The following is a 112,364-nucleotide window of genomic DNA, read 5'->3' on the forward strand; positions in this document are numbered from 1 at the left end:
CGGTGCGGGCGAGCGCGGACCGCGACTGGCTGCGGCTCAACGTGCCCGGGCACGCCGCCGACCCGGACCGCTTCGCCGGACTGGCCGGGCACGTCGGCGGAGCGGTGGTGCGGGGGCGGGGGCCGTTGGGCCATCGATCTTTTCTGGAGATGTCCAGAAAAGTACCGGGTTCCTCGATGGGCGGCGCGGTGCGACGGTCGGGGGGTGAGCACCATGACCCTCTCCTCCCCCGTCCCCACCGCCGCCGACCCGGCCCAGCTGTGCGCCCCGTACGCCGAGGCGGTGCGGGCGAGCGCGGACCGCGACTGGCTGCGGCTCAACGTGCCCGGGCACGCCGCCGACCCGGACCGCTTCGCCGGACTGGCCGGGCACGTCGGCGGCCCGATGGAGCAGGCCCTGCAGCTGGCCGCCGACGCCTGGGGCGCCCGGCGGACCTGGTTCCTCACCAACGGCGCCTCGCAGGGCAACCGGATCGCCGCCCTGGTCGCCCAGTCGCTCGGCCGGACCCTCGTCGTCCAGCGCAGCGTGCACTCCAGCGTGGTCGACGGCCTGGTGCTGTCCGGCCTCGGCGCCGCCTTCGTCCAGCCGACCGTGGACGTGCGGACGGGCATCGCGCACGGTGTCACCGCGAGCGACCTGGCCGTGGCCCTCGCCCGGAACGCGGACGCGGCGGCCGCCTACGTCGTCACCCCCAGCTACTTCGGTGCGGTCGCCGACGTGGCCGCGCTCGCCCGGGTCGCGCACGCCGCCGGGGTCCCGCTGATCGTCGACGAGGCCTGGGGCTCGCACTTCGGCTTCCACCCGGCACTGCCCGCCAACGCGCTCGCGCACGGCGCCGACCTGGTGGTCTCCAGCACCCACAAGCTCGGCGGGGCACTCACCCAGGCCGCCATGCTGCACCTCGGCAACGGGCCCTTCGCGGACCGCCTCGAACCGCTCGTCGAGCGGGTCTTCCACCTCACCCAGTCGACCAGTGCCAGCGCCCTGCTGCTGGCCTCGCTGGACGAGGCCCGGCGGACCCTCGTCACCGGGCACCGGGCGGTCTCGGAGTCACTGGCCGCCGCCGACGCCATGCGGGCCGCGGTGCGGTCCGGCGGGCGGTTCCGGGTGGTCAGCGACGGATTCGGGCGCTTCCGGGACATCGTGGCCGCGGACCCGCTGCGGGTCTCGGTGGACGTCCGGGCGGGCGGCATCTCCGGGCACGAGGCGCGGCGGCGACTGATGCAGGAGCACGGCGTCCTGGTGGAGGTCGCGACGGACGCCGCCGTGGTCGCGGTGGTCGGCGCCGGCGCCGGCCCGGAGGTGGATCGCTTCGCGGCGGCACTGCACGCGCTCCCGGTGGTCCCGGGGGTCGCCGAGGGCGGCCCGGGGCTGGAACTGCCCGCGCCGGGGCCGGTCCGGATGACCCCGCGGGAGGCGTTCCTGGCGCCGGGGCGGGTGGTGCCCGCCGCCCAGGCGGTCGGACGGATCTCCGCGGACACCCTCTCCGCCTACCCGCCCGGCATCCCGAACGTCCTCCCCGGCGAGGAGATCACCGCCGAGCTCGTCACCTTCCTCCACGCCGTGGCCGCCGCCCCCACCGGCCACGTCCGCGGAGCCACCGACCCGGCGGTCACCGCACTGCGGGTCGTGGCGGACCAGTAGGCACCTGCGCGGATCACGAATCGGCGACCCGCCCGACCGTACGTCAGGTTCGCTGGGATCCTGCCCGGCATGTCCCACCATGAGATCCCGGATCCCGCCACCCCCGCGCCGCCCGTGGGGCATCCGCCCCTGTCGGAGCCACCGGCCGATTCATCTGCTCCCACGAGGCCGGTGTGGCTGCTCCCCGGCGTCACCGCCGCTGCGGGGCTCCTGGTCGGTGCGGGCGTCGTCGGTGGCGCATGGGCGGCATCGGGTTCCTCGGGGCCGGAGCCGGCAGCCGCGCCGTCGGCCTCCGCGGCGGCGACGTTCAACCTGACCGGGACGATGGAGTTGAACCAGGCCGGCTTCGACAGCGGCCCGTGCACGGGAACGGGCGGCTACAGCGACATCCGCGAAGGCGCCTCGGTCACGGTGTACGACGCCACGGGGCAGGTCATCGCCACCGGTCACCTCGACACCGGTACACGGTCCGGCCTGAACTGCCGGTTCCCGGTCTGGGTGAACAACGTCCCCGAGGGCCCGAAGTTCTACCAGGTGGAGATCGGCCACCGAGGGAAGATCACGCTGTCGGCCGAAGACGCCGAGGCCGGCCGCTTCGCCGCATCCCTGGGCTAGGCCGGCCGGTCCGTAGCGGTGCGGGCGGGCCGGCCGGCGGGAAGCGCAGTGGCTTTCCGGCGGCCGGCCCGTTGCGGGTGCGGCTACTCGACGGTGACGGACTTGGCGAGGTTGCGGGGCTTGTCCACATCGCGGCCGAGGGCGACCGCGGCGTGGTAGGCCAGCAGCTGGAGCGGGATGTTGAGGAGCAGCGGGTCGAGCTCCGGCTCGCTCTTGGGGACGACGATGCAGTGGTCGGCGAGCTTGGTCTCGGGCGCGCGGTGGGCGATCGCGAGGACGCGGCCCGAGCGGGCCTTGATCTCGCCGAGGGTGGTGAGGTTCTTGTCGAGCAGCTCGTCGTCGGGGACGAGGGCGACGGTGGGGAGTTCGGGGCTGATCAGTGCGAGCGGGCCGTGCTTGAGCTCGCTCGCGGGGTACGCCTCGGCGTGGACGTAGCTGATCTCCTTGAGCTTCTGGGCGCCCTCGCGGGCGACCGGGTAGCCGCGGACCCGGCCGATGAACATCATCCCGGCGTTGTCGGCGTACTCGGCGGCGAGCTTCGCGATCTCGTCCTGCTGGTCGAGGATCTGCCGGATGTTCTCGGGCAGGGCCTTCAGCGCGGCGACGATGCGGCGGCCGTCGGCGGGCGAGAGGTCGTGGATACGGCCGAAGTGCAGGGCGAGCAGCGCGAAGGCGATCACCGTGGAGGTGAAGGCCTTGGTGGAGGCGACCGAGATCTCCGGGCCGGCGTGCAGGTAGATGCCGCCGTCGCACTCGCGGGCGATGGCGCTGCCGACGGTGTTGACGACGCCGAGGACGCGGCCGCCCTTGCGCTTGATCTCCTGGACGGCGGCGAGGGTGTCGTAGGTCTCGCCGGACTGGCTGACCGCGACGTAGAGGGTGTCGGCCTCGATGACCGGGTTGCGGTAGCGGAACTCGGAGGCGGGCTCGCTGTGGGCGGGGATCCGGGCGAGCTCCTCGATGAGCTGGGCGCCCATCTCGCCGGCGTAGTAGGCGGAGCCGCAGCCGAGGATCTTCACCCGGCGGATCTCGCGCAGTTCGCGGGCGTCGAGGTTGAGGCCGCCGAGATGCGCGGTGGCGAAGCGCTCGTCGAGGCGGCCGGAGAGGGTGCGCTCGACGGCGGCGGGCTGCTCGTGGATCTCCTTGAGCAGGTAGTGCTCGTAGCCGCCGGTGTCGTAGGAGCCGACCTCCCAGTCGACCGTGGACGGCTGGCGGGTGACGGTGCGGGCGTCCTCGGTGAAGGTGCGGAAGCCGTCGGCGCGGACGACGGCGAGTTCGCCGTCCTCCAGGTGGACGACCTGGCGGGTGTAGCGGACGAGGGCGGCGACGTCGGATGCGGCGAACATCTCCTTCTCGCCGAGGCCGAGCACGATCGGGCTGCCGTTGCGGGCGACGACGATGCGGTCGGGCTGGCGGGCGTCGACGACGGCGATGCCGTAGGTGCCGACGACGTGCTTGAGGGCGGCGCGGACGGCGTCCTCCAGCTCGGTGCCCTCGCCGCCGTGCGCGGCGACCAGGTGGGCGAGCACCTCGGTGTCGGTCTCGGAGGTGAAGACGGCGCCCTCGGCGGTCAGCTTGGCGCGCAGTTCGTCGGCGTTCTCGATGATGCCGTTGTGCACGACGGCGATGTGCTCGGCGTTGTCGACGTGCGGGTGGGCGTTGGCGTCGCTCGGTTCGCCGTGGGTGGCCCAGCGGGTGTGGCCGATGCCGGTGGTGCCCTTGAAGCGGGCGGGCACGGCGGCGGCGAGGTCGGCGACGCGGCCCTTCGTCTTGCAGACCTTCAGGCTGCCGGTCTTGCCGGTGACGGCGACGCCGGCCGAGTCGTAGCCGCGGTACTCCAGTCGCTGCAGGCCCTCCAGCAGGAAGGTGGTCGCGTCCTTGGGGCCGATGTAGGCCACGATTCCGCACATGGGTGGGACTCCTTCGGTTCAGCGGTCGGGCGGCTCACCCGTACACGATGCGGCGCAGCTGGCGGGTGGACAGCTCGGGCGCCGCGACTCGCCGGGACGCCAGTTCGGCGCCGAGGCGGGCGAAGATCCGCTCGTTGGTCAGGCCGCGTGCCTGCAGCTCACCGTGGCGGCGGCGGACGTACTCCTCGGTGGTCTCGGAGAAGTACGCGATCACCTCCGCGACGACCCGCGCCGCCTCGCCCGGCCCGAGCGGGCTGGTGCGGGTGAGGTGGGCGAGGAGGTCTTCGTGAGGGTGGGGTGAGGCGGGCACGGTCGAGGACTCTATGCGGCCGCCCGTCGGATTCCCAAGATTTCTGCCCGAAATCGGGCAGACATTCCTTGGTTCGGCCCTCTCGAACACACTTGCAGTGTCCGAACGCCTCCGCGTAGCGTGCTGATCCGTACACGCCAAATACAGCTGCGGAGGCGGCATGTGCGGAATCGCGGGGTGGGTGGCGTTCGACCGGGACCTCACCCGGGAGCGCGCGGCGCTGGAGGCGATGACGGCCACCATGGCCTGTCGCGGCCCGGACGGCGGCGGGTTGCACCTCACCCGGCACGCCGCCCTCGGCCACCGGCGGCTCGCGGTGATCGACCCGGCCGGCGGCGCCCAGCCGATGGCCGCCGAGCAGGGCGGCCACTCCCCCGCCGTCCTCAGCTACAGCGGCGAGGTCTTCAACCACCGCGAGCTGCGCACCGCCCTGCAGCACGCCGGGCACCGGTTCCGCACCCGCAGCGACACCGAGGTGGTGCTCCGCGCCTACCTGCAGTGGGGCCCGCGCTTCGTCGACCGGCTGAACGGCATGTACGCCTTCGCGCTCTGGGACGCCCGGCGCGAGGAACTGCTGCTGGTCCGCGACCGGATGGGCGTCAAGCCGCTGCACTTCCACCGCACGCACGACGGCGTGCTGTTCGGCTCCGAGCCCAAGGCGCTCTTCGCCCACCCGGCGCTGCGGCCCGAGGTCGACCTCGACGGGCTGCGCGAGCTCCTCAGCACCGCCCGCACGCCCGGGCACGCCGTCTACCGCGGTCTGTCCGAGGTGCAGCCGGGCCAGGTGGTCACCGTCCGCCGGTCCGGGCTGACCACCCGCCGGTACTGGGCGCTGGAGGCCCGCGAGCACACCGACGACGGGCCGGCCACCGCCGCGGCCGTCCGCGAACTGCTGGCCGACACCGTGCGGCGGCAGCTGGACTCCGACGTGCCGCTGTGCGCGCTGCTCTCCGGCGGGCTCGACTCCAGCGCGATCACCGCGCTCGCCGCGCAGGCGCTGCGGCAGCGCGGCGCGGGCCCCGTCCGCACCTTCGCCGTCGACTACGCCGGGCAGACCGAGCGCTTCCGGCCGGACGCGATGCGCGGCACCCCGGACGGCCCGTACGCCCGGCTGCTCGCCGAGCACGTCGGCGCCGACCACCGCACCGTCGAGCTGGACAGCGACACCCTGAGCGACCCGGCGCACCGGACCGCCGTGCTGCGCGCCCGCGACCTGCCGTGGGAGTTCGGCGACATGGACACCTCGATGCTGCTGCTCTTCCGGGCGGTGCGCCGCGACTCCACGGTGGCGCTGTCCGGCGAGGCCGCGGACGAGCTGTTCGGCGGCTACCCCTGGTTCCACGACCCGGCGCTGATCGCCGCCGAGACCTTTCCCTGGGCCGCCCTGCTGGCCCGCACCGCCGGGCTCGGCGCCGGCCCCCGCGAGGGCCTGCTCGACCCGGGCCTGCTCACCGGGCTGGACCTGGACGCCTACCGCGCCGACCGCTACCGCGAGGCGGTCTCCGCCGTGCCGCAGCTGCCCGGCACCGACCCGGTGGAGCGCCGGATGCGCGAGCTCACCCACCTGAGCCTGACCCGGTTCGTCCGGATCCTGCTGGACCGCAAGGACCGGCTGTCGATGGCCTGCGGCCTGGAGGTGCGGGTGCCGTTCTGCGACCACCGGCTGGTCCAGTACGTCTTCAACACGCCCTGGCGGATCAAGTCCTCCGACGGACGGGAGAAGAGCCTGCTGCGGGCCGCCGTCCGCGACCTGCTGCCGGCCGCGATCGCCGACCGGGCGAAGAGCCCCTACCCGTCGATCCAGGACCTGCGCTACCCGCGGTCCCTGCAGGCGGCCCTCGGCCGGCTCGCCGCCGACCGGGACTCGCCCGCCGCGGCCCTGCTGGACCGCGGGGCCGTGGCCGAGGCACTGGCCCCCGGCGCCGACCCGCAGTACGCCCGCGCCGCCACCGAAGTGGTGCTCGGCATCGACGACTGGCTGCGAACGTACGACGTGTCACTCGTGATGTGAGACGGTGGGGATGAGGTGTCGACAGGGGGGCCTGTTGCGCCGTCCGGGGGAAACCGCTCCCCCGGTGGTGCCGACACCTCACCGTTCGGCGGCGGCCGGTCCGTGCAATCGGCGTCGCCGACGTCAGGATGGGAGTGCCGCCCGTCCGTCGTCGACCACCGGGGGAATCAGCACCATGCATCCGCGGATCTTCGCGATCGTCACCGCAGTCCTGCTCGGCGTCCTCGGGATCGGCGCGGTCTCGGTGACCCGCTGGACGCCCGAGACGGTACCGGTGGCGGCCGGTGTCCCGGCCACCACGCAGGCCGCACCCGGCGCCTCCCCGGCGTCCGCCCCGCCGACCGGCGACCCCGCGGTGTGGACCCGCTCCACCCTGCGGAACAAGCTGGTGGCGGAGATGGACGCCACCGACCCCGGAGTGGCGCTGGCCGACCTCGACAAGATCACCAAGGAGAAGCCGTACACCGTGCGGTTCTGCCACCCGATCGCGCACGAGCTCGGCCACACGGCGGTGAAGCGGTACCACGAGGACTTCCAGAAGGTCATCTCCTTCCCGCACGAGACCTGCGCGGCCGGGTACCTGCACGGTGCGGTCGAGGAGATGCTCGCGGCGTCCGAGAACCCGCAGCAGGACATCCTCACCCTCTGCGCGCCCGCCAACACCGGGCCGTGCATCCACGGCGTCGGCCACGGGATCATGTTCGTCACCAAGCAGGACATCCCGTCCGCCCGCGACCTGTGCAGCAAGTTCCCCAGCACCAGCCGCCGGATCACCTGCTCCGAGGGCCTGTTCATGCAGCTCTTCGCCCCGGACGAGGAGGACGAGAAGGCCAAGGCGAACCTGCCCGCCGACAAGCTCGCCGCCGAACCGCTCTACCCCTGCCCGGAGCAGCCGGCGCTCTTCCAGTCCGCCTGCTTCTTCTACGCGCCGACGCTGTACCTCAGCTCGCACGACTACGCCAACCACCCCGAGGCCTTCGCCGGCGCCCTCAAGTGGTGCCTCAACGCGCAGGCCTCCGGCGGGGCCAACGACTGCAGCCGCGGGGTCGGCTCGCGCACCATGAAGTACAACCTGGACCGCGCGGACTGGGCCGCCCAGCAGTGCGCCACCGCCGCCGACGCCTGGCAGCGGAAGGCCTGCGCCCAGGGCCTGGTCAGCTACTGGACGGTCAACTACACCGAGTCCGGCGCCGCGGCCAAGCTCTGCAAGCAGATCACCGACAAGGAGATCGCCGGCTACTGCCGCTCCGCGGGCGGCCTCTCCAGCACCCTCGACTGATCGGGCAGCGCCCCGGGGTGCACCCGCCGCGGACAGGGACGGTAAGGAGCGTACGATCGGCACGCGGGTGCGCCGAGGAAGCCGCGCCATTGCTTCCCCCACCCCCGTTCGCTGGAGTGCACCCACCATGACCTCCGAAGACTTCCGCAGCGCGGCCCACGCCGCGGCCGACCTGGTCGCCGACTACCTGGAGGGCCTGGCCGACCGTCCGGTCTGGCAGCCGATGGCCGTGGCCGACCGGCAGGCCCTGCTGGACCTGCCGCTGCCCGAGACCGGCACCGACCTGGACGGGCTGCTCAAGACCGTCGCCGAGCAGGTCGTGCCGGCCCCGATGGGCAACGGCAACCCGCGGTTCTTCGGCTGGGTGAACTCGGCCCCGCAGCCCGCCGGGGTGCTCGCCACCCTGGTCGCCTCGGCGATGAACCCCAGCTCGGCCGGCGGCGACCACGCCGACGTCCACCTGGAGCGGGCCGTCGTCCGCTGGATCGCCGAGCTGGTCGGCTTCCCGCACCCGGCCGGCGGCGGCCTGCTCACCTCGGGCACCTCGATGGCCACCATCGTCTGCCTGGCCGCCGCCCGGAACCGGGCCGCGCTGCGCGCCGGGGTGGACGTCCGCGCCGACGGCCTCGCCGCACTGCCGCCGCTGGTCGGCTACGTCACCGGCGAGACCCACTCCTGCGTCCGCAAGGCCGCCGAGCTGCTCGGCCTCGGCAGCCGCCACCTGCGCACGGTGGCTACCGACGCCGAGGGCCGGCTGGACACCGCCGCCCTGGAGGCGGCGATCGCCGAGGACCGGGCGGCCGGCCGGCTGCCCTTCCTGGTGGTCGCCTCGGCCGGCACCGTCGGCACCGGCGCCGTCGACGCCTTCGACCCGATCGCCGACGTGGCCGAGCGCGAGGGCCTGTGGCTGCACGTGGACGGCGCGTACGGCGCCTTCGGCGTGCTCGACCCGGTGATCGCCCACCGCTACGCGGGCATGGACCGCGCCGACTCGCTCGCCCTGGACCCGCACAAGTGGCTGGGCGTGCCGGTGGACTGCGGCTGCGCGCTCGTCCGCGACACCGAGGGGCTGCGCGGCACCTTCAGCCTGGTGCCCTCCTACCTGCGCGACGAGGCGGCCGGCTCGCTCGGCTGGTTCTCCGAGTACGGCACCGAGCAGACCCGGCCGTTCCGCTCGCTCAAGGTGTGGGCGTCGATCGCGCACCGCGGCCGCGAGGGCGTCGCCGCCGACATCGCGCACACCACCGCGCTGGCCCGCCTGCTCGGCGAGCTGGTCGAGGCCGATCCGGAGCTGGAGCTGCTCGCGCCGGTGGAGACCTCGATCGTCGCCTTCCGGTACCGGCCCGCCGGGCTGGACGGCGAGGCCCTGGACCGGCTCAACCGGGAGCTGCCCGCGGCGGTCCAGCTGCGCGGCCGGGTGTTCGTGACCGGCGCCGTGCTCGGCGGCCACGAGATGCTCCGCGCCTGCCTGCTCAACGCCACCACCACCGAGGCCGACGCCCGGCTGCTCGTGGACGAAGTGCACGCCGCCGCGGCCGGGCTGACGGGCCGTCCGGAGACCGAGGGCGCTGCCTGACGTGCACGGATCATGGCGAGGGGCCGGCCGCGGAGACATTTACCGTGAGGTCACGGGGGATTCGTGATCGTGAAACACCGGCGCGACACGATGGCTGCATGGACACTCGTGAACCCGTCACCACCACCGGCCCCTCGCGCGCCCAGCGACGCGCCGTCCGGACCCACCGCTGGCGCAGAGAGACCGTCGAGCTCGCCGCCGTCTTCCTCGCCGTCGCCACCGCCGACCTGGTCGCCAACGTGGTCGTGCACGGCCACGACGGCCCGGTGCTGCTCGTCGTGTCGGCCGTCGCCCTGTTCGCCACGGCCGTCTTCCACGGCTGGTGGGCGCACCGGCGGCCGCACGGACCGCCCGCACCGGACACCCATGCGCCGCCCGGGGAGGCCGCGGTGAGCGGCCCCCTGGACGCGCTGGAGGAGACCGTGCTGTGGCGGGTCCGCACCACGGTCGAGGACTCCCCCGGCAGCCTGGCGCGGATCTGCACGGCGCTCGCCGGGCACCGGGTCAACATCGTCTCGATGCAGTCGCACCCGCTGGCCGCCGGCACCGTCGACGAGTTCTTCCTGCGCGCCCCGGCCGCCCTGGACCGGGCCGAGCTGACCGCGGCGGTCGCCGCGGCCGGCGGCACCGACATCTGGACGGACCGCGCCGACGCGCACGAACTGGTCGACGCGCCGACGCACGTGCTGGCCCTGGCCACCCGCACCGCGCTGGACGCCGCCGAGCTGCCGGTCGCGCTGCGGCAGCTGTTCGGCCGGTGCACGATCCGGCAGTACCCGGACCGCGGCCGGTCCACCCCGGCCGGGGTGGACGGCCACACCATGCGGCTGCCCGTCCCCGGCGGCGACCTGATCGAACTGACCCGGCCGCACCTGCCCTTCACCCCGACCGAGTTCGCCCGCGGCCAGGCCCTGGTCGAGCTGGACAGCCTGCTCGGCCCGCGGGTGCCCAAGGTCGAGGCCCGACTCGCCCGGCCGGCCGGCGCCGACCTGACCGTCCGTCGCGCCGAGCCCGGCGACAGGCGGGCCGCGCTGGAGATGCACCGGCGCTGCTCGCCCGACACCCTGCGCAAGCGCTACCACGGTCCGGTCAAGGACGCCGACCGCTACCTCGCCCACCTGCTCGACCCGCGGCACGGGCAGACCCTGGCGGTCGAGGACGCGGACGGCCGGATCGTCGCCCTCGCCCACCTCATGTGGGACGACGACGGCGCCGAGGTCGCGCTGCTGGTCGAGGACGACTGGCAGCGGCAGGGCCTCGGCGTGGACCTGCTCCGCCGGATGGCCGCCCTCGCCCTGGAGGCCGGGGTGGCGACCGTCTACGCGGTGACGCACTCCTCGAACACCGGGCTGATCTCCACCATGCGCCGGCTCTCGGCCCCGCTCGACTACCAGGTCGAGGACGGCACCCTGGTGATCACCGCGCACCTCGCGGAGGCCGCCGACAAGCTGCCCACCCCCTGGCCCACCCGGCCGCGCCGCTGAGGCGACGTCACCGGCAGCACCCCGAACGGACTCCGGCCCGGCCGCACCTCGCGGCCGGGCCGGAGTGCCGTGCGCTCCGCCGAATGGAGGGGCGCAGACGGCGTACGGCCCCGAGTGGCCCCTGACACCCCTTCAGAGCAGATATATCCCTTTCCAGTGACTTGTCGTAATTGCCGGAAGGGAGATCGAGCCGTGGCACACGTCGATGCCGTGGTAACAGGCGCCGGAGGCTTCATCGGCGGGCACCTCACGGGCGCGCTGCTCGCCGAGGGGCTCACCGTCCGGGCCGTGGACCGCAAACCGCAGGAGGACTGGTACCAGGTGCACGCCGGTGCCCAGAACCTCGTCCGCGACCTCTCGCTGCGCGAGGCGTGCGAGGAGGCGATGGCCGGCGGGGCCGGCGAGGTCTACCACCTCGCCGCCGACATGGGCGGCATGGGCTTCATCGAGAGCCACAAGGCGGACTGCATGCTGTCCGTGCTCTCCAGCACCCACATGCTGCTCGCCGCCCGCGAGCACGGCGCCCGGCGCTACTTCTACTCCTCGTCCGCCTGCGTCTACGCCGCGGACAAGCAGACCGACGCCGCCGTCCTGCCGCTGCGCGAGGAGGACGCCTACCCCGCCATGCCCGAGGACGGCTACGGCTGGGAGAAGCTCTTCACCGAGCGGATGGCCCGGCACTTCCGCGAGGACTTCGGCCTGGCCACCCGCACCGGCCGCTACCACAACGTCTACGGCCCGTACGGCACCTGGGACGGCGGCCGGGAGAAGGCCCCCGCCGCCGCCTGCCGCAAGGTCGCCACCGCCGTGCTCACCGGCTCCGACGAGATCGAGATCTGGGGCGACGGCGAGCAGACCCGCAGCTTCACCTTCATCGACGACTGCGTCACCGGCACCCTGCGGCTCGCCCGCAGCGAGGTCACCGAGCCGCTCAACATCGGCTCCGACCAGCTGGTGACCGTCAATCAGCTGTACGCCCTGGTGGAGGAGATCGCCGGGGTGCGGCTGCGGCACCGCCACGTGCCCGGCCCGCTGGGCGTGCGCGGCCGCAACAGCGACAACACCCGGATCGTCAAGGAACTCGACTGGGCCCCCTCCGTCCCGCTGCTGACCGGCCTGGAGAAGACCTACCGCTGGGTGCACGACCAGGTCCGGGCGCGCCGCGACGGCCGCCCCCACCAGCGCTGATGGCCCCGCCGCGGGTCGACGTGCTCGGCGTGGGCATCAGCGCCGTCAATCCGGCCACCGCCCTCGCCGAGATCACCCGCCGGGTGGAGACCGGCGAGCGCGGCTACGTCTGCGTCACCGGCGTGCACGGGGTGATGGAGTCCCAGCGGGACACCGCGCTGCGCCGCATCCACAACGCCTCCGGCCTGACCGTCCCGGACGGCATGCCGATGGTGTGGGCCGGCCGGCGGGCCGGCGCCCCCGGCATGAGCCGGGTGCCCGGCCCCGCCCTGATGCTCGACGTCCTCGCCCGGGCCGCCGAACGCGGCTGGAGCTCCTACCTCTACGGCGCCGGGCCGGGCGTCCCGGAGCTGCTCGCCGAGCGGCTCCGGGACCGGCTGCCCGGGCTGCGGATCGCCGGCACCCACTCGCCGCCGTTCCGGCAGCTCACCCCGGAGGAGGACGCCGAGGCCGTCCGGCGGATCAACGACAGCGGCGCCGACCTGGTCTGGGTGGGGCTGTCGACGCCCAAGCAGGAGCACTGGATGGCGGCGCACCGGCCGCTGCTCACGGCACCCGTGCTGCTCGGCGTCGGGGCCGCCTTCGACCTCCACGCCGGGCTGCAGAGGCCGGCCCCCGTGTGGATGCAGCAACGCGGCCTGGAGTGGTCGTACCGGCTCCCCCGCGAGCCCCGCCGCCTCTGGCGGCGCTACCTGCGCAACAACCCGGCGTACCTGGCGCGGATCGCGCTGCGGCCGCCCCGGATGAGAGGAACCGACTGACCGGTGGACACGCTGCGGGTCGCCCTGGTGCACAGCTTCTACGCCTCCGCGCAGCCCAGCGGCGAGAACGAGGCCGTCCGGGACCAGGCCCGGGCGCTGCGCGCCGCGGGCCACGAGGTGGCGGTCGTCGCGGCGCACACCGACGAGGCGGCCCGCAGCCGGCTCCATCCGCTGCGGGCCGCCGCCACGGTCGCCAGCGGCCGCGGCCGCTCCCCGGTCCCGGAGCTGCGGGCCTTCGCCCCGGACGTGGTGCACGTCCACAACCTCTTCCCCAACTTCGGCCGCAGCTGGGTCCGCAACTGGCCGGGCCCGCTGGTGGCGACCCTGCACAACTACCGCCCGCTGTGCGCCGGTGCGGCGCTCTTCCGGGACGGGGCCACCTGCACCGCGTGCCCGGACGGCAGCCCCTTCGCCGGACTGCGGCACGGCTGCTACCGGGGCTCGCGGCTGGCCACCGCGCCGCTCGCCTGGGCCAACCGCCGCGGGCCGGACGGCGATCCGCTGCTGCGCCGGGCCGACCGGCTGGTGCTGCTCTCCGAGTCGGGCCGGCGCACGTACGTACGGGCCGGCGTGGCCGCCGAACGCACCGCGCTGATCCCGAACTTCGTCGACGACCCGGTGCCCCGGCCAGCCGGCGGCACCGGGGGGCGGTGGCTCTTCGCCGGCCGGCTGACCCCCGAGAAGGGCGTGCTGGAGCTGCTGGAACGCTGGCCGGCCGACGAACCGCTGGACGTCGTCGGTGAGGGCGGACTCCTCGACCGGGCCCGGGCGGCGGCCCCACCGCAGGTCCGCTTCCTCGGGCGCCTGGACCGCGCCGAGCTCCGCCGCCGGCTGCCCGGCTGGCGGGGCCTGGTCTTCCCCAGCCGTTGCCTGGAGGGCGCCCCGCTGGTGCAGGTCGAGGCGCTCGCCGCGGGGCTGCCGGTGCTCGCCTTCGAGGGCTCGTCCGTCGCCGAGACCGTCCGGGCCCGCGGCACCGGCACAGTCGTCCGCTGGGACGAGCCGCTCGGCCCCGTCCTCGCCGCCGCCGGGGCCCGCTTCCCGGCCCTGCGGACGCACTGCCGCCGGATCTTCGAGGACCACTTCACCGAGGCCACCTGGCTGCGGAGCGTGGAGGACCTGTACTGCGGCGTACTTGCGGCCCGGACGGCCCGGCACTGAGGGGCGCGTGGGGTGCCCGCTGTGGTGCACCGTCCCAGCGTCCCTGAGGTCACCGCGGAGCGCGTCAGTGCGCTCCGCGGCTGGTGAGCACCGCGGGGACGGTCCGGAGCAGGATGCCGGCGTCGAGGCGCAGCGAGCGGTTCTCGACGTAGTGCAGGTCCAGCCGGAGCATCTCCTCCCACGGCAGGTTCGAGCGCCCCCGCACCTGCCACAGGCCGGTGAGGCCGGGCAGGACGAGCAGCCGGTCCCGGGCCCGCCCGGTGTAGTCGGAGTCCTCCAGCAGCAGCGGCCGCGGGCCCACCAGCGACATCTCCCCGCGGAGCACGTTGACGAGCTGGGGCAGCTCGTCGAGCGAGAACCTGCGCAGGTGGCGGCCGATCCGGGTGACCCGCGGGTCGTCCCGCAGCTTGAAGAGGTGGCCGTCGGAGTCGTTGCGTCCGGCGAGGGAGGCCCGCTCCGCGTGGGCACCGAGGTGCATGGTGCGGAACTTCAGCATGCGGAAGGGCCTGCCGTGGAGGCCTGCGCGGACCTGGCGGAAGAGCACCGGGCCGGGGCAGGTGGCCTTGAGCAGCAGGAAGACGGCCGCCATGACCGGCAGGAACAGCATCAGGAGCGAGGTGGCACCGACGATGTCGACCACCCGCTTGGCAGGGAGCCGTCTGACCGATCGCCGGTCGGACGGCAGATGCGGTGCGGAGAGCGCCACGTGACACTCCTTTAGGAGTAAAAGATGTCAAACAAACGTGAACCGGAACATTTCTGGCAATCACTCTCACACAACACAACGAACCTTGCGGGTGCGGCACGCATCCGTTACTCCGGACGGAAGGCGGCGGTCCGATGGCCACGGCGCGAGTGACAGGACAGGGCGGTCCGGGCACCGGACGGCCGGTCGCCGGACGGGCCCCCGGGCAATGACCGCGACACCTGAGGATCCGTCGACCGACGCACCGTCACCTCGTCCGCGCCGGCGGGCCCTGCGGATCGCGGCCCTCACGGCCGCCGCAGGCCTGGCCGTCACGGTCGGCCTGGGCTGGTGGGCCTACGCCCGGCTGGACGGGAACCTCCGCACCGACACCGCGACCGAACGGGCCCTCGCGGAGCAGGCGGCCCTGCGGCCCAAGTCCTCCGGGGACGCCGAGAACATCCTGGTGATGGGCTCCGACTACCGTCCCGAGCTGGGCAGCGCGCGCTCCGACACCGTCCTGCTGGTGCACCTGGCCGGGGACGGGAAGCGCCTCCAGGTGGTCAGCGTGCCGCGGGACATGATGGTGCCGATCCCGAGCTGTCCGCGGGCCGGTGCGGCCGCGAGCCGCGCCCAGTACGCGCAGTTCAACTGGGCCTTCGACCTCGGCGGTGCCGCCTGCACGATCCGCACCTTCGAGGACCTCACGGGCATCCGGGTCGACCACCACCTCGTCGTGGGCTTCGAGGGGTTCAGCCGGATCGTGGACGCGGTCGGCGGCGTCGAGGTGGACCTGCCCCGGGCGGAGCGGGACCCGAACGTGGGCCTCGACCTGTCCGCCGGGCCGCACCTGCTGCAGGGCGCCGACGCGCTGGCCTACGTGAGGGCCCGCGAGTACGTCGGCGACGGCAGCGACACCAACCGGATGTCCCGTCAGCAGGCATTCCTCGGGCAGCTGTCGGCGAAGCTGCGCAGCAGCGGGACGCTGTTCAACCCCGCGCGCCTCTACCCCGTCCTGGACGCGGTCACGTCCTCGATCACCGCCGATTCGGGGCTGGACTCGCTCGGCAAGCTGTACGACCTGGTGGCCCGGCTCCGCGCGGTGCCGGAGGGCCAGGTGGACTACCGAACCGTCCCCCGCAAGCCGTACACGGCGGACCCGGACCGGGACGTGCCGGACGAGCCCGCCGCCTCCCAGCTGTTCCGGTCGCTGCGGGAGGACCGCTCCCCGCCGCCCGACCCGGCGAAGGGCTGACCCGGCCTCACGGGGCGCCGTGCCGCCGCCGGGCGTGGCGCAGAACGGCGCCCGCCACCAGGGCCCCCGCGCTGCGGGGGCGCAGCCACTGCTCGTCGTAGCGGTCCGAGGCCCCGAACGAGTCGTACTTGTAGGACTCGTTCCCGCGGAGGAAGTCGAAGGTGCGTGCGCCGAGGGCGGCGGCCGCGGCGATCGTCCGGTCGAGGAGGACGGTACCGAGGCTCAGCCGGGCGTAGGCCGGGTCCCAGCCGCCGTTGTAGTAGGCGAAGGTGTCCTGCCAGAGGAAGCCGTAGACGGCGCCGACCGGGGTGCCCCCGCGCTCGGCGACCAGGGCGGCCGGTCCGCGGTCGGCGTCGGCGCGGGCCCGGAGGCGCAGGTGGAGCGGGCGGCGGTGCGGGCCGAGGGCGGTCACCGCCCCGCGGTGGTCCTGCCGGAGGCGGTGCAGGGCGAGCACCGCGTCGAGCAGTCCGGCGGTCATGTCCTGCGGTCCGACCCAGCGGAAGGCGATCCCGGCCTCGGCGAGCTGCCGCTCGCGGCGTCTCATGAGGCGGCGGAAGCCGGTGGAGCCGACGGTGGCGCCGGTTCCGATCTCCAGCCGGGGGCAGGTGGTCCTGGCGATCCGGCGGGTGCCGGCGGGCAGCAGGGCGGTGTCGTTCTCCGGGTCCATGGCGGGGAGCCAGAGGCTGCCGCGCCGGGTGCGGTCGCTCAGCCAGGTGCGGACCTCCTGGCGGCGGTGCGCAGCGACGGGGAACAGGCCGTGGTCCGCGCCGTCGGCGTCCGCGCCCAGCAGGGTCCAGGCGGTGACGGGGAGCGGGATGCGCGGGTGGAGCCGGTCCCTGGTGCGGGCGAGAGGCACCACCGCCTCGGGCCGGCCGTCCGGTCCCGTCCAGAGCGCGACCTCGGCCGCCGCGGCGGCGGCCGGGTCCATGGCCTCCCAGGTGCCGAGCACCCAGTCTGGCGTGGTGAAGTAGGAGGAGCCGGGGACGGCGGCGGCCAGCTCCCGCCAGCCCTGCTCGTACGGGGCGAGCGTCGCCGGGGTCCGGTGGATCCGGAGGCCGCCGGCCCGTGCGGGCGCCGTGCTCCGGGCGGTGGCCGGGCGGGTCACCGGCGTGCGTCCCGGAGCAGGTCGACGAGTCCGTCGGCGAAGCGGCGGCTCATCTCCTCGACGGTGTAGCGCGCCGCGTCCTTGCGGCACTCCGAGCGCATGGCGCCGAGCTCGGCCGGGCTGCCGAGGAGGCCGGCCACGGCGTCGGCGTACTGCTGCACGTCGTCCGGTGCGACGAGGGCGTTGCGGCCGTGCTCCAGGTACTCGAACTCGGGGGCGTGCCAGGGCCACGGCGTGGTGACGACGGGGGTCTCCAACACGAAGGAGTCGACGGCGCACAGGCCGACCAGGCCGGGCATGAGCAGCACGTCCGACACCGCCCCCAGCAGTGCCTTGCGGGTGCCGAACACCGGCCCCAGGGGCACGACGACCCGGCTGCGGGAGGCGGCGGCCTCCACCAGCTCCTTCTGCTCGCCCGTCCCGGCGACCAGCAGCCGGAAGCCGGGCAGCCGCTCGGCGACGGCCTCGGCGGCCGCGACGAGGAAGGGGATGCGCTTGCTGGAGCTCAGCGCGCCGACGAAGAGCCCGGTGCGGCCCGCGGCGAGGCCGTGCTCGGCGCGCAGGGCGGCCTGCTGTTCCTCCGTCACCCGGCGGTAGGCCTCGCCCAGCGCCGTGGTGTCGACGGCGTTCTGCACCACCGTCACCCGCTGCCGGGGGAATCCGTGGTCGGTCACCGCGCGGGAGCCGCCGTCGGTGTAGGAGAAGAACCAGCGGGCCCGCCGGGTGAGGGCGAACTTCAGCGACTGCTCCAGCCGTGACTGGGGGCCGGTGTAGGTGCGGCCGTGGTCCCACATGGCGACGGCCGGCCCCCGGCCGGTCAGCTGCCGCAGCAGCAGCGGGTACAGCTCCAGGTTCCGCAGCGACTGGTCCACCACCAGCACGTCCGAGGTGCGGGCCAGGGAGCCGAGCCGCTTGTGCACCAGCGGGCGGCCCGCGACCCACAGGCTGGACTGCCGCAGCCGCACCGCGCCGGCCATGTCGACGACGTCCTGTCGCGCCCGCTGGTCCCGGCTGTAGGGCTGCCCGTGCGCGACGACGAGGGACACTCCGCGCGTGTCGAGGTCCGCTTCGAGCTGCCGGTAGAAGGAGCGGCGGAACTCGGAGAGGAACGGCACGACCAGGGCCACCTGTGGGCGGCCGGCCGGGTGGCGTGTCGCCGGAGACTTTCTTTCCATGATGGATAAATTGCCACAAACACGCCGTAACGGGGCGTCAGAGACCTGCCACTCGGGTGGGAAAGACACATTAGGAGCAGTCATGCAGCACACTGCGCTGACCCGGCGGATCGCTGCCAGCCCGCTGGCCCCGTTGGCCACCTTCCCGATCCGGCTGGCGGCCGCCGCCCGCCACAACGCCCACGCCGTGAAGCAGACCGCGTCCTGGCTCGTCCGTTCGCGCGAGCACGTGCATTACACCTACGACCTCGAACCCCTCAACCTGGAGCACCTGTCCTGGTTCGTCGCCACGGCGACCGGCAGCCCGGTGGACGAGATCCGCGGCTACCTGGCCGAGGTGCAGCAGGACGAGCAGCTGCGCCGCCTCGTCGCCGCGGGCCTGGCGAGGAGCGAGCGGAACGCCACCACCGACCCGGTGGTCCGCTACGGCCGCCGGATCGGCTGGTACGCCTTCGTCCGGGCGCTGCGTCCCGGGTTCGTGGTCGAGACCGGCACCAACCGGGGGCTGGGCAGCGCGGTGATCGCGGCCGCGCTGCTCAGGAACGGCAGCGGCCGGCTGGCCACCGTGGACATCGACGACCGTGCCGGCGAGCTGATCGTCCCCCCGTACGACACGCTGGTCGACCGCGTGATCGGCGACTCGCTGGAGTTCCTCGCCGGTCCGGTCGTCCGGCAGCAGCCGATCGACCTGCTGTTCGTCGACACCGGCTGGACACCGGAGCACGAGCGGGCCGAACTCGCCGCCGCGACGCCGCTGCTGTCCCCCGGGGCCGTGGTGCTCGCGACGAAGACGTACTGCTGGAGCGAGCTCCCCCGCTGGGCCGAGGAGAACCGCCGGGAGTTCCTGCACTTCAGCGAGAAGCCCCGCGACCACTGGTACCGGGGCGTCGGCATCGGGGCGTCGTTCCCGGCTCTGGTCCGCGCGTGAACCCGGCGGTCCGGGCCCGGCTCGTCGGCTGGTACCTGCGCTGGGACTCCTGGCAGGGCGCCGACCGCGCCCTGCGGCGCTCGCCCGTCCAGGCGTGGTTCCGCCGCCGCTCGGCCGGCCGGCTCGCCGTCCTCGGCTACCACGGGATCGAGGACGCCGCGGCGTTCGAGGCCCATCTCGACCTGCTGCAGCGCCGCTTCGTGCCCGTCTCGCTGGAGCAGGTCGAGGCGGCGGTGCACGGCGGCCGGCCGCTGCCGCCGCGCAGCGTGCTGGTCACCTTCGACGACGGCGACCACAGCGTGCACAGCCGGGGCCTGCCGCTGCTGGCCGCCCGTGGCATCCCGGCGGTGTGCTTCGTCATCCCCGGACTGGTCGGCACCGACACACCGTTCTGGTGGGAGGAGGCCGAGCACCTGGTGCGGCACGGAGCCCGCACCGACCGCCTCCCGCCGGCCGCGCTGGAGGCCGCCGCCCACACGCTGAAGCTGCTCCCGGAGGGGGACCGCCGGCTCGCCCTGGCCGACCTGCGGGCCACCGCCGCCGCGCCCGCGCCGCGCCGGCGCCAGCTCAGCGGCGGCGAGTTGCGGGAGCTGGAGGCGGCCGGCGTCGTCGTCGGCAACCACACCCTGACCCACCCCTGCCTGGACCGCTGCAGCGACGAGCAGGTCCGGACGGAGGTGCTGGAGGCGCACCGGCGGCTGACCGACCTGCTCGGCCGCCCGCCCGCCGCCTTCGCCTACCCCAACGGCAACACCGACGAGCGGGTGCACCGGATCCTCCAGCAGACCGGCTACCGCACCGGGTTCCTCTACAACCACCAGCTGGCGGACCCCTCGGCCCTGCACCCGCTGCGGATCGACCGGCTGGTGGTCTCCACCCGCACCAGTACGGACCGGCTGGAGACCATCCTCTCCGGCTTCCACCCCGCCCTGTTCCGGGCCGGGCGGGTGGTGGCGCGTGCCGCCGCCCGGGCGGGTCAGTCGCTCAGCGGCAGGCTCTGACCGGCCGTCAGCAGGGCGGCGGCCCGCCGCACGGCCAGGTCGATCCGGGCGGCGCACGAGCGCAGCTCCTCCACCGGGCGGCCGTCCGGGTCCGGGACGGCGTCGGCGCCTGCCGCGACCGGAGGAGTGCGGCCCCGCAGCGCGGCGGCCCGCGCGACCGCGGCGCGGGGGCCGTCGTCCGCCCCCTCCGGAGGAACCGCGCCGGCGAGCCGCACGAACTCCTCCAGCGCGAAGCAGCGCCGCAGCGCCGCGGGGTGGAGGCGCACCGCCGCGTCGCGGTGCTCCCGGGTGAGCCCCAGGACGAGGTCCGCGGAGGCGACGAGGGCCGCGGTCAGCCGCCTGGTCGTGAACGCACCGGCCGTGCCGCCAAGCTCCTCCAGTACGGCGGCGGTCCGCGGCGGCATCGGCAGCCCGGGGCGCGCCAGCGTCCCGGCGCTGCCGACCCCGATGCCGCCGCCGGGCGGGCCCGTGTGCGCGGCGAACAGCCGTTCCCCGACCGGGGAGCGGTAGAGGTTGCCGGTGCAGACGAACAGCACCTCGAAGCGGGTCACTTGGCGGCCCGCACGGCATCGGCCGCGCTGTCTTCGTCGAGCTTCCTGGGCGCCACCAGCAGGTCGCCCGCGGCCTCCTCACCGTAGCCGTAGCCGTAGCCGTAGCCGTAGCCCTCGCTCTGCAGCTTGGCCATACTGAGGACGCCGCCGAGGACGGGGGCACCCACCGAGCGCAGCGACTCGACGGCCGCCTGCACCCGCTCGCCCGGCGTGCGCCCCGCCCGCACGACGAAGACCGCGCCGTCGACGGCGTGGGCCAGCCCGACGGTGTCGGCGACGGGCAGCAGGGGGGCGCTGTCCACGATGACGGTGTCGAAGTCCCGGGCGAGACCGGCGAGGACGAGCCCCATCCGGTCGGAGGCGAGGAGTTCCGCCGGGTTGGGCGGGACGGGCCCCGAGGTGAGCACCCTGAGGTTCGCCTCGCCCCACTCCTGCAGCACCTCGTCGACGGCGGCCTGGCCGATCAGCACGCTGGTCAGGCCGGCGTCCTGGACGAGGCCGAACGTCTTGGCGACGCACGGGTTGCGCAGATCGGCGTCGACCAGGCAGACCCGGCTGCCCGCCTCGCAGAGCGAGAGCGCGAGGTTCGCGGCGGTGTTGGTCTTGCCCTCGCCCGGCAGCGGGCTGGTCACCATGATCACTCGGGGCCTGCGGTCGACCTGCGCGAACTGCAGGTTCGTCCGCACCAGCCGGAAGGCCTCGGCCCGCGCGCTGTGCGCGGCCGGGCCGACGGCGAGCGGGTGGTCCGGCGCGCCCTTGTCGAAGGGCACCGACCCGAGCACCGGCAGCCCGGTCGCGGTGCCGAGCGCGTGGGCGGTGCGCAGCGTGGTGTCGAGGGTCTCCCGCAGCAGGGCGAGGCCGACGCCGGACAGCAGCCCGGCGAGCAGTCCGGCCGCGGCGTTGAGCACGGGCTTCGGGGAGAGGGGCGCTCCGGGCGCCTCGGCCGTGCGGGTGATGCCGATGTGGACGGGGGCGGTGCCCTGCCCGGGCGGCGTCTCCAGGCTGACGATCTGTCGGCCGGCTTCCTCGGCCACGCCGTTCGCGATCCGCGCCGCCCACACCGGGTCGGAGTCGGTGACGGAGATGTCGATCAGCACCGTGTTCAGCTTGGCGGAGGCCGAGATGTGCCCCGCCAGCTCCTGCGGCGTCGTCTTCAGCCGCAGCCGGTCGACGACGGGGCCGGCGATGCGGGGGCTGGAGATGATGTCGGCGTAGGACTGGACCCGCGCCTGGGAGAACGCACTGCCCTGGTTGAGCTCGGCAATGTCGCCGCTGGCGCGGGTGGAGACGAAGATCTGACTCGTCGCCAGGTACTGCGGCGTGGAGGCGGCCGTCGCGGCGAGCCCCGCGCCGAGGCCTGCCAGCGCCAGGAGCGTGACGGACAGCCAGCGCCGCGCCATGGCCCTGAAAAATCCACGCAGATCCAACGTGCACCCCTTCGGGTTGTTCCGGTCGTGGCATCCGGGGCGGCCCGGACTCGACACCGGGGCATGAGATATCCCCTTAGGGAGCTTAAACACGTTTGACCACATTTCGGGTCAGCCGCTCTCACCCTGTCGAGGAGTGTCTGTGCGCCACAGCGCCATCACCGTGGCCCCCCGCCTGGCAGCAGTCGCCGTGTGGGCGGTCGGCCTGGGCCCGGCGTTCTTCGCCGTCGTACTGTCGCCGCGCGGCCCTGCGGACTCCGGCGCCCCCGCGGACTGGGGCCTGCCGACAGCCCAGGAGGGCCCGGCCGCCTGGCAGTTGCAGGTCGGCATGGGCTACCTGCTGGCCACCGTGGCGCTGCTGGTCGGCGTGTTGCTGTTCGCCTTGGCCGGGCCCCGCCGGCCGGCCGGACCGGTCGGTGCGGCCGTGGCCGCGGCGGCGCTCGGCATGTACGCCGGCCCGGTGCTCTCCGCCCTGTTCGGAGGACACGGCGGCGCGGGCGACTGGCGGCTCTACCTCGCCCCGCTGACCGTCGCGGCCCTGTACGCGGCGCCGCGGATCCGGCCGGCCGCGATGATGCGCCGGGTGCGGGCGATGCTGCGGGTCTACACCTGGGGCAGCCTGTGCGCGCTGGCCGTCGCGCCTGGCTGGGCACTGGCCGCCAGCCCCATCGTCAACTTCCGGCTGCCCGGCCTCGGCTCCTCCCGCCTGGTCGGCGTCACCACCCACCCGATCCTGCTGGGCGTCATCGCCTCGGCCGCACTCGCCGTGGAGCTGGCGCCGCTGTACCGGAGCCGGCTGTGGCCGCTGCACGCCGGCGCGGCCGCGGCCGTCCTGGTCCTGGCCCAGTCCCGGACGGCGTGGCTGGCGGCGCCCCTGGGCCTGCTCCTGCTGTACCGACGCGGCGCGCACCACCGCATCCACCCGCTGCTGCGCCGGCTGCTGGTCCTCGGCATCGCGGTCTGCGGGGCCGTCCTCGTGCCGGCCCTGGTGACGGGGGCCGGCCAGGTGCTGTCGGACCGCGAGGTCAGCACGCTGCACGGGCGCACGGCGGTCTGGGACATGGCGATGAGCGCGTTCCGCTCGGACGTGCTGCTCGGCTACGGCCCGACGCTGTTCACCGACCGCTCCTCCCCCGTCCAGGCCGTCTACTCCCACGCCCACAGCCAGCTGCACCAGACGCTCGCCACGTCCGGGCTGGTCGGCGCGGCCGGCCTGCTGCTGTTCGCGGCGGCCGTCGTGGTGGCGGCCGCCCGCGGCGCGGCGGCCGGTGCCGGGCTGCCCTGGGCGCTGACGGCCGTCACCGTGGCCACCTGCGTGACCGAGGCGCCGCTGCGCGGCGTCGATTTCAGCCCGTTCCTGCTGCTGGTCCTCGTGCTCGTCTCCGTACTGCTCGCGTGGTCCCCGGCCGCGGGCGCGGCCGGCGACGGTCCGCCGCTGCGCGGCGCCGCACCGGACCGTCCCCGACACTCGCCGGCCGTGCTGCGCCAATCAACCGATGCCCCGCCGACTCCTGCGAAGCTGGCGCGATGACCCTGCTGCACAGCGCACGGAGTGCGGTCCGACGACTGGGCCTCGACGTCGCGCGCTACCCCGACGAGTGCCCCGACCACCAGGTGGCCCGCCTGCTGAGCCACCACCGCGTGGACGTCGTCCTCGACGTCGGCGCGCACACCGGGCACTACGCGTCCCAGCTGCGCGTCTGCGGCTACCGGGGGCGCATCACCTCCTTCGAGCCCGTCGGCGAGCTGCACCGGCAGCTGCTCCGCCGGGCGGCCGGCGATCCCCGGTGGAACACCGTGCGTTGTGCGCTCGGCGACCGGCCCGGCAGCGCGGTGATCAACGTCGCGGGCAACGCCGGCGCGAGCAGCTCGCTGCTGCCGATGCTGGACCTGCACACCGAGGCCTCGCCCGGCAGCGCGTACGTCCGGACGGAGGAGGTCGGGGTGGAACGCCTCGACGCGCTCTGGCCGGGTCTCGTGGCCGAGGGCGAGCGGGCCTTCCTCAAACTGGACGTCCAGGGCTTCGAGCGGCAGGTGCTGGACGGCGCCGGGGAGCGCCTCGCCGACTGCGCGGGGCTGCAGCTGGAGATGTCCCTGGTGCCGCTGTACGACGGCGGGATGCTCCACCGGGAGGCCCTGGACTGGGCCCAGGAGGAGGGGTTCACCCTGATGAACCTCCTGCCGGGGTTCACCGACGGCAGGACGGGCCGGATGTACCAGTGCGACGCGGTGCTGTTCCGCGAATAGCGCGACACCTCGGAGTGTCGGGGGGACGCGGGGCCACCCGGTGGACCATGTTCGTCCTGTGGAACCACTCCGTATCGCGGTGCTGATGACCTGTCACAACCGTGCCCCGAAGACCCTGGCCGCGCTCGCCTCGCTGCGCGACCAGCGCGGCCTGCCGGCGGGGACGGTGCTGTCCGTCCACCTCGTGGACGCGGGCAGCACCGACGGCACCGCCCGGGCGGTCGCGGAGCACTTCCCCGACGTTGAGGTGGTGACGGTCGGCCAGGACGTCTTCTGGGGCGAGGGCATGCGCACCGCCAGCCGACGCAGCAGACACGGCGCGCTGCCTGCCTGGGACCACCAGCTGTGGCTCAACGACGACGTGCGGCTCACCGCCGACGCGGTCGCCGACCTGCTGGCCACCGCGGAGCGGACCGGCGGCAGGGCCGTCGTCGTGGGCGCGCTGCACTCCTCGGACGGCGCCCGCACCACCTACTCGGGCCGGCGGCGGACGCTGCCCCGGTGGCACCCGCGCTCGCACGTCTTCGTGCTCGTCGACCCCACCGGGGCGCCCGAGCCCTGCGACACCTGCAACGGGAACGTCGTGCTCGTCCCCCGCCGCGTCCGCGACCGGCTCGGCGACATCGACCGCAGGTTCCGGCACTCGATGGGCGACTTCGACTACGGCCTGCGGGCCCGGCGGGCCGGGATCCCCCTCTACGTCACCCCGCGGTACGTCGGCGCCTGCGACACCAACCCGCCGCTGAGCGGCTCCCGGGAGCCCGGCATCGGGGTGCGCGAGGCGCTGCGGCGGCTGGTGTCGCAGCGGGAGCTGCCGCCGCGGCAGTGGTGGGCGTTCTGCCACCGGCACCTGTGGCCGTGGGCGCCCCTGCTGATGGTCGCGCCCTACGCGCGGACGGCGCTGGCCGCGGCCCTGGACCGCGCCCGGCGGGCCTGACGTGCTCTCCGCCCAGGACGCGCTGCTGGCGGCGGCGGCCCTCACCACGGCCGTCGCCGTGGTGCTGCTCTTCGTCCGTTCCGCCGCGATCGGCGTCTGCGCCATGGCCGGCGGGCAGGCCTGGCTGGTGCTGGCACGGGGTCAGGTGCCGGTGCTGGGAGCCGGTATCAGCCTCTACCCGCTGGACCTGCTGACGGTGTGCGCCGGGATCGCCGCCGTCGTCTCCGTGGTGCGCCGCCCGATCAGGCCGACCCCGGGCCACGCCGCCCTCGCGGTGCTGGGCCTGCTGGTGGCGGTGTCCGTCGTCACCGGCATGGCGGCGTACGGCGTCGAGCAGGCCGGGAACGATGCCCGGGTGTACTTCCTCCACGCGCTGGGGGCGGTCTGCTACACCGCCACGGCGAGGTCGGGGAAGCCGCTCGACGGACTGGTCGTCCGGCTCTGGACGGTGCTGGCCTGCGTGTACTGCCTGGCCGCGGTGTTCTGGTGGAGCCGACTGGGGATCGGCAGCAACTCCACCTCCGTCCTGGTCGACGGCCGGATGGTCAACTCGCGGCCCGTGGACGCCGCGTCCGCCCTGGTGATCGCCCAGGCGGCGGTCATGCTGCTGTGCAATCCGTTCGGCTCGTCCGGGGGCCGCCTGCCGGCCGGGCTGCTGGCCGGGCTGCTGCTGCCGGTCGTGGTGCTGCTGCAGCACCGCACGGTGTGGGCCGCCGCGATCGTGATGGTCGCCGGATGGCTGCTCTTCCGTCCCGTGAGGTCGGGGCGCAGGGCCGCCGGGCTCACCCTGGCGGTGCTGCTCGCCGCAACGGCCCTGCTCGTGTTCTCGCTCTCCTCCGACACCGGCCTGACCCGCAACCTCGCCTCGTCGGCCAGCAACGAAGACACCCTGGAGTGGCGCATCGACAGCTCGCACCTGCTCGTCGGCCGGCTGAACGGCGTGCACGAGTGGCTCTTCGGCCTGCCCTTCGGCTCCGGATTCGACCGGCTGCTCTACGGGCACGTCGTCGAGAGCCAGCCGCACAACTTCTACCTGCACCTGCTCCTTCGGGTCGGCCTGGCGGGGCTCTGCGCCGCCGTCTGGCTCGTCCTCTCCGTGCTGCGGCGCACCACGCCCCGCGCCCCGATGGGGCTGGCGATGTGGCTGTCCGTCACCGGCATGGCCTGCTTCTGCCTGGCGTACGCGATGCCCTTCGAGCAGAGCCTGCTGATCGGGCTGCTCCTCCGGCAGCCGGCGGCACCGGGAACCGTCCGCCCGGCGGTGCCAGCAGAACCGTCCCTGCGCCTGGGGGCCGCCGCATGAGCACCGTCCGGACCGCTCCCGAGCCCCGCAGCGCGCTGGCCGCCCTCGCCTGGAACTACGGCGGCGCCGCCGCCAACACCGTCCTGCAGATCACCTACACGGCCTTCACCGCGCGTACCGTGGCGAGCAGCGCCTACGGCGTGCAGGCCACCGCGCTGGCCGTGCTCCAGGTCCTGACCCTGTTCTCCAACGCCGGGCTCGCCACCTACCTGCTGCGCAGCGAGGACCTGACGCGCCAGGTGCTGCGCACCGCCCGGCGGATCTCCGTCGCCACCGGAGCGCTGAGCTGCCTGGCCGTGCAGGTCACCGCCGCCCCCTGCGCCGCGCTGTGGCACCTCCCGCTGATGGAGCCCCTGCTGCGCATCCTGGGCCTGCAGTTCCTCGTCCTGCCCTCCGCGGCGGTCGCCACGGCGGCGCTGCGCCGGTGCGGGCTCGCCCGGGCGTCCGTGGCCGCCGACCTCGGCGGCCAGCTGGGCGGGATGCTCACCGGCGCACTGCTGCTCGGCCTCGGCTGGAACCCGTACGGGATGGCCGCGGCGTTCCCGGCCGCCTCCGCCTGCACGCTGCTCGTCGCCACCGTCCGGCTGGCCCGGGCGGGCCTCCCGGACGGGCCCGACGTCCCGGCCCGGTCGATGATCGGGCTCTCGGGTACCTTCACCGGCTACGGCCTGGTGCAGACGGCCGCCCTGCAGTCCCCGCTGTGGTTGACCGCCCGGCTGCTCGGGCCCGCCGCGGCGGGCCAGTTCTCGCGGGCGTCGCTGACCGTCGCGATTCCGCTGAACCTGCTGTGCCAGAGCCTGCACCACGCGGCGACACCGGTGCTGGCCCGGGCCCACGGCCAGGGGCTGCCGCTGGCGTCGAAGGTCCGGGACATGCTCAGCGCCGCGTCCGGCCTCGCGTTCATCCCGTTCGGTGCCGCGGCCGGCCTCGGCCCCTCCGCCCTCGCGCTGCTCCTGGGCCCCGGCTGGGAGACCGCCTCCGGCCTGGTGCCGCTGCTCGCCCTGAACGCCGCCCTCTACTTCCTGTGCTCCATCGGCTACGCCGTCGACGAGGTCCGCAAGGCGCTGCGGGGACTGCTGGTCGTCCAGACCGCCGTCGCCCTGACGGTGCTCCTCTCCGTCGGCGCCGCCGCCTGGACGCGCGGTCTCGCGCTCGTCCCCGCCGCGATGGCGGTTGGCCCCGCCGTCGGGCACGCCCTCCAACTGGCCGGGTGGCACCGCGCGGGCCTGGTCGAGGTGCCGGCCGTGCTGCGCGCCCACCTGGTCCACGCGGTGATCGGCGGTTCCTTCTTCCTCGCCGCTCACACCGGCGCGCAGTACGGCCGCAGCGCGGCGGGTTCGACCGCCCTCGGGCTGCTCGCCCTGCTGCCCGTCGCCGCGTTCTGGCTCCTGGTGCGCCGGAACGTGCCCGTCTTCGCCATGGCCGCCTCGCACGGCCTGCTCCCCCGCCCCGCCCGAACCGGCCGCCCCTGAGGACCACCCATGCACATCGGGTTCACCGGACCGATCTCGCTCGCCCCGCTCGCCGGCCGGCTCGGCTGCCCGCCGCCGGTCACCTACGCCGTGCCGTACACGGGTCTGCTGGTCGGCACCTGGCTCGACCAGGGCCACCGGGTCACCGTGTACGCGCTCGGCGAGGTCGAGCGGCCCTGGGTGCGCACGGCGGGCCCGCTGACCGTCGTCGTGGTGCCCATGCGGGCGCACGCCCGGCACTACCTGCGCGACTTCTTCCGCGTCGAACGGGAGGCCCTCGTCCGCGAGATGCGCGCCCGCCCGGCCGACGTGGTCAGCGCCCACTGGACGTACGAGTTCGCCCTCGCCGCGGCCCGCAGCGGGCGGCCCGCCTTCGTCACCGCCCACGACGCGCCGCTGCGGTGCGCCTGGGAGGAGGGCCTCAGTCCGTACCGCTGGCTGCGCAACTCCCTCGCGCTGCCCGCCGTCCACCGGGCCACCGCGCTCAGCGGCGTCAGCCCGTACACCGCCCGGCATCTGCGGACGGTCCTCCGGGCGCCCGGGCCGGTGCGGGTCATCCCCAACGGGGTGCGGCTCACCGGGATGCCGAGCGCGCCGACCCCCTCGGCCACCGCCGCGCCGGTCTTCGCCACCGTCCTGAACGGCTGGGGACCGCTCAAGAACGGCCGGGCCGCGCTGGCCGCCTTCGGCCTGGCCAGGCGCAGCCTCCCCGCCGCCCGGCTGCTGATGTTCGGCGACGGGTTCGGGGCGGAGGGCCCGGCCGCCGCCTGGGCGGCCGGCCGCGGGCTCGCGGCGGGCGTGGACTTCGTCGGCCCGACCGGCCACGGCGACCTGCTCGGACGGCTCGCCGCCGAGGCGACCGTCCTCGTCCACCCGTCACGGCTGGAGGCCTGCCCGATGATCCTGCTGGAGGCGATGGCGGTGGGCGTCCCCGTCCTCGGCGGACGCCGCAGCGGTGCGGTGCCCTGGGTCCTCGACGAGGGGCGGGCCGGGGTCCTCGCCGACGTCGACTCCCCCCGGCGGCTCGCGGACGCCATGGTGGACCTCGGCCGCGACACCGCCCTGCGGGCCCGCCTCGCCACCGCCGGCCGCAGCCGCGTGCACCGGCACTTCGACCTCGACGCCGTCGCCGACACCTACACCGACTGGTTCGGCACCGCAGCCTGACCGGCGGTCGGGCCGTCCGCTACACCCGGGCCACCAGCGACTTGGGGAGCCCGGCGAAGCGCTCGTACCAGAGGTCGGAGTCGGGGAAGTACGCGCGCATCTCGGTGGCCGACAGCAGCTCGACCTCGGCGACGTCCGCCACCGCCTGCGCGGGGCCGGCCGAGCGGATGTGCCCGTGCGGCCAGCGCTGCGAGACGACGACCCGCGCCCGGAAGGGCAGGAACTGCATGCCGGGGAAGACCCAGTGCGGCTCGATCGGGAAGTAGCGGTACGGCGTCTGCACCCAGTGGTGGGCGGCCCGGCCCCGCACGGTCTCGGCGAACCGGCATCGCCGGCTGTGCCCGCCGACGTGCTCCACCAGGGAGTTGGAGTACACCAGGTCGAAGCGCTCGTGCGCGAGCGAGGACGGCAGGTCGCAGGCGTCGGCGACGACGGCCGTCAGTCCGGGCTCGTCGTGCCGTGCGGTGGCCGGGTCCAGATTGACCGTCACCACGTGCGCGGGGCGCAGCGGTGCGGCGCGCCAGGACCCGGGGGTGCCGCCGAGGTCGAGTACCCGCATCTCGGCGAGGTCGGGGTAGCAGCGCAGGAGTTCCGTCCAGCGGCGGGCGCGCGCCGCGTGCGCGAGCGAGCCGGGCCTGTCCGGGTCGGCGATCGTCGTCTTCAGCATCCCGGTCTCCGCTGTTCGTTCCCCGGCCGTCCGTTCCCCGCCGGGCTCGGGCAAGTCTGTCGCCCGGGACGGGCGGGCCCGCGCCATTGCTCCAACGGCGGCATGTCCGCCGGGCTCCCGGCCCGGTTGTCCGGCACTCCCGGGGTGAGGCCCTACGGTGCCCGCATGAAGACGGACGCGTTCGCGGAGCGCTACCTCTCCGGCCTCGAACTGTGGGGGGACGACTTCGGCCCCGCGGAGATCGAGGAGTGGTTCACCGACGAGCGCGAGGCGTACGCAGGTCTCGGCGCCGCGTCCTCGGACTCGGAGGCGTACGGCTACGGCGGCTTCAACCGCCAGTACGGCTTCCGGCACCTGCCGGACCGCCGCTTCCCGCGCGCGCTCGGGGTGGGCAGCGCCTTCGGCGGCGAGTTCCTCCCCGTCCTGGACCGGATCGACGACATCACGATCCTGGAGCCCTCCGCGCGCCTGCGGTCGGCCGCGCTGCGCTCGACGCCGGTGCGGTACGAGGAGCCCGTGCCCTCCGGCGACATGCCGTTCCGGACCGGGAGCTTCGACCTGGTGCTCTGCTTCGGCGTGCTGCACCACATCCCCAACGTGTCCAAGATCGTCCGGGAGATCGGCCGGGTGACCGCCCCCGGCGGGTGGGTGCTGCTCTGCGAGCCGGTCGTCTCGATGGGCGACTGGCGCGCGGCCGACCGTCCGGGGCTGACCAGGCGCGAACGGGGCATCCCGCGCCACCTGCTGGAGCGGGCCGTCCGCGACGCCGGGCTGTCGATCCGGTCGAGCCGCTTCTGCGCGGCGACGCCGACCCCGCGGCTCGGGCGGCTGCTGCGCTGCAACCTGTACGCGACCCGGGCGGGCGCGGTCGTCGACCGTGCGATGTCCCTCGCGACCGCGTGGAACTACCGCTACCACCCGACGTCGGCCTGGCAGAAGCTCCGCCCGTCCTCCGTGTTCGTCGTGGCACGGCGGCGCGACTGACCTCTGTGCCCGGCTCATCCCGGTTCGCACGGTTGTGCCGCCCGCCGGTGACCGGCCGTCACGTCCCGCGCGGGCCGGGGCCGGGGAGGGCGCCGCGGCCCCTTCCGGGCCCGTCCCGGCAGGCCGCGGAGGGTCCTGCGCTCCGAGCCCGTCGCCGGAGTGGGTAGGCTGACCCCCGTCCCTGCCGTCCGACGGTCCCGCACGACCGGGGCGGCGCCGCAGCAAGGAGGAACCACTGAGCATGCAAGGCACCGGTCCGGAAGCCGCACGCGACGCCTCGCTGCCCGCCCGCGCCAAGATCGCCGTGACGGCCGGCAAGATGGCCGCCGCCCTGTCGCAGAAGGCCGGGCGCGGCAGTGGTTCGGTGATCGGCGGCAAGATCGCGCTCAAGCTCGACCCCGATCTGCTCGCGACCCTGTCCGAGCACCTCGACGTGGTCCTGGTCAGCGCGACCAACGGCAAGACCACCACCACCCGGCTGATCGCCGAGGCGCTGCGCGCCGCCGGCCCGGTGGTGTCCAACGCGCTGGGCGCCAACATGCCGGCCGGCATCACGGCCGCGCTGGCCGGCGGCTCGGAGGCCCGCTTCGGCGTGATCGAGGTGGACGAGAAGTACCTCGCCACGGTCGCCCGGGACACCCGTCCCAAGGCCATAGCGCTGCTGAACCTCTCCCGCGACCAGCTGGACCGCGCCGCCGAGACCCGCATGATGGCGGAGAAGTGGCGCGAGGGTCTCAAGGACTCGGACGCGGTGATCATCGCCAACGCCGACGACCCGCTGGTGACCTGGGCCGCCTCGTCCTGCAAGAAGGTTGTCTGGGTGGCCGCCGGGCAGGCGTGGAAGGAGGACGCCTGGTCCTGCCCGTCCTGCGGCGGCGTGATGCAGCGCCCCGGCGAGGACTGGTTCTGCTCGCAGTGCGGCTTCCGCCGCCCGAACCCGCACTGGGCGCTGCAGGGCACCCACGTCATCGACCCGCACCGCGGTGCCTGGCCGATCCAGCTGCAGCTGCCCGGCCGCGCCAACCTGGCGAACGCCACCAGCTCGGCGGCGGTCGCGGCGGTCTTCGGCGTCGCCCCGCAGGTCGCGCTGCAGCGGATGCAGACGGTCGCCGCGGTCGCCGGCCGCTACGACGTGGTGCAGTACCAGGGCCGCGACGTGCGCCTGCTGCTGGCGAAGAACCCGGCCGGCTGGCTGGAGACCTTCACGCTGATCGACCAGCCGCCGGCGCCGGTGGTGCTGTCGGTGAACGCGCTGGACGCGGACGGCACCGACACCTCCTGGCTGTGGGACGTCGACTACGAGCGCCTGGCCGGCCACCCGATCTTCGTGATGGGCCAGCGCAAGCTGGACCTGGCGGTCCGGCTGGAGGTCGCCGGGCTGCAGTTCCAGGTGGTGGACACCCTGGAGCAGGCCGTCCGGCTGGCGCCGCCCGGCCGGATCGAGGCGATCGCCAACTACACCGCCTTCCAGCAGCTGCGCAAGGCGGTGGCGGTCTGATGTCGTACCCCGCCGACCCGCAGTTCCAGCAGCCTCAGCAGCAGCAGCAGTACGGAAGGCCTTCGAGGATGAACGAGAGCAGCCTGCGCCTCGTCTGGGTGTACCCGGACCTGCTCAGCACGTACGGCGACCGCGGCAACGCGCTGGTCGTCGAGCGGCGGGCGCGGCAGCGCGGCCTCGGGGTCACCCGGATCGACGTGCGCTCCGACCAGGCGGTGCCGACCAGCGGTGACATCTACCTGATCGGCGGCGGCGAGGACCGTCCGCAGCGGCTCGCCGCGGAGCGGCTGCGCAACGACGGCGGCCTGGTCCGCGCCGCCGAGAACGGTGCGATCATCTTCTCGGTCTGCGCCGGCTACCAGATCCTCGGCCGCGAGTTCATCAACGACCTCGGCGAGCGCGAGCCGGGCCTCGGCCTGCTCGACGTGTGGACGACCCGCGGCGAGGGCTCCCGCTGCGTCGGCGACGTGCTCGCCGACGTGGACCCGGCGCTCGGCCTGCCGCAGCTCACCGGTTTCGAGAACCACCAGGGCGTCACCCACCTCGGCGAGGGCGTCAAGCCCCTGGCGAACGTGCGGACGGGACGCGGCAACGGCACCGGCGACGGCACCGAGGGCGCGTACCGGGACACCGTGTTCGGCACCTACCTGCACGGCCCGGTGATGGCCCGCAACCCTGCCGTCGCCGACATGCTGCTCAAGCTGGCGCTGGACGTCAGCGCGCTGCCGCCGGCCGACACGACCTGGTACGACGCGCTGCGCGCGGAGCGCATCGCGGCCACCAGCCAGCCCGCCTGAGACGTCGAGGGTGTCCGATTGACCGCATTGCGGTCAATCGGTGCCCCGCGGGCGGGATGCATAAGAGAATAGGGAACGCTGGACGCAACCCTCCTCGGCGTCCGGCTGCAGATTGCGCGGACGCGTCGACGATGCCGCTCCCGCTCGGCTCCTGCCCGGCCGGACGCAGGAACCGTATGCTGTGCCATGGTCGCCCCGGTTGAAGACGCCCGGGTGCGACCTGTCCGCGGTGGCGACACCGAGGTGGTAGTCCGGCCTCCGGTTCTTCCCCCCAGCCTGGCGGCTGGGAGGTGCCCCCAGGGGAGTTGCAAAGCAATGCGTATTGGTGTCCTGACCAGCGGCGGTGACTGCCCCGGCCTGAACGCCGTGATCCGTTCCGTGGTCCACCGGGGGGTGGTCGACCACGGCGACGAGATCATCGGTTTCCAGGACGGCTGGCGCGGCCTCCTCGAAGGCGTCCACCGTCCTCTCACCCTCGAATCGGTGAGCGGCATCCTCGCCCAGGGCGGCACGATCCTCGGCTCCTCGCGGGTCCAGCCGAGCCACCTGCGCGACGGTGTGGAGCGCGCCAAGCAGCACTGCAAGGACCTCGGGATCGACGCGGTCATCCCGATCGGCGGCGAGGGCACCCTCAAGGCCGCGAAGCTGATGAGCGACGCGGGCCTGCCGGTGGTCGGCGTGCCGAAGACGATCGACAACGACATCGCGTGCACCGACGTGACCTTCGGCTTCGACACCGCCGTCTCGGTGGCGACCGACGCGCTGGACCGCCTCAAGACCACCGCCGAGTCGCACCAGCGGGTCATGGTGGTCGAGGTGATGGGCCGCCACACCGGCTGGATCGCCCTGAACGCGGGCATGGCGGCCGGCGCCCACGCGATCGTGGTGCCGGAGCGCCCCTTCCACATCGACAAGCTGACCGACGTGGTGCGCGAGCGCTTCGACCGGCACAAGAAGTTCGCGATCGTGGTCTGCGCCGAGGGTGCCAAGCCCGAGCCCGGCACCATGCCGTGGGAGGAGGGCACCAAGGACATGTACGGCCACGAGCGGTTCACCGGCATCGCCACCCAGCTCTCCCGCGAGCTGGAGCACCGGCTCGGCAAGGAGGCCCGTCCGGTGATCCTCGGCCACACCCAGCGCGGCGGCACCCCGACCGCGTACGACCGGGTGCTCGCCACCCGCTTCGGCTGGCACGCGGTGGAGGCCGCCCACAAGGGCGCCTTCGGCCACATCACCGCGCTGCAGGGCACCGACATCCGTCTGGTGCCGCTCGCCGAGGCGGTCGCCGAGCTGAAGACCGTGCCGCAGGAGCGCTACACCGAGGCCGAGACGGTCATCTGACCCGGCCCCTCCGCAGCTCCCCGGGAGCCCCGTCCGCCGTCCCGGCGGGCGGGGCTCCTTCTCTTCCCCCGCTTTTCTTGACTGATCGATCCAGATAGCGCTATGGTCTTCCCATGGCAAGGACCAAGGAGTTCGACCCGGACGCGGCGCTGCAGGCGGCGCTGGAGCTGTTCTGGGAGCGCGGGTACGAGGCGACCTCGATGGCCGACCTCACCGGGCACCTGGGCATCGGCCGCGCCAGCCTGTACGCCACCTTCGGCGGCAAGCACGAGCTGTTCCTCAAGGCGCTGGACCGCTACCGGGAGAACACCGACGCCAAGCTGCTCGCCGAGCTCTCGCAGCCCGGCGCGGCCCTGCCCACCGTCCGCGCGGTGGTGCGGCGCTTCGCCGACGAGGCGGTCCGCGAGCAGCGGCACCGCGGCTGCCTGATCACCAACACCGCCACCGAACTCGCCACCCGCGACCCGGACGCGGCCCGCCGCGTGCGGGCCAGCTGGGACACCCTGGAGACGCTCACCGCCGGCGCACTGGCCCGGGCACAGGCCCAGGGCGAACTGGCGCCGGAGAAGGACCCGCGGGCGATCGCCCGCCTGCTGCTCACCGTGATGCAGGGCATGCGGGTGATCGGCAAGGCGGGCGACGACCCGCGACGGGTCACCGACGCGGCGGACCTCGCACTCTCGCTGCTCGACTGAGCCCCACGGACCGGATCCACCGCTCCACCGGCCGCCCTCCGGCGGCCCTCCGCACGGCCTCATATTGGATCGAACGGTACAGAAAGAGGGGGAGACCATGGCTGCCACGGCCATCACTCCGCAGTCCACCGGCGCACCGGCGCCACGCACGGCACCCGGCTTCGCCCTGCTCGGCACCGTCCAGGCGACGCTGATCTTCACCCTGATGGCGATCTCCGTGCCGCTGCCCGACATCGGCCGCGAGTTCGGCCTCGACCACAGTCGACTCGTCCTGCTCAACGCCGCCTACGGGCTCTCCTTCGCCGCCCTGCTGCTGCTCGGCGGGCGCCTCACCGACCGCTACGGCGGCCGCCGGATGCTCACCACCGGCCTGGTGGTGCTCGGCCTCGCCTCGATCGCCGCCCCGCTCGCCCCCGGCTACACGGCCCTGCTGCTGCTCCGCTTCCTCCAGGGCGCGGCCGCGGCCCTGGTCGCCCCGGCCGGGATGGCCGTCCTCAAGACCCTGCTGCCCGGCCCGGCGGCCTACGGCCGGGCGATGGCCACCTGGGGCGGGCTCTCCGTGCTCGGCGCCACCACCGGCAACCTCGCCTCCGGGGCCGTCGCCAGCTGGCTCTCCTGGCGCTGGATGTTCGCCGTCCCGGTGATCGTCGTCGCCGCCGCCCTCGCCCTCGCCCCCGCGCTGCTGCCCCGCGACCCGGCCCGCGAGCGGCGGCCCGCCCTCGACCTGCCCGGTGCCGTCCTCGCCACCGCCGGCACCGTGCTGGTCAGCTACGGCCTCGTCCTGACCGAGACCGGCGGCTGGCAGCTGCCGCTCGCCCTCGGCCTGCTGGTCCTCGCCGCCTTCGTGCTCCGCGAGCGGCGTGCCGCCGAGCCGCTGCTGCCGCTCGGCTTCCTGCGCGGCGGACGCCGCCTGCTCGGCCTCGCCGCCACCATGCTCAGCGCCGGCGGCACCGCCACCCTCTTCCTGCTGCTCACCCTGCACCTCCAGCAGGACCTGGGCTGGACCCCGCTCGCCACCTCCGGCGCCTTCCTCCCCTACGCCGCCGCCCTGCTCCTCGGCGGGCAGGCCGCCGGGCCGCTGGTCGGCCGGATCGGGCCGAAGGCCGTCACCACCACCGGTCTGGCCACCGGCGCGGCCGGCCTGTTCGCCCTCGCCCACCTCGGCGCGGGCTCCGGCTACCTGCCGCTCGTCCCCGGGCTGGTGCTGCTGCCCCTCGGTGCGGCGCTCGCCTTCGCCGGAGCGGCGGTGCTCGCCACCGACGGCGTCCCCGAGGAGCAGATCGGCCTGGCCGGCGGCGTCCTCAACACGGCGATGGAGCTCGGCCCGACCGTCCTGCTGACCGCCCTCCTCACGGTCGGCTCCGGCGGCGCCGCACTGGCCGCAGCCGGCACCCTCTTCGCCCTGACCGCCCTCACCGGCACCCTCGCCACCCGCCGCACCTGACCGGCCGTCCCTTTCGGCGCACCCCCGAGGGACGATCGGCCCATGGCCGGGGTCCCGGGCACACCATAGGTTGGGTGAGCGGCCGGGGCGCCCGGCCGCGGCCCTCGTGAGCAGGAGGAGCAACCCCGATGGAGATCCTCGCCTACGGCGTGCAGACCGACGAGCGTCCGCTGCTCGACGCCGCGTTCGCCGGCCGGCACCCGCTGCGCATGATGGACGTCTTCCTCACCCGGGACACCGCACCGCTCGCCGACAGCTACCCCGTGGTGTCCAGCAGCGTCAACGACGAGCTGGACGGCGAGGTGCTGGCCCGGCTCGCCGCGGGCGGCACCAAGCTGATCACCCAGCGCTCCACCGGCTTCAACAACATCGACCTGGTGGCCGCCCGCGACCTCGGCCTGACCGTCGCCCGGGTCTCCCACTACTCCCCGCACGCGGTGGCCGAGCACGCCTGGGCGCTGGCCCTGGCCGTGAACCGGCGCCTGCTGCGCGCGGCGAGCCGCACCCGGGAGTTCGACTTCAGGCTGGACGGTCTGCTCGGCCGGGACGTCCACGGGATGACCGTCGGCGTGATCGGCACCGGCAAGATCGGCGAGTGCTTCGCCCGGATCGCGCACGGCTTCGGCACCGAACTCCTCGGCTGGGACGTCGCCCCCAACCCCGCCTGCCGGGAGCTCGGCCTGCAGTACGTCGGGAAGGACGAGCTGCTGGAGCGCAGCGACCTGGTGAGTCTGCACGTGCCGCTGCTGCCGGACACCCGCCACCTGATCGACGCGGCCGCGCTCGCCCGGATGAAGGACGACGCGATCCTGGTGAACTCCAGCCGCGGCGGACTGGTCGACAGTGCCGCCCTGGTCGAGACCCTACGGGCCGGCCGCCTCGCCGGGGTCGGACTCGACGTGTACGAGGAGGAGACCGGCGTCTTCTTCACCGACCGGTCGGTGCAGGGCGTGACCGACGACGTGCTGGCCCGGCTGATGACCTTCCCGCACGTGCTGGTCACCTCCCACCAGGCGTACTTCACCCGGACCGCGGTCGGCCAGATCATCGCCGCGACCGTCCGCAACGTCGAGGACTTCGCGGCCGGCCGGACGGGCGAGAACACCCTCGTCCCGGCCGGCGCCGACGCCGGCTGACCCCGCCCGGTCCGGCCGCCCGCCCGGGCCCGGGGGCGGGTGCGGTCGGTTCGTAAGCGCCGCCTAGGCTGTGCCGGAAGCAAAACGGACGAACCGGACCGGCCCCGCGGGCGGGTCCGGTCGGCACCAGCGAAGGCAGGACGCGCCGATGGGCGACGGCATGGCAGGGATGCACCACCACGGCGGAACGGGCACGCTCGGCCCGTACAGCCCGTCCGCCGCACTCGGCTGGTCGCCGGACTGGCCCTTCCTGATCGGCGCGGTGCTCGCCCTCGGCCTGTACACGGTGGCCGCGATCCGGCTCTGGCGGCGCGGCGACAAGTGGCCGGTCGGCCGGATGATCGCCTGGACGGCGGGCCTCGGCACGATCGTCCTGGTGACCTGCACCGGGCTGAACGACTACGGCATGGTGCTGTTCAGCGCCCACATGATCCAGCACATGGTGCTGTCCATGCTCGCCCCCATCCTGCTGCTGCTCGGCGCCCCGATCACGCTGGCGCTGCGCGCCCTGCGCCCGGTCCGCAAGGGCAGCGGCCGCGGCCCGCGCGAGCTGCTGGTGGCCCTGCTGCACAGCCGGTACGTCCGGGTGGTCTCGCACCCCGGCGCGACCATCCCGCTGTTCGTCGCCAGCCTGTACGCGCTGTACTTCTCGCCGCTGTTCGACTACCTGATGCAGTACCGCCTCGGGCACCTCGCGATGATGGTCCACTTCCTGGCGGTCGGCATGCTCTTCTTCTGGCCGATCATGGGCGTGGACCCGGGCCCGCACCGGCCGGGCTACATCATGCGCATCCTGGAGCTCTTCGTGGGGATGCCGTTCCACGCCTTCTTCGGCGTGGCCGTGATGATGGCGACCCACCCGCTGGTGACCACCTTCACCGACGCCGCCGCCCCGCCCGGCACCAAGCTGCTGGACGACCAGGAGCTGGCCGGCGGCATCACCTGGGCGTTCGGCGAGATCCCGACCGCGATCGTGCTGATCGCCCTCACCCTGCAGTGGGCGCGCTCCGAGGAGCGGCAGGCCCGTCGGCGCGACCGTGCCGCGGACCGCGACGGCGACGCCGAGCTCGCCGCCTACAACGCCTACCTGGCCGCGCTGGACCGGCGCGGCCGCGCCGCCGACGCGGGCTGAGCCCGCCGCCCTCCGCCCGACACGACGAGCCCCGCCCGGTACCGCACCGGGCGGGGCTCGCTGCCGTTCGGGGCCGTGCCCGGCCGGGTCAGTCCCCCAGGAGGTCCAGGTCGAGCCGGGCGAGCCGCTCCGGGTCGGCCAGGATGTCGATCGCGGTGATCAGGCCGTCGACGACCACGAAGTCCATGACCGAGACCGGCCGGCCGTCGACCACGGTGACCGTGCCGGCCCCGCCGTTGACCAGCGCCGGCCGGGAGAACGGCGCCATGTGCCGGAACCTGAGCGCCTGCGAGGCGACCTCGCGGGCACCGCGCACCACGATCAGCGGTACGGCCGGGCCGTCGTCGGCCCGCAGCACCACGTCCGGGTGGAGCACGGCGACCAGCGCCTCGAAGTCGCCGCCGCGGGAGGCGGCGAGGAAGGCGTCCACCACCTCGCGGCGGCGCACCGGGTCCGGATCGGGTGCCGGCGCGGCGCCCTGGACGCGGCGCCGGGCGCGGCTGGCCAGCTGCCGGGCCGCGGCCGGGGTGCGGTCCACGATCGGCGCGATCTCGTCGAACGGCAGGCCGAACATGTCGTGCAGCACGAAGGCCAGCCGCTCGGCCGGGGCGAGCTGCTCCAGCACGACGAGCAGCGCGAGCCCGACCGAGTCGGCGAGCAGCGCCTGCTGCTCGGGGTCGGCACCGTCGGCGGTCGCCACCACCGGGTCGGGCAGCCGTTCGCCGATCGGCTCCTCGCGGCGGGTCCGGCGGGTGCGGAGCATGTCCAGGCAGACCCGGCCGACCACGGTGGTGAGCCAGCCGCCGAGGTTCTCCACCTCGTCGGCGTCGGTGCGGCTCAGCTTCAGCCAGGCCTCCTGCACGGCGTCGTCGGCCTCGCCGAGCGAACCCAGCATCCGGTACGCCACCGACCGCAGATGGCCGCGGTGGCTCTCGAAGCGCTCGGCCAGCCAGTCGTTCCGGTTCATCGGGCCCCTCCTCGTCGGTGTGCTCTCACCTCTCTGACGTTCGGGCGGCCGCGGAGGTGACGGTTCCGCCCGAACCGTTCCGGTCGGTGTCGGGTGCGAGCAGCCGGCGCAGCGCGAGGGCGTCCGGGGCGAGGGCGGTGAGCAGGGTCGCGGGCGGGCCGTCGGCGGGGCCGGGCAGGGTGAGCAGGGCGGCGTCGGTGCCGTCCGGGGGCGGCGCCGGGGCGGGCAGGCCGACGGTGAGCAGCTGTCCGACGGCGCGGTGCGGGCCGAGGACGGCGGGGCCGTCCCAGCCGGGTGCGCCGGGGCCGAGGTCGGTCTGCTGGTCGAGCAGGACGCGGTCGGTCGGGCCGGGGCCGGTCAGGTGGACGGTGAGCCGGGCGGTGATCCGGCCGGGCGGGGCGCCGCGGGTGTGGTCGTGCAGCCGGCCGAGCACCTGTTCCTCGCGCAGCCGCAGCCGGGCCCCGGGGGCGAGGTGGACGACGGTGGTGAGCAGCAGGTGGCTGCCGGCGGCGGCGATGACGGGTTCGGGGCGCCAGTCGAGTTCGGCGTCCTCGCCGACGGTGAGGTGCAGCTCGTAGCGGGCGGGGGCGCCGCCGCGGCCGGGGAGGCTGACGGTGGCGGCGGCACTGGTGACGGTGAGGGCGGCGCCGGGCCGGACCTCGGCGTGCAGGGCGAGCCGGTCGCCGCCGAGCGGGGCGGCCATCGAGCCGATCACGCAGACGTGGGCGGTGCCCGGGGCGCCGCGGGTGCGGCGCAGGGCGAGCGGGCCGGCGCCGGCGAGGACGGGCAGCGCGGTGCCGCCGCGGCCGTCGGGGGCGGCGGTGATCCGGGCGGTGGCGTCGACGGCGGCCGGGTGCGGGGCGGTGGTGTGCCCGGCGGCCGGGTGCCGGGCGCCGGTGACGGTCACCGTTCGGCGAGCCGGGCGCGGACCCAGGCGGCGACCGGGGCGACGCCGTCCGGGGCGGTGAGGGCGGTGAAGACGGTGGGCAGGCCGCCGCGCTGGGCCTCGGCGTCGCGGGCCATCACCGCGAGGTCGGCACCGACCAGCGGGGCGAGGTCGGTCTTGTTGACGACGAGCAGGTCGGAGGTGGAGACGCCGGGGCCGCCCTTGCGGGGGATCTTGTCGCCGCCGGAGACGTCGATGACGAAGATCTGGTGGTCGACCAGGCCGCGGCTGAAGGTGGCGGTGAGGTTGTCGCCGCCGGACTCGACGAGCACCAGGTCGAGCGGGCCGACGGTCTCCTCCAGTTCCTCGACGGCCTCCAGGTTGGCGGAGATGTCGTCGCGGATCGCGGTGTGCGGGCAGCAGCCGGTCTCGACGGCGGCGATCCGTTCGGGCGGCAGGACGGCGTTGCGCAGGAGGAACTCGGCGTCCTCGGTGGTGTAGATGTCGTTGGTGACGACGGCGAGCGAGATCTCGTCGCGCAGTTCCCGGCAGAGTGCGGCGACGGTGGCGGTCTTGCCGGAGCCGACCGGGCCGCCGAGGCCGATCCGCAGGGCGCGGCGGGTGCGGGTGGCGGTCTGCTCGGTCCAGGTGTGGCGGGCGGGGGCGTCGTGGGGGTCGACGTGGTCACGATGCAAAGAGGCGGACCTTCCAGGAGCGGTGCTGTTCGGCGTGGACGTCGAGCAGCGGGGCGGAGGCGGCGGGCAGGGTGCCGCGGGCGGCGGCGTCCGCGGCACGGGCGGCCACGGTGTCGAGGTCGGGGGCGAGCCGGGCGAGCACGGCGGCGACCTCGTAGGGGTCGAGGCCGAGCAGCCGGACGCAGGCGGTGGCGGGACCGTTGACGCTCTCGTAGGCGGCGAGGGCGGCGGCGTCCGCGGGGGTGAGCCCGGCGGCGCGGGCGGTGGTGCCGAGCGCGACGGGGTGGTGGGGGCCGCGGGGGTGGGCGGCGTGCAGCAGGTCGAGGGCGAGGTGCGGCCAGGCCGCGCGGGCGGCGCGCAGCAGTTGGCGGCCGAGGCGGCGGCTGGTGTCGCGCAGGGCGGGCGAGGGGGTGCGGGCCTCGGCGGCGGCGTCGAGGGCGGCGGGGTCGGCGTCCTCGGCGGCGGCCGCCGCGGCGAGGGCGGCGGCGGTCAGGCCGGTGGTGTGCAGGCGTCCGGTGAGGAAGGCGGCGAGGGTGTCGGCGTCGTGGATCCGGCCGGCCCGGACGGCGGCCTCGGCGCCACCGGAGTGGGCGTGGCCGCCGGCCGGGAAGCGGCCGTCGGCGAGGAGCAGCAGGGCGGCGTGCACCTGGGCCTCCTCAGAAGAGGAAGTACCGCTGGGCGAGCGGGAGTTCGGTGGCGGGGGCGGGGGTGACGGCCTCGCCGTCGATGGTGACGGTGAAGGTGTCGGGGTCGACCCGGACGTCGGGGCGGGCGGTGTTGTTCACCATGCCGTCCTTGGTGACGCCGCGGGTGGACCGGATGGCGGTGAACTGCTTGCGCACGCCCAGCTGTTCACCGAGGCGCTCGGGCAGTCGGTCGTCGATCGCGGCCTGCGCGGTGAAGTTGAGGGAGTTGGCGGCGGGGGCGCGGCCGGTGGCGCCGAACTGCGGCCGGGGCAGCACGGGTTGCGGGGTGGGGATGGAGGCGTTGGCGTCGCCCATCTGCGCCCAGGCGATCTGGCCGCCCTTGATCACCAGGTCGGGTTTGACGCCGAAGAAGGCCGGGGTCCAGAGCACCAGGTCGGCGAGCTTGCCGGGTTCGACGGAGCCGATCTCGTGGTCGACGCCCTGGGCGGCGGCCGGGTTGACGGTGTACTTGGCGACGTAGCGGCGGGCCCGGTGGTTGTCGGCGCGGCCGTCGCCGGGCAGGGCGCCGCGACGGACCTTCATGACGTGCGCGGTCTGCCAGGTGCGCAGCACGACCTCGCCGATCCGGCCCATCGCCTGGGAGTCGGAGCTGATGATCGAGACGGCGCCGAGGTCGTGCAGGACGTCCTCGGCGGCGATGGTGGACGGACGGATCCGGGACTCGGCGAAGGCCAGGTCCTCGGGGACGTGCGGGCTGAGGTGGTGGCAGACCATCAGCATGTCGAGGTGCTCGTCGACGGTGTTGACGGTGTGCGGGCGGGTCGGATTGGTGGAGCTGGGCAGCACGTTGGGCTGCGAGACCACGGTGATGATGTCGGGGGCGTGGCCGCCGCCGGCGCCCTCGGTGTGGTAGGCGTGGATGCCGCGTCCGGCGATCGCGGCCAGGGTGTCGGCGACGAACCCGGCCTCGTTCAGGGTGTCGGTGTGGATGGCGAGTTGGGCGCCGGTCGCGTCGCAGACCCGCAGGCAGGCGTCGATCGCGGCCGGGGTGGCGCCCCAGTCCTCGTGGATCTTGAAGCCGAGTGCACCGGCTCTCAACTGGTCGTGCATGGCCGTGGTGTTGACGGTGTTGCCCTTGCCGAGCAGGCCGATGTTGAGCGGCAGGTCGTCCATCGCGGCGAACATCCGGGCGAGGTGCCAGCCGCCGGGGGTGATGGTGGTGGCCTTGGTGCCCTCGGCCGGGCCGGTGCCGCCGCCGATCAGCGTGGTGATGCCGGAGGCGAGGGCCTCGTCGGCGAGCTGCGGGCAGATGAAGTGGACGTGGGCGTCGATCGCCCCGGCGGTGAGGATCTTCCCGTTGCCGGCGATCACCTCGGTCTCCGGGCCGATCACGAGGTCGGGGTGGACGCCGTCCATGGTCTCCGGGTTGCCGGCCTTGCCGAGGGCGGTGATCCGGCCGTCCCGGATGCCGATGTCGGCCTTGACGACACCCCAGTGGTCGAGCACCACCGCGCCGGTGATCACGGTGTCGGGGGCGCCCTCGGCCCGGCTCGTCCGGGCCTGCCCCATCGACTCGCGGATCACCTTGCCGCCGCCGAAGACCGCCTCGTCGCCGCCGCGGCAGCGGTCCTCCTCGACCTCGATCAGCAGCGCGGTGTCGGCGAGCCGGATCCGGTCGCCGGTGGTCGGCCCGTACAGGTCGGCGTAGCGCTCGCGGCTCAGCCGCAGCGCGGGGGCGGACGCATCGCCGCGGTCAGTCATCGAGGGCACCTCCGGTCTCGCCGCGCAGGCCGTGCACCTCGCGGCGGCCGCCGATCGGCACGAGTTCGACCTCCACCGGGATGCCCGGCTCGAAGCGGACGGCGGTGCCGGCCGGGATGTTGAGCCGCTGCCCACGGGCGGCCGCCCGGTCGAACTCCAGTCCCGGATTGGCCTCGGCGAAGTGGTAGTGCGAGCCGACCTGGATCGGCCGGTCCGCGGCGTTCACCGCGGTCAGCCGGGTGACCGGACGACCGGCGTTGAGGCCGATCTCCCCCTCGCCGTACAGGACTTCGCCCGGTGTCACGGGCCCCGGCGCGCTCACTGGATCGGCCCGTGGACGGTGACGAGCTTGGTGCCGTCCGGGAAGGTGCACTCCACCTGGACGTCCGGGATCATCTCGGCGATCCCCTCCATCACGTCCTCGCGGGTGAGCACCTGCCGCCCGGACTCCATGAGTTCGGCGACGCTGCGGCCGTCCCGGGCGCCCTCCAGCACGTGCGAGGTGATCAGTGCCACCGCCTCGGGGTGGTTGAGCCGCAGGCCGCGGGCCCGCCGCAACCGGGCGACGTCGGCGGCGACGTGGACGAGCAGGCGCTCCTGCTCACGGGGGGTCAGCTTCATCTGTACGCACCTCGGGGTGGGAGGTCGGACGGTGACGAGGAGGACATTGGATCCGCCCATTGTTGTGCACCGGTTACGCCCTACTTTCCGAGGCGTAACCGCCCAGCCCCCACCCGGGTTACGGGCTCGGGCCAACTGCCAGGGGCGCGGGGAACTGCGCAGTCCGAGAGCGGGTCACGTACGAACCAGGGCCACCCCGAATCAGTCCACAGGCCCGCTCCCACATTGCGCAGCTCTCCCCCAGTCTTCGGCCGGGAGGTGCCCCCACGCACCTCTGACGGCTCGCCCTCCGCGCCCCAGGCGGCTGACCCCTCACAGCCGGATCCGGGCCGCCACCGGCAGGTGGTCGCTGCCGGTGCGCGCGAGCGTCCAGGTGCGGACGGGCGTCGCCCCCCGCACCAGCACCTGGTCGATCCGCGCCAGCGGGAACCCCGCCGGCCAGCTGAAGTCGAAGCCGCCCCGGGCGGGCGTCAGCCGGGAGGTGACGGGAGCGAGTCCGCGGTCGTCGAGGGTGCTGTTGAAGTCGCCCATGACGACCATCCGCCGCAGCGGCTCGGCGTCGATCGCGGCGGCCAGCAGCCGGGCGCTCTCGTCCCGCCGCGCCGAGGTGAACCCGGCCGTCGGCGAGATCCGCACCGAGGGCAGGTGCGCCACGTACACGGCCAGGTCGCCCTTCGGCGTCCGCGCGGTGGCGCGCACCCCGCGCTTCCAGTACTCGTGCACCTCGGCGGGCTTCAGGTCCACCGGCCGGACGTCGGCCAGCGGGTAGCGGGACCACAGGCCGACCGTGCCGGAGCGCGCCCGGCAGGGGTAGACCTCGCCGAGGATCCGCTCGTACACCCCGGCCGCCGGCTCCATGAGCTCCTCGACGGCCAGCAGGTCCGCGCCCGTCCCGGCCAGCCGGGTGGCGGTGCCCGCCGGATCGGTGTTCTCGTCCGCCACGTTGTGCTGCACCACCGTCAGGTCGTAGCGGCCGCCGTCGCCGGCGGGCAGCAACCGGCCGCCGAACAGCCCCGCCCACGCGACGGCGGGCAGCAGCACCGCGGCGAGGGCGAGCCGCGAGCGCCGCAGCAGTGCGACGGCCAGCAGCAGCGGCACCGCCAGGCCGGCCCAGGGCAGGAAGGCCTCCAGCAGGCTGCCGAGGTGCCAGCCCCGGTTCGGCACCAGCCGGTGGCCGACCAGCAGGAGTGCGGTGAGTGCCGCGAGGGTCGCCGTCACCCGGCCGCGGCGCCGTGCGGGCGGCCGGGCCGGTGTCTCCGGTTCCGTCCGCTCCTGCACCGCCGTGTCGTCGCCCCGTGCCACCCCGTGGTACCTCCGTCCTCGGCCCTGTCGCCGTCCGCTGCGAGGACGCCGTACCCGGTCGGGCGGGTTCCGCACCGGACCCCACCCGAAGGGCGCAGCGGATCCGCACGGACGGGCGTTCGGCGGCGGTTGGCAGGTGGTTCGTCCCCGGTTCACGGCGCGGTGCGCACCTGCCGCCTAGGGTGCCGCTCATCGACGAAACCCTTGGCAGGGAGGCCACATGACGCAGCGTCCGATCGGCGGGGGATCCTCACGTCGCACGTTCCTGCGGGCGACCGGGGCGGCCGACCTCGGTGCGGCCGCACTGACGGCGGCAGCGGCCCCCGCGTCCGCCGCCGGCGAGGACGGGACGGGGAACGGACAGGCGAACGGTCGGGCCGACGCGCAGCGGGCCACGGGGACGCGCCCGCCCGTCCGGACGGGCACCGGCCTGGACCGGCTGCCGCACCCGCTGGTGGTGGCGCACCGCGGTGCGAGCGGCTACCGGCCGGAGCACACCCTCGGCAGCTACGAGCTGGCGCTGGAGCTCGGCGCGGACGTCATCGAGCAGGACCTCGTCCCGACGAAGGACGGCCACCTGGTCGTCCGCCACGAGAACAACATCGCGGAGACGACGGACGTCGCCGACCACCGCGAGTTCGCCGGCCGGCAGACCACGAAGACGGTCGACGGCGCCCCGCTGACCGGCTGGTTCACCGAGGACTTCACCCTGGCCGAGCTGCGCACGCTGCGGGCCAAGGAACGCCTGCCGCAGCAGCGCCAGCGCAACACCCTGTACGACGGCCGCTGGCCGGTGCCGACCTTCCGCGAGGTGGTGGAGTTCGCGGACAGGCGCTCCCGCACGCTGGGGCGCCCGGTGTGGCTGTACGTGGAGACGAAGCACCCCAGCTACTTCCGGTCGATCGGCCTGCCGCTGGAGGAGCGGCTGGCGGACGAGCTGCGCCGTTGCGGCCTGGCCGGGCGCAACGGCCGGGCGATCCTGCAGTCCTTCGAGCCGAGCAGCCTGCAGCGGCTGGCGAAGCTGGTCGACAACCCGCGGATCCAGCTGCTGAGCAGTCCGACCACGCAGCCGTACGACTTCGTGCTGGCGGGCGACCGGCGGACGGTCGCGGACCTGGTGACGCCGGGCGGGCTGCGCTGGCTGGCGTCGTTCTCGCACGGCATCGGCCCGACCACGCAGCTGATCGCGCCGGTGGACGCCGCGGGCAGGCTGCTGCCGCCGACCACGCTGGTGGCGGACGCGCACGCGGCCGGCCTGGTGCTGCACCCGTGGACGGTGCGCAACGAGAACTCCTTCCTGCCGGTCGACTTCCGCCGGGGCACCGACCCGAACGCGTACGGCGACTCGATCGGTTGGGCGCGCCGGCTCTACGACCTGGGTGTGGACGGCTTCTTCACCGACAACACGGACACCTCGGTGCTCGCCCGGGGCGACTTCTGGGCGGCCCGCGGCGTGAACTGACGAATCGCCGGTTGCGGCGGCCGGGTCGGGTGCGGGCGCACCCGACCCGGCCGCCGTGCGTCCCGGACCCATCGAACTACCGATCGGTAGCACTGTTTCGGACGAGTTCACCGAATGCTCGCCCGATGTCTTGCACGCCGTGCGGGCACCGAAGTTGGATGCACAACATCCCGCAACCCGACGGGTTCACGACACACCCTCACGGAGCTTCGATGCCCCTGTCGTCCGTCCGCCGCGCCACCAGAACGGCCGCCGCGGCCTGTGTCGCCGCCGCCGTGCTCGGCACGCTCGCCGCCGCCCCCGCGGCGGCCGCCACCGGCGCCGCGGCCGAGAGCGCGCCGGTCACCGCGCCCGCGCTCGACGTCCTCACGTACAACGTGTTCCTGATGAGCAAGTCGCTCTACCCGAACTGGGGCCAGGACCAGCGCGCGCAGGCGATCGCCTCGGCGGACTTCTTCCGGGGCCACGACGTGGTGGTCCTGCAGGAGGCGTTCGACAACGCCGCCTCCGACGCGCTGACCGCCCGTGCCTCGGCCGCGTACCCGTACCACACGCCGGTGGTCGGCCGCTCCACCGGCGGCTGGGACGCCACCTCGGGCAGCTACAGCTCGACCACCCCCGAGGACGGCGGGGTGACGCTGCTCAGCAAGTGGCCGATCCTGCGCAAGGAGCAGTACGTCTTCAAGGACGCGTGCGGCGCCGACTGGTGGTCCAACAAGGGCTTCGTGTACGCCGTGCTGAACGTCAACGGCCTGCGCACCCACGTGGTCGGCACCCACCTGCAGTCCACCGACACCGGCTGCTCCAGCGGCGAGCCGGCGGCCGTCCGCGCCGAGCAGCTGCTCGCAATGCGGGCCTTCCTCGACGCCAAGCGGATCCCGGCGGACGAGCCGATCGTGCTGGCCGGCGACCTCAACGTCGACTCGCACGGCTCCGAGTACCAGGCCCTGCTCGACAACGGCAACCTGGCCCCGGCCTCGCAGCGCACCGGCTGGCCGTACTCCTTCGACACGGTCGACAACTCCATCGCCGCCTACCGCTACCCGGGCGAGCCCAAGGAGGACCTGGACTACGTGCTGTACCGGGCCGACCACGCCCGGCCGCAGCAGTACACCAACCAGGTCGTGCGCTTCCACAGCACGCCGTGGACGGTGAGCAGCTGGGGTAAGAGCTACACGTACACCGACCTGTCGGACCACTACCCGCTCGCCGCGCACTGATCGATCCGCACGGTGAGCACGCCGCGGCGGCCCGCCCGGGCGGGCGGGCCGCCGCGGCTGCGCCCCGCCCCGATCGGGGGGAGGGTGGATCCGACCGGGGCCCGACCGGCACCCGTGTGCCAGAACCGAGGAGAGAGCCGTCATGCCCATCGCCACCGTCAACCCGGCCACCGGGGAGACCGTCGAGACCTTCACCCCGTACGACGCCGCCGCGGTCGAACAGCGGCTCGGCCTCGCCGCCGAGACCTACCGGTCCTGGCGGACGACCTCCTTCGAGGAGCGCGCGGCACTGCTGAAGCGCGCCGCGGACCTGCTCGACGCCGAGCGCGAGGAGATCGCCCGGACGATGACGGTGGAGATGGGCAAGCCGGTCGTCGCGGCCCGCGCCGAGGTCGCCAAGTGCGCGAAGGCGATGCGCTGGTACGCCGACCGGGCGCCGGAGCTGCTCGCCGACGAGCACCCGTCCGAGGCCGACGTCGCGGACTCCGGCGGCGCCTCGGTGCACGTGCGCTACCGGCCGATCGGCGTGGTGCTGGCCGTGATGCCGTGGAACTTCCCGCTCTGGCAGGTGGTGCGGTTCGCCGCGCCGGCGCTGATGGCGGGCAACGTGGGCCTGCTCAAGCACGCCTCGAACGTGCCGCGGACGGCGCTGGCGCTGGAGCGGGTCCTGCTGGAGGCGGGCTTCCCGCAGGGCTGCTTCCAGACCCTGCTGATCGGCGCCGCCGCGGTTGAGGGCGTCGTCCGGGACCCGCGGGTCGCCGCGGTGACGCTGACCGGCAGCGAGCTCGCCGGCCGCTCGGTCGCCTCGATCGCCGGCGACGAGGTGAAGAAGTCGGTGCTGGAACTCGGCGGCAGCGACCCCTTCCTGGTGCTGCCCTCGGCGGACCTGGCGGGCGCCGTGCAGTGGGCGGTCACCGCCCGCACCCAGAACAACGGGCAGTCCTGCATCGCCGCGAAGCGCTTCATCGTGCACGCCGAGGTGTACGAGGCGTTCACCAGGGCGTTCGCCGACCGGATGAAGGCGCTGAAGGTCGGCGACCCGATGGCCGAGGAGACCGAGATCGGGCCGCTCGCCACCGCCCAGGGCCGCACCGACCTGGAGGAGCTCGTCGACGACGCGGTGGCCGCCGGGGCCGTCGCGGAGTGCGGCGGCGCCCGCCCGGACGGCCTGCCGAAGGAGCTGGACGGCGGCTGGTACTACCTGCCGACCGTGCTCACCGGCATCACCCCGAAGATGCGCATCCACCACGAGGAGGCCTTCGGTCCGGTCGCCACCGTGTACCGGGTGGAGAGCCTGGACGAGGCGATCGAGCTGGCCAACGACACCCCGTTCGGCCTCAGCTCCAACGTGTGGACGACCGACCCCGAGGAGCAGGAGCGCTGCGCCCGCGACATCGAGGCGGGCGGCGTGTTCTTCAACGGCATGACGGCCTCGCACCCGGCCTTCCCGTTCGGCGGCGTGAAGCGCTCCGGCTACGGACGGGAGCTGTCCGGCCACGGGATCCGCGAGTTCTGCAACATCACCACCGTCTGGCGCGGCCGCTGACCCCGCCCGGACACGGCGGGGCGGGGCACGCGCGCTGCGTGCCCCGCCCCCGTGGCACCTCGGGGGTTCAGGCCATCTGCACCCGGCCGACCGGCGCCTGGTCACCACCGCGGTGGCCGAGGAACCAGCCGATCAGTGCGAGGAAGGTGATCGCCCAGACGAGTGAGCAGAAGGCGGTCATCCAGTTCGAGTCCACCTGCACCTCGACCATGATCAGGCCGACGGTCAGCGAGAGCAGGAAGACCACCGCCGAGCTGCTCACCCCCAGGAACATGTCGCGCAGCCGCACCGACAGCTTCGGCTTCTTCCGGAAGACCGGTTCCATCGGCCAGTGCGGCTCCGCCGCCGCCTGCACCGCGCCCTTCCCGGGGACTGCGGGCTGCGTGCTGCCGGACATCGGTTGCTGGTCCATCGGCGTGCTCCTTCCAGCTGCCGGTCCCCCGCAGTCCACTGTCCCACTGGGCCGTCCCGGCGGCAGGACGGCCGGAACGGTTTCCGCCCGACCGACCCCCGGGTACCTGCGCAGACGTGCCGATCCGCCCGATGCTCGCCGTGCCGAGCACCCGCCGCAGCTTCGGCGACGGCTGGCTGCTGGAACGCAAGCTGGACGGCGTCCGGGCGATCGCCGAACGGGACGGCGACACCGTCCGGCTGGTCTCCCGCACCGGCAAACCGATGGCCGAGGGCTACCCGGAGCTGGTGGCGGCGCTGGCCGCGCAGCCCGTCCCCCGGTTCACCGTGGACGGCGAGATCGTCGCCCTCGACCGCGAGGGCCGCACCAGCTTCGCCCGGCTGCAGCGGCGGATGCAGCTGCGCGACCCCGTCCGGGCGGCCGCCGCGGGGGCGCGGGTCTCGTACTTCCTGTTCGACCTCACCGCGCTGATGGGCCACGACACCACCGGCCTGCCACTCCTGGACCGCAAGCAACTGCTGCGCGAGACCATGGACTTCGCCGATCCGCTGTACTTCACCGAGCACGTCCGGGCGGACGGTCCGGTGCCGCTCGCCGAGGCCTGCGCCCGCGGCTGGGAGGGGCTGGTCGCCAAGCGCGCCGACAGTCGGTACGTGCCGCGCCGCTCCCCGGACTGGCTGAAACTGCCCTGCACCGTCGGCCAGGAGCTGGTGGTCGGCGGCTTCACCGAACCGGCGGGCCACCGCACCGGGTTCGGCGCCCTGCTGGTCGGCCACTACGAGGGCAGCGCGCTGCGCTACGCCGGCAAGGTCGGCACCGGCTTCGACACCGCCCTGCTGCACCGGCTGCGGGCCCGGCTCGACACCCTCGTCCGCCCCGACCCGCCGTTCGCCGACCCGCCGACCGCGGAGCGCCGGGTGCACTGGGTCGAACCCCGCCTGGTCGCCCGGGTCGGCTTCACCGAGTGGACCCGCGAGGGCCGGCTGCGCGCACCCCGCTTCGAAGGGCTGCGGACGGACAAACGCCCCGAGGACGTGGTCCGCGAGCACCCGCTCTGACGGCCCTGAACAGCACGTTCGGGGCTTACCGGGGGCCGCCCGGCATGCCGTGAGATGGATCACAGTCGCGGCCCGGCCGGCCGGGCCCCACGACTGTTCGCGGTCAAGAATTCCCAGGCCGCAGCGGGTCCTCCCAGGAAACGTCCAGCTTCGGGCCGTTCACATCAACCATCAACTTGAAGTCTGTTAATTTTTACAGAATTGCCATGCGTTGACTGGTATTCATATGAGCCAGCACGCTTCGGCGCCATGAAGAGACCCCTTCTGAGCAGCTCGCTCACCCTCGCGGTCAGCACCCTCGTCATCGCCGGCGCCGGTGTCCCCGCCGTGGCCGCCGCACCCGGCCCGCAGCCCCAGGCCTCCCACAGCAAGGCCGTGCAGGACGCCAGCTCCCAGGTCGCCGCCCACCCCGACGCGGTGAAGGCCGGTGCCGACGACCGTTTCCAGGTCACCAACGTGCAGGTCGACGCGGACGGCACCCGCCACGTCCACTTCAACCGGACCTACCGCGGCCTCCCCGTCCGCGGCGGCGACGTGGTCGTGCACTCCGCCCCCAACGGCACCCTCGACTCCACCAGCCTGACCCAGGCCGCGCCGCTCTCGCTCTCGGTGACCCCCTCCGTCACCGATCAGCAGGCGATCGCCAAGGCCGCGAAGCTCTTCCGCGGCACCCGCGGCAGCAGCACCGCCGTCCTGACCGTGGACGTCACCGGTGCCTCGCCGAAGCTGGTCTGGGAGGTCGTCCTCAACGGCACCGGCGCGGACCGCGCCCCCAGCCACCTCCACGTCCTGGTCGACGCCGTCACCGGCGCCACCGGCGAGAGCTGGGACGGCTTCTCCGCGTTCCTGCCCGACGGCACCAAGCGCGCCAAGGGCAAGGCGGCCCCCACCGCCGTCTCGGCCCCCGCCGCACCCGCCGCCCTGGCCGCCGCGGCCTCCACCGGCACCGGCAAGGGCTACCAGGTCGGCAACGTCAGCGTCAGCACCACGCAGAACTCCACGACCAGCTACACCCTCAAGGACCCCGCCCGCGGCAACGGCGAAACCCGCGACGCGCAGAACCAGACCGCCACCAACGACTCCCCGCCGGCCGGCTGGGGCGTGGCCTTCAACGACGCCGACAACGTCTGGGGCAACAACGCCCTGACCGACCGTGCCACGGTCGCCGTCGACGCCCACTACGGCATCCAGGCCACCTGGGACTTCTACAAGAACGTCCTCGGCCGCAACGGCATCAAGAACGACGGCGTGGGCGCCCGTTCCTTCGTCCACTACGGCACCAACTACGACAACGCCGGCTGGGACGACGCGAGCTTCGCGATGATCTACGGCGACGGCGCGGTCGGCTCCAAGCCGTTCACCGAGATCGACGTCGCCGGCCACGAGATGAGCCACGGCGTCACCGCCGCCACCGCCGGCCTGATCTACAGCGGCGACGCGGGCGGCCTCAACGAGGCCACCTCGGACATCATGGGCACGATGGTCGAGTTCAACGCCAACAGCCCGGCCGACACGCCGGACTACCTCATCGGCGAGAAGATCGACATCAACGGCAACGGCACCCCGCTGCGCTGGATGGACGACCCGAGCAAGGACGGCAAGTCCGTCAAGTGCTGGTCCAGCACCACCAAGAACCTCAACCCGCACTACTCGTCCGGCGTCGGCAACCACTTCTTCTACCTGCTCGCCGTCGGCTCCGGCCAGTCCCAGTGGGGCAACAGCCCGACCTGCGACGGCTCCACGGTCGCCGGCATCGGCAACGACGCCTCCACCAAGATCTGGTACCGCGCGCTGTCGGTCTACATGACCTCCAACACCGACTACCCGGGCGCCCGCACCGCCACCGTCAAGGCCGCCAAGGACCTGTACGGTGCCGGCAGCACCCAGTGCGCCGCGGTCGAGAAGGCCTGGAGCGCGGTCTCCGTCGCGCCGACCGCCACCACCTGCGGCGGCACCACCCCGCCGCCCACCGGCGACAACCTGCTGCTCAACCCGGGCTTCGAGTCCGGCGCGACCTCGTGGACGGGCACCTCCGGCGTCATCACCAACGACGCGGGCGCGGCCCCCCGCACCGGTGCGTACTACGCCTGGCTGGACGGCTACGGCTCGGCGCACACCGACACGCTCTCGCAGTCGGTGAGCGTCCCGGCGACCGCCACCGCGCCCAAGCTGACCTTCTGGAACCGCATCACCACCGCGGAGACCGGCAGCACGGCGTACGACACCCTGAAGGTCCAGGTCGTCAGCGGCACCACGACGACCACCCTGGCCACCTACTCGAACGCCGACGCCACCTCGGGCTACGTGCAGCGCACGCTCGACCTGTCGGCCTTCAAGGGCAAGACCGTCACGATCAAGTTCACCGGCACGGAGGACTCCTCCCTCCAGACCAGCTTCCTGATCGACGACACCTCGGTGACCGCCGGCTGACCCCGGCCCCCCGGACCGGTGGACCCGGGCGGTCGACCCACGACGTCCCGCCCGGGTCCACCGCAGCACCTCACTGCTGCGGCTCCTCCTCCCGGCCCTGCCAGGTGCTCACGCACACCTCGTTGCCCTCCGGATCCGCCAGCACCCACCACGCGGGCGCGCGCGCCGCGGAGACCACCCGGCCGCCGGCGGCCACCGCCGCCCCGACCCGCCGCAACGCCTCGTCGTGCGGCACGGTGACGTCGAGGTGGAGCCGGTTGCGCTGCACCCGCGGCGCGTCCATCCGCTGGAACCAGACCGCCGGGCCCTGTCCGAGCGGATCCACCAGCGGATCCTCCGGACCGTCGGCGCCCGGCACCCCGACATGGCCCAGCACCGCCTTCCAGAACGGCCGTACCGCGGCGGCGTCCAGCACGTCGACCGCGATCTCCAGGAGCTGCACGGACCTGGGCTCCCCCGGCCGCTGCTCCCCCCACCCGGTGTCGGCCCCCGGGCCGCACAGGGCGGCCGAGATCCGCCGGGCCAGTTCCACCTCCCCGGCCCCCACCGCGGCCCCTTCGGGCGGCACCAGCGCGAGCACCACCACCCCCGGCCGCAGGTCCGCCCGCAACCGCCGGTCGGCCTCCTCGCCGCAGACCGCCACGGCGACCGCGACCGCCTCCACCGCCCGGGCCGCCGACGCGACCGGAACGAACCGCTGCAACGTGCCGAGCAGCAGGCGCCAACCCCCGCCCCCGACCGCGTCCGAGACCTCCTGCGCACCCATCGACTGCTCCATCCCGGCATCCTCCCGGCCGGAGCCCCCGACCGGGACGCCCCGGCGGGGGCGCGGAGGAGTGCACGGGGTCGCCCGGCAGGGCTTCAGCCACGGGCCCGCCGCGGTTTCGGCCGGTGCTGCATCAGCCCGACCGCCACTCCCCCGGCCCCCGCGAGCAGTTGCAGCACGGTGGTGGTCGGGACACCGGCCACGGCGAGGGCCGAGGCGAGGACCAGGACGGCGACCACCACCACCTGGTCGGTCGGCCGGAACCTGCGGCGCGGCGGTGTCGGTGCGGACGGCGGGACGTGACGGCGACGCGAACGGGTCATGACGGCCTCGGATCTCGATGGTGCGGGATGCGGAACGGACAGGGCCGGCCGACCGCGGCGACAGCCCGGCCGGGCGGAGTGCGGCGGCTCTCAACCGCCGGTCCGGGCGAGCAGGTCCTCGACGGTCTGCGGCCGGCGCAGCACGGAGAACCGCACGGTGCCGTCCGCCGCCACGGTGGCACCGTGGACGGCCGGTTCGAGCAGGCTGTTGTAGCCGAACGGGGTCGAGGTGTAGTACGCGCCGGTGTCCAGCAGCACGACGATGTCGCCGGGTTCGAGCAGCGGCAGCGGTCGGGCCTTCGCGACCAGGTCGCCGGCGAAGCAGGCCGGTCCGGCGACGTCCTGCTCGACCGGTTCGCCGTGCTTGGCGGCGCCGGTGCCGTCGTGCGCGCTGATCCGCAGCGGCCAGGAGTCGGGGGCGAAGACCGTCCGGGCGGCCACCTGCACACCGGCGAAGGTGAGGGCGACGGGGCGCCCGCCGGAGGTCTTGGTGTACTCGACGTAGGCGGCGGTGAAGCCGGACTTGGCCAGCAGCGAGCGGCCGAACTCGGTCACCACCCGGAACTCCCCGGTGAACAGGGCCGGGGCGCGGTCCTTCAGCCGCCCGACGTAGTCGGGGTAGCCCGGGCTCACCTCGTCGCCGTCGAAGTTGACGGGGAGACCGCCGCCGATGTCCAGGCCGACCACCTGGCGGCGGCCGAGTTCGCTGTTGGTCTTCCGGGCGAAGCCGACGGCCGCGGCGACGCCCTCCGCCATCAGGTCCAACGGGCAGCCCTGGGAGCCGACGTGGCAGTGCAGCCAGGTCAGCCAGGGCCGGTCCCGGAACGCCGCGAGGAGCCGGTCCGCGTTGCCCGCGTCGGCGAGGGTGATGCCGAACTTCGAGTGGGCGGTGGCGGTGCTCATCGCTCCGATGGAGCCGCCGCCGACCTGCGGGTTGACCCGGATGCCGATCCTGGAGCGCGTCCCCGCGGCCCCGCGTTCGGCGAGGATCTCGTCGACCCGGGCCAGCTCCTGCCAGTTGTCGATGTTGACGGCGACGCCCAGCTCCAGGGCGAGCCGCAGTTCGGCCCGGGTCTTCGCCGGGGAGTCGTAGACGATCCGCTCGGGGGCGAAGCCGGCGGCGAGCGCCTGGGCGAACTCGCCGGGGCTGGCCACCTCGCAGCCCATGCCGAGGTCGCGCAGGTGGCGCAGCACCGGTACGAGGCTGTTGGCCTTGGCCGCGAAGGTGTGCAGCACCTCGCCCGCGTCCTCGAAGGCCCGGTGCAGCGAGTCGACGGTCGCCGCGACGGCGTCGAGGTCGACGAACCCGGCGAGCAGCGCGTCCTCGGGGTCGAGGAGCCCGTCGCGGACGGCCGCCCGCAGGATCCGCTCGCGCCGCTCGGGACCGTACAGGGCGGGGTCGGGCCGGAAGGGGTCGGCCGGGGCGGGGGCAGGCAGGGCGGGGTCGGGCTGGGCGGCCGGCTGGGGGTCGGTCATGGGTGGCGCTCCGCTCGGTCGTCGTGGATGCACGACCCCGGGGTGCGTGCTCCGGCGGCCGTGCGATCAGACTGCCCGTCAGGTACCCCCCGGGTCTTCGTCCCGCCGTCCGGCTTTGCGGCGGCCCGGCCGCGCCGACGGCCGCTCCGGAGCGCCGGCCGCCCCGCGGTGGTGCACCGCGGCGGTTCCCGGCCGCCGTCGCCGTCCTGTCCGCCGCGGTACCGCCCCTGGCCGGCCCGGGTGGTGCCGGGCGACGGACCGGAGGGGCTCCCTTCGTCGCGGGCGGCGAAGGGAGCCGTCCGTCGTGCGGGGCGACGGCGTCAGGCCCCGTCCTCGGTGCTGCGGCGCAGCAGCCGCAGTTGGAGCTGGGCGAGCAGCCGGGCGTCGGGGTCGTCCAGGTCGATGCCGCTGGCCTTGACCACGGTCTGGTCGAGGCGGTGGGCGAAGGTCGTCCGGGGGACGCCCAGCGCGTCCGCGGCCCTGGCCTTCTCGCGCGCGTGGTCGAGGTAGGCGCGCAGGGTGTCCAGGAGGGCGGTGTCGCCCTTCTCGACCAGCCGGTCCACCGGCGTGGTGACGGGCGGCCGTTCGCCGCGGAGCGCGTCCAGGTAGTGGGCCAGTGCGACCGCGTCGGCCACGTCGCCGACCCGGGCGCAGTCGAGCGGCGCATGGCCGAACAGCAGTCCGCTCAGGGCGAGTTCGGCCGTCCGGCGGGAGTCGGCCGCCAGGTCGAGCCGCTCCCGGACTTCGCCGATGCCGATCCGCACCGGCAACTTCACCTCTTCCGCGAGGGGTTGGGCCAGCGAGCGGCTCAGCCGGACGACCCGGGCCTGCGCCTTGTCCGGGTCCGCGTCGAGCCCGCCGAGCAGCACCAGCACGCCCCGCTCCGAAGGCACGACCACGGGCGCGTGGTCGCGCACGGTGCAGTACCGGTAGACCAGTTGGGAGAGCCGGGTGCGGACGGCGGCACCGCCGCCGGCCGTCCCGCGGTCGCCCGTCCCGGCGCGGACGGACAGCACCGCGCAGGGCTCCGCGAGCGGCAGCCCGGTCCGCTCGGCCAGCAGGGCGGCGGAGCTCCGGCCGTCGAGCAGGGCCCGGGCCGCCTCGACGAGTTGCTGGTCCCGGCCGTCGCGGCGGGCGCGGTCGTGCAGCAGGTGGGCCGCGGCCACCCGCGCCGCCGCGCGCAGGGCCCGGGTGGCCGCGGGCACGTCGAGCGGCTCGCCGTCGGCCGCCACCCAGATCGACCCCAGCGGCACGTCCCCGGCGCGGACGAGCACGATGAGCCGCTCGGGCGTCTCGCCGTCCGTCTCGCGGTACAGCACGTCGGTGGACTTCCAGAGCTGGCGGAAGAAGCCGGCCTTCTCCATGTCGTGGCGCCGTCCCTGCGGCGGCCGACCGCCGAGGATGGTCCGGACACGGACCTCGTCGGTGCCCCGGCCGGTCGGCGAGTGCGCGAGGACGTTGGAGTCCAGGTCCTCGATGGTCACGGATCCGCGGACCTGGAGGGCGACCGCCCGGGCCAGCTCGTCCAGGTCGCCGAGCGGGACACCCGCGACGGCGGGCTCCTTCGCCACCGACAGTCCGGCGTGCAGCATGCCGATGACGGTCGGCCAGTCCGTCCACCAGCCGCGGAAGAGCACGGCCGTCCCGGCCTCGGCCGCGGCCTCGCGCAGCGCCTCCGTCCGGATCGCCGTTCCCGCCGGACGCAGGACGACACCGGCCGCCCCGGCGTTCCCGGACCGCCGCACCACGGCGACGGCCTCCTCGGAGTTCGGATCGACGCCGACCGCGACGAGCAGGTCGCCCGGCGCCTCCCGCTGCTCCAGCGGGTCGAGCACGACCACCCGGCCGACGGCGGCGCCGACCCCCAGCGGCGCAGCGCACAGTTCCACGAACCGCTCCCCCACCAGCGCCAGCAGCCCCTCCAGCGTCTGTTCCGGCTCCGGCCGGCCCCACTGCTCCGCGTCCGACACGGGCAGCCCCCTCCCCTTGGCACGTGCGTTGCTCGATGGTGCGTCAGTTCGAGCTGCGCGGACCTCGGTTCGCCGCAGCCCGGTGTCGCGCGGACCGGCCGCGCGGGTCCCTTCAGTCGGCCGCGGTGGCGAGCGGCCGGGCACGCCGGGCACGCCCGCCACGCAGTTTGAGGGTGGCCACGACCATCACGGCGATGGCGGCCCACCGCAGCAGCACATCGCCGGGCGGCACGTAGAGGCCGAGATAGACACACCCCGCGAGGGCCGCCACCAGCCCCAGGACGAGGGCCCGGACGGCCGGCGGCCCCGCGGGGGTGCGCAGCAGCGGCCCGGGGCGCAGGAGTTGGCCCGGCTCCCGGACCCGCCGGAGCTCGCCGCAGGCGACGGCGGTGCCCGCGCTCAGCAGCAGCATGCGCAGGTTGGCGGGCACGCCGGTCACGGCGAGCAGCTCGACGGCGTCCAGCACGGCTCCGGCGAGCAGGCACAGCACCGCCGCCGCCAGGACGGCCGCGACACGGCGGCCCCGGGCCAGCAGGACACCGGCACCGGTCGCCGCACCGACCAGGGGCAGCGAGAGGGTGGAGAGGCTCGGGGGGCGGCCGGTCGAGAAGGTCATCAGGACGCCGGCGACGAGCAGCCACACGGGCCAGGCCAGGACCCGGGCCACCCACGGCAGCTGTGCGGCCCCCGGTCGGCCCGCCGCTGCCGACACCCGGCCCGGCGCAGCAGGCGGCCGCTCGGCGCCCGCCGGACGGTCGAGCTCGGTCGGCGGGTGGGTGAGCACGGCCGGGCCCGCGTCCTGCCGGCCGCGCCGGACCCGGGCGGCGGCCTGCGGCTCCGGGGCGGGCCTGTCCGAGGCCCTCGACAGCAGTTCCTGGAGCGTCCGGGCGGTCGTCTCCGCGGACGGCCGGGCCTCCGGGTCCTTGTCGACCAGGGCCGCGAGTTCGGACTCCAGGGGCCCGGCCCCGGGCACCGCGGGCAGCGGCCTGGTGAGGATCGCCGCGTAGACCGAGGTGAGGGTCGGCCCGTCGAACGGGGGCCGGCCCGCGACCGCGGTGTAGAGCGTGGCGCCGAGCGCCCAGAGGTCGGCCGGGGGGCCGACCTGCCGGCCCTCCAACTGCTCCGGGGCCATGTAGTGCGGGGTGCCGATGACCGTCCCGGTGCGGGTCAGGTGCGTGGCGGCGTCGAGGATCCGGGCGATCCCGAAGTCGGTGAGGACGACGCGCTTGCCGGCGAGCAGCACGTTGTCCGGCTTGAGGTCGCGGTGCACGACGCCGGCGGCGTGCGCGTGCGCCAGGGCGTCCGCGACCGCAGCGCCGATCCGCGCCGCCTCCCGCCAGGACACGCCGCCCTCGGCCTTCAACTGCTGCTGCAGCGACCGGCCGTCGACGTACTCCATGACGATCCACGGCACGCCGCCGTCCTCGACCACGTCGTGCACCGTGACGATCCCGGGGTGCTGCAGCCGTGCCGCCGCCCTGGCCTCGCGCAGGGTGCGCGCCATCAGCTCGCGCCGGTCCCCGTCGTCGAGACCGTCGGGCAGCACGACCTCCTTGACCGCGACCGTCCGGTCGAGCGTGCTGTCGTACCCTCGCCAGACCCGGCCCATTCCGCCGCGCCCGACAGCTGCGTCCAGCCGGTACCTGCCACCGATGGTTCGTCCGTCCTCCGAGGCCACGGGGACACTATGCCGCAGCCCCGACACGACGGATGTCGAAACGGCACAAACCGGCTGTCCTGACGAGCAGTCACCGCACGGCTCCCGGAGCACGGTTGTCGACGCTCACGCAGGACGCGCCGTCAGGTCCGCCCCGGGTTCGTCAACCGTCGCAGCCGGCGGGGACCCGGGCCGACGCCAGGCTCACGACGTCCTCCTGGACCGGGCGGAGCACTGGTGGCAGTGCACGGCGTCCACCGGGCCGCCGGAGCGGGCCAGCAGCACGGCCCGCGCGCACGACGCGGCGAACAGCACGCCGACGGCGGCCGGCACCACGCCCGCGGAATGCCCGCCGAGCAGCAGTTCGGCCGCCAGGACGAACAGCACCGCCGCCGCCAGGAACCGCACGGCACCCTGGCCCCGGACCACGGGGCGGTACCGCTCGCGGAAAACGGTGATCCCGGTCGTCTCCTCGCACCGAGGGCAGCCCGCCTGCGCCGTTTCGAACAACAGCTCATCCGTCACACGGCCACCCTACGGCTTGCGTCCAGGGCGCCCGCCCCTGTTGTCCGAGCCCGGCCCGCGCGATGCGCGGACGGCTTCACCGGACCCGCGCCGGAGCCACAACCGGCCCGCCGGTACCAGCCCTTGACCCCGCACGCCGCACCACCCGCCCCGGACGCCACCCGCAGCCCCTCGCGGCACCGCGACACGACGGCGCACCGACCGGAACGGCCGGTCGGCCACGCCCGCGGCAGGACGCCGACCGGCACCCGCAGGCCGTCGACGCACCGGCGCGCCCACCCGAACGCCTCAGTCGGCATGCGGCGCACGGGGTTCGTTCCTACGGTGCCCGGTGAGGGGGATCCCCCGTCGAGAGGTGAACACTGACATGGCAGGCAAGTTCGAGCTGTACGTCGACGAGTCGGGCAACCACCGCTTCCGCCTGAAGGCCAGCAACGGCTCGGTCGTCGTCACCGGCGACCCGGAGGAGTCGCGGGAGCAGTGCCTGAAGAGCATCGAGTCGCTGCGCAAGCTGGCGCCGTACGCCCAGGTGCTGGAGGCCGCCGGCTCGTAGCCGCCGACCGGCAGGACAGCGAACGGGCCGGCCGCCCCGTCGGGGCGGCCGGCCCGTTCGCGTGCGTGCCGTCCTTTGCCGGACCGCATCGGATCTCCCCGAAAGCCTCACACGTGACACCTGTCCGCCGTTCGGGTGCCGTGCGTAGGGTCCGTTTCGCAAGGCCGCGCCCCTGCCGCGCGAGAACCGACCCCGGCAGATCCCATGGACTACTGCGCACCCTGCCGACGCCATCTCAACGGCGCACTGTCCTGCCCCGGCTGCGGGGCGGCCGGTGGCCCCGCCCCGGTGGACACGACGGCCGTGCTGCCCGCCCGCGGCACGGCACGCCCCGCCCAGGGCGGCGAGCCGCACCGCCGGCGCGCCCGCCGGGCGGCCGGACCGAAGCGGCGCCGGGCGGTCATCCTGACGGCGGCCGGCCTCGCCCTCGGCGGCGCCGGCGTGCTGGCCCTGGCGGCACCGGACGGCAGTGGCGCCGCCCGCCCGATCACCGCGCCGGTGGACGACGCCCGGCCGGCGGCGAGCGACACGCCCACCGTCGAACCGGCCACCACCTCGGCCTCACCCACCAAGCAGGTCTCGGCGAAGGCTTCGAAGTCCGGGAGCGCGAAGCCGAGTGCCTCGGCCGCCTCCGCGACCGCGCCGACGGCCACCGCCGCGCCGACCACCGCCCGGCCGACGGCGACGGCGACCGTGCGGCCCAGCCGCAGCCCCTCGCCGAACCCGTCGAAGTCCTGCACGCCGTTCCTGTTCTGGTGCACCTGACCCGTGCGGCGCGGCTCAGCCGTTCAGCCGGTCGGCCAGGTACGCGGCGTGGCTGATCTCCACCTGCCGTGAGGCGGTGAGCAGCGTCAGCGGCCCCCGCCCGGCCAGTTCGCGCAGGTGGTCGAGGGCCTCGGCGCGTTCGGGTTCGGCCAGCTCGGCGCGGTAGCGGCGCCGGAACTCCGTCCAGCGGTCCGGGTCGTGCCCGTACCAGCGGCGCAGCTCGGTGCTGGGGGCGACGGTCTTCAGCCATTCGTCGAAGCCGGCGTCCGCCTTCTTGAGGCCGCGCGGCCAGAGCCGGTCGACCAGGACGAGGGTGCCCTCGTCCGGTCCGGGTTCGTCGTGGAGCCTGCGGCGGGTGACGGCCATCCGGCCATGCTCGCGCGCGGTTCGCCGAAATCCGCGCGTACGCTGCGGAGTGTCCTGGATGCTGTCCGTACGGCCCACTCCTGCGGGTGTCCGCCTGCGGGTGCCTGCGGTGCCCGCGGTTGCCTCCGGGGCGGGCCGCGGGTGGGCTCCGGACGGCGGCACTGGTGACGAGGGACGCGGCGATGAGCACGGACGGGGCGACGGGGCGGGACGGGGCGGCCGGGCCGCTGGCGGCGGCGGGCGTGCTGTTCCGGGACGCCGCGGGCCGGGTGATGGTCGTCCGCGCGGTGTACGAGAGCCGGCACCCGGTCGAGGTGCCGGGCGGCGGCTGGGAGCCGGGGGACGCGACGCTTCGGGCGACCGCCGTCCGGGAGCTGCAGGAGGAGATGGGGCTGCGGCCGCGGCTGCTGGCGCTGGCGAGCGTGGACTGGGCGATGAGCAGCTCCCGGCCGCCGATCGTCTCCTTCCTCTACTGGGCGCAGCCGCTGACGGCGGCGGAGCTGGCGGCCGTCCGGCTGCAGGAGGACGAGCTCGGCGGGTACGCCTTCGTGACGCCCCGGCAGGCGGCCTCGGCGCTGCCGCCGCGGCTGTCGCGCCGGGTGGCGGCGTGTCTGCGCTCGCCGGCGGGGTCGGGGCCGGTGGAGATGGAGGACAGCTTCCCGGTCGGTCCCGCCGCGGCCGGGCTGCCGCCGGGGCCGGCTCCGGCGTACACCCGGGCCGACGGCCTGGACCTGGCGGGCGGTGACCGGCCGCCGGTGGTCCCGCCGCTGGACCGGGAGACGTACTACGCGACGCGTCCGCGGATCCGGGCGGAGGTCCAGGTGCTGGCGGCCGACCCGGGGGGCCGGGTGCGCACCGCCCGGGCACCGGTGGCGGCCGACCGGGAGACGCCCCGCGCGGCCGCGGCCCGGCTGCTGCGCGAGCGGCTGGGTTCGGTCCGCCCGCCGGGCCGGCTGCTCGCCCTGGACTGGCTGCCGGGTGACCGTCCCCGCCTGGTGTACGTCTTCGACGGCGGCCGCCCTGACCGTCACCGGCCTGCCGGGGAGCCGGCAGCCGCCGCGGAGGCCGCTCCGGCCGAGGACCGGCGGACGGCTGCCGCCCTGGCGCACCGCGGGGCGGTGTCCGGGCCGCTCGAACTGGTCGACGGCGTGCCGGCGGCCGATCCGGGGTGATCGTCGACGCGGCAACGCGGCAGCGGGCGGCGCGCCGGGGACCGGCGGGTGTGACGGCGGGCCGCTTGCGGCATGACAATCGTGACAGTGGAGCGGCCGGTGCCGCCCTGCCCGAGGAGGTCGTATGGTCCGCGACATCGAGTCCGTGCTGACCGGGCTGCAGGTGGAGGCCGTCGGGGTGTCGGGGCCGCTGAGACTGGCACTGTCCGGCGGTGTGGTGCTGACGGTGACGAACGACTTCCGGGTGCGGACGGCCGCCGAGGTGGAGCACTTCTACCCGGGCCTGTCGGTGCCGGCCTCGGGGCTGCTGGCCGCACTGGCCGGTGCCCGGGTCGCGGGGGCCGCGGTGACCCGGGCCGGCGGCCTGGAGCTGGGCTTCCGGTCGGGCGTCACGCTGTCTGTGCCGCCGGACACGGCCGTCGCGGGCACCCCGGCCTGGCAGGTCTCCGGGCCGGACGGGCCGCTGTTCACCGCGGAGCCCGGCGGCTACCTCGCCGTCTGACGCCCCCGGGGTCCGGCCCTGCGCGGTGCGGCCCTCCCGGGCCGGCGCCGGCTCAGCGCAGGTCGAAGACCAGCCGGGCCGTCACCCGGCCCGCGAGCACGTCCTCGAAGCAGTCGTTGACGTCCTCCAGGCGCCGGGTCTCGCGCATGACCCTGGTCCGGCCGAGCTCGTGCAGCCGGAACACCTCGGCGAGGTCCTGCCGGGTGCCGACGATCGAGCCGACCACCTTCGTCCCGTTCAGCACGGTGTCGAAGACGGGGATCTCCAGGGTGCCGCCGGCCGGCAGCGCGACCAGGACGAGGGTGCCGCCCCGCCGCAGGGCGCCGTACGCGGCCCCGAACGAGTCGTTGCTGACGGCGAGGGCGATCGCGGCGTCGGCGCCGCCGAGCTTCTGCGTCTCCGCGGGGACATCCTGGATGCGGGCGTCGAGGACGTGGTCGGCGCCGAGTTCGCGGGCCAGGGCCAGCTTCTCGTCGGTGACGTCGACGGCGATCGTCTCGGCGCCGGCGAGGCGGGCGTACTGCAGCGCGAGGTGCCCGAGGCCGCCGATGCCGGAGACGAGCACCCGGGTGCCGGGGCCCGGGTCGGCGACCTTGACGGCCTTGTAGGTGGTGACGCCCGCGCAGGACAGCGGCGCGGCGTCCATCGGGTCGATGCCGTCCGGGACGGGCACCACGTAGTCGCCGTGGGCGAGTGCGTACTCGGCGTAGGCGCCGTCCACGGAGTAGCCCGAGTTGTGCTGCTGCAGGCAGAGCGTCTCCCAGCCGGACACGCAGTGGTCGCAGCGGCCGCAGGCGTCGGCGAGCCACGGAACGGCGACCCGCTGGCCGAGCCGGACGTGGCGGACGAGGTCCCCGGCGCGTTCGACGACGCCGACGCCCTCGTGCCCGGGGACGAACGGCGGGGTCGGGCGGACGGGCCAGTCGCCGCGGGCCGCGTGGATGTCGGTGTGGCAGAGGCCGGAGGCCTCGATGCGGACCAGGACCTGGTGCGGGGCCGGCTCCGGCAGCGGGCGGTCCTCGATGGCGAGCGGTGCGGTGAAGTCGCGGACGACGGCGGCCTTCATGGCGGTGTCCTCCCGGATCGGCTCGTGCACGGCCGGGCCCCGGCGGGCCTCGGCCGCCCCTCCGACCGTCCCCCGGACGGCCCCGCTCGGCAAGCCGGGGGCGGTGCCCCGGCGCCGCCACCGCCGCCGACCTGCGCCCGGGGACCGATCACGGCCGGAGGTACACGACCCGCCCCTGGCCACGGTTCCCGTCGCACGGCCTAGGATGACGGCCGTTCGACCGCGGCCCGCGGGGCCGCGAACGGGGAGGGGGAACGGTGTTCGGAATCATCAGGCCGTGCCGGCACAGCCTGTCGGAGACGCTGCGCAGCTCGTGGATGGCGCACCTGTGCGGGCTCTGCCTGGCGCTGCGCGACGACCACGGGCAGCTGGCCAGAACGGCCACCAACTACGACGGCCTCGTCATATCCGTGCTGGTGGAGGCCCAGGGACCGCGTGCCGCGGGCGGGCGGCGGACGGCCGGGCCGTGCCCGCTGCGCGGGATGCGCAGCGCCGAGGTGGCGCAGGGCGAGGGGGCCCGGCTCGCCGCCGCGGTGTCGCTGGCGCTGGCGTCGGTGAAGGTCCGCGACCACGTACTCGACGCCGACGGGGTGTTCGCGAAGCGGCCGGTCGCCGCGGGGGCGCGGGCGGTGGCCCGTCGCTGGGACCGGCAGAGCACGGGCGGCGGCGCCGGCCTCGGCTTCGACACCGCGGTGCTGCTGGACGCGGCCGGCCGGCAGGGGGAGCTGGAGCGGGCCGCCGGACCGGGCACCTCGGTACTGCTGGTGACGGAGCCGACGGAGACGGCGACCGCGGCCGCCTTCGCGCACACCGCGGTGCTGGCCGGGCGGCCGGGCAACGCGGCGGCGCTGGCCGAGGCGGGCCGGCTGTTCGGCCGGCTGGCGCACCTGCTGGACGCGGCGGAGGACCAGCAGGAGGACGCGGCCGCCGGCCAGTGGAACCCGCTGACCGCCACCGGCACCGGCCGGGACGAGGCCGAGCGGCTGTGCCGGGACGCGGTGCACGGCATCCGGCTCGCCCTCGGGGACGTCGAGCTCACCGAGCGGGCGCTGGTGCACCGGCTGCTCGCGCACGAGACCGGCCTCGCGGTGGACCGGGTCTTCGGCCACGGCGCGGGCTGCTCGGTCACCGCGGGCGGGCAGCACGCGCACGGCTCCCACGCGCCGCAGCAGCACGCCCCGCACCCGGGCGGTCCGCTGATCGGCGAGCCGCCGACCCCGCTGCCCCCGAAGAAGCCGCGGCGCTCGGGCCTCGCCGGCTGCGCGGTCTGGGCGGCGATGGCCTGCACCTGCCAGCTGATGTGCTGCGAGCACGAGGACCCGTTCAGCCGGGAGAAGAAGGAGGGCTGGTGCCAGCGCAACTGCGACTGCGACTGCGGCAATTGCGACTGCAGCGGCTGTGACTGCGACTGTTGCGACGGGTGCGACTGCTGTGACGGCTGCGATTGCTGCGACTGCGGCTGTGACTGCTGAACCGGCCGGCCACGGGCGCTCCCTGGACGAACTGGAGGGCGCCTGGCCGCCGCCGGCCCCCGGTGCCACCCGTCTGATCACCACCGCCCACGCCCTGCACCGGGTGCCGCTGGGCGAACTCGGCGCGGAGGGCCTGCGCCTGCTGATCGGCCAGGACATCGGCCTGCCCCACCTGGTGCCGGTGGCGCTCGACCTGCTGGAGGCGGACCCGGCGACGGAGGGCGACCTGTACCCGGGCGACCTCCACGACGCGGTGGCGGGCCGGCGCCCCGGGTTCTGGGCGAGCCGCCCGGACCTCGCGGCGCGGCTCCGCGCGGTCCCGCCGCCGGCCGGTCGCGGGCGCGGACGGGAAACCCGCTCCTCGGCTGACGGTGCCGGACGCTAGCCTGCGTCCGTGCCGATCTTCGTCCACCTCACCTCGGCGGCCAACGCGCCGCGGATCCGCCGCTCGGGCGTCCGGGCGGCCGGCCGCGGCGAGCGCGGCGTGTTCTGCTTCCCGGTGCTGCCCTCGCACACCCTGACCCACCAGTGGGTGCGCGAGCTCGCCCGCTTCGGCACCCGCGGCGGCCTGGTCGCGGTGCACTTCCGGCTCGACGACGCCGAGCCGGTGACGGTCCGCCGGTACGGCGGGCCCGGGCGGCAGGTCACGGCGGCCGAGGCCGCCGGACAGCTGGCCGCGATGGAGGACCCGCGCGGCTGGGAGGTGTTCCTCCCCCGGTCGGTCGCCGCCGGCGAGGTGCACCGCCTGCGCCGTCCGCCGCAGGTGGCCGGCTGGCGGTACTTCCCGTCCTCGCACGGCCGCCGGCCCTGCCAGTGCGACGGCTGCCGGGTCCGCGGCGAGTACGGCAGCCGGCGGCTGCGCGAACGGCTGCCGCACCCGCTGGACGGGCCGCCCCCGCCGACCCGGGTCCTGCTGGAACGGCTGGCCGCCGCGGGCGATCCCGGCGATCCGGAGGTCCTGCTCGACCTGCTGCACTGGTTCGGGCGGCGACGGCGCCGCAAGGGCCCGATCGCGGAACTCGCCCGGCTGGCCGCCCATCCCGACCCGCAGGTCCGCGCCGAACTGGTCCACGCCGTCTGGGACTGGTCCTCCCCCGGCCGGGCCGATCTGCTCGACGGCCTCGCCGACGACCCGGACGGCCGGGTCAGGACGGCGGTCGCCGACGCGCGGGAGTGGCTCGCCGAGCAGGACTGAGGCGGCCCCCGGCGGCCGTCCGCACACGGAGCTCCCGGCCCGAACGGCCTCCCCGGCAGGCGCGGTGACCGACGGTCAGGGTCCCCCGGCGGCCCCTTGATCGGCTCGGCTATGCTGCGCCCCTACCAGGGGCGCGCAACGGCGCCCGCACCGCGGCGATGGGGTGGGAAGCACCATGATGGGACCGGCACACGCGCTCTCCGGAGCGGCGGCCTGGCTGGCCGCGGGAGCGGCCGCGTACTCGCTGGACCGGCCCATGCCCTGGCCCGTCCTGCTGGCGGGTGCGCTGATCTCGGCGGGCGCCGCGCTCGCCCCCGACCTCGACCACAAGGCGGCGACCGTCTCTCGGGCCTTCGGTCCGCTGTCGCGCGGCCTGTGCGAGGTCATCGACAAGATCGGTGCCGCCACCTACAAGGCCACCCGCGGCAAGGGCGACCCGCGCCGCAACGGCGGCCACCGCACCCTCACCCACACCTGGCTGTGGGCCGCGCTGTCCGGCGTGGTGGCCTCGCTGTTCTCGGCGTACGGCGACCGCTGGGGCGTGCTGGTGGTGCTCTTCATCCACATGGTGCTGGCCGTCGAGGGGCTGCTGTGGCGGCAGGCCCGGATGTCCAGCGACATCCTGGTGTGGCTGCTCGGCGCGACCAGCGCCTGGACGCTCGCCAGCGTGCTCGACAAGCCGGGCAACGGCGCGAACTGGCTCTTCGACCAGCCCGGCCAGGACTACCTGTGGATCGGCCTGCCGGTGGCCCTGGGCGCCCTGGTGCACTGCCTGGGCGACGCACTGACCGTCTCCGGCTGCCCGGTGCTGTGGCCGATCCCGATCGGCCGCAAGCGCTGGTACCCGATCGGCCCGCCGAAGGCGATGCGCTTCCGGGCCGGCAGCTGGGTCGAGATCAAGGTCCTGATGCCGGTCTTCATGGGACTCGGCGCCATCGGCGCGGTCGCCGCCCTCGGCTTCGTCGGCTGACCCGCCGCCCCACGGCACACACGCCCCGTCGGGGCCCGCGGACCCGCGGGCGCCGGCGGGGCGTCTCAGTGCCGCGGCGGCAGCCGGTGCAGGTCGACCGCGACCAGGCTCCCCGCCTCGATCCGGGCGGTCATGTAGGTGCAGTACGGCTGCCGGCGCCGGTCGGTCGGCGAGCCGGGGTTGAGCAGCCGCATCCCGTCCTCCGCGGTGGTGTCCCAGGGGATGTGGCTGTGGCCGAAGACCAGCACGTCCAGACCGGGGTGCTGCGCGGCGCAGCGCGCCTCCCGGCCGCGGGCCGGTCCGGTCTCGTGGACGACGCCGAGCCGCAGCCCGTCCAGCTCGGCGCGGGCGGTCTCGGGCAGCCGGGCGCGCAGTTCCGGCCCGTCGTTGTTGCCGTGCACGGCGATCAGACGGGCGGAGCGCTCCTCGAAGAGGTCCAGGGTGGCGGTGTCCGTCCAGTCCCCGGCGTGCACCACGACGTCGGCGGCGGCGATCCGCTCCAGCAGTTCGCCGGGCAGGCTGCGGGCGCGGGCGGGCACGTGGGTGTCGGACACCAGGAGGAGCTCCACGGCCGCAGTCTGCCAGGGCGGGGCGGGCGGCAGCGGCCGACGGACCGGCCCGGCGCGTCTTCCGGCTGCGCCCCCACAGACGCTACTGTCGGGTAACACCACGCTCCCCCGCCGCCGGAGGTCCCGCGCATGCCCGTCCGCTCCCTGTCCGCGCGCGCCCTCGGCGGTCTGCTGGTCGGCGCCGGGGTGGCGCACTTCGCCGCACCGCGGCAGTTCGACGCGATCGTCCCGCGCTCCCTGCCGGGCTCGCCCCGCGCCTGGACGTACGTCAGCGGCGTGGCCGAACTCGCCGTCGGCGCGGCCGTCCTGGCCCCGCGCACCCGCGCCGCCGGGGCACTGGCCGCGGCCGGCCTGTTCACGGCAGTCTTCCCGGCGAACGTGAAGATGGCCTACGACTGGCGGCACCGCCCCTCCCCGTGGCGCGAGGCCGCGGCGGCCCGCCTCCCGCTCCAGGTGCCGCTGGTCCTCTGGGCCCTCAAGGTCCGCCGCGACGCCTAGGCACCTGCAGCAAGAGGGGCGGGGGACCTGCACAGCTCCCCCGCCCCTTGCAGTGCTCCCCACCGGGACCCGCTCTACGGCACGACGGTGACCGGCCAGCGGCCGGCCTTCACCAGGCGGACGGCCACCGAGCCGATGATCCGGTGACCGGCCTGCTCGGAGGCGCCCACCACGACCGCGTCCGCCTTGAGCTCGTCCGCGGCCCGCACCAGCCCGGAGTACGGGTCCCCGGGGAAGGTGACGAACTGCCAGCGCATCTCGTGGATGCCGCGCAGCCGCTCGACCCCCAGCCGGATCTCGTCGAGGAGGTGCTCCGCGACGGCGGCCGTGGCCCCGGCGACGGGCAGGCCCAACGCGGCGGCCGCACCGAGCACGGGCTGGACGAAGACCACCGCCAGCAGCGCGTTCTGCCGCCGTGCGAGACCGGCCGCGTAGGCGACCGCGCGCCAGGAGACGTCGGATCCGTCCGCACCGGCGACGATCACCTTGGGTCCGTCAGTACCGCGCTCGAAGCGCGGAACGGCGGCCGGCCCGGGCTTCGCCGACATGTCGTCACTCACGGCACGAGCCTATCGCCGCCGCCTCCGCACGGGTCCGGCGGGACGGGCACGGCAAGCGGGGGCGAGGACGGGAGCTCAGTGCTCGCCGGCCGCGAGGGCCTCCGCGAGCGTGCCGTACACCCTCAGCACCTCCTCCGCGCCGGCGATCTCCAGCAGGCCGGAGAGCGCGGGGCCGGGCTCGGCGAGCACCAGGGCCCCACCGGCCGTCTCCACGACCTGCCGGGCGCCGAGGATCAGGTCGAGACCTGCCGAGTCGCAGAAGGTGAGCCCGGCGCAGTCCACCACGAGCAGCCCGGGAGCGGCGGCGACGGCCTTCTCCAGGGCCTCCCGCAGCGGCAGCTCGCCGTCCCGGTCGAGTTCGCCCTCGGGGCGGACGACCACGGCATGCGCGGAACGCTGCACCGCCACCGTCAACTGCCCGCTGTCCGGTTCCATCGCTCGCTCCTCGTCCCGAAGGCACGCCCCTCAACGATAGGTCGGCTGCGCCCTGGTGGCCCGAACTGGAGCATCCTCCCACATGTGGGATATGGTCCCGGATATGAGATCCGATGACCCGCTGGACCTCCGGCTCGCGGCCCGCCTCGCCGAGCTGCGCACCGCGCACGGCTGGTCGCTGGACGACCTGGCGCTGCGCGCGGACGTCAGCCGCTCCACCCTCTCCCGGCTGGAGCGGGCGGAGATCAGCCCCACCGCCGCACTCCTCGGCCGTCTCTGCCGGGCGTACGGGCGCACCATGTCGCAGCTGCTCGCCGAGGTCGAGGAGAACGGCAGCGGCCTCGTCCGCGCCGCCGAGCAGCCGGTCTGGACGGACCCGGGCTCCGGCTTCGTCCGCCGGTCGGTCTCCCCGCCGCTGGCCGGCCTGCGCGGCGAACTCGTCGAGGGCGCCCTGCCGGCGGGCGCCTCGGTCGACTACGACGGCCCGTCGGTGCCGGGGCTGGAGCAGCACCTCTGGCTGCTCTCCGGCCGGCTCGACCTCACCGTCGACGAGCGGACCCACCACCTCACGGCCGGCGACTGCCTGCGCTTCCGGCTCTGGGGCCGCACCGCCTTCCACAGCCCGGGCCCGGAGCCGGCCCGCTACGTGCTGGCCCTCGTCCTGCCCTGACCACCCCGCCACGCCGCGCCCCGCCGCACCGACGGGCGGACCGCCCCACCGGAGGAACCCGTGCCACCGAACACCGAGCACGCCGGCACCGACGCCGACCGCACCGAACTCCTCACCGCCGAACTCCTCACCGCCGAGGCCCTGGACGCCGCAGCCCCCGCACTGGGCGGCCTGCTGCTCGACGCCGTCCGCGCCGGCGCCTCGGTGGGCTTCCCGGCCGGCCTGACCCCCGGGGCCGCAACGGCGTGGTGGCGCACCCGGGCGGCGGCGGTGGCCGAGGGCGGCCTGCTGGTGTGGACGGCCGGACCGGCCGACGCCCCGCTGGGCACCGTCAGCCTCGCCCTGGAGCGGTACCCGAACGGCGCCCACCGGGCCGAGATCGGCAAGCTGCTGGTGCACAGCGCCGCCCGCCGCCGCGGGCTGGGCCGCACGCTGCTCGCCGTCGCCGAGCGGGCCGCCGCCGACCGCGGCCGCACCCTGCTGCTGCTCGACACCGAGACCGGCAGCGACGCCGAGCGCCTCTACCGCTCCTCCGGCTGGACGGCCCTCGGCGCCGTCCCCGACTACGCGGCCGACCCCGCGGGCACGCTCCGCCCCAGCACCTTCTTCTACAAGCACCTCGACGAGCACCTCGGCGCCAACGCCACGGCACGACCGGTCGGCTGAGCCCCGGACACGCGGAACGGCCCTTCCCGCCGCGTCCGCCGGTGGACGTGGTGGGAGGGGCCGTGGGACGGCCCGGGTCAGGCCCGGCCGGCCGCCCGCTGGCTACGGCGCGCCAGCGAGTCGATGACGACCGCGGCCAGCAGCACCGCGCCGGTGATCATGAACTGCAGGGCGTTGCTGAGGCCCTGGATGTTCATGCCGGAGAGGATCGAGCCGATGACCAGGGCACCGAGCAGGGCCGACCAGGTCGAGCCCCGGCCGCCGAAGAGGCTGGTGCCGCCGATGACCGCCGCGGCGATCGAGTTCATCAGCAGGTTGCCGCCGCCGGAGGTCTGGCTGGCCGACTGGATCTGCGCGGCCAGGAACAGGCCGCCGATCGCGGCCATGGTCGAGGTGATCATGAAGACCGAGATCCGGGTCCACGACACGTTGATGCCGGCGCGCCGGGCGCCCTCGATGTTGCCGCCGAGCGCGAAGATCTGCCGTCCGTAGGTGGTGCGGCGGAGCACGAAGTCCAGCACCACGATGAAGATCAGGAAGATCAGCAGCGCGAGCGGAAGGCCCTTGTACTGGTTGAGGGTGTACGCCGCCAGGAAGGCCACGATGGCGAGGAGGACCGTGCGCAGCCCGATGTCCAGGGGTGGCCGGGACGGCACCCCGGCGGCCTGCCGGCGTCTGGCGTCGATCAGTTGGGAGGCGAGGAAGAGCAGGACGCCGATCGCGGCCGTGCCGTAGGCGGCGATCTGCGCGCCGTAGATGGTGGTGTAGAGCTTGGAGACGATGTCGTCGCCGGGGAGGTTGATGGTGCCCTGGCTGCCGAGGATCTGCAGCATGAGGCCGTTCCAGAAGAGGTTGCCGGCCAGGGTCACGACGAACGCGGGCACGCCGATCTTGGCGAAGAAGAAGCCCTGGATCAGGCCGACCACTGCGCCGCCCGCCAGCGCGCACAGCAGGGCGACCCACTGGTTGACGCCGTGGGTGACGCTCATGACGGCGAAGATCGCGGCACAGAGGCCGGAGACCGAGCCGACGGAGAGGTCGATCTCGCCGAGCAGCAGCACGAAGACGACGCCGAGGGCGATCATGCCCGTGCCGACGATCTGCTGGGAGAGGTTGGAGAGGTTCTGGGCGGACAGGAAGCTGGAGTTCAGGCTGCCGAAGACCACCCAGATCACGATGAGGGCGACGATGACGGGCAGCGACCCGAGTTCGCCGCTGCTGACGCGGCGGCGGAACTCCTGGACGTAGCCCTTCAGGCCCTGCTGGCGGACGATCAGCCGTGGGTCCACCGCCGGCGTCGCGGCGGCCGCGACGTCGACGGGGGCGTTGACGCCGCCCTTCGGCATGCTGTCCTCGGGCAGCGGGACCCGTCCGGGTTCCTGGCCGGGCCCGCCGGTGGGATCGTCGGTCACTGCTGTCCCTCCTGTCCGCGGGCCCTGCGCCGGGTCACGGCGTTGTCGGTGGCGCCGGTGATGGCGGAGATGATCTCCTCCTGGTTGGTGGCCCGGCGGTCGAAGACGCCGTTGTTGCGGCCGAGCCGCAGCACGGCGACCCTGTCGGAGACCGCCATCACGTCGGCCATGTTGTGGCTGATCAGGATGACCCCGAGGCCGCGCTCGCGCAGGCGCTCGACCAGGTCGAGGACCTGGGCGGTCTGCTCGACGCCGAGCGCGGCGGTGGGTTCGTCCAGGATGACGACCTTCGGGTCGCCGACCAGGGCACGGGCGATCGCGACGGTCTGGCGCTGGCCGCCGGAGAGCGAGGCGATCGGGATGCGCACGCTGGGGATCCGGATGGAGAGCGTGCTGAGCAGTTCGCGGGAGCGCTTCTCCATGGCGACCTCGTCCAGGACGCCGAACTTCCGGATCTCCCGGCCGAGGAAGAGGTTGCCCACCACGTCGAGGTTGTCGCAGAGCGCGAGGTCCTGGTAGACGGTCGCGATGCCGAGGTGCTGGGAGTCCTGCGGCCGGTGGATGCTGGTGGCCTTGCCCTGCCACTCGATCACGCCGTCGTCCGGGACGTAGACCCCGGCGATCGCCTTGACCAGGGTGGACTTGCCGGCGCCGTTGTCACCGACGAGGGCGACGACCTCGCCGGCGGGCACCTCCAGCTCCACGTCGGTCAGCGCCTGGACGGCACCGAACCGCTTCGAGACCCCGCGCAACGCCAGGACGGGTGGGCCTTCCACGGAACATCAGCTCCCTTGTCGGTCGGACGGGTCGGAACGCCTCGTCACTGGAGACCGGCGGCCTTGCAGGCCTCGGCGTAGGTGGGAGTGCAGATCTGCTCGACGGTGTAGAGCCCGTCCTTGACCACGGTGTCCTTGATGTTGGACTTGGTGACCACGATCGGGGTGATCAGGTTGGCCGGGACCTTCTGGCCGCTGCCGCTGGTCGCGGTGGTGGGCACCTCGGTCGGCGTGAGCGAGGTGCCGTTGGCCCAGGAGGCCACGATCGCGGCGGAGGCCTCGGCCTCGGGGCCGTACGGCTTGTAGATCGTCATGGTCTGGGTGCCGGCGAGGATGCGCTGGATGCCGTCGAGCTGCGCGTCCTGGCCGGTCAGCGGGACGCTGATGCCGGCCGCCTTCATGGCGGTGGCGGCGCCGGCGGCCATGCCGTCGTTGGCGGAGTAGATGCCGACGACGTTGGGGCCGCCGATGGCGGTGATCGCGGCGGCGGTCTCCTGGTTGGCCGTGTTCGGGTCCCAGTTCGGGGTGTCGTACTCCTTGCCGATGGTGAGCTTGCCGTCGATCGCGCTGTGCGCGCCGGCCTTGAACTGACCCGCGTTCGGGTCGGTCGGCGAGCCGTTGATCATGATGATCGAGCCCTTGCCGGCGTTCGCGCCGACCGCCTCCACCAGGGCCTGGCCCTGGAGCTGGCCGACCTTGAAGTTGTCGAAGGAGACGTACGCGTCGACCGGGCCCTGGGCGAGGCGGTCGTAGGCGAGCACCTTGACGCCGGCGTCGTGGGCCTTCTGGACGGACGCCTGGATGGACTTGGAGTCGACGGCGTCAAGGACGAGGATCTTGTTGCCCTTGGTGAGGGCGGTGTCGACCTGGGTCTGCTGGAGCGTCGCGTCCTGGTTGGCGTTGTAGTAGTCGATCTGCGCGCCCGGGACGAGCTTCTTGATGTTCGACTCCAGCAGCGGGCGGTCGAACTGCTCGTAGCGGGTGGTCTTGGACTCCGGGAGGAGCAGGCCGACCTTGACGGTGCCACCGGAGGCGGCGCCGGACGCGCCGGAGCCGGTGGACTGCTTCGCGCTTCCGCAGGCGGCCATGCCCAGACCGACGGAGGCCGCCGTGGCGACGACGACGAGTTGGCGTACAACGAGCTTCACTGGACAGCCTCTCACTCGATCTCACCCCCGGACTCCGAGTCTGCGAGCCAATGACCGGCCCCGCGACAGCGGCTGGGCCAATGCGCGGCGGAATATCGCCCGTTCGGCCGTACCGCCCCGGCCCGCACCGCGGCCGACCGGCAACACCGCGGCCTGCACCGAAGATTCACCCGCAGCAGACCAATGGTCCAGACCAGTGCCCTATGCTGACGGTGCACAGTCATGGGGTAGCGCTACGGAAACGACCAGTGGGGGTCTCCTCGGCATGCCTGGACAACGGACGGAACGCCGTGCACCGGCGTACCTGGACATCGCGCGCGACCTGGGGGAGGACATCGGGCGGGGCCGGTTCCCGGTGGGGCAGAACCTGCCCTCGGAACGGCAGCTCGCCGACTCGTACGGAGTGAACCGACAGACGGTGCGGGCCGCGCTGCAGCGCCTGCGGGCGCAGGGCTTCGTGGCCGGCGACCACCTGGGCACCTACGTGCTCGCGCCGCGGGAGGGACGGCCGGCCCGGCCCTCGCCCGGCCCGGCACCGGCCCACGCCTTCCCCGGCTCCTTCCTCCGCCCGGCCCGCTCGGCCGTCGGGCACGGGCGGCTGCTGCGCCGGCCGCCGGAACCGTGGGTGGCGGCGGCGCTGGAACTGCCGCCCCGGCGCGCCGCGCTCGCCTACGACCACCGGCTGCGGGACGCGGACGGGCGGACCCTGCAGTCGGCCGGCTCCTGGTTCGCCCCGGCGCTGACGGTGCTGCTGCCGGGGCTCGGGCGGGCCGCCTGGGCACTCGGCGAGGAGCCGGAGAGCGGCCGCGAGGCGGACCTCACCGAGCTGTACGGCTGGGCGGCCGTCGCCGGGCTCCGGCTCCGTGCCGCCGACAGCGTCCAGCTGGCCCGCGGCAGCGCGGAGCACGCCTCGCCGGGCGGCCTGGAGGTCCGGCGCACCATCGCCGACCAGCACGGACGCCCGCTGATCGGCACGGTCTTCCGGATCGCCGACGAGCAGGCCGAGCTGCGGTACGCGGACAGTCAGGCGATCCTGCCCGCCGAGGGCCGGCCGCGGTCGGCGGGCGGCGCGAACCGGATCGCCGAGCCGGACCGGGCGGTGCTGCACTCCTGGGCCTCGCCGAACGCCCCGGACCGCGGACTCGCGCTGCGGGCCAGGATCGTGCTCGCCTGCGAGCACGCCTCGGCGGAGGAGGCGGCCGGACGCCTCGGGCACTCGGCGCAGCTGGTGACCGCCTGGCGGGACAGGTTCCGGGCCGGCGGGCTGCAGGCACTGGAGGCCTCGCCGCGGCGACGCAGGTCCCGGCCGCGCTGAGCGCCGTCGGCGTGGGCAGGACGGCGCGGGCAGGACGGCGCGGGGCTACCGGGGTTCGGGCCGGTGCAGCCGGACCAGGGCGTCGATCGCCTCGCCCGCCGTGCCGTGGCCGTCGGGGGCGGCCACGGTGCGGCGCACCCGCTCGGCCCGGACGGTCTCCAGGCCGAGGCCTGCGAGGTCGTCGAGGACGTCGGCGGGGGTGAAGAGGACACGCGGGTCCTGCGGTCCGCCGGTGCCCCCGGTGAGGTTGAGGCTGTCGTGGCCGACCACGAGCAGGGTGCCGCCGGGGGCGAGGGCCGCGGCGGCCCAGCGCAGCGCGGTTCTGCGTTCGGCGGCGGGCAGCTGCAGGTAGGCGACCAGGACGAGGTCGTACCCGGCCGGTCCGGGGGCGGGGGTGAGGACGTCGGCGTGCACCCAGTCGATCCGGTCGGCGGTGCCGGGCGGGCGGGTGGCGGCGAGGGTGCGGCCGCGGTCGACGGCGACTACGGAGAAGTCGACGGCGGTGGCGTGCCAGCCGCGTTCGGCGAGCCAGATGCTGTTGCGGCCTTCGCCCGCGGCGAGGTCGAGGGCGCGGCCGGGCGGCAGCCCCTCGCACTCGCGGACGACCCAGCGGTTGGGCTCGACGCCCCAGAGCTGCTCGGTGGCGCGGTAGCGCGCGTCCCAGTCCTGACTGTCTATCGGCGGCCTCCTCGGTTCCGAGCGTACGCGGCGGGCCGGGGTGCGACCGCGTATGACCTTGGTAACCCCGGGGCCGCGGCGGCGGTGGCGGACGGCCGGTCGGCGGTGGGGCCGCGGCCGATCGAGGGGTGGGCGAACGATCCTTCCGCCACCGTCGCGGGGCGGGTGCCGGGCCGGCGGGCGGCCGGGCCCCGGGGCATGGACGGGCCGTGATGTGCCGAGGTCACGGCTGGGATTCGATGGCCGTGTCTGACGGTTCGAAAGGTTGTTAGGTTAGGCTTGCTTCCCTTACTGTCCTGGGTGCCGGAATACCGACCAGCACTCTCGGAGTACGCCATGCCCGCCCGCCGCTCCACCGCCGCGACGCTCCTGACCATCGCCGTGGCCGGCGCAGCCCTGGCCGGCTGCTCCAAGAAGGACGACACCGCCTCCTCGGACGCGGTGAAGGTGACCGCCTCCGACTCCGCCTGCGAGGTCGCGAAGATCAGCTTCCCGGCCGGCGGGGTCGAGCTCTCCGTCCAGAACAAGGGCTCGAAGTCCACCGAGGTCTACGTGTACGCCGCCGGCGACAAGATCGTCACCGAGCGCGAGAACATCGGCCCCGGCACCACCGTGAGCATCCACGCCGAGATCAAGGCCGGCGAGTACGAGATCGCCTGCAAGCCGGGCATGACCGGCGACGGCATCCGCCAGAAGATCACCGTCACCGGCGGTGCCGCGCCGGCCGCGAAGGCCGACCCGCGTCTGGCCGCCGCGGTCGAGGCCTACCGGAAGTACGCGCAGGAGCAGGCCGACGCCACCATCCCGGTGGTGACCCAGTTCGCCGAGGCCGTCAAGGCCGGCGACGCCGAGAAGGCCAAGTCGCTGTTCGCCGCCTCCCGCGTGGGCTGGGAGCGCACCGAGCCGATCGCCGAGAGCTTCGGCGACATCGACCCGAAGACCGACACCCGCGAGGACGCTCTGGAGGCCGGCCAGCAGTGGACGGGCTGGCACAAGATCGAGAAGTCGCTCTGGGCCGACGGCGCGATCACCGACGACGACAAGAAGCTCGCCGACCAGCTGGTCACCGACCTGAAGGACTGGCAGTCCCGCGTCGCCAAGGCCGAGATCACCCCGACCTCGATGGCCAACGGCGCCAAGGAGCTGCTGGACGAGGTCTCCAAGAACAAGATCACCGGTGAGGAGGACCGCTACTCCCACACCGACCTGTCGGACTTCGCCGCCAACGTCGACGGTGCCGAGAAGGCCTACGAGCTGCTGAAGCCGGTCGCCTCCGAGAAGGACGCCGCGCTGGCCAAGACCCTGGACGCCGAGTTCGCCGCGATCAAGGTGCTGCTCGGCAAGTACAAGCAGGGCGAGGCCTACACCTCCTACGACAAGATCACCGAGCCGGAGCGCAAGGCGTTCTCGGACGCGGTGAACTCCCTGGGCGAGCCGCTGTCCAAGCTGGCCGCCGCGGTCGTCGTCACCGGCTGATCCCGGCCGACGCACCAGTGCCCCGCCGCGGCGGCCCCACCGGGCCGCCGCGGCATCCGCAGAGACAGGACCGACAGGAAGCACCCGTGGACGCCGAGACCGCCGAGACCACCGCGCCCGACACCTCCACCGACCAGGCCGCCCCCACCCGCCGCGCCGTCATCGGCTGGGCCGGTGCCGGCCTCGCCCTCGGCGCGGCCGCCGCGGGCTCGGTCGCCGCGGCGACCATGCACGACTCCGCGCCGGCCGTCGCCCCCGGCATCGACTCCACCGTCGACGTCCCGTTCTACGGCGACCACCAGTCCGGCATCGCCACGCCCGTCCAGGACCGGCTGCACTTCGCCGCGTTCGACGTCATCACCAAGGACCGCGAGGCCCTGGTGAAGATGCTGAAGGAGTGGACGAAGGCCGCGGCCGCGATGACCGGCGGCCGCGAGGTCGGCACCGGCGCGACCGGCGGCATCCCGGAGGCGCCGCCGGACGACACCGGCGAGGCGCTCGGCCTGCCCGCGTCCCGGCTGACCCTGACCGTCGGCTTCGGCCCGACGCTCTTCGAGAAGGACGGCACCGACCGCTTCGGCATCAAGGCCAAGCGGCCCGAGGCCCTCGTCGATCTGCCCAAGTTCCCCGGCGACCGCCTGGAGGAGAACCGCACCGGCGGCGACCTCTGCGTCCAGGCCTGCGCCGACGACCCGCAGGTCGCCGTGCACGCGATCCGCAACCTGGCCCGGATCGGCATGGGCGTGGTCAACGTCCGCTGGTCGCAGCTCGGCTTCGGCAAGACCTCCTCGACCACCCCCGAGGCGCAGACCCCGCGCAACCTCATGGGCTTCAAGGACGGCACCCACAACATCGCCGGCACCGACGCCAAGTCGCTCGCCGACCACGTGTGGGTCGCCCCCGGCGACGGCCAGGACTGGATGACCGGCGGCTCGTACCTCGTCGCCCGGCGGATCCGGATGACCATCGAGACCTGGGACCGCACCTCGCTCAAGGAGCAGGAGGACGTCTTCGGCCGCAGCAAGCTGGAGGGCGCCCCGGTCGGCAAGCAGAAGGAGCGGGACACCCCGGACCTGTCCGCGATGAAGCAGGACGCGCACGTCCGCCTCGCGCACCCGGACAGCAACAACGGGCTGATGATCCTGCGCCGCGGCTTCTCCTTCACGGACGGCACCGACGGCCTCGGCCGCCTGGACGCCGGCCTGTTCTTCCTCGCCTACCAGCGCGACACCCGCAAGGCCTTCGTGCCGCTGCAGTCGAAGCTCGCCGCGAACGACGCGCTGAACGAGTACATCACGCACGTCGGCTCCGGCCACTTCGCGTGCCCGCCCGGCGTCCGCAAGCCGGGCGAATGGTGGGGCCAGGCCCTGTTCGGCTGACCCCCTGCCCCGTACCACCTCCACCCCCGGGAGTCCCCCTGTGTTCGGCAACTACCTGATCGGTCTGCGGGAAGGCCTCGAAGCCAGCCTCGTGGTCTGCATCCTGATCGCCTATCTGGTCAAGACCGGCCGCCGGGACCGCCTCGCGCCCGTCTGGGCGGGCATCGCCGCGGCGGTCGTGCTGAGCATGACCTTCGGTGCGGTGCTGCAGTACGGCTCGACCCAGCTCAGCTTCGAGGCGCAGGAGGCGCTCGGCGGCTCGCTGTCGATCGTCGCGGTCGGCCTGGTCACCTGGATGGTCTTCTGGATGCGCCGCACCGCGCGGCACCTGAAGGCCGAGCTGCACGGCAAACTGGACGCCGCGCTGGCGATGGGCACCTTCGCCCTGGTGGTGACGGCCTTCCTCGCGGTCGGCCGGGAGGGCCTGGAGACGGCGCTGTTCATCTGGACGGCCGTCCAGGCGACCAGCGACGGCGTCCGGCCACTGGTCGGCGCGGTCCTCGGCCTGCTCACCTCGGTGGTGCTGGGCTGGATGTTCTACCGCGGCGCGCTGAAGATCAACCTCGCCAAGTTCTTCACCTGGACGGGCGCGATGCTGGTCGTCGTGGCGGCCGGCGTGCTCGCCTACGGCGTCCACGACCTCCAGGAGGCCGGCTGGATCCCGGGCCTGACCAGCCAGGCCTTCGACATCTCCGGCACCGTCCCGAAGGACAGCTGGTACGGCACCCTGCTGAAGGGCGTCTTCAACTTCCAGCCCGACCCGACGGTCCTGCAGGTCACGGTCTGGGCCGCCTACCTGGTGCCGACCCTCTTCCTGTTCCTGCGGAACTCCGGCGGCCCGGCCCCCAAGCCGGCCCCGGCCCCCGCGACGTCCGAGAAGCCTGCCGCCTGAGCCCTGGTGACCGAGGAGGTCCCGCACCCCCGTCGGGGGTGCGGGACCTCCTGCGTCGTACCGGGCCGTCTCAGTGGTCGAAGAGCACCAGGGAGCGCCCGCCGCGGCCGGCCGCCATCCGTTCGAAGGCGGCCGGGATCTCCTCCAGGGAGATCCGGTCGGTGATCAGCGCGTCGAGGTCGAGCCGGCCGCTGCGCACGTGCCCGGCGAGCACCGGCACGGTCTCGTCCGGATCGCAGTTGCCGTACACGCAGGCCGTCAGGGTGCGGGCGTAGTGGAAGAGTTCCAGGGCGGAGAACGCGACCATGTCCTCCTTGCCGCCGATGCCGACCACGGTCGTCCGCCCGCCACGGCGGGTGGCGGACCACGCCGAGCGGATCGTCGCACCGCGGCCGACGCACTCGAAGGCGTGGTCGGCACCCCGGCCGCCGGTGAGCTCCCGGACGGCCCCGGGGGTGGACGCGTCGGCGAGCAGGAACTCGGTGGCGCCGTGCCGGCGGGCCAGCTCCTCCTTCTCCGGGGAGACGTCGACGGCGATCAGCGGCGCGGCCCCGGCGAGCCGGGCGGCCTGCAGCACCGCCAGGCCGATCCCGCCCAGGCCGTAGACCACCGCCGACTCCCCCACCCGCACCCGGGCCGCGCTGTGCACGGCCCCGTACCCGGTGAGCACGGCGCAGCCGAGCAGCGCGGCGGAGGCCAGCGGCACGCCGTCGGGCAGCGGCAGGACGGCCCGCCGGTCGACGACCGTCTCCTCGGCGAAGGCTCCGACGCCGAGGCCGGGGTGGAGTGCGGTGCCGTCCGGCAGGGCGGCGTAGTGGCCGGTGGACGCGGCACCGGAGTTGTCGCAGAGCCAGGGCTCGCCGATCGCGCAGGCCGGGCAGGTGCGGCAGGCGGGGGCCCAGTTGAGCACCACCGGATCGCCGGGCGCCACTCCGGTGACGCCGTCGCCGGCCGAGACGACGGTGCCCGCCCCCTCGTGGCCGAGGACGAGCGGGAGGGTGGCGCGGAGCATGCCGCGGCCGATCGACAGGTCGGAGTGGCAGACGCCGGCGGCGGCGAGGCGGACGCGGACCTGTCCCGGTCCCGGGTCCGGCAGGTCGATGTCGGTGATCTCGAGCGGGGCCCCGGCGGAGCGCAGGACGGCGGCGCGGACCATGGCGGTCACCTCGGTGGTCTTCTCGGTGGTCTTCGGACGGGGGCGGGGCCTGGAACTGGGACCGGTGCGGCGGGTGGGGCGGGCCGTGGTCAGAACTGGAGGGACTTGGTCTGCAGGAACTCCTCCAGGCCGTGCCGGCCGAGTTCGCGGCCCACGCCGGAGCTCTTCCAGCCGCCGAAGGGGGCGAGCGGGTTGAACCGGCCGCCGTTGATGTCGACCTGGCCGGTCTCCATCCGGCGGGCGAAGGCGGCGGCGGTCTCCCCGTCGGCCGCCCAGACGGCTCCGGCGAGCCCGTACTCGGTGTCGTTGGCGAGCGCGAGGGCGTGCTCCTCGTCGTCGTACGGCAGGACGACGAGCACCGGGCCGAAGATCTCCTCCCGGACGGCCCGGGCGTCCGGGGGGAGGTCGGCGAGGACGGTCGGGCGGACGTAGTAGCCGCGGTCCAGGCCCTCGGGGGCCTCGGGGCCACCGGCGACCAGGCGGGCGCCGTCGGCGAGGGCGCCGTCGATGTACGCCCGGACGCGCTCGCGCTGGCGGGCGCTGACCAGCGGTCCGACCCGGGTGGCCGGGTCGGCCGGGTCGCCGGGCGCGTACTTCGCGGCGGAGGCGGCGGCGATCGCCAGGGCCTCCTCGTACTGCTCGCGGTGGACCAGCAGGCGCGTCCAGGCGGTGCAGGTCTGGCCGGAGTTGGCGAAGACGTTGGCCAGGTTGACGTTGACGGCGCGGGCCAGGTCGGCGCCGGGCAGGACGACGCTCGCGGACTTGCCGCCGAGTTCCAGGGAGACCTTCTTGATGCCGCGTCCGGCGCTCTCGCCGATCGCGCGGCCGACCGCGGTGGAGCCGGTGAAGGAGACGACGTCCACACCGGGGTGGGCGGCGAGCGCGGCACCGACCACCGTGCCGAGACCGGTGACCAGGTTGAACACGCCCGGCGGCAGACCGGCCCCGTCGACGATCCGGGCGAACAGCCGGGCGATCAGCGGGGTCTCCTCGGACGGCTTGAGCACCACCGTGCAGCCGGCCGCGAGGGCCGGGACGACCTTGGCGACGATCAGGTGCAGCGGGTAGTTCCACGGTGTGATCGCGGCGACCACCCCGGCCGGTTCCGCGTACACGGTCGAGTTGCCGACCTGCTCGTGGAAGGCGTAGTCGGCGAGGACGTCGAGGTAGGCCGAGGCCACCGCGATCGGGGTGCCCGCCTGGACGGCTTCGGCGAAGCCCGCGGGGGTGCCGAGTTCGGCGGTGACGGTGGCGGCGATCTCGGCGCGGTGGCCGGCCAGGCCGTCGCGCAGCCGGGTCAGCGCGGCCAGCCGCTCCTCGCGGCTGCTCGCCGCCCAGCCGGGGGCGGCGGCGCGGGCGGCGGCCACCGCCGCGTCCACCTCCTCGGCGGTGCCGGCCGGGACGGTGGCGATCGGCTGCTCGGTCGCCGGGTTGAGCACCACGATGGTGTCCGGTCCGGCGGCGGGCCGCCAACGGCCGTCGATGTACTGGTCGGCGTAGTGCTCCACCCGATGCTCCTCGGAGTCGGCTCCGGATTTAACTAGCAGTGGTAGTTAACTCGCGGGTAGCCCGGCTGCGCAAGAGCAGGGCGCGGTGCGGCACGGCGGGACGCCGGGAGTGACGCCCCCTCACGCCCCTGAGCCGGTGCCCCGGCGAGGCCCGGTGGCTCGCCCGGCCGCCTGTAGGGTTGGGCCGCATGGACGTCCGAACAGCCCCCGCCACCCCGGCCTCCCGCAGGTCCGAGGCCCGGGAGCGACTGCTCGACACGGCCGCCGGACTGTTCTACGCGGAGGGCGTCCAGGCCGTGGGCGTCGACCGGCTGATCGCCGAGGCGGGCATCACCAAGGCCACCTTCTACCGGCACTTCCCGGGCAAGGACGAACTCGTCCTCGCCTACCTCGACCGCCGCGACCGGGACGTCCGGGAGCGGATCGCGGCGGCCGCCACGGCCTCGCCCGACCCGCGCGCCACCCTCGCCGTCCTGGTGGCGGCGCTCGCCGACGAGGTCTGCGGGCCGGGCTTCCGCGGCTGCCCGTTCATCAACGCCGCCGCCGAGTACCCGGACGCCGACCACCCGGTGCGACGGCTGGTCACCGCCCACCGCAGCTGGTTCCGCGGCGCACTCGCGGACCTGCTCGCCGCCTGCGGCCACCCCGACCCGGCGGGCGGCGCCGTGGCCCTGTTGCTGCTCCGGGACGGCGCCATGGTCGCCGGCTACCTCGACGGCCCCGAGACCCGCACCCGCATCGCCACCACCGCCGCTGCCCTCCTCGGCCCCCTCCCCTGACGGAACCCTCACGGGCACATCACCGGGCACCCGAAGGGACGTGGAGGACCGCTCAAGGGCGCGTGGGGGCACCTCCCGGCCGAAGGCCGGGAGGTGCCCCCTGCTCCGCGGGTTCCCCGCGGGTGGGGCCGGCGCCTAGGGTGCTCGGCACACCGTCCGCACCCCCACCGGAGGATGACTGCCGTGACGTCCGCTCCGTCCACCCCGCCGTCCGAGCGGCCGCGGATCGCCGTGCTCGGTGCCGGCAGCATCGGCTGCCACCTGGGCGGCCTGCTCGCCGGGGTCGCCGAGGTCACCCTGATCGGCCGGCCGGCCGTGATGGACGCGGTGAACGAGCACGGCCTCACCCTCACCGGCGGCGGCCGCCCCACCGTCCGGGTCCCCGCCGGAGGCCTCCGCACGGCCACCGACCCCGCCGCCGCCGCGAGCGCCGACCTCGTCCTGGTGACGGTGAAGTCGGCCGCGACCGCGGAGGCCGCCGCCTCCGTCGCGGAGGTGCTCGCCCCGGGCGCCGCGCTGGTCAGCTTCCAGAACGGCCTGCACAATCCGGCGCTGATCCGGTCCGCCGTCGGTGCCGGCCACCCGGTGGTGGCCGGCATGGTGCCGTACAACGTGCTGCAGACCGCGCCGGGCGTCTTCCACCAGGGGTCCGGCGGGGCGCTGATGATCGACGACCAACCGGCCGGCGCCCCGCTCGCCGCGGCCGCCGCCGCGGCCGGTCTGCCGGTGGAGCGCCGTCCCGACATGCGCGAGGTGCAGCACGGCAAGCTGCTGATGAACCTCAACAACGCCGTCAACGCCCTCTCCGGCGTGCCGCTGCGCGAGGAGCTCGGACAGCGGGCGTTCCGGCGCTGCCTGGCACTCTGTCAACAGGAGGCGCTGGCGGCGATGCGGGCGGAGGGCGTGCACCCGGCCCGGCTGGGCGCCCTGCCGACCGCCCTGCTGCCCCGGCTGCTGGCACTGCCGGACGGCGTGTTCCGGCGGCTGGCGGCGGCGACCCTGAAGGTGGACGCCGAGGCCCGCTCGTCCACCTGGGAGGACCTGCAGCGCGGCCGCCGGACGGAGATCGACAGCCTGCAGGGCGAGGTGGTGACGATGGCCGGCCGGCACGGGCTGGCGGCGCCCGCCAACGCCCGGCTGATCGCCCTCGTCCGGGAGGCGGAGCAGGCCGGGCCCGGCGCGTCCCGGAGCTGGGCCGGCGCGGAGCTGCTGGCCGAGCTGCAGGCCGCCCGAGCTGCGGAAACGCGCTAACGGGACCCCAAAGGCGAATCCGAGATTCGCATTAGATAGTCTGCTGGACGTGAGGCTGACCAAGGGCACCGACATCGCACTCCGCATCGCCATGCGGCTGGCCGTGCTGGACGAGGCGTCCAACCCGACCACCCGCGAGGTCGCGGCGGCGATGGAGGTTCCCTACACCCACGCGGCCAAGGTGGTGAGCAGGCTCCAGCACCTCGGCGTGGTGGAGGCGCGCCGGGGCCGCAGCGGCGGTCTGGCGCTCACCCCGGCCGGCCGCACCGGTTCGCTCGGCGCCCTGCTGCGCGAACTGGAGGGCATCGGCGACGTGGTGGGCTGCGAGGACGACCCGCCGTGTCCGCTCCGGTCGTCCTGCCGACTGCGCGGAGCGCTCCGCCGGGCCCAGGAGGCCTTCTTCGCGGTGCTCGACCCGCTCACGGTCGAGGACCTGGTCGCGTCCCCGACCGGCCCGGTCCTGCTGGGCCTCTCCGTCCGCCCGCCGGACTGATCCGCCCCACCGGGCACCCGCCCTTTCCCGTCCCGCAAAATACGAAGATCAAATACCAATTCACTGCTGAAGGAGCCGTCCATGCTGTCCCCGCAGAACGCCCCGGTCGTCGAAGCCACCCTGCCGGTCGTCGGCGCAGCCGTCGGCGACATCACCGCACGCTTCTACGAGCGACTGTTCGAGGCCCACCCGGAGCTGCTGCGCGACCTGTTCAACCGCGGCAACCAGGCCAACGGCACCCAGCGGCAGGCGCTGGCCGGTTCGATCGCGGCCTTCGCCACCGCCTTGGTCGCCCACCCCGACCAGCGGCCGGACGCGATGCTCGCCCGGATCGCCCACAAGCACGCCTCGCTGGGCGTCGCGCCGGAGCAGTACCCCGTGGTCCACGAGCACCTGTTCGCGGCGATCGTCGAGGTGCTCGGCGAGGCGGTGACCCCGGAGGTCGCGGCGGCCTGGGACGAGGTGTACTGGCTGATGGCGAACGCGCTGATCGCGCTGGAGAAGGGCCTGTACACCGGGGCGGGCACCGGCCCGGAGTCGCTGTGGCGCCCGTACACCGTGGTCGCGCGGCTGCTGGAGACCGACGACGTGGCGACCTTCCTGGTGCGGCCGGCCGACGGCGGCCCGCTGCCGGCCACCACCCCGGGCCAGTTCGTCTCGGTGCAGGTCGAACTGCCGGACGGCGCCCACCAGATCCGCCAGTACAGCCTCTCCGGGCAGCCGGACGGCGCCCTGCAGTTCTCGGTGAAGCGGGTGGCCGGCACCCCGGACGGCGAGGTCTCCAACCACCTGCACGCGCACGTCGCGGCGGGCGCGACCCTGCTGCTGAGCCCGCCGTTCGGCGACGTGACGCTGGCCGAGGGCGACGGCCCGGTGCTGCTGGCCTCCGCAGGCATCGGCTGCACCCCGATGATCGGGATGCTCTCGCACCTGGCGGCCACCGCCAGCACCCGGCGCGTCATCTCCGTGCACGGCGACCGCGACCAGCTCGCCCACGCCTTCCGCGCCGACCTGCAGCAGCTCACCGCCAAGCTCGCCGACGCCGAGGCGCACGTCTTCTACGAGCAGCCGGCCGGCGCGTGGCCCGCCGAGCGCACCGGCCTGGTGGACCTCGCCGGCGTGGAGGTCCCGGCCGGCACCACCGCCTACCTGTGCGGCCCGCTGCCCTTCCTGCGCTCCGTCCGCGGACAGCTGATCGCGGCGGGCGTCCGCCCCGCCGACATCCACTACGAGGTCTTCGGCCCCGATCTGTGGCTGGGCGCGGAGGCCTGACCCCTCCTCACCCCACGGCTCCTCACGCCCGCGGGCCGGCCACCCCTCCAGCAGGGGGAGCCGGCCCGCGGCGCACCGGCCCGCGGCCGGTCGTCCTCAGGACTGCGCGGCGACCGCGTCCTGCTGCGCGTCCGGGGCCGGCGCGGCCGGCGCCGCCGGCTCGGGCCGGCCGGGCACGGCGAGGGTGACGAGGGCGGCGAGGACGGCAGTGCCCAGGCCGATCGCCAGACCCGTCCGGAAGCCGTTCTCGGAGGGCAGCTCGACCGACCCCATCCTCACCGTCATGTGCGAGAGCACCACGCCGACCACCGCGGCGGAGGTGGAGGTGCCGATCGACCGCATCAGGCTGTTGAGGCCGTTGGCGGCGGCGGTCTCCGAGGCGGGCACGGCCGACATGATCAGCGCGGGCATCGCGGCGTAGGCGAAGGCCACACCGGCGCCGATCACGCAGGAGAAGAGCACCATGCCCCAGACGTGGTGGGTCAGCCCGAGCGAGAGCGCGTAGCCGGCCGCGATGACCAGCGAGCCGATCAGCAGCGAGACCTTGGGGCCGCGGGCCGCCGAGATCCGGGCGGAGAACGGCGAGACGGCCATCATCACCAGACCGGACGGGGCCATGCACAGACCCGCGACCACCATCGAGCGGCCGAGACCGTAGCCCGTGGCCTCGGGCAGCTGCAGCAGCTGCGGGACGATCAGCGACATCGCGTACATCGCGAAGCCGACCACCACCGAGGCGAGGTTGGTCATCAGCACCTGGCGGCGGGCGGTGGTGCGCAGGTCGACCAGCGGGCTGCCGGTGCGCAGCTCCCAGACGCCCCACAGCAGCAGCACGGCGGCGGCGGTGCCGAACAGGCCGAGGGTGGTGCCGCTCGCCCAGCCCCAGTCGCCGCCCTTGGAGACGGCGAGCAGCAGGCTGAGCAGTCCGGCGGAGAGGCCGAGGGCGCCGACCAGGTCGAAACGGCCGCCGGAGCGCACCGGGGACTCCGGCACGAAGGCCGCGACGAGGGCGATCACCGCTGCGCCGATCGCGGCGGAGGCCCAGAACAGCACGTGCCAGTCGGCGTGCTGGGCGACGACGGCGGCCAGTGGCAGGCCGAGCGCGCCGCCGATCCCGAGCGAGGAGCTGACCAGGGCCATCGCCGAGCCCATCCGCTGCGGCGGCAGTTCGTCGCGCATGATGCTGATGCCGAGCGGGATGACGGCGGCGGCGCAGCCCTGCAGGGCGCGGCCGACGACCATCGGGACGAGGCCGCCGGCCAGCGCCGGGACGAGCGACCCGATCACCATCAGGACGAGGCTCGCGAGCAGGACGCGGCGCTTGCCGTACATGTCGCCGAGCCGGCCGAGCACGGGGGTGGCCACGGCGCCGGCGAGCAGGGTGGCGGTGATCGCCCAGGAGGCGTTCGCGGGCGTGGTGCCCAGTAGTTCCGGCAGGTCGGGGATGAGCGGGACGACGAGCGTGTTCATCAGCGAGACGGCGATGCCGGCGCCGGCGAGGACGCCGATGACGGCGCCGCCTCCGGCGCGCGCGGCGGGGGGTGTGCTCACGGGGGACTCCAAGTCACGGGGATGCGATATGCATCGTACACACGATATGCATTATGCACATAGGCTGCATGATGCACATAGGATTGACTGGAACCCGACGATCACCGGCGGCGGAGCGACGAGGAGGACGTTGTGCACGAGGAGCTCGGCGACCTCGAACGCGAACTCATGCTGATCGGGCGCCACCAGGCGATGGGCTCGCTCCGCGCCGATCCCGGCGGCCGCCTGGAGCGCAGCGCGTACACCCTGCTCAGCCGGATCGAGGCGGAGGGGCCGATGACCATCGGTCAACTCGCAGAGGCCTTCAACCTGGACACCTCCACGGTCAACCGGCAGACCGCCGCGATGCTCCGTCAGAACCTGGTCGAGCGCATCGCCGACCCGTCCGGCGGCATCGCCCGCAAACTGCGCATCACCGAGGAGGGCCTGCGGCGGCTGCACCACGACCGCGCGTGGTCGCTCAACGGCCTGGCCTCCGTCCTGGAGGACTGGCCGCAGGACGCGGTCGCCGACCTCGCCCGGCTGCTCACCCGGCTCAACCGCAGCATCGAGGGCAAGGAGGGGCGCAGCTGGCCCCGCCCCGGCGACCCCGGAACGGCCGACCGATAGGCTCACCGGGCATGGACAACGCCACCGCCCTCTGGTCCTTCGCCCTGCTGGTCGGCCTGCTGACGCTCACCCCCGGCCTCGACACCGCCCTCATCCTGCGCACCGCCGTCCTCGGCCGCCGACGCCGCGCCTGGGGCGTCGTCCTCGGCATCCAGACCGGCACCCTCGCCTGGGGCGTGCTCGCCTCCGCCGGCGCCACCGCGGTGCTGACCGCCTCCCACCTCGCGTACGAGCTGCTGCGCTGGGCCGGCGCGGCCTACCTGCTGTGGATGGGCGGGCGCATGATCCGCGACTCCTGGCGGCGCGAGCCCGCGGGCGACCCGGCCGGGGCGGCGGACCCGGCGGACACCGGCGAGCGCGACGGCTTCGGCGCCGGCTGGCGGCGCGGCGCGCTCACCAACCTGCTGAACCCCAAGGTCGGCGTCTTCTACATGGCGCTGCTGCCGCAGTTCATCCCGCCGGGCGCCCCGCACCTGGCCTTCGGCACCCTGCTCACCTGCGAGCACATCGCGCTCGGCACGCTCTGGTCCGCCGTGCTGGTGGGCTTCGCCCGGGTCGTCCGCCGCTGGCTCGCCGGCCCGACCGCCAAGCGCGTCCTGGACCGGATCACCGGCGGCGTGGTCGCCCTCTTCGGCCTGCGGCTCGCCCTCGGCGACTGACCCCGCGCCCCCGGGACCCGGCACCCCGCAGGGCCCGGCGCCTCAGTGCAGCCGGCTCTGCCAGTCCGCGGGCACCTTCTCGGAGGGGCCGGGCGAGGGCTGCTCCGCCGGCCGGGAGAGCGGCGGAGCCAGCGCCGGACCGGTGTAGTACTCGCCGGTCTCGGTGTTCCAGAACCAGTCCTCGCCCGGTTCGAAGCTGGTGATGAACGGGTGCCCGCTCTCCCTGGCGTGCCGGGTCGCGTGCTGGGACGGCGAGGAGTCGCAGCACCCGATGTGCCCGCACTCGGCGCACCGCCGCAGGTGCAGCCACCAGCCGGCGTCCTGCCCGGCGAGGCACTCGGCACAGCCCGCGCCGCTCGGCACCGCCGCCGGATCGATCCCGGGAATCCGCTGCTCCGCCATGCCGCAGCCCTCCTTCGCATCGTCCTCCCCCGCGCCTTAGACCGTACGCCCGCCCACCGGCCCCCGCAGCGGGGTCGCCGTCGGGGCACCCGGGACCTCCCGGCCTGCTGTCAGTGGCGTCTGGTGGGATGGGGCGGGCGGAGACGAGGAGGGCACGGAGTGGACGGGCAGGCGGGGTGGCGCTGTACCGGGCTGCACTGGCGGGACGGTCAGCCGGTGCTCGGCGCGGTGCGCGGCGGCCGGCACCACGAGCGGGTGGTCGCGGCGGGGACGGCGGTGAGCTGGCGGCTGCACGGCCCGCGGTACTGCTCGGGTCCGTGGCTGGCCGGCGAGACGGAGCAGCGGCCGTGCCCGCACCGGGCGGAGATCGATCCGGACGGCGGCGCGGTGCTGTGCCCGCCGTGCCAGGCGGTCGACCGGGGGCTGGCGCTCGCACGGGACCGGATCCTCGACGACGGCCGGACGTACCTGCTGTACCTGGCCTGGTTCGGCGGCGACCTGGCCAAGGTCGGGCTGACGGCCGAGCAGCGCGGCCGGGCCCGGTTGCAGGAGCAGGGGGCCCCGGTGTTCACCGTGGTGGCCCGCGGTCCGCTGCCGGCGGTGCGCCGGGCGGAACTGACGGTGTCGGGGGCCGGGCTGGCCCGCGAGCGGTTCGGGGTGCGGACGAAGGCGGACCAGTGGTGGCACCTGCCCGGCCCGGCGGAGCGCGCGGCCCGGGTGGCCGACCTGCGGGCGGCGGTGGTCGGGCTGCTCGCGGGGCACCCGGTGGAGCTGTTCCCGGCGGGCGAGGTGGTGGACCAGGTCGGGCTGTTCGGACTGGCGGACGGGCCCCCGCGGGCCTACCGCGAGGTGGTGGCGGTGACGGACGGCGCCACGGTGGGCGGCACGCTGCGGGCGCCGATCGGGCGGCAGTTGTTCCTGGAGCAGCCGGACGGCGGCGAGCCGCTGCTGCTGGACGCGCGGCGGCTGACCGGCTGGGGGCTGTCCCCTGCGCCGTCCGGTCCGTGCACCGGGCTGGGCGTGCGCGCGCACCGGCGCCCGCCCGCCCCGGACGCCCAGCCGGCGCTGTTCTGACGGGCCCGGAAGGGCGGCGCCGGCGCGGCGGCGCTCGGAACGGCGGCGCCCGCCCGACGCATCCGGGCGCCGGATCCGTCGGATCCCTTGCGGGGCTTGCTACCGGTCGGTAATTCTTGCTGACATTCCGTCCAACAGAGGAGCGCCCGCATGCCCGCCGAGGTCACCTTCGCCCTGCCCTCCCCGTACGGCCCGCGCACGGCCACGGTGCGCTACCACCGTGAGGGCTCCGGCAGTCCGCTCCTGCTGCTGCACGGCATCGGCCACCACTGGCAGGCCTGGGGCCCGGTGCTGCCGGCGCTGTCCACGCGGCACGAGGTGGTCGCCGTGGACCTGCCGGGCTTCGGCACCTCGCCGGCCCTCCCGGAGGGCGTCCCGTACGGACTGGAGGCGGCCGTGCCGACCATCGGCGCCTTCTGCGCCGCGCTCGGGATCGAGCGTCCGCACGTGGCCGGGAACTCGCTCGGCGGCCTGCTCGCCCTCGGCCTCGGCCGCGCCGGGCTGGCCCGCTCGGTCACCGCCCTCTCCCCCGCCGGCTTCTGGACGGAACCGGAGCGCCGCTACGCCTTCGCCGTGCTCGCCGGGATGCGCCTCGGCGCCCGGACGCTCCCGCAGCCCGCCGTCGAGCGGCTGGCCCGGTCCACCGCCGGCCGCGCCCTGCTGGTCAGCAGCATCTACGCCCGGCCGGGCCGCCGTTCGCCCGAGGGCGCGATCGGCGAGACCAGGGCGCTGCGGGAGGCGGCCGGCTTCGCACCGACACTGGCCGCGGGCCGTCGGGTCCGCTTCACCGGGGACGTGCCCGACGTGCCGGTCACCATCGCCTGGGGCAGCCGGGACCGCCTGCTGGTCCGCCGCCAGGGCCTCCGGGCGCTGCGCGAGATCCCCGGCGCCCGCCTGGTACGGCTGCCCGGCTGCGGGCACGTGCCGATGAGCGACGACCCGGCGCTGGTCGGCCGAGTGATCCTCGACACCTGCGCGACCGCGGCCTGAGCCTCCCACCTGCCCGTTCGGCGGCCGGTGGCACGCCCGGCCGCCGGGGGTGGCAGAGATCACGCTCTGCGACGGGCCACCTACGGTGGCGTAGGTCACTTCAGAGGGTGAAACATCTGCACCATGCCTGATCCACTGGAGACCTTTGACCCCACTTCCTACGTCGCCCTCGGCGACAGCTTCACCGAGGGCCTGAACGACCCCGGCCCCGACGGCCGCTTCGCCGGCTGGGCCGACCGCCTCGCCGGGATGCTCGCCGACCGCCGCCCGGACGGCGACTTCCGGTACGCCAACCTCGCCGTCCGCGGCCGCCTGCTCGACCAGATCACCGCCGAGCAGGTGCCCGAGGTCCGGCGGATCGCCCCGGACCTGGTGACCTTCTGCGCGGGCGGCAACGACATCCTGCGCCCGGGCAGCGACCCGGACGAGGTCGCCGAGCGGTTCGAGTCGGCCGTCCTGCAGCTCCGCGAGAGCGCCGGGACGGTGCTGGTCTGCACCGGCTTCGACACCCGCACCGTGCCGGTGCTGCGCCACCTGCGTGGCAAGATCGCCACGTACAACGGCCACATGCGGGCGATCGCCGACCGCAACGGCTGCGCGGTCGCCGACCTGTGGTCGCTGCGCTCGGTGCACGACCGCCGGGCCTGGAGCGACGACCGGCTGCACCTCTCGCCCGAGGGCCACCAGCGGGTCGCCCTGCTGGCCGCCCGCTCGCTCGGTCTGCCGACCGAGCAGGACCCGGAGGCGCCCTGGCCGGACCGCCCCGAGCCCACCCCGGCCGAGCAGCGCCGCGAGAACCTGGCCTGGGCCCGGGCGTACCTGATCCCGTGGGTCGGCCGACGCCTGCGCGGCGAGTCCTCGGGCGACCACGTCGAGGCCAAGCGCCCCGAGCTGCTGCCGCTCTGAGCACCCGGGATCCGGCCGGCGCCCCCGCCCGGGGGCGCCGGCCCCGGTTTCCCTCCGCCCGGGTCCGGCATACCGTCGGTCGTGACGGGACCGCCCGCGCACAGGAGGCACCGCCATGGCCGACAGCTTCGCCGTCGACGTGACCCGCATCAGCCGCGAGGCGCTGCGCACGATGGCCACCGAGCCCGGCGCCGCGCCGCACCTCGACGAGGAGCGGGCCGTCAGCGTGCTCAACGACGTGATCGCCACCGAGGTGGTCGGCTGGCTCCGCTACACCCGGGACGCCCTGGCCGCCGCCGGCGGCGGCCCCGGGGCCGCCCGGGCGGCCGCCCTGCTGACCGCGCAGGCCGAGCAGGGCATGCGGCACGCCGTCGCGGTGGCCGAGCGGATCACCGCGCTCGGCGGGCGCCCCAACTTCGACCCGGACACCCTCGCGCAGCGCGCCCACACCGACTACTCGGTGCCGGCCGACGCGGCGCTCACCGCCACCCTCGAACGCAACCTGCGGGCCGAGCGGATCGTCCTCGCGACCTACCGCGAGATCGCCGGCTGGTTCGGCGACCGCGACCCCGACAGCCGCGACCTGCTGCAGGCGCTGGCCTCCGACGTGCAGCGCAACGCCGGGGCGCTGGAGGACCTGCTCCGCACCCGCTGAGCCTCCCGCGGTGGGTCCGCCGGTCGCACGGGCCGCACCCGGAGATCACCCCCGAGGGCCGCCCCGGGCTCAGGACTCGTACCGCTCGACCTCCTCGATGCTGCGCACCGCGGCGAGATCGGGGTCGTCCCCGGCGTCGGCCCGTGCCCGACGCTGCCGGAGCAGGTCCCAGCACTGGTCGAGCTCCGCCTCCAGCTCGCGCAGCCGCTGCCGCTCGCTGTCCGGGTCGATCCGCCCTTCGGTCAGCATCGTCCGCAGCTCGCGTTCGGCCGCGACCATCTCACCGATCCGGTCCAGGATCCGCCGGTCGGTTCCGCCACTCGTGTGCTCGTCCACCGGGACACCTCCTCGTTCCCCAGCCTAGGAACGGCCGGTGTGCGGCGCGACCCGGCACCCGTTCGGCGGAGCCGCGGCTTGACAGGACGTCAGGGGCTGATCAGGATGGCGCTTGCTGGAAATGACTTTCACTTTCATCATCCGGCGCCCGACCCGGCACGCCGCCGGAGCCGGCACCTCCCCCCGCCCGCAGTCCCCCGACCGAGGAGCACCCGCATGTCCCTGAACGTCCCCGCCGCCCTGCTGGAGAAGGCCGAGCACGGCGAGGTGGAGGAGGCCGAGTTCGTCGAGACCGTCCGCACCTCCCTGCCCTACGCCTACCGCACGGTCGCCCAGCTCAGCGGCGAACTGCAGGACTCCCCCGCCGAGTTCGCCGACAACACCACCGCACCGACGGACGAGGAGCGCGGCCAGCTGCTGCGCGCCATGGCCAGCGACGCCATCCGCGGCAGCCTGGAGCGGCACTTCGGCGTGCGGATCGCCTTCCAGAACTGCCACCGGGTCGCGGTCTTCCGGCCCGGCGCCGAGCGGACGGAGGCGTACGCCCGGTTCACCTCGGCCCGGGCGCAGCTGCTCAACCAGGTGCCCGGCCTGCGCAGCTGCTGACCGCGGGTCGCCGTCGCCGCCGGCCGCGGCCGGTCAGCCTCCCGCGTGCAGCGGGTCGGCCGGGTCGCGGCCGGAGAGGCCGAGCAGCCGGGTCTGCGCGTCGGCTTCGGCGGGCACCGGCACGGCCGGGCCGAACACCCCGGAGGAGGAGAGGTCGCCGCCGTACGCCGCGAGCTCGGCGAGCGCGAACTCGGCGGCCTCCCGGTCCATCGCGAGGTCCGCGCCGACCCCGACGGCGAGGTCCCAGGCGTGGATGATCGCGTCGACCGTCATCTCCCGGCAGTAGCCCTCGGCGGGACGCTCGCCGTACGAGAGCGCGACGGTGCGCCCGAGTGCCCCGGAGGCGTCGAACGCGGCCCGGGAGGCCTCGGCGGCGGCCGTCCAGGCCGCCACCGGGTCGTCGCCGAGGACGTCGCCGTCGAACCGGTCGCCGACCTCCGCGACCGTGCGGCCGTCGAGCAGCGGCGGCACCCACAGGTGCTCGGAGGTGAGGTGGCCGACCAGGTCGCGGACGGTCCAGTCGGTGCAGGGCGTCGGTGCCTGCCACGCGTCGTGGGCGGCGGCCCTGCGCACGTGCCGGCCGAAGGTGTCCTGCGCGTCGGCGAACAGCTTCAGCACGGCTTCGGGTTGCTCTGCCATGCCTCCACCCTTCACCCGATCGGACGACGCGGCACCCCGGAGGAACCGACCGGCCGCCCCGGACGTCACCCGGTCCGTGGACCGCTTCCCTCCTGAAGCCCCCCGGCCCGGACGACCGCAGCCCGAACGACCGCAGCCCGAACGGTGCCGGATCGACCGGTGCCGGATCGAACGACTGCGGCTCGACGCCGACGGCGAGCGCCTCGCCGCCGTCGCGTTCGCGCCCGCCGCCCCGACCGGGCCCACCGCCGTCGCGATGCACGGCGCGGGCGACAGCGACAGCAGCCGTCTGCTGCCGCTGCTCGGGGACCTCGCCGCGCGGGGGTGCCGCGCCCTGGCCCTGGACTTCTCGGGGCACGGCGCGAGTTCCGGGCGGCTCGCGGAGCTGTCGCTGGAACGCCGGCTGCGGCAGGCGTCCGCCCTGATCGACCGGCACGCGGGCGGTGGGGAGCTGGTGCTGGTCGGCTTCAGCATGAGCGGGCAGACGGTCGCCGACCTGACGGCGCGGTACGGGCCGCGGGTACGGGCCGTCGGGCTGTGCGCTCCGGCGGTGTACGCCCGGGAGGCCTGGCCGGTTCCGTTCGGCGCGGGCTTCACCGGGATCATCCGCAGGCCCGGCGGCTGGCGGGACTCGGCGGCGCTGTCCGCGCTGCGGGCGTTCGGCGGGCGTTCGGTGCTGGCGGTGCCCGGCCACGACGAGGTGATCCCGGCGGAGGTGACCGCGGCGGTCGGACGGGCGCTGGCGGCGCGCTCCGACCACACCCGGCTGGAGCTGCCGGACGCCGTCCACCAGCTCGGCCGGTGGTTCGGCGAACACCCGGCGCAGCGGCGGCGGTTCGTCGCCGCACTGCTCGGCGGGGCCGGGCACCCGGCATGATGGCCTCCTCACCACCGCCGGCCCCAGGAGGTCCCGCCGTGTCCAGCAGTCCGGTCCGCGTCACCGTGATCGGCGAGTGCGTCGCCGACGCCTTCACCGATGCCGCCCTGAGCGGTCCGGGCGAGCTGGCGCTGCGGGTGCACCCGGGCGGTGGGCCGGCCAACACGGCCGTCGCACTGGCCCGGTTGGGTACCCCGGTGGCCTTCCGGGCACGGCTGGCGGACGACGTCTTCGGGCGGCTGTTCCGGGCGCAACTGGCCGGTTCCGGGGTCGACCTGTCGGGCTGCGTGGCGGCGGCGGAGCCGAGCACGCTGGCGGTCGCGGAGGTGGACGCGGAGGGCCGGGCGAGCTTCTCGTTCCACGCCGAGGGGACGGCGGACTGGCAGTGGACGGAGGCCGAGTTGGGGTCCGCGCCGGCGGGCCCGGTCTGCGTGCACACCGGTTCGCTGGCGCTGGTGCGGGACCCGGGCGGTGCCGCGATCGAGGCGTACCTGGCCCGGGCCGCGGCGGGCGCCACGGTCTCGATCGATCCCAACGTCCGTCCGCTGCTGGTCGATCCGGCGGTCTACCGGGCGCGGCTGCCGCGCTGGTGCGAGCGGGCGGACATCCTGCGGCTGAGCGCGGACGACCTCGTGCACCTGTACCCGGAGACCGGGGTGGAGGCGGTCTGCGACCGGTTCCACGCGGCCGGTGTGCCGCTGGTGGTGGTGACGCTCGGCGCGCAGGGCGCGCTGGCCTCGCTGAACGGGGAGCGGATCGCGGTGCCGGCCCGGCGGGTGGAGGTGGTGGACACCGTCGGCGCCGGGGACGCGTTCACGGCCGGGCTGCTGCACCGGCTGGACGAGCAGGGCGTGCTCGGCGGGCGGCTGGACGGTCTGACGGTGCCGGCGGTGGCCGAGGCGTGCCGCTTCGCGGCCGGGGTGGCGGCGCTGACCTGCGCGGTGCCCGGCCCCAACCCGCCCTGGGCGGACCGTCTCTGACGGCCGGCGACCGCGGGCGTCCGACGCGGCGGCGGCCCGCCGGCACCCGGCCGGCGGGCCGCCCGGGTTCGCCGGGTCCGACGGTGCTGCTCGACCGGTGCTACTCGACCGGTGCCTTCTCGCGCAGCACCTCGACGAAGGCGCGCATCCAGGCCGGGTGGTCGGGCCAGGCGCGGGCGGAGACCACGACGCCGTCGACCACGGCCTCGCCGTCGACGAAGTCGGCGCCGCCCGCCGCGACGTCCGGCTCCAGCGCCGGGTAGGCGGCGGTGGTGCGGCCGTTGAGGGTGCCGCCGACCAGGGTGATCAGCGGGCCGTGGCAGATCTGCGCGACCGGCTTGTCCTCCTGGAAGAAGTGTGCGGCGATCCGCTGCACGTCGGCGTTGTTGCGCAGGTACTCGGGGGCGCGGCCGCCGGGGATCACCAGCGCGACGTAGTCGGCCGGGTCGACGTCGGCGACGGCGACGTCCGCGGGCCAGGTGTAGCCGGGCTTCTCGGTGTAGGTGTCGAAGCCGTCCACGAAGTCGTGCACCACGAACTGCAGGGTCTTCTTGGCGGGCGCGGCGATGTGGACCTCGTACCCCTCCTCGCGCAGCCGCTGGTAGGGGTAGAACACCTCCAGCGACTCCGCCGCGTCACCGGTGACGATCAGGATCTTGGCTGCCATGTCCGGCGGTACCGTCCTTCCTCCGCCCACCCCGTGTGAGCCCCGACACACCCTGCCGCCTGACGGTCCGTCGGGCAATGCGGCGCGCGAGGCACGGACGCCACACACCCGGTGCGCCGGCGTGCGCCCCCCGTGCGCCCCACCGCGGGCCGGCGGGCGTCCGACCGGGTGGACGCGCTCCACGGGCGCCCGGTCGGCCGAGGGCCTAGCGTGCAGATGAGTCGCGTCCCCTGCCTGGAGGTAGCCATGCAGTGCTCGCAGATCGTGGGCTCCACCACCGTCGCCAACCTGCGCGATCTCGGTGGTGTCGCGCTGCCCGACGGCGGCCGGATCCGGTCGGGCCTGGCGTTCCGCTCCGGCGGGCTCGACCGCCTGGACGTCCGTTCCGACCCGGTCTTCGCCGCCCTCGGCGTGCGCACCGTCGTTGACCTGCGCACCGAGCGGGAGCGCACCGCCCGTCCCGACCGGGTGCCGGGCGGGGCGCACCTGCTGGTCGCCGACGTGATGGCCGACCCGGTGGGCACCGGCACCGCGGCCCGGCTGGCCGTCGCCTTCACCGACCCGCGGCTCGCCAACCGGGAGTTCCGCGGCGGCCGGGCGGCCCGGGCCCTGGTCGAGGACTACCGCGCGTTCGTGACGGCCGAGTCCGCCCGCCAGTCGTACCGTCAGCTGCTGACCGCGCTCGCGCACCGGGACGGCGGTCCGGTGCTGTTCCACTGCACCGCGGGCAAGGACCGCACGGGCTGGGGCGCGGCGCTGGTCCTGCTGCTGCTCGGTGCGGACGACCGGACGGTCACCGCCGAGTACCTGTCGGTCGGTGCGGCGGTGCAAGCCTCGTTCGCGCCGGTGATCGCGGAGTTCACCGCCGCGGGCGGCGACCCGGAGATCGCGGACGCGGTGTTCGGCGCGCACCCCGCGTACCTCGCCGCGGCCCGGCAGGCCGTCGAGGACGGCTGGGGCGACGTGGAGAGCTACGCCCGGGCCGGGCTCGGCATCAAGGACGAGACCATCGGCCACCTGCGGGAGCGGCTCACCGTCTGAGCGCGCGGCGCCTGCCCCCTCGGGCGGCCGTCCAGGCGAGCAGGTCCTCGACCGGGCGGGTGTTGACGATCCGGTCCGGGTCGATCCCCGCGTCGGCGGCCCGGGCGCAGCCGTGCTGCTGCCAGTCGAGCTGGCCGGGGGCGTGCGCGTCGCTGTCGATCGCGAAGACGCACCCGGTGTCGATCGCGAGGCGCAGCAGCCGGGTCGGCGGGTCGCGGCGCTCGGGGCGGCAGTTGATCTCGACCGCGGTGCCTGACTCGGCGCAGGCCGCGAAGACCGCCTCGGCGTCGAACTGCGACTCCGGGCGGGTGCGGCCGCCGATCAGGCGTCCGGTGCAGTGGCCGAGGACGTCGACCAGCGGGTTGCGGACGGCGGCGAGCAGCCGGCGGGTCATCGGGGCGCGGTCCATCCGCAGTTTGGAGTGGACGGAGGCGACGACCAGGTCGAGTCCGGCCAGCAGGTCCTCGTCCTGGTCGAGCGAGCCGTCGTCGAGGATGTCGCACTCAATGCCGGTGAGCAGCCGGAAGGGCGCGAGGTCGCGGTTGAGGGCGGCGACCACCTCCAGCTGTTCGCGCAGCCGTTCGGCGCTGAGGCCGCGGGCGACGGTGAGCCGCGGCGAGTGGTCGGTGAGGACGGCCCAGGCGTGGCCGAGGTCGCGGGCGGTGCGGGCCATCGCCTCGATCGGGCTGCCGCCGTCGGACCAGTCGGAGTGCAGGTGGCAGTCGCCCCGCAGGGCGGCGCGCAGGGCGTCGGCGCCCTCGGCGAGCGGCCCGGCGCGTTCCTCCAGTTCGGCGAGGTAGCCGGGGACGCGTCCGGCGGAGGCCTCGGCGATCACCTGGGCGGTCTTCGGGCCGACGCCGGGCAGCCGGGCGGCGCGGGCGGCGTCGACCGGGCCGGCGGGCAGGGCGCGGGCGGCCTCGGCCGCCGTGCGGAAGGCCTTCACCCGGTACGGGGAGGCGTCCTCGCGTTCCAGCAGGAAGGCGATGCGCTCCAAGGCCGCGACTGGCTCCATGGGGCCAGTGTCGCCAAAGGCGGGCCGGGCCGCGCGCGACCCCTTGTTGACAGGTCGTCTAACTGGTTCACTGCTCCCGTCGGTGCAGCCGATCCCCGAACGCCCCCGACCCCACCGGAGCCGACCGATGCGCGACACCGCCCCCGCCCCGCACGCCGACCGCCGCGAGCAGAACGCCGCCCGGCTGCTGCGCGCCTCCGCCCGCCACTCCCACGACCCGCTGACCGAGATCGACTGGGACGCGCCGATCGACCCCGACCACTTCGCCCTGCCGCAGCACCGCGTCACCCTCTACGGCACCCCGCTGTGGGAGACCCTGACGCCGCGGCAGCGGGCCCGCCTCAGCGTGCACCAGCTGGCCTCGGCGACCGCGGCCGGCATCTGGTTCGAACTGGTGCTGATGGAGGGCCTGATCCGGCACGTCTACGAGGGCGACCTGACCACCCGGCACGCGCAGTACGCGCTGACCGAGGTCGCCGACGAGTGCCGGCACTCCACCATGTTCGCCCGGTACATCGCCGCCACCGGCTACCCGTCGGCCCGGCCCACGGCCAGGGCGCACCGGCGCGGCAAGCTGCACTTCCTGCTGAACGACACCGCGATCACCTTCGCCGGGGCGATCTTCGTGGAGGAGTTCACCGACGCGATGCAGCGGGAGATGGTCCGCGACGAGTCGCTGCAGCCGCTGGCCCGGGCGGTGGCGCGGATCCACGTCGTCGAGGAGGCCCGGCACATCGGCTACGCCAAGCCCGAACTGGAGCGGATCTGGGCGCAGATGGGCCCGGCCCGGCGCGCGGTCTTCCGGCGCGGCCTGCTGGTGCTGGCCCGGCTCGCGGTGGCCGAGCTCGTCCACCCGCGGGTGTACGCCCTCTGCGGCCTGGACGTCCGCGAGGCGGAGCGCGCCGCCGCGGCCAACGAGCACTGGCGGCTGGCCCGCGTCGAGTGGGCCCGCAAGGCGCTCGTGTTCTTCACCGACCTCGGCATCGTGGACGAACGGACGGCCCCGCGGTGGCGCCGCGCCGGCCTGCTCGACTGAGCCCCCGGCCCGCCCGGCTCGGAGCACGGCGTCGCCGGCCACCGTACCGAGGGCGTAGGTGACGGCCGAGGCCGCGGCCACGATGAGCAGCTGCCGCAGGGCGGTGCGCACCGCGCTGCGGCCCGAGCCCAGACCGAGGGCCGCGCCGACCGCGAGCGAGGCCACGGCCGTCACCACCGCGGGGGCCACGACCGCGGCGGCGCCCTCGGTGACGAACCGGGGCACCAGCGGGACGAGGGCACCGAGCGCGAAGAGCAGCAGCGAACCGGCCGCGGCCACCGCCGGCGAGCCGGCGTCCTCGGCACCGACGCCGAACAGGATGCGCAGGCTGGTCTGCCGGGCCGTCCGGCCTGCGGAGACGACCCCGCGGGTGGCCCGGACGGCGGTGACCGGGTCGAGGCCGCGCTCGCGGAGGCTGCGCGCCAGGTGGGCCATCACCACCGGCGGCGAGTGCCGCCAGGCGTCCTGCAGCGAGTCCTCCGTGCCCCGGGCGACCTCGCGCTGGCCGCGGACCGACACCCATTCGCAGGCCGCCGTCGACAGCGCCCCCGCGACCGGGCCGGCGAGCCCGGACAGCCGGACGGTGGCCGCGTCCACCGAGGCGCCGGCGATGCCGAGGATGAAGCAGAGGTTGCTGACCAGCCCGTCGTTGACGCCGAGGACGGCGGCCCGGATCCCGCCGCCCGCGACCCGCCCGGCGGTGCGGCCGATCGCCGCGAGCTCCGCCTCGGCGGCCTCGTCGTCGTGGTCGGTACGGGCGGCCGGGTCCCGGCCCGGCGCGATGGTGGCCCGGTCGGGGCCGGGGGCGGACATGCGCCCGGCGTAGGCGCTCACCGGGCCGCCGCCCCGGAACACGGCGGCGGCCCGGCGGGGCCGGTCACCACCATGGGTGTCGCGATGCGGGGTGTCGCGGCCACGGCGGGTGGCGCGGGCGCGGTGGGGGTGCAGGAGGCCCCGGGTGCGGAGCAGGATCGAAGGATGAGCGGCGATGGGGCGGCATTGGCGATCCGGATGGGCACCGCGCGGGCGCGCTGGGTGCTCCTGGCGACGGTCCTCGGCTCCGGCATGGCGATGCTGGACGGCACGGTGGTCAACGTGGCCCTGCCACGGATCGGCGAGGACCTCGACGCCTCGCTCGCCGCCCTGCAGTGGACGGTCAACTCCTACCTGCTGACCCTGGCCGCGCTGATCCTGCTCGGCGGCTCGCTGGGCGACCGGTACGGGCGGCGACGGGTCTTCACGATCGGGGTGGTCTGGTTCGCGGCCGCGTCGGCGATCTGCGCGGCGGCCCCGACCATCGAGGTGCTGATCGCCGCCCGGGCGCTGCAGGGCATCGGCGGGGCCCTGCTGACGCCGGGCTCGCTGGCCATGCTGCAGGCGGTGTTCCACCCGGACGACCGGGGCGCGGCGGTGGGTGCCTGGTCGGGGCTGGGCGGCGTCGCGGCCGCGGTCGGACCGTTCCTCGGCGGCTGGCTGGTCGACGGGCCGGGCTGGCGGTGGATCTTCCTGATCAACGTGCCCGTCGCGGTGGTGGTGGTCGCGGTGTCCGCCCGCCACGTGCCGGAGACCCGCGACCCGGACCGCTCGGGGCGGTTCGACGTGCTGGGCGCGGCGCTCGCCGCCCTGGCGCTCGCCGGGGTGACGTACGCCCTGACCGAGACGGGCAGCACCTTCGCGCCGGTCGCAGGCCTGCTCGGGGTGCTCTTCGGGGTGGCCTTCGTCCTGGTCGAGCGGCGCGCCGAGGAACCGATGCTGCCGCTGGAGCTGTTCTCGTCCCGGCTGTTCACCTCGGTGAACCTGGTGACCCTGTGCGTGTACGGCGCGTTCAGCGGCGTCTTCCTGCTGCTGACCGTGCAACTGCAGGTGGTGTCCGGGTTCAGCCCGCTGACGGCGGGGGTGGCGCTGGTGCCGATCACCGTGCTGATGCTGGCCTTCTCCAGCCGGGCGGGCCGTCTGGGCCGGGCGGTCGGACCGCGGCTGCCGCTCTTCCTCGGGCCGGTGATCTGCGCGGCGGGTGTGCTGCTGATGCTCCGGATCGGCCCGGACGCCTCGTACTGGGCGGACGTGCTGCCCGCGGTGACGGTGCTCGGCTGCGGGATGACCCTGCTGGTGGCACCGCTGACGGCGACCGTCCTCGCGGCGGTGGACGTCCGGCGGGCCGGGATCGCCAGCGGGGTCAACAACGCGGCGGCCCGGGCCGCGGGGCTGCTGGCGGTGGCGGCCCTGCCGGCACTCGCCGGGCTCAGCGGCAACGCCTACCGGGTGCCGGCCGCGGTGGACGACGCCTTCGAGACCGCGATGCTGATCTGCGCCGGACTGCTCGCGACGGGCGGCCTGCTGGCACTGGCCACCGTGCGCAGCGACGCCCTGGAGCCGGAACGGGAGATCGCCGAGCCGAACTGCGGCTGGCGCTGCGACACCACCACCCCACCCATCGACCCCGGCCACCCCGCCCACCGCACCGACCCCGGATGACCCTGCGTGGTCCACCCCAGGGACGCGTGGGGGCACCGACCAGGGCCGAGCACAGAACAGGGGCGCGGGGAACTCTGCAGTCCCCGCGCCCCTGGGGGCGAACCCGCCGCTGCTACAGGATGTCGCCCGGGGCGTACTTCGCGGCCTCCGGGTAGGCGTCCGCGACGGCCTCGATCCGGCGGACCACCTCGGCGACCTGGGCGCCGGCCGCGCCGGTGAAGGAGAGCCGGTCGGCGAGCAGCGCGTCCAGGGCGGCCCGGTCGAGCGGGATCCGCCCGTCCTCGGCGAGCCGGCCGAGCAGCGCGTTCTCGCGGGCGCCCTCCCGCATGGCGAGCGCGGAGGCGACGGCGTGCTCCTTGATGACCTCGTGCGCGGTCTCGCGGCCGACGCCGGCCCGCACCGCGCCCATCAGCACCTTGGTGGTGGCGAGGAACGGCAGGTACCGGTCGAGCTCGGCCTCGATCACGGCGGGGAAGGCGCCGAACTCGTCGAGGACGGTGAGGAAGGTCTCCAGCAGGCCGTCGAAGGCGAAGAACGCGTCCGGCAGCGCGACCCGGCGGACGACGGAGCAGGAGACGTCGCCCTCGTTCCACTGGTCGCCGCCGAGCTCGGCGGTCATCGAGGCGTAGCCGCGCAGGATGACCGCGAGGCCGTTGACGCGCTCGCAGGAGCGGGTGTTCATCTTGTGCGGCATCGCCGAGGAGCCGACCTGGCCGGCCTTGAAGCCCTCGGTGACCAGCTCGTGGCCGGCCATCAGGCGGATGGTCTTGGCGAGGCTGGACGGCGCGGCGGCGAGCTGGACGAGGGCGGAGACGACCTCGAAGTCCAGCGAGCGCGGGTAGACCTGGCCGACGCTGGTGAGCACGTGGTCGAAGCCGAGGTGGCCGGCGACCCGGCGCTCCAGCTCGGCGAGCTTCTCGGCGTCGCCGCCGAGCAGGTCGAGCATGTCCTGGGCGGTGCCGACCGGGCCCTTGATGCCGCGCAGCGGGTAGCGGGCGACGAGCTCCTCCAGCCGGCGGAAGGCGACGAGCAGCTCGTCGGCGACGGTCGCGAACCGCTTGCCGAGGGTGGTCGCCTGGGCGGCGACGTTGTGCGAGCGGCCGGCCATGACGAGCTCGCCGTACTGGGCGGAGAGGCGGCCGAGGCGGACGAGGACGGCCACCGTGCGGTCGCGGACGTGCTCCAGCGACTGGCGGATCTGCAGCTGCTCGACGTTCTCGGTGAGATCGCGCGAGGTCATGCCCTTGTGGATCTGCTCGTGCCCGGCGAGGTCGCTGAACTCCTCGATGCGGGCCTTGACGTCGTGCCGGGTGATCCGCTCGCGGGCGGCGATCGACTCGAGGTCGACCTGGTCGATCACGCGCTCGTAGTCGGCGACGGCGCCGGCCGGGACCTCGATGCCGAGGTCCTGCTGGGCCTTGAGGACGGCGAGCCACAGGTGGCGCTCGAGGACCACCTTGTGCTCGGGGGACCAGAGCTGGGCCAGGGTCGCCGAGGCGTACCGGTTGGCCAGGACATTGGGGATCTGGGGCTTCGCGCTCACGCTGGGCAAGCCTAACAGCCGAGGTCGGCGCGGCCCGCGCCGCCCGCCGACGCGTCCCGGCCCTCGGACGGCGCACACCCCGCACCGCACGCCTCGGACACCACGCCCCGGACACCTCGGGCCCCGCCGCCCAAGGGGCACCGGGCCCGCGGCATACGGCTCAGCGCTCGGCGAGCAGCGGCAGCACCTGGCGGCACAGCTCCTGGAGGGCGGTGCGCTGCTCGGGGTCCAGGCTGGCGAAGGCCTCGTGGGTGCGGACCATGTCGGTGCGGATCAGGTCGAGCACCTCGCGGCCCTGCTCGGTGATGCCGACGATCTTCACCCGGCGGTCGCCCGCCGCGGCCTCGCGCTGGGCGAGGCCGAGCGTCTCCAGCCGGTCGACGATGCCGGTGACGTTGGAGGCGTCGCAGCCGAGCCGGCCGGCCAGCGCCCGCATCGGTACCGGCTCCTGGACGGACTTGAGCGCCTTGGCCTGCGAGGAGCTGAGTCCGTGCCGGGCGGCCGCGGCGGCGAAGTCCTGGAAGTAGGCGGCACCGACGGCCGCCACCGACTCCATCAGGTCGGCGGTGGACGGTGCGGTGGTGGACCCTGTCGTGACCATGCGGCCAGCGTACGCCGGTATTCTTCAGCGACTCAAGCTTCGAGGACGGCAAGCACCGAGTGGCGCGCGGCACACCGGCCACGCGCCTGCCCGCCCGTCAGAACGCCCTCAGAGCACCAACTGCTCGAAGAGGTGCCGCAGCTCGGCCTCCGGGTCGCCGGTGAGCCCGGTGTGCACCGGGCCGGGCTGCAGGACGGCGCTGCGCGGCGCGGTCAGCCAGCGGAACCGCTGCCCCGCGCTGTCGCCGGCCGCCGGGCCGGCGGCCTCGCCGCCCGTGCAGACGGCCTCCACCCCGTGCAGGGCGCGGCGGACGGCGTGGACGTCGGCGACCGGGTCGAGCGAGAGCAGTCGGCCCTGGTCGAGGTGGGTGCGGGCGCCCAGGTAGCCGGACTGCCGGCAGTAGAGCAGCACCCCGACGTTGATGAACTCGCCGCGCTCCACCCGGGGAACGGCGCGGATCACCGCGTACTCGTAGTCGTCGCGCGTCGGCTCGGCCATCAGCCGGCCACCTCCGGAAGCCAGTCGCGGCGGCCCGCCAGCCGGGCCGTCAGCAGGTCGCGGTACGCGGTGCGGACCGCGTCGGGCGAGTCGAAGCCGGGCTCGTCGGCCAGCCACACCTCGGGGACGGCGGTGACCGCGGCCTCCAGGGCCGCCGGGACGAGCGGGGCGAGTTCGGCGTCGGCGGCCTTGAGGTCGGGCGCGGCGGGCAGCAGGGCGTGGTCGCCGGCGTCGTAGCGGCGGCCCGCCCAGCCGGCGGAGCCGGCCCAGTGGTGATGGAAGATCAGGGTGGCGCCGTGGTCGATCAGCCGCAGCCCGCCGGCCGCCATCAGCATGTTGGGGTTGCGCCAGGACCGGTCGACGTTGCCGACGAAGGCGTCGAACCAGAGCACCCGCCCGGCGAGCGCGGGGTCGACGTCGAAGCAGAGCGGGTCGAAGTTGAGGGCCCCGCTGACGAAGGCCATGCCGAGGTTCGCGCCGCCACTGGCCCGCATCTGGTCCTGGATCTGGTGCTCGGGCTCGCTGCGGGCGAGCACCGGGTCGAGGTCGAGCAGCACCAGCTCCGGCACGGGCAGCCCGAGGCCGCGGCCGAGCTCGCCGGCCAGCACCTCGGCGATCAGCGCCTTGCGGCCCTGCGCGGCGCCGCACCACTTGAGGACGTACAGCCGCCGGTCGTCGGCCTCGACCAGGCCCGGCATGGAGCCGCCTTCTCGCAGTGGCGTCACGTACCGGACCGCCGTCACCTCGGGGAGCATCCGGCCAGCCTATCGGCGCCCGGCTACTCCCCGTGCCGTGCTGCGGTGGCAGGCCCCGTTCGTCCGTGCGAGTTTGGGGGAAAACGATGTCCCGGCACGGCACGGACGAGCACGTAAGGGATGGACGATGGAGCGACCCAGAATCGTCATCGTGGGCGGCGGCTTCGCCGGCCTGGAGTGTGCACGCCGCCTGGAGCGCAAGCTCGCGCCGGCGGAGGCCGAGATCTCCCTGGTCACTCCGTTCAGCTACCAGCTGTACCTGCCGCTGCTGCCGCACGTGGCGGCGGGGGTGCTCACCCCGCAGTCGGTGGCGGTGTCGCTGCGGCGGACGCTGCGGCGGACCCACATCGTGCCGGGCGGCGCGATCGGGGTGGACCCGCGGTCGAAGGTGATCGTGGTCCGCAAGATCACCGACGAGGTGGTGGCCGAGCGCTACGACCACCTGGTGCTCGCCCCGGGCAGCGTGACCCGCACCTTCGACATCCCCGGGCTGCGGGACTACGCGCGCGGGATGAAGACGCTGGCCGAGGCCGCGTACGTGCGCGACCACGTGATCGCGCAGCTGGACCTCGCCTCGACCACGCTGGACCAGCGCGAGCGGGAGTCCCGGCTGCAGTTCGTGGTGGTCGGCGGCGGCTACGCGGGCACCGAGACGGCGGCCTGCCTGCAGCGGCTGACCACGGCGGCGATCCGCCGCTACCCGAGGCTGGACCCGCGGCTGATCAAGTGGCACCTGATCGACATCGCTCCGAAGCTGATGCCCGAGCTCGGCGACAAGCTCGGCACCACGGCGCTGGAGATCCTGCGCGGACGCGGGATCGAGGTCTCGCTCGGGGTGTCGGTGGCCGAGGTCGGCGCCGAGAACGTCAAGTTCACCGACGGCCGGCTGCTGCCCTGCCGGACCCTGATCTGGACGGCCGGCGTGGTCGCCAGCCCGCTGATCGCCACGCTGGACGCGGAGACCGTGCGGGGCCGGATCGCGGTGACCGCGGAGATGCGGGTCCCGCAGTTCGACGGGGTGTTCGCCCTCGGCGACGCCGCCGCGGTGCCGGACCTCGCCAAGGGCGACGGCGCGGTCTGCCCGCCCACCGCCCAGCACGCGGCCCGGCAGGGCAAGGCGGTCGCCGACAACGTCGTCGCCGCGATGCACAACCAGCCGCTGGAGCCCTACTACCACAAGGACCTCGGCCTGGTCGTCGACCTCGGCGGCAAGGACGCCGTCTCCAAGCCGGCGGGCGTCGAACTGCACGGCGTACCGGCCCAGTTGGTCGCCCGCGGGTACCACCTGATGGCGATGCGGACCAACTCCGGCAAGTTCCGCGTCGGCGCCAACTGGCTGCTGAACGCCACCGCCGGCGACGACTTCGTCCGCACCGGCTTCCTCGCCCGGCAGCCCGCCCGGCTGCAGGACTTCGAGTACACCGACGCCTATCTGACGAAGGACCAGGTCCGCGAGCACGCGCAGATGCTGCTGGCGAAGGGATCCGCCACCTGACGGAGGGTCAGCGCACCTGTCGGGTGAATCCGGCAGTCGAACCGGAGCCGGCGCTACCGCCCTGACCTGGGCGGTAGCGCCGACACGCGTCGTTAGGTGATTGTCGGACCACGGAAGGTGCGCATCGCTACCGTCCGGCAGCATGCGATCACTCTCCCTGCCCCGCCGCCGTACCGTGCTCTCCGCCGCCGCCGTGGCCACCGCCGGGGCCGCGCTCGCCCGACCCGCCGCCGCCACGCCCGCGCTCGCCGCACCCGCCGTCGGGATGCCCAGCGACGCCGCGGCCGCCCGGGAGGTCCGCGACGAGTTCGTGCACAGCTGGGAGGGGTACAAACGGGCCGCCTGGGGCTACGACGAGGTCCGGCCGGTCTCCGGCGGCCGCAACGACTTCTTCGCGGACGGGCACACCTTCGGCCTGTCCATCGTCGAGGCGCTGGACACCCTGTGGCTCATGGAGCTGGACGACGAGGTCGCCCGCGCCGCCGACTGGATCGAGCAGGAGTTCGACCCGACCCAGGACGCCGACGTGCAGGTCTTCGAGACGGTCATCCGGCTGGTCGGCGGCCTGGTCTCCGGCTACCTCTGCACCGGCCGGCGGCCGCTGCTCGACCGCTGCCGCGAACTCGCGGACCGGCTGCTGCCCGCCTTCACCCGCTCCCCCACCGGCATGCCCTACCGGTACGTCAACCTGCGGACCGGGGCGGTCTCCGGCGGCACCAGCCCGCTCGCCGAGATCGGCTCCAACATCCTCGAGTTCGGCATGCTCTCGCAGCTGACGGGCAACCAGAAGTACTGGGACGCGGCGAAGCGCGCCATGCGGGCGGTCTTCGACCGGCGCTCGGCCCTCGGCCTGCTCGGCACCTCGCTGAACATCGAGACCGGCCGCTGGACGGACACCACCTCCTGCGCCCCGAACCCGCCGGTCGACTCGTACTACGAGTACCTGTGGGCCGGCGCCGAACTCTTCGGGGACGGCGAACTCCGCGACTGGTACAAGCTGCTGACCGGAGCGGTGCTCCGCTACCAGCTGGAGCACCGGGGCGGCTACGCCTGGTACAAGCAGGTCGACTACGCCACCGGGCGGACGACCGGCCGCGGCGCCTCCGAACTCGGCTCCTTCTACCCCGGGCTGCTCGGCAAGGGCGGGGACATGGACGCGGCGGTGGACTACTACAACACCTGGACGATGATCCTGGACAACAACCCGGTGGTGCCGGAGGCCATCGACTACGGCAACGCCACCGTCCGCTCGGCCCGCAACGACCTGCGGCCGGAGTACGTCAACTCCTCCTTCGACCTGTGGATGCTCACCGGCGACCGGCAGTACAAGGAGACCGCCTACGGCTACTTCGCCGGGCTGCGGGACCAGCTGCGGGTGCCGGGCGGCTACACCGTGGCGGAGGACGTCACCACCGCCCCGCTGCGGCGCGGCGACCTGACCCCGGGCTACTGGTTCGCGGAGAACCCCAAGTACCTGTACCTGATGTTCGCGGCGGCGCCGCGCTTCGACTACCGCTCCGGGCTGCTGTCCACGGAGGGCAAGCTGATGCGCGGCGCCGTGCGCTGAGCCCCGCTAGCGGGCCGTCAGGTACATCCCGGCGGCGTCCCGGCCGGGCGTGTTGCGGCAGGACCAGTTGCCGGTCGGCTGCGTGTTCAGCAGGGTCAGGCAGCGGCCGAGGGCCAGTTGTGCGTAGTGGTTGGGGTGGAAGGACTCCTGCAGGGCGCCCTGGGTGGTGGTGCCCATGTCGAGGAAGCGGGCCCACTCGCTGGTGGTCGCCGACGGCGCCGTACCGGGCGCCGCCAGCCGGGTGGCCTTCGAGCAGACCTCACGGCCCTGCAGGAGGTCCCGCAGGTCGAGGAACTGCGCGCCCTTCGCGGCGGCGACCGCGGCCAGCCGGTCCGAGATCTGCGGGACGAGCGAGTCCCGGGCCCAGTCGGCGTCGAGGTCCCAGAACGGGCAGCCACCGGTGCTGGTGCGGCTCCAGCCGCTCTCCGGGTAGCGGTTCTCGCTGCTGCGCGGGATCGGCGACGGGTAGGACTGCAGCACCAGCCGGTACGAGGACGGCGCGTAGCCGGCGGCGGACATCACCGCGCGGACCTCGTCCACGGCCTTGCCGACACCGGCCATGGCGGCGTTCATCTTCGCGTCCACGGCCGCCTGCTGGTCGTCGTGGCAGTACGACCACCAGACCTCGTAGTCCTGGACGCAGGTCGAGATCACGTCGCTGAAGCCCAGGTCGTTGCCGCCGACCGAGAGCGTGATCAGCTTGACGGTGTTCTGCGCGGCGACGGCGGCCAGCTGGTCGGCCTGCGGGGCCTCGCCCTTGAACGACTGCCCGCCGTTCGCGGCACGGAAGACGTTGGCGGTGGTCGCGCCGGAGCAGGCCAGGTTGATCTGGGTCTGCGCGACGCCCGACGCCGAGCGGACCTCGGCGGAGTCGGAGCGGTCGCAGCCGGAGGCGTAGGTGGTGCCGTAGACCCGGGTCGGGTCGTAGCCGCTGCCCGTCCAGGCGCGGTCGGTGCCGTCCCGGCTGCCGCTCGCGGTGTCGCTGTTGCCGTCCCAGCGTCCGGCCTCGCCGGAGATGTAGCTGTCGCCCATCGAGACGACGGCGGTGGGACCGGCGGCTGCGGCCGGGGCGGCGGCGGTGACCATCAGCGGCAGGGCGAGGGTCGCGGCCCCGCACAGGGCGGCGAACCGGCGGACGCCGGGTCCTCTTCGGGCGGTGGTGCTTCTTCTTCGGGCAGGGCGGATCTCGGGCACGGCGAAGCTCCTGCGGACGGCCCCGCGCTGTGGGTGCGCGGGGCTGGTGAGGGTGGACCGCCGGCCGGTGGCGCGATGAAGATGGCATGGACGCGGTTATTACCGCCAGGTATCTGCATCCCACAATTCGGACAGTGACCGGGTTTCTCCCTGCGTCACCGCCCCTCGCCGGCCCTGCGCCGGCCCCTCGCCGTCCGTTCGTTCCCGCCGCGGCGGGAGCGCCCCAGCTCAGACCCCCCGCGCGCCGCCGCGGCCCGCCGCCAGCACCTCCGCCACGTCCGCCGCGAGCCGCTCCGCCTCGCCGGGCTCCAGGGTCGCGACGCAGAGCCGGATCGCCGGCTCAGAGTGCATCCGGAACCGCGCGCCGGGCGCGGGCACCCAGCCGCGCTGCACCAGCCCCGCCACCGCGGCCGTCTCGTCCCGCACCGGGATCCAGACGTTCAGCCCGCTGCGCCCGTGCGCCGCGACCCCGCGGGCGGCCAGCGCCCGCAGCAGCGCGTCCCGGCGCTCGCGGTAGGCCGCCGCCACCCGGGCGGCCGGCGCGGCGTCGCTGCGCCACAGCTCGGCGACGGCCCGCTGCAGCAGGTGGCTGACC

General features: G+C 74.7%; 110 protein-coding genes and 1 pseudogene (1 of these 111 running past the window's edge). 64 read left to right on the top strand and 47 right to left on the bottom strand.

The window, feature by feature from the left end; genetic code table 11:
• The first annotated feature begins 213 nt into the window (after nt 1-213).
• Nucleotides 214-1,644 (top strand): aminotransferase class I/II-fold pyridoxal phosphate-dependent enzyme, encoded by a 1,431-nt coding sequence (locus tag IE98_RS0115605; protein WP_052390575.1) that lies wholly within the window; start codon nt 214-216, stop codon nt 1,642-1,644.
• A 69-nt stretch (nt 1,645-1,713) separates the two neighbouring features.
• Nucleotides 1,714-2,259 (top strand): hypothetical protein, encoded by a 546-nt coding sequence (locus IE98_RS50820; protein WP_234443550.1) that lies wholly within the window; start codon nt 1,714-1,716, stop codon nt 2,257-2,259.
• Between the two features lie 83 nt (nt 2,260-2,342).
• Here the strand turns inward: IE98_RS50820 and glmS are convergent, their stop codons facing one another.
• On the bottom strand, nt 2,343-4,169 hold the full coding sequence (gene glmS / locus IE98_RS0115615) for a glutamine--fructose-6-phosphate transaminase (isomerizing) (protein ID WP_030269289.1): 1,827 nt from the start codon (nt 4,167-4,169) through the stop codon (nt 2,343-2,345).
• Between the two features lie 34 nt (nt 4,170-4,203).
• Nucleotides 4,204-4,479, bottom strand: coding sequence for a hypothetical protein (locus tag IE98_RS0115620; RefSeq protein WP_030269292.1), 276 nt, complete (start codon nt 4,477-4,479; stop codon nt 4,204-4,206).
• A gap of 160 nt (nt 4,480-4,639) precedes the next feature.
• Between IE98_RS0115620 and asnB the strand changes: the two genes are divergently transcribed.
• The 7 genes from asnB to IE98_RS0115655 all read left to right on the top strand — a co-directional run bounded on the left by asnB (nt 4,640) and on the right by IE98_RS0115655 (nt 13,936).
• Nucleotides 4,640-6,490 (top strand): asparagine synthase (glutamine-hydrolyzing), encoded by a 1,851-nt coding sequence (gene asnB, locus IE98_RS0115625; protein WP_030269294.1) that lies wholly within the window; start codon nt 4,640-4,642, stop codon nt 6,488-6,490.
• Between the two features lie 175 nt (nt 6,491-6,665).
• Nucleotides 6,666-7,769: a hypothetical protein gene (locus IE98_RS42485; protein ID WP_043174267.1), complete on the top strand. Its 1,104-nt coding sequence runs from the start codon at nt 6,666-6,668 to the stop codon at nt 7,767-7,769.
• 127 nt (nt 7,770-7,896) lie between these two features.
• Nucleotides 7,897-9,345 (top strand): pyridoxal phosphate-dependent decarboxylase family protein, encoded by a 1,449-nt coding sequence (locus IE98_RS0115635; RefSeq protein ID WP_043174269.1) that lies wholly within the window; start codon nt 7,897-7,899, stop codon nt 9,343-9,345.
• 98 nt (nt 9,346-9,443) lie between these two features.
• Nucleotides 9,444-10,829, top strand: coding sequence for a GNAT family N-acetyltransferase (locus tag IE98_RS0115640; RefSeq protein WP_052390557.1), 1,386 nt, complete (start codon nt 9,444-9,446; stop codon nt 10,827-10,829).
• A 192-nt stretch (nt 10,830-11,021) separates the two neighbouring features.
• Nucleotides 11,022-12,017 (top strand): NAD-dependent epimerase/dehydratase family protein, encoded by a 996-nt coding sequence (locus tag IE98_RS0115645; protein WP_030269301.1) that lies wholly within the window; start codon nt 11,022-11,024, stop codon nt 12,015-12,017.
• On the top strand, nt 12,017-12,778 hold the full coding sequence (locus IE98_RS0115650; RefSeq protein ID WP_199922916.1) for a WecB/TagA/CpsF family glycosyltransferase: 762 nt from the start codon (nt 12,017-12,019) through the stop codon (nt 12,776-12,778). Before IE98_RS0115645 ends, IE98_RS0115650 begins: the two co-directional genes overlap by 1 nt.
• A 3-nt stretch (nt 12,779-12,781) precedes the next feature.
• Nucleotides 12,782-13,936 (top strand): glycosyltransferase family 4 protein, encoded by a 1,155-nt coding sequence (locus tag IE98_RS0115655; protein ID WP_052390558.1) that lies wholly within the window; start codon nt 12,782-12,784, stop codon nt 13,934-13,936.
• A 64-nt stretch (nt 13,937-14,000) separates the two neighbouring features.
• Here IE98_RS0115655 and IE98_RS0115660 read toward each other — a convergent pair whose 3' ends face one another.
• Nucleotides 14,001-14,642 (bottom strand): sugar transferase, encoded by a 642-nt coding sequence (locus tag IE98_RS0115660; RefSeq protein WP_052390559.1) that lies wholly within the window; start codon nt 14,640-14,642, stop codon nt 14,001-14,003.
• 208 nt (nt 14,643-14,850) lie between these two features.
• Here IE98_RS0115660 and IE98_RS0115665 point away from each other — a divergent pair, with 208 nt between their 5' ends.
• Nucleotides 14,851-15,876, top strand: coding sequence for an LCP family protein (locus IE98_RS0115665; RefSeq protein WP_052390560.1), 1,026 nt, complete (start codon nt 14,851-14,853; stop codon nt 15,874-15,876).
• A gap of 7 nt (nt 15,877-15,883) precedes the next feature.
• Here the strand turns inward: IE98_RS0115665 and IE98_RS44620 are convergent, their stop codons facing one another.
• A complete protein-coding gene (locus tag IE98_RS44620; protein ID WP_030269307.1) occupies nt 15,884-16,981 on the bottom strand; it encodes a GNAT family N-acetyltransferase in 1,098 nt (365 codons plus the stop codon).
• The gene (locus IE98_RS0115675; RefSeq protein ID WP_159400926.1) at nt 16,978-18,096 is read right to left on the bottom strand and encodes a glycosyltransferase family 4 protein; all 1,119 of its coding nucleotides are present in this window, start codon (nt 18,094-18,096) and stop codon (nt 16,978-16,980) included. Before IE98_RS0115675 ends, IE98_RS44620 begins: the two co-directional genes overlap by 4 nt.
• A gap of 142 nt (nt 18,097-18,238) precedes the next feature.
• Here IE98_RS0115675 and IE98_RS0115680 point away from each other — a divergent pair, with 142 nt between their 5' ends.
• Both IE98_RS0115680 and IE98_RS0115685 read left to right on the top strand, forming a co-directional pair.
• On the top strand, nt 18,239-19,084 hold the full coding sequence (locus IE98_RS0115680) for a class I SAM-dependent methyltransferase (protein WP_030269310.1): 846 nt from the start codon (nt 18,239-18,241) through the stop codon (nt 19,082-19,084).
• Complete coding sequence (locus IE98_RS0115685) at nt 19,081-20,085, top strand: polysaccharide deacetylase family protein (RefSeq protein WP_234443551.1); 1,005 nt, start codon at nt 19,081-19,083, stop codon at nt 20,083-20,085. The genes IE98_RS0115680 and IE98_RS0115685 overlap by 4 nt, the downstream gene beginning before the upstream one ends.
• Here IE98_RS0115685 and IE98_RS0115690 read toward each other — a convergent pair.
• Nucleotides 20,061-20,636 (bottom strand): hypothetical protein, encoded by a 576-nt coding sequence (locus tag IE98_RS0115690; protein ID WP_030269313.1) that lies wholly within the window; start codon nt 20,634-20,636, stop codon nt 20,061-20,063. The two genes, IE98_RS0115685 and IE98_RS0115690, sit on opposite strands and share 25 nt — an antisense overlap.
• Nucleotides 20,633-22,168 (bottom strand): polysaccharide biosynthesis tyrosine autokinase, encoded by a 1,536-nt coding sequence (locus IE98_RS0115695; RefSeq protein ID WP_078661044.1) that lies wholly within the window; start codon nt 22,166-22,168, stop codon nt 20,633-20,635. The genes IE98_RS0115690 and IE98_RS0115695 overlap by 4 nt, the downstream gene beginning before the upstream one ends.
• Nucleotides 22,169-22,205: 37 nt before the next feature.
• Here IE98_RS0115695 and IE98_RS0115700 point away from each other — a divergent pair, with 37 nt between their 5' ends.
• Genes IE98_RS0115700 through IE98_RS0115725 form a run of 6 tightly spaced genes read left to right on the top strand, consistent with a single transcriptional unit; the run spans nt 22,206 to nt 29,189 of the window.
• On the top strand, nt 22,206-23,594 hold the full coding sequence (locus tag IE98_RS0115700) for an O-antigen ligase family protein (protein ID WP_030269316.1): 1,389 nt from the start codon (nt 22,206-22,208) through the stop codon (nt 23,592-23,594).
• Nucleotides 23,591-24,310 carry an FkbM family methyltransferase gene (locus tag IE98_RS0115705; RefSeq protein WP_030269318.1) on the top strand — a complete coding sequence of 240 codons (720 nt, stop codon included), beginning with the start codon at nt 23,591-23,593 and terminating at the stop codon, nt 24,308-24,310. The genes IE98_RS0115700 and IE98_RS0115705 overlap by 4 nt, the downstream gene beginning before the upstream one ends.
• Before the next feature lie 58 nt (nt 24,311-24,368).
• Nucleotides 24,369-25,247: a glycosyltransferase family 2 protein gene (locus IE98_RS0115710; protein ID WP_106976597.1), complete on the top strand. Its 879-nt coding sequence runs from the start codon at nt 24,369-24,371 to the stop codon at nt 25,245-25,247.
• Between the two features lies 1 nt (nt 25,248).
• A complete protein-coding gene (locus IE98_RS47925) occupies nt 25,249-26,550 on the top strand; it encodes a hypothetical protein (protein ID WP_030269321.1) in 1,302 nt (433 codons plus the stop codon).
• Nucleotides 26,547-28,022 (top strand): oligosaccharide flippase family protein, encoded by a 1,476-nt coding sequence (locus IE98_RS0115720; RefSeq protein ID WP_030269323.1) that lies wholly within the window; start codon nt 26,547-26,549, stop codon nt 28,020-28,022. The genes IE98_RS47925 and IE98_RS0115720 overlap by 4 nt, the downstream gene beginning before the upstream one ends.
• A 9-nt stretch (nt 28,023-28,031) precedes the next feature.
• A complete protein-coding gene (locus IE98_RS0115725) occupies nt 28,032-29,189 on the top strand; it encodes a glycosyltransferase family 4 protein (protein WP_030269325.1) in 1,158 nt (385 codons plus the stop codon).
• Nucleotides 29,190-29,208: 19 nt separating this feature from the next.
• Here the strand turns inward: IE98_RS0115725 and IE98_RS0115730 are convergent, their stop codons facing one another.
• Entirely contained in the window at nt 29,209-29,856 is a 648-nt protein-coding gene (locus tag IE98_RS0115730) for an SAM-dependent methyltransferase (protein ID WP_030269327.1), read from the bottom strand.
• A 165-nt stretch (nt 29,857-30,021) separates the two neighbouring features.
• On the opposite strand from IE98_RS0115730, the gene IE98_RS0115735 reads away from it, so the two are divergent.
• The 8 genes from IE98_RS0115735 (at nt 30,022) to IE98_RS0115770 (ending at nt 38,883) form a co-directional block, all read left to right on the top strand.
• Nucleotides 30,022-30,840 (top strand): class I SAM-dependent methyltransferase, encoded by an 819-nt coding sequence (locus IE98_RS0115735; RefSeq protein ID WP_030269328.1) that lies wholly within the window; start codon nt 30,022-30,024, stop codon nt 30,838-30,840.
• Between the two features lie 241 nt (nt 30,841-31,081).
• On the top strand, nt 31,082-32,338 hold the full coding sequence (locus tag IE98_RS0115740) for a Mur ligase family protein (RefSeq protein WP_052390563.1): 1,257 nt from the start codon (nt 31,082-31,084) through the stop codon (nt 32,336-32,338).
• A 68-nt stretch (nt 32,339-32,406) separates the two neighbouring features.
• On the top strand, nt 32,407-33,135 hold the full coding sequence (locus IE98_RS0115745; protein WP_030269330.1) for a type 1 glutamine amidotransferase: 729 nt from the start codon (nt 32,407-32,409) through the stop codon (nt 33,133-33,135).
• 315 nt (nt 33,136-33,450) lie between these two features.
• Nucleotides 33,451-34,476: a 6-phosphofructokinase gene (locus IE98_RS0115750; RefSeq protein ID WP_030269331.1), complete on the top strand. Its 1,026-nt coding sequence runs from the start codon at nt 33,451-33,453 to the stop codon at nt 34,474-34,476.
• Between the two features lie 113 nt (nt 34,477-34,589).
• On the top strand, nt 34,590-35,171 hold the full coding sequence (locus IE98_RS0115755; protein WP_030269332.1) for a TetR/AcrR family transcriptional regulator: 582 nt from the start codon (nt 34,590-34,592) through the stop codon (nt 35,169-35,171).
• 97 nt (nt 35,172-35,268) lie between these two features.
• Nucleotides 35,269-36,615, top strand: a complete 1,347-nt coding sequence (locus IE98_RS0115760) for an MFS transporter (RefSeq protein WP_030269333.1) — start codon at nt 35,269-35,271, stop codon at nt 36,613-36,615.
• A 128-nt stretch (nt 36,616-36,743) separates the two neighbouring features.
• A complete protein-coding gene (locus IE98_RS0115765) occupies nt 36,744-37,751 on the top strand; it encodes a 2-hydroxyacid dehydrogenase (protein WP_030269334.1) in 1,008 nt (335 codons plus the stop codon).
• Between the two features lie 148 nt (nt 37,752-37,899).
• Nucleotides 37,900-38,883 (top strand): cytochrome c oxidase assembly protein, encoded by a 984-nt coding sequence (locus IE98_RS0115770; RefSeq protein WP_420706190.1) that lies wholly within the window; start codon nt 37,900-37,902, stop codon nt 38,881-38,883.
• 88 nt (nt 38,884-38,971) lie between these two features.
• On the opposite strand, the gene sigJ is transcribed toward IE98_RS0115770, so the two are convergent.
• The 8 genes from sigJ to IE98_RS0115810 form a co-directional block, all read right to left on the bottom strand.
• Nucleotides 38,972-39,850 carry an RNA polymerase sigma factor SigJ gene (sigJ, locus tag IE98_RS0115775; protein WP_030269338.1) on the bottom strand — a complete coding sequence of 293 codons (879 nt, stop codon included), beginning with the start codon at nt 39,848-39,850 and terminating at the stop codon, nt 38,972-38,974.
• 25 nt (nt 39,851-39,875) lie between these two features.
• Nucleotides 39,876-40,757, bottom strand: coding sequence for an urease accessory protein UreD (locus IE98_RS0115780; protein ID WP_063748931.1), 882 nt, complete (start codon nt 40,755-40,757; stop codon nt 39,876-39,878).
• The gene (ureG, locus tag IE98_RS0115785; protein ID WP_030269342.1) at nt 40,754-41,431 is read right to left on the bottom strand and encodes an urease accessory protein UreG; all 678 of its coding nucleotides are present in this window, start codon (nt 41,429-41,431) and stop codon (nt 40,754-40,756) included. The genes IE98_RS0115780 and ureG overlap by 4 nt, the downstream gene beginning before the upstream one ends.
• A complete protein-coding gene (locus IE98_RS0115790) occupies nt 41,421-42,077 on the bottom strand; it encodes an urease accessory protein UreF (protein WP_030269344.1) in 657 nt (218 codons plus the stop codon). The genes ureG and IE98_RS0115790 overlap by 11 nt, the downstream gene beginning before the upstream one ends.
• Nucleotides 42,078-42,087: 10 nt before the next feature.
• A complete protein-coding gene (locus IE98_RS0115795; protein ID WP_052390564.1) occupies nt 42,088-43,839 on the bottom strand; it encodes an urease subunit alpha in 1,752 nt (583 codons plus the stop codon).
• Complete coding sequence (locus IE98_RS0115800; protein WP_030269348.1) at nt 43,832-44,143, bottom strand: urease subunit beta; 312 nt, start codon at nt 44,141-44,143, stop codon at nt 43,832-43,834. Before IE98_RS0115800 ends, IE98_RS0115795 begins: the two co-directional genes overlap by 8 nt.
• A 14-nt stretch (nt 44,144-44,157) precedes the next feature.
• On the bottom strand, nt 44,158-44,460 hold the full coding sequence (locus tag IE98_RS0115805; RefSeq protein ID WP_030269349.1) for an urease subunit gamma: 303 nt from the start codon (nt 44,458-44,460) through the stop codon (nt 44,158-44,160).
• Between the two features lie 312 nt (nt 44,461-44,772).
• The gene (locus IE98_RS0115810; RefSeq protein WP_030269351.1) at nt 44,773-45,738 is read right to left on the bottom strand and encodes an endonuclease/exonuclease/phosphatase family protein; all 966 of its coding nucleotides are present in this window, start codon (nt 45,736-45,738) and stop codon (nt 44,773-44,775) included.
• A 244-nt stretch (nt 45,739-45,982) separates the two neighbouring features.
• Here IE98_RS0115810 and IE98_RS0115815 point away from each other — a divergent pair, with 244 nt between their 5' ends.
• The 3 genes from IE98_RS0115815 to IE98_RS0115825 all read left to right on the top strand — a co-directional run bounded on the left by IE98_RS0115815 (nt 45,983) and on the right by IE98_RS0115825 (nt 49,990).
• Complete coding sequence (locus tag IE98_RS0115815; RefSeq protein WP_030269353.1) at nt 45,983-47,224, top strand: glycerophosphodiester phosphodiesterase; 1,242 nt, start codon at nt 45,983-45,985, stop codon at nt 47,222-47,224.
• A 212-nt stretch (nt 47,225-47,436) separates the two neighbouring features.
• Nucleotides 47,437-48,444 carry a sphingomyelin phosphodiesterase gene (gene sph / locus IE98_RS0115820; RefSeq protein WP_030269354.1) on the top strand — a complete coding sequence of 336 codons (1,008 nt, stop codon included), beginning with the start codon at nt 47,437-47,439 and terminating at the stop codon, nt 48,442-48,444.
• Nucleotides 48,445-48,586: 142 nt separating this feature from the next.
• The gene (locus IE98_RS0115825) at nt 48,587-49,990 is read left to right on the top strand and encodes an NADP-dependent succinic semialdehyde dehydrogenase (protein WP_030269356.1); all 1,404 of its coding nucleotides are present in this window, start codon (nt 48,587-48,589) and stop codon (nt 49,988-49,990) included.
• Between the two features lie 67 nt (nt 49,991-50,057).
• On the opposite strand, the gene IE98_RS0115830 is transcribed toward IE98_RS0115825, so the two are convergent.
• The gene (locus tag IE98_RS0115830) at nt 50,058-50,402 is read right to left on the bottom strand and encodes a hypothetical protein (protein ID WP_030269357.1); all 345 of its coding nucleotides are present in this window, start codon (nt 50,400-50,402) and stop codon (nt 50,058-50,060) included.
• A 116-nt stretch (nt 50,403-50,518) separates the two neighbouring features.
• On the opposite strand from IE98_RS0115830, the gene ligD reads away from it, so the two are divergent.
• A complete protein-coding gene (gene ligD, locus IE98_RS0115835; protein WP_234443552.1) occupies nt 50,519-51,460 on the top strand; it encodes a non-homologous end-joining DNA ligase in 942 nt (313 codons plus the stop codon).
• A 249-nt stretch (nt 51,461-51,709) separates the two neighbouring features.
• On the top strand, nt 51,710-53,890 hold the full coding sequence (locus tag IE98_RS0115840; protein ID WP_030269361.1) for a M4 family metallopeptidase: 2,181 nt from the start codon (nt 51,710-51,712) through the stop codon (nt 53,888-53,890).
• A 70-nt stretch (nt 53,891-53,960) separates the two neighbouring features.
• Here the strand turns inward: IE98_RS0115840 and IE98_RS0115845 are convergent, their stop codons facing one another.
• The 6 genes from IE98_RS0115845 to IE98_RS0115870 form a co-directional block, all read right to left on the bottom strand.
• The gene (locus IE98_RS0115845; RefSeq protein WP_030269363.1) at nt 53,961-54,668 is read right to left on the bottom strand and encodes a VOC family protein; all 708 of its coding nucleotides are present in this window, start codon (nt 54,666-54,668) and stop codon (nt 53,961-53,963) included.
• A gap of 83 nt (nt 54,669-54,751) precedes the next feature.
• Nucleotides 54,752-54,979, bottom strand: a complete 228-nt coding sequence (locus IE98_RS49090) for a hypothetical protein (RefSeq protein WP_159400927.1) — start codon at nt 54,977-54,979, stop codon at nt 54,752-54,754.
• A 90-nt stretch (nt 54,980-55,069) separates the two neighbouring features.
• Nucleotides 55,070-56,455: a diaminopimelate decarboxylase gene (locus IE98_RS0115855; RefSeq protein ID WP_078661046.1), complete on the bottom strand. Its 1,386-nt coding sequence runs from the start codon at nt 56,453-56,455 to the stop codon at nt 55,070-55,072.
• Nucleotides 56,456-56,775: 320 nt separating this feature from the next.
• Nucleotides 56,776-58,425, bottom strand: coding sequence for a PucR family transcriptional regulator (locus IE98_RS0115860; protein WP_030269366.1), 1,650 nt, complete (start codon nt 58,423-58,425; stop codon nt 56,776-56,778).
• A 112-nt stretch (nt 58,426-58,537) separates the two neighbouring features.
• A complete protein-coding gene (locus IE98_RS44625) occupies nt 58,538-60,103 on the bottom strand; it encodes a serine/threonine-protein kinase (RefSeq protein WP_159400928.1) in 1,566 nt (521 codons plus the stop codon).
• Nucleotides 60,104-60,286: 183 nt separating this feature from the next.
• On the bottom strand, nt 60,287-60,607 hold the full coding sequence (locus IE98_RS0115870) for a hypothetical protein (protein WP_030269371.1): 321 nt from the start codon (nt 60,605-60,607) through the stop codon (nt 60,287-60,289).
• 367 nt (nt 60,608-60,974) lie between these two features.
• Here IE98_RS0115870 and IE98_RS0115875 point away from each other — a divergent pair, with 367 nt between their 5' ends.
• Entirely contained in the window at nt 60,975-61,160 is a 186-nt protein-coding gene (locus tag IE98_RS0115875; protein ID WP_030269373.1) for a YegP family protein, read from the top strand.
• 288 nt (nt 61,161-61,448) lie between these two features.
• Nucleotides 61,449-61,925, top strand: a complete 477-nt coding sequence (locus IE98_RS0115880) for a hypothetical protein (RefSeq protein ID WP_030269374.1) — start codon at nt 61,449-61,451, stop codon at nt 61,923-61,925.
• A 15-nt stretch (nt 61,926-61,940) separates the two neighbouring features.
• On the opposite strand, the gene IE98_RS0115885 is transcribed toward IE98_RS0115880, so the two are convergent.
• The gene (locus IE98_RS0115885; RefSeq protein WP_030269376.1) at nt 61,941-62,291 is read right to left on the bottom strand and encodes a DUF488 domain-containing protein; all 351 of its coding nucleotides are present in this window, start codon (nt 62,289-62,291) and stop codon (nt 61,941-61,943) included.
• Nucleotides 62,292-62,473: 182 nt separating this feature from the next.
• Between IE98_RS0115885 and IE98_RS44630 the strand changes: the two genes are divergently transcribed.
• Together IE98_RS44630 and IE98_RS0115895 are read left to right on the top strand one after the other, a co-directional pair.
• Nucleotides 62,474-63,463, top strand: coding sequence for an NUDIX domain-containing protein (locus IE98_RS44630; RefSeq protein WP_052390567.1), 990 nt, complete (start codon nt 62,474-62,476; stop codon nt 63,461-63,463).
• Nucleotides 63,464-63,587: 124 nt separating this feature from the next.
• A complete protein-coding gene (locus IE98_RS0115895) occupies nt 63,588-63,965 on the top strand; it encodes a DUF6188 family protein (protein ID WP_030269380.1) in 378 nt (125 codons plus the stop codon).
• Between the two features lie 52 nt (nt 63,966-64,017).
• Here IE98_RS0115895 and IE98_RS0115900 read toward each other — a convergent pair whose 3' ends face one another.
• Entirely contained in the window at nt 64,018-65,031 is a 1,014-nt protein-coding gene (locus tag IE98_RS0115900) for a zinc-dependent alcohol dehydrogenase (RefSeq protein WP_030269382.1), read from the bottom strand.
• A gap of 257 nt (nt 65,032-65,288) precedes the next feature.
• Between IE98_RS0115900 and IE98_RS0115905 the strand changes: the two genes are divergently transcribed.
• The 4 genes from IE98_RS0115905 (at nt 65,289) to IE98_RS0115920 (ending at nt 68,668) form a co-directional block, all read left to right on the top strand.
• On the top strand, nt 65,289-66,503 hold the full coding sequence (locus IE98_RS0115905) for a DUF5685 family protein (protein ID WP_030269384.1): 1,215 nt from the start codon (nt 65,289-65,291) through the stop codon (nt 66,501-66,503).
• Complete coding sequence (locus IE98_RS0115910; RefSeq protein ID WP_052390568.1) at nt 66,493-66,888, top strand: contact-dependent growth inhibition system immunity protein; 396 nt, start codon at nt 66,493-66,495, stop codon at nt 66,886-66,888. Before IE98_RS0115905 ends, IE98_RS0115910 begins: the two co-directional genes overlap by 11 nt.
• Before the next feature lie 9 nt (nt 66,889-66,897).
• Nucleotides 66,898-67,698, top strand: a complete 801-nt coding sequence (locus IE98_RS0115915; protein ID WP_199922917.1) for a HEAT repeat domain-containing protein — start codon at nt 66,898-66,900, stop codon at nt 67,696-67,698.
• 175 nt (nt 67,699-67,873) lie between these two features.
• Nucleotides 67,874-68,668, top strand: a complete 795-nt coding sequence (locus IE98_RS0115920) for a metal-dependent hydrolase (RefSeq protein WP_030269391.1) — start codon at nt 67,874-67,876, stop codon at nt 68,666-68,668.
• Between the two features lie 65 nt (nt 68,669-68,733).
• Here the strand turns inward: IE98_RS0115920 and IE98_RS0115925 are convergent, their stop codons facing one another.
• Nucleotides 68,734-69,237 (bottom strand): metallophosphoesterase family protein, encoded by a 504-nt coding sequence (locus tag IE98_RS0115925; RefSeq protein ID WP_030269393.1) that lies wholly within the window; start codon nt 69,235-69,237, stop codon nt 68,734-68,736.
• A 129-nt stretch (nt 69,238-69,366) separates the two neighbouring features.
• Between IE98_RS0115925 and IE98_RS0115930 the strand changes: the two genes are divergently transcribed.
• A complete protein-coding gene (locus IE98_RS0115930; RefSeq protein WP_030269395.1) occupies nt 69,367-69,735 on the top strand; it encodes a MauE/DoxX family redox-associated membrane protein in 369 nt (122 codons plus the stop codon).
• A 74-nt stretch (nt 69,736-69,809) separates the two neighbouring features.
• On the opposite strand, the gene IE98_RS0115935 is transcribed toward IE98_RS0115930, so the two are convergent.
• A complete protein-coding gene (locus IE98_RS0115935; RefSeq protein WP_030269397.1) occupies nt 69,810-70,283 on the bottom strand; it encodes a universal stress protein in 474 nt (157 codons plus the stop codon).
• An 87-nt stretch (nt 70,284-70,370) separates the two neighbouring features.
• Nucleotides 70,371-70,730 carry an STAS domain-containing protein gene (locus IE98_RS0115940; protein WP_030269399.1) on the bottom strand — a complete coding sequence of 120 codons (360 nt, stop codon included), beginning with the start codon at nt 70,728-70,730 and terminating at the stop codon, nt 70,371-70,373.
• Between the two features lie 103 nt (nt 70,731-70,833).
• On the opposite strand from IE98_RS0115940, the gene IE98_RS0115945 reads away from it, so the two are divergent.
• Together IE98_RS0115945 and IE98_RS0115950 are read left to right on the top strand one after the other, a co-directional pair.
• Nucleotides 70,834-71,400, top strand: coding sequence for a helix-turn-helix domain-containing protein (locus IE98_RS0115945; RefSeq protein WP_030269401.1), 567 nt, complete (start codon nt 70,834-70,836; stop codon nt 71,398-71,400).
• A gap of 60 nt (nt 71,401-71,460) precedes the next feature.
• Nucleotides 71,461-72,066 carry a GNAT family N-acetyltransferase gene (locus IE98_RS0115950; RefSeq protein ID WP_420706192.1) on the top strand — a complete coding sequence of 202 codons (606 nt, stop codon included), beginning with the start codon at nt 71,461-71,463 and terminating at the stop codon, nt 72,064-72,066.
• A 77-nt stretch (nt 72,067-72,143) separates the two neighbouring features.
• On the opposite strand, the gene IE98_RS0115955 is transcribed toward IE98_RS0115950, so the two are convergent.
• From IE98_RS0115955 to IE98_RS0115965, 3 genes are all read right to left on the bottom strand, one after another.
• Complete coding sequence (locus tag IE98_RS0115955; protein WP_030269405.1) at nt 72,144-73,412, bottom strand: sugar ABC transporter permease; 1,269 nt, start codon at nt 73,410-73,412, stop codon at nt 72,144-72,146.
• 62 nt (nt 73,413-73,474) lie between these two features.
• Entirely contained in the window at nt 73,475-74,254 is a 780-nt protein-coding gene (locus tag IE98_RS0115960) for an ATP-binding cassette domain-containing protein (protein ID WP_043174273.1), read from the bottom strand.
• Nucleotides 74,255-74,298: 44 nt separating this feature from the next.
• Nucleotides 74,299-75,402, bottom strand: a complete 1,104-nt coding sequence (locus IE98_RS0115965; protein ID WP_030269409.1) for a sugar ABC transporter substrate-binding protein — start codon at nt 75,400-75,402, stop codon at nt 74,299-74,301.
• Between the two features lie 265 nt (nt 75,403-75,667).
• Between IE98_RS0115965 and IE98_RS0115970 the strand changes: the two genes are divergently transcribed.
• A complete protein-coding gene (locus tag IE98_RS0115970; RefSeq protein WP_030269411.1) occupies nt 75,668-76,717 on the top strand; it encodes a GntR family transcriptional regulator in 1,050 nt (349 codons plus the stop codon).
• Nucleotides 76,718-76,762: 45 nt separating this feature from the next.
• Here the strand turns inward: IE98_RS0115970 and IE98_RS0115975 are convergent, their stop codons facing one another.
• Nucleotides 76,763-77,536, bottom strand: a complete 774-nt coding sequence (locus IE98_RS0115975; RefSeq protein ID WP_324605776.1) for a class I SAM-dependent methyltransferase — start codon at nt 77,534-77,536, stop codon at nt 76,763-76,765.
• 195 nt (nt 77,537-77,731) lie between these two features.
• Between IE98_RS0115975 and efeO the strand changes: the two genes are divergently transcribed.
• From efeO to efeU, 3 genes are all read left to right on the top strand, one after another.
• Nucleotides 77,732-78,871 carry an iron uptake system protein EfeO gene (gene efeO, locus IE98_RS0115985; RefSeq protein ID WP_030269416.1) on the top strand — a complete coding sequence of 380 codons (1,140 nt, stop codon included), beginning with the start codon at nt 77,732-77,734 and terminating at the stop codon, nt 78,869-78,871.
• An 86-nt stretch (nt 78,872-78,957) separates the two neighbouring features.
• Nucleotides 78,958-80,250, top strand: a complete 1,293-nt coding sequence (gene efeB, locus IE98_RS0115990; RefSeq protein WP_030269418.1) for an iron uptake transporter deferrochelatase/peroxidase subunit — start codon at nt 78,958-78,960, stop codon at nt 80,248-80,250.
• A 40-nt stretch (nt 80,251-80,290) separates the two neighbouring features.
• Nucleotides 80,291-81,142, top strand: coding sequence for an iron uptake transporter permease EfeU (gene efeU, locus IE98_RS0115995; protein WP_030269420.1), 852 nt, complete (start codon nt 80,291-80,293; stop codon nt 81,140-81,142).
• Between the two features lie 70 nt (nt 81,143-81,212).
• Here efeU and IE98_RS0116000 read toward each other — a convergent pair whose 3' ends face one another.
• The gene (locus IE98_RS0116000) at nt 81,213-82,298 is read right to left on the bottom strand and encodes a Zn-dependent alcohol dehydrogenase (RefSeq protein WP_030269422.1); all 1,086 of its coding nucleotides are present in this window, start codon (nt 82,296-82,298) and stop codon (nt 81,213-81,215) included.
• Between the two features lie 89 nt (nt 82,299-82,387).
• Nucleotides 82,388-83,806: an aldehyde dehydrogenase family protein gene (locus IE98_RS0116005; RefSeq protein ID WP_030269424.1), complete on the bottom strand. Its 1,419-nt coding sequence runs from the start codon at nt 83,804-83,806 to the stop codon at nt 82,388-82,390.
• A gap of 188 nt (nt 83,807-83,994) precedes the next feature.
• On the opposite strand from IE98_RS0116005, the gene IE98_RS0116010 reads away from it, so the two are divergent.
• The 4 genes from IE98_RS0116010 to IE98_RS0116025 all read left to right on the top strand — a co-directional run bounded on the left by IE98_RS0116010 (nt 83,995) and on the right by IE98_RS0116025 (nt 87,601).
• Nucleotides 83,995-84,585, top strand: coding sequence for a TetR/AcrR family transcriptional regulator (locus IE98_RS0116010; protein ID WP_030269426.1), 591 nt, complete (start codon nt 83,995-83,997; stop codon nt 84,583-84,585).
• A 183-nt stretch (nt 84,586-84,768) separates the two neighbouring features.
• A complete protein-coding gene (locus IE98_RS0116015; RefSeq protein WP_234443553.1) occupies nt 84,769-85,836 on the top strand; it encodes a 2-dehydropantoate 2-reductase in 1,068 nt (355 codons plus the stop codon).
• A gap of 49 nt (nt 85,837-85,885) precedes the next feature.
• Nucleotides 85,886-86,329: an RrF2 family transcriptional regulator gene (locus IE98_RS0116020; protein ID WP_030269430.1), complete on the top strand. Its 444-nt coding sequence runs from the start codon at nt 85,886-85,888 to the stop codon at nt 86,327-86,329.
• Nucleotides 86,330-86,410: 81 nt separating this feature from the next.
• On the top strand, nt 86,411-87,601 hold the full coding sequence (locus IE98_RS0116025; protein ID WP_030269432.1) for a globin domain-containing protein: 1,191 nt from the start codon (nt 86,411-86,413) through the stop codon (nt 87,599-87,601).
• Nucleotides 87,602-87,697: 96 nt separating this feature from the next.
• On the opposite strand, the gene IE98_RS0116030 is transcribed toward IE98_RS0116025, so the two are convergent.
• A complete protein-coding gene (locus IE98_RS0116030; protein WP_030269433.1) occupies nt 87,698-89,152 on the bottom strand; it encodes an MFS transporter in 1,455 nt (484 codons plus the stop codon).
• 132 nt (nt 89,153-89,284) lie between these two features.
• On the opposite strand from IE98_RS0116030, the gene IE98_RS0116035 reads away from it, so the two are divergent.
• Both IE98_RS0116035 and IE98_RS0116040 read left to right on the top strand, forming a co-directional pair.
• The gene (locus IE98_RS0116035; RefSeq protein WP_030269435.1) at nt 89,285-89,761 is read left to right on the top strand and encodes a MarR family winged helix-turn-helix transcriptional regulator; all 477 of its coding nucleotides are present in this window, start codon (nt 89,285-89,287) and stop codon (nt 89,759-89,761) included.
• 11 nt (nt 89,762-89,772) lie between these two features.
• Nucleotides 89,773-90,420, top strand: a complete 648-nt coding sequence (locus IE98_RS0116040; RefSeq protein WP_030269438.1) for a LysE family translocator — start codon at nt 89,773-89,775, stop codon at nt 90,418-90,420.
• A gap of 42 nt (nt 90,421-90,462) precedes the next feature.
• On the opposite strand, the gene IE98_RS0116045 is transcribed toward IE98_RS0116040, so the two are convergent.
• Nucleotides 90,463-90,822: a UBP-type zinc finger domain-containing protein gene (locus IE98_RS0116045; protein ID WP_030269440.1), complete on the bottom strand. Its 360-nt coding sequence runs from the start codon at nt 90,820-90,822 to the stop codon at nt 90,463-90,465.
• Nucleotides 90,823-90,981: 159 nt separating this feature from the next.
• On the opposite strand from IE98_RS0116045, the gene IE98_RS0116050 reads away from it, so the two are divergent.
• From IE98_RS0116050 to IE98_RS0116065, 4 genes are all read left to right on the top strand, one after another.
• On the top strand, nt 90,982-91,896 hold the full coding sequence (locus tag IE98_RS0116050) for a DUF2797 domain-containing protein (protein WP_052390571.1): 915 nt from the start codon (nt 90,982-90,984) through the stop codon (nt 91,894-91,896).
• 150 nt (nt 91,897-92,046) lie between these two features.
• Entirely contained in the window at nt 92,047-92,886 is an 840-nt protein-coding gene (locus IE98_RS0116055; RefSeq protein WP_030269444.1) for an alpha/beta fold hydrolase, read from the top strand.
• 123 nt (nt 92,887-93,009) lie between these two features.
• Nucleotides 93,010-93,792 (top strand): SGNH/GDSL hydrolase family protein, encoded by a 783-nt coding sequence (locus tag IE98_RS0116060; RefSeq protein ID WP_030269446.1) that lies wholly within the window; start codon nt 93,010-93,012, stop codon nt 93,790-93,792.
• Between the two features lie 115 nt (nt 93,793-93,907).
• Nucleotides 93,908-94,447, top strand: coding sequence for a ferritin-like domain-containing protein (locus IE98_RS0116065; protein WP_030269448.1), 540 nt, complete (start codon nt 93,908-93,910; stop codon nt 94,445-94,447).
• A gap of 69 nt (nt 94,448-94,516) precedes the next feature.
• On the opposite strand, the gene IE98_RS0116070 is transcribed toward IE98_RS0116065, so the two are convergent.
• Nucleotides 94,517-94,783, bottom strand: coding sequence for a DUF2630 family protein (locus tag IE98_RS0116070; RefSeq protein ID WP_030269450.1), 267 nt, complete (start codon nt 94,781-94,783; stop codon nt 94,517-94,519).
• 216 nt (nt 94,784-94,999) lie between these two features.
• On the opposite strand from IE98_RS0116070, the gene IE98_RS0116075 reads away from it, so the two are divergent.
• Nucleotides 95,000-95,389 (top strand): SCO5389 family protein, encoded by a 390-nt coding sequence (locus tag IE98_RS0116075; protein WP_030269452.1) that lies wholly within the window; start codon nt 95,000-95,002, stop codon nt 95,387-95,389.
• A 33-nt stretch (nt 95,390-95,422) separates the two neighbouring features.
• Here IE98_RS0116075 and IE98_RS0116080 read toward each other — a convergent pair whose 3' ends face one another.
• Entirely contained in the window at nt 95,423-96,028 is a 606-nt protein-coding gene (locus IE98_RS0116080) for a TIGR03086 family metal-binding protein (RefSeq protein WP_030269454.1), read from the bottom strand.
• A 76-nt stretch (nt 96,029-96,104) separates the two neighbouring features.
• Between IE98_RS0116080 and IE98_RS0116085 the strand changes: the two genes are divergently transcribed.
• Together IE98_RS0116085 and IE98_RS0116090 are read left to right on the top strand one after the other, a co-directional pair.
• Nucleotides 96,105-96,905, top strand: a complete 801-nt coding sequence (locus IE98_RS0116085; RefSeq protein WP_234443554.1) for an alpha/beta hydrolase — start codon at nt 96,105-96,107, stop codon at nt 96,903-96,905.
• 38 nt (nt 96,906-96,943) lie between these two features.
• Nucleotides 96,944-97,885 (top strand): carbohydrate kinase family protein, encoded by a 942-nt coding sequence (locus IE98_RS0116090; protein ID WP_030269459.1) that lies wholly within the window; start codon nt 96,944-96,946, stop codon nt 97,883-97,885.
• Between the two features lie 100 nt (nt 97,886-97,985).
• Here IE98_RS0116090 and IE98_RS0116095 read toward each other — a convergent pair whose 3' ends face one another.
• Nucleotides 97,986-98,552 carry a DJ-1/PfpI family protein gene (locus IE98_RS0116095; RefSeq protein WP_030269460.1) on the bottom strand — a complete coding sequence of 189 codons (567 nt, stop codon included), beginning with the start codon at nt 98,550-98,552 and terminating at the stop codon, nt 97,986-97,988.
• Nucleotides 98,553-98,768: 216 nt separating this feature from the next.
• On the opposite strand from IE98_RS0116095, the gene IE98_RS0116100 reads away from it, so the two are divergent.
• Complete coding sequence (locus IE98_RS0116100; protein WP_234443555.1) at nt 98,769-99,593, top strand: tyrosine-protein phosphatase; 825 nt, start codon at nt 98,769-98,771, stop codon at nt 99,591-99,593.
• Here the strand turns inward: IE98_RS0116100 and IE98_RS0116105 are convergent.
• On the bottom strand, nt 99,583-100,605 hold the full coding sequence (locus IE98_RS0116105) for a PHP domain-containing protein (protein WP_030269464.1): 1,023 nt from the start codon (nt 100,603-100,605) through the stop codon (nt 99,583-99,585). The genes IE98_RS0116100 and IE98_RS0116105 overlap by 11 nt on opposite strands.
• A 127-nt stretch (nt 100,606-100,732) precedes the next feature.
• Between IE98_RS0116105 and IE98_RS0116110 the strand changes: the two genes are divergently transcribed.
• The gene (locus tag IE98_RS0116110; protein WP_030269466.1) at nt 100,733-101,641 is read left to right on the top strand and encodes an AurF N-oxygenase family protein; all 909 of its coding nucleotides are present in this window, start codon (nt 100,733-100,735) and stop codon (nt 101,639-101,641) included.
• Nucleotides 101,642-101,743: 102 nt separating this feature from the next.
• Here IE98_RS0116110 and IE98_RS46300 read toward each other — a convergent pair.
• Nucleotides 101,744-102,454, bottom strand: a pseudogene (locus IE98_RS46300) (VIT1/CCC1 transporter family protein); the annotation flags it as partial.
• A 165-nt stretch (nt 102,455-102,619) separates the two neighbouring features.
• Between IE98_RS46300 and IE98_RS0116120 the strand changes: the two are divergent.
• Complete coding sequence (locus tag IE98_RS0116120; RefSeq protein ID WP_043174274.1) at nt 102,620-104,116, top strand: MFS transporter; 1,497 nt, start codon at nt 102,620-102,622, stop codon at nt 104,114-104,116.
• Between the two features lie 112 nt (nt 104,117-104,228).
• Here the strand turns inward: IE98_RS0116120 and purB are convergent, their stop codons facing one another.
• From purB to IE98_RS0116140, 4 genes are all read right to left on the bottom strand, one after another.
• A complete protein-coding gene (purB, locus tag IE98_RS0116125; protein ID WP_078661052.1) occupies nt 104,229-105,668 on the bottom strand; it encodes an adenylosuccinate lyase in 1,440 nt (479 codons plus the stop codon).
• Between the two features lie 151 nt (nt 105,669-105,819).
• Nucleotides 105,820-106,260, bottom strand: a complete 441-nt coding sequence (locus tag IE98_RS0116130; protein ID WP_030269474.1) for a MarR family winged helix-turn-helix transcriptional regulator — start codon at nt 106,258-106,260, stop codon at nt 105,820-105,822.
• A 108-nt stretch (nt 106,261-106,368) separates the two neighbouring features.
• Entirely contained in the window at nt 106,369-106,758 is a 390-nt protein-coding gene (locus IE98_RS0116135; RefSeq protein WP_030269476.1) for a DUF3037 domain-containing protein, read from the bottom strand.
• The gene (locus IE98_RS0116140) at nt 106,758-107,513 is read right to left on the bottom strand and encodes a HipA family kinase (RefSeq protein WP_030269478.1); all 756 of its coding nucleotides are present in this window, start codon (nt 107,511-107,513) and stop codon (nt 106,758-106,760) included. Before IE98_RS0116140 ends, IE98_RS0116135 begins: the two co-directional genes overlap by 1 nt.
• Before the next feature lie 127 nt (nt 107,514-107,640).
• Here IE98_RS0116140 and IE98_RS0116145 point away from each other — a divergent pair, with 127 nt between their 5' ends.
• Complete coding sequence (locus IE98_RS0116145; RefSeq protein WP_043174276.1) at nt 107,641-109,008, top strand: NAD(P)/FAD-dependent oxidoreductase; 1,368 nt, start codon at nt 107,641-107,643, stop codon at nt 109,006-109,008.
• Between the two features lie 142 nt (nt 109,009-109,150).
• A complete protein-coding gene (locus IE98_RS0116150; RefSeq protein WP_030269481.1) occupies nt 109,151-110,575 on the top strand; it encodes a glycoside hydrolase family 47 protein in 1,425 nt (474 codons plus the stop codon).
• Nucleotides 110,576-110,581: 6 nt separating this feature from the next.
• Here the strand turns inward: IE98_RS0116150 and IE98_RS0116155 are convergent, their stop codons facing one another.
• Together IE98_RS0116155 and IE98_RS0116160 are read right to left on the bottom strand one after the other, a co-directional pair.
• Nucleotides 110,582-111,769 carry a GDSL-type esterase/lipase family protein gene (locus IE98_RS0116155; protein WP_324605774.1) on the bottom strand — a complete coding sequence of 396 codons (1,188 nt, stop codon included), beginning with the start codon at nt 111,767-111,769 and terminating at the stop codon, nt 110,582-110,584.
• A gap of 228 nt (nt 111,770-111,997) precedes the next feature.
• Nucleotides 111,998-112,364, bottom strand: partial view of an aminotransferase class I/II-fold pyridoxal phosphate-dependent enzyme gene (locus IE98_RS0116160; protein WP_030269483.1) — the 3' portion only. 977 nt of this gene lie beyond the right edge of the window; the window shows 367 of its 1,344 coding nt (coding positions 978-1,344); its start codon lies off the right edge, out of view; the stop codon is at nt 111,998-112,000.

The organism is Streptomyces sp. NRRL B-24484 (assembly GCF_000717715.1).
GTDB lineage: Bacteria > Actinomycetota > Actinomycetes > Streptomycetales > Streptomycetaceae > Kitasatospora.

Coding starts and splice junctions, on each gene's coding strand:
- IE98_RS0115605 (WP_052390575.1), top strand. CDS start 214: ATGACCCTCTCCTCCCCCGTCCCCACCGCCGCCGACCCGGCCCAGCTG.
- IE98_RS50820 (WP_234443550.1), top strand. CDS start 1,714: ATGTCCCACCATGAGATCCCGGATCCCGCCACCCCCGCGCCGCCCGTG.
- glmS (WP_030269289.1), bottom strand. CDS start 4,169: ATGTGCGGAATCGTGGCCTACATCGGCCCCAAGGACGCGACCACCTTC.
- asnB (WP_030269294.1), top strand. CDS start 4,640: ATGTGCGGAATCGCGGGGTGGGTGGCGTTCGACCGGGACCTCACCCGG.
- IE98_RS42485 (WP_043174267.1), top strand. CDS start 6,666: ATGCATCCGCGGATCTTCGCGATCGTCACCGCAGTCCTGCTCGGCGTC.
- IE98_RS0115635 (WP_043174269.1), top strand. CDS start 7,897: ATGACCTCCGAAGACTTCCGCAGCGCGGCCCACGCCGCGGCCGACCTG.
- IE98_RS0115640 (WP_052390557.1), top strand. CDS start 9,444: ATGGACACTCGTGAACCCGTCACCACCACCGGCCCCTCGCGCGCCCAG.
- IE98_RS0115650 (WP_199922916.1), top strand. CDS start 12,017: ATGGCCCCGCCGCGGGTCGACGTGCTCGGCGTGGGCATCAGCGCCGTC.
- IE98_RS0115665 (WP_052390560.1), top strand. CDS start 14,851: ATGACCGCGACACCTGAGGATCCGTCGACCGACGCACCGTCACCTCGT.
- IE98_RS0115680 (WP_030269310.1), top strand. CDS start 18,239: ATGCAGCACACTGCGCTGACCCGGCGGATCGCTGCCAGCCCGCTGGCC.
- IE98_RS0115695 (WP_078661044.1), bottom strand. CDS start 22,168: ATGTGGTCAAACGTGTTTAAGCTCCCTAAGGGGATATCTCATGCCCCG.
- IE98_RS0115705 (WP_030269318.1), top strand. CDS start 23,591: ATGACCCTGCTGCACAGCGCACGGAGTGCGGTCCGACGACTGGGCCTC.
- IE98_RS0115720 (WP_030269323.1), top strand. CDS start 26,547: ATGAGCACCGTCCGGACCGCTCCCGAGCCCCGCAGCGCGCTGGCCGCC.
- IE98_RS0115725 (WP_030269325.1), top strand. CDS start 28,032: ATGCACATCGGGTTCACCGGACCGATCTCGCTCGCCCCGCTCGCCGGC.
- IE98_RS0115730 (WP_030269327.1), bottom strand. CDS start 29,856: ATGCTGAAGACGACGATCGCCGACCCGGACAGGCCCGGCTCGCTCGCG.
- IE98_RS0115735 (WP_030269328.1), top strand. CDS start 30,022: ATGAAGACGGACGCGTTCGCGGAGCGCTACCTCTCCGGCCTCGAACTG.
- IE98_RS0115740 (WP_052390563.1), top strand. CDS start 31,082: ATGCAAGGCACCGGTCCGGAAGCCGCACGCGACGCCTCGCTGCCCGCC.
- IE98_RS0115745 (WP_030269330.1), top strand. CDS start 32,407: ATGAACGAGAGCAGCCTGCGCCTCGTCTGGGTGTACCCGGACCTGCTC.
- IE98_RS0115750 (WP_030269331.1), top strand. CDS start 33,451: ATGCGTATTGGTGTCCTGACCAGCGGCGGTGACTGCCCCGGCCTGAAC.
- IE98_RS0115755 (WP_030269332.1), top strand. CDS start 34,590: ATGGCAAGGACCAAGGAGTTCGACCCGGACGCGGCGCTGCAGGCGGCG.
- IE98_RS0115760 (WP_030269333.1), top strand. CDS start 35,269: ATGGCTGCCACGGCCATCACTCCGCAGTCCACCGGCGCACCGGCGCCA.
- IE98_RS0115765 (WP_030269334.1), top strand. CDS start 36,744: ATGGAGATCCTCGCCTACGGCGTGCAGACCGACGAGCGTCCGCTGCTC.
- IE98_RS0115770 (WP_420706190.1), top strand. CDS start 37,900: ATGGGCGACGGCATGGCAGGGATGCACCACCACGGCGGAACGGGCACG.
- sigJ (WP_030269338.1), bottom strand. CDS start 39,850: ATGAACCGGAACGACTGGCTGGCCGAGCGCTTCGAGAGCCACCGCGGC.
- IE98_RS0115795 (WP_052390564.1), bottom strand. CDS start 43,839: ATGACTGACCGCGGCGATGCGTCCGCCCCCGCGCTGCGGCTGAGCCGC.
- IE98_RS0115805 (WP_030269349.1), bottom strand. CDS start 44,460: ATGAAGCTGACCCCCCGTGAGCAGGAGCGCCTGCTCGTCCACGTCGCC.
- IE98_RS0115815 (WP_030269353.1), top strand. CDS start 45,983: ATGACGCAGCGTCCGATCGGCGGGGGATCCTCACGTCGCACGTTCCTG.
- sph (WP_030269354.1), top strand. CDS start 47,437: ATGCCCCTGTCGTCCGTCCGCCGCGCCACCAGAACGGCCGCCGCGGCC.
- IE98_RS0115825 (WP_030269356.1), top strand. CDS start 48,587: ATGCCCATCGCCACCGTCAACCCGGCCACCGGGGAGACCGTCGAGACC.
- IE98_RS0115830 (WP_030269357.1), bottom strand. CDS start 50,402: ATGGACCAGCAACCGATGTCCGGCAGCACGCAGCCCGCAGTCCCCGGG.
- IE98_RS0115840 (WP_030269361.1), top strand. CDS start 51,710: ATGAAGAGACCCCTTCTGAGCAGCTCGCTCACCCTCGCGGTCAGCACC.
- IE98_RS0115845 (WP_030269363.1), bottom strand. CDS start 54,668: ATGGAGCAGTCGATGGGTGCGCAGGAGGTCTCGGACGCGGTCGGGGGC.
- IE98_RS49090 (WP_159400927.1), bottom strand. CDS start 54,979: ATGACCCGTTCGCGTCGCCGTCACGTCCCGCCGTCCGCACCGACACCG.
- IE98_RS0115855 (WP_078661046.1), bottom strand. CDS start 56,455: ATGACCGACCCCCAGCCGGCCGCCCAGCCCGACCCCGCCCTGCCTGCC.
- IE98_RS0115875 (WP_030269373.1), top strand. CDS start 60,975: ATGGCAGGCAAGTTCGAGCTGTACGTCGACGAGTCGGGCAACCACCGC.
- IE98_RS0115885 (WP_030269376.1), bottom strand. CDS start 62,291: ATGGCCGTCACCCGCCGCAGGCTCCACGACGAACCCGGACCGGACGAG.
- IE98_RS44630 (WP_052390567.1), top strand. CDS start 62,474: ATGAGCACGGACGGGGCGACGGGGCGGGACGGGGCGGCCGGGCCGCTG.
- IE98_RS0115895 (WP_030269380.1), top strand. CDS start 63,588: ATGGTCCGCGACATCGAGTCCGTGCTGACCGGGCTGCAGGTGGAGGCC.
- IE98_RS0115900 (WP_030269382.1), bottom strand. CDS start 65,031: ATGAAGGCCGCCGTCGTCCGCGACTTCACCGCACCGCTCGCCATCGAG.
- IE98_RS0115920 (WP_030269391.1), top strand. CDS start 67,874: ATGATGGGACCGGCACACGCGCTCTCCGGAGCGGCGGCCTGGCTGGCC.
- IE98_RS0115930 (WP_030269395.1), top strand. CDS start 69,367: ATGCCCGTCCGCTCCCTGTCCGCGCGCGCCCTCGGCGGTCTGCTGGTC.
- IE98_RS0115935 (WP_030269397.1), bottom strand. CDS start 70,283: ATGTCGGCGAAGCCCGGGCCGGCCGCCGTTCCGCGCTTCGAGCGCGGT.
- IE98_RS0115940 (WP_030269399.1), bottom strand. CDS start 70,730: ATGGAACCGGACAGCGGGCAGTTGACGGTGGCGGTGCAGCGTTCCGCG.
- IE98_RS0115945 (WP_030269401.1), top strand. CDS start 70,834: ATGAGATCCGATGACCCGCTGGACCTCCGGCTCGCGGCCCGCCTCGCC.
- IE98_RS0115955 (WP_030269405.1), bottom strand. CDS start 73,412: ATGCCGAAGGGCGGCGTCAACGCCCCCGTCGACGTCGCGGCCGCCGCG.
- IE98_RS0115970 (WP_030269411.1), top strand. CDS start 75,668: ATGCCTGGACAACGGACGGAACGCCGTGCACCGGCGTACCTGGACATC.
- efeO (WP_030269416.1), top strand. CDS start 77,732: ATGCCCGCCCGCCGCTCCACCGCCGCGACGCTCCTGACCATCGCCGTG.
- IE98_RS0116000 (WP_030269422.1), bottom strand. CDS start 82,298: ATGGTCCGCGCCGCCGTCCTGCGCTCCGCCGGGGCCCCGCTCGAGATC.
- IE98_RS0116010 (WP_030269426.1), top strand. CDS start 83,995: ATGGACGTCCGAACAGCCCCCGCCACCCCGGCCTCCCGCAGGTCCGAG.
- IE98_RS0116025 (WP_030269432.1), top strand. CDS start 86,411: ATGCTGTCCCCGCAGAACGCCCCGGTCGTCGAAGCCACCCTGCCGGTC.
- IE98_RS0116040 (WP_030269438.1), top strand. CDS start 89,773: ATGGACAACGCCACCGCCCTCTGGTCCTTCGCCCTGCTGGTCGGCCTG.
- IE98_RS0116045 (WP_030269440.1), bottom strand. CDS start 90,822: ATGGCGGAGCAGCGGATTCCCGGGATCGATCCGGCGGCGGTGCCGAGC.
- IE98_RS0116055 (WP_030269444.1), top strand. CDS start 92,047: ATGCCCGCCGAGGTCACCTTCGCCCTGCCCTCCCCGTACGGCCCGCGC.
- IE98_RS0116060 (WP_030269446.1), top strand. CDS start 93,010: ATGCCTGATCCACTGGAGACCTTTGACCCCACTTCCTACGTCGCCCTC.
- IE98_RS0116065 (WP_030269448.1), top strand. CDS start 93,908: ATGGCCGACAGCTTCGCCGTCGACGTGACCCGCATCAGCCGCGAGGCG.
- IE98_RS0116075 (WP_030269452.1), top strand. CDS start 95,000: ATGTCCCTGAACGTCCCCGCCGCCCTGCTGGAGAAGGCCGAGCACGGC.
- IE98_RS0116080 (WP_030269454.1), bottom strand. CDS start 96,028: ATGGCAGAGCAACCCGAAGCCGTGCTGAAGCTGTTCGCCGACGCGCAG.
- IE98_RS0116095 (WP_030269460.1), bottom strand. CDS start 98,552: ATGGCAGCCAAGATCCTGATCGTCACCGGTGACGCGGCGGAGTCGCTG.
- IE98_RS0116100 (WP_234443555.1), top strand. CDS start 98,769: ATGAGTCGCGTCCCCTGCCTGGAGGTAGCCATGCAGTGCTCGCAGATC.
- IE98_RS0116105 (WP_030269464.1), bottom strand. CDS start 100,605: ATGGAGCCAGTCGCGGCCTTGGAGCGCATCGCCTTCCTGCTGGAACGC.
- IE98_RS0116110 (WP_030269466.1), top strand. CDS start 100,733: ATGCGCGACACCGCCCCCGCCCCGCACGCCGACCGCCGCGAGCAGAAC.
- IE98_RS0116120 (WP_043174274.1), top strand. CDS start 102,620: ATGAGCGGCGATGGGGCGGCATTGGCGATCCGGATGGGCACCGCGCGG.
- IE98_RS0116130 (WP_030269474.1), bottom strand. CDS start 106,260: ATGGTCACGACAGGGTCCACCACCGCACCGTCCACCGCCGACCTGATG.
- IE98_RS0116135 (WP_030269476.1), bottom strand. CDS start 106,758: ATGGCCGAGCCGACGCGCGACGACTACGAGTACGCGGTGATCCGCGCC.
- IE98_RS0116140 (WP_030269478.1), bottom strand. CDS start 107,513: ATGCTCCCCGAGGTGACGGCGGTCCGGTACGTGACGCCACTGCGAGAA.
- IE98_RS0116145 (WP_043174276.1), top strand. CDS start 107,641: ATGGAGCGACCCAGAATCGTCATCGTGGGCGGCGGCTTCGCCGGCCTG.
- IE98_RS0116150 (WP_030269481.1), top strand. CDS start 109,151: ATGCGATCACTCTCCCTGCCCCGCCGCCGTACCGTGCTCTCCGCCGCC.